Below are 112,693 nucleotides of genomic sequence, written 5' to 3'. Positions count from 1 at the left end.
GGTCGACGAGGTCCTGGAGACGGTGGGCCTGGCCAAAGTGGCGCGCCGGCGCGCCGGGGCGTTCTCGCTGGGCATGTACCAGCGGCTCGGCATCGCGGGCGCCCTCCTCGGGGATCCGAAGGTGCTGATCCTCGACGAGCCGGTCAACGGCCTCGACCCGGAGGGCGTGCGCTGGGTGCGCGAGCTCGTCCGCGCACAGGCCGCGCAGGGCCGTACCGTCTTCCTCTCCAGCCACCTGATGAGCGAGATGCAGCTGACGGCCGACCGGCTCGTCGTCATCGGCAAGGGCCGGCTGCTGGCCGACACGTCCATGGCGGACCTGCTCGCCGCCGGTGCCTCGGCCTCGGTACGGGTGCGTACCGCAGACCCCGACGGCCTGCGCAGCCTGGCCGGCCACCTGCGTGCCTACGACGGGGTGTCCGTCGACCCGCCGGGCGGCACTGAGCAGAGCGAGATGGTCGTCAGGGGCAGGAGCGCCGCGGAGATCGGCGACCTCGCCCACCGCATCGGAGTACCCCTCCACCAACTGCACAGCGTCTCGGCCTCATTGGAGCAGGCCTACATGGAACTGACCGAACACAGCGTCGAGTACGCGACCCGAACGACCGAGGTGTGAACCGGATGACGACGACCCCTACCCTCCCGACCCTCCCCGCGCGACGCACCGCGCCCGCTCCCTCGGGCGGCGGATTCGCCGGTGCGGTCGGCGCCGAGTGGACCAAACTGTGGTCCATCCGCACGCCGTACGCCTGCCTGATCGTCGGCCTCCTGCTGACGGTGGTCTTCACCTTCTACTACGGTTCGATCGCCCGCATCAACGACAAGCCGGTGCAGCCCCTCGGCAATGCCCCGGTGTCCTCCGTCATCCTCGGGCAGTTCGTCGTCATCGTGCTGGCGATGTCCATGGTCACCAGCGAGTACGCGACGGGAAGTGTCCGTACCTCGCTCCAGTGGGTACCGGTCAGGCACCGCATGCAGCTGGCCAAGGCGGTCGTGGCAGCGGCGGTGGCCTTCGCCGCCGGTGTCCTGTTCGCCGTCCTCGGGATGGCCGTGGCCTGGATCCCCTTTCGCGGTCACGCCTCCTTCGACCCGGCCAAGGCGGTCTCCCAGACCCTGGCGATGGGCCTGTACTGCGCGCTGATCGCCGTACTCACGGTGGGAGCGAGCTTCGCCCTGCGGACCGCGGCCGGCACCCTGTCGGCGGTCTTCGCCCTGGTCTCCGCCCTCCCCAGCATCTGCACCGGACTGGGCGGCCCCTTCCTCCTGACGGTGAACGACTACCTGCCGCAGTCCGCCGGCGGCCACTTCATGCTCGCCGACGGTGATGCCCCCTACCCTCCCGCGGCCGCGATCCTGATCGTGCTGGCCTGGACGGCCGCCGCCCACCTGACCGGCCGGTTCGTCCTCGGGCAGCGCGACGGATGACGTGGACTAGCCTCGGCCGGTGAGGTGGCCGAAGAAGCAGGACGGGACCAATGGGACGGACGAGGCGGGGTTGCGCGTGAGGGTCTGGGGGGTGCCGGCGGCGCAGGGGTGGGGCCCGGCCGTGCGTGATGCGGCGCTGTGGGTGGCGATGGCGGGCGCCGGTGTCTTCGCCCACCGGGAACAGGCCCATCCCTCCCCGCTCCTCGGTCTGGTCCTGCCCCTCCTGGTCCTGGCGGTCGCGGTGCCCGCCGCCCGGACCCGGCCCGGGGCCGCCGTGTTCCTCGCCAACGCGGTGGTCGCCTCCGGCCTGGCCCACCCCGCCCCGGCGGCGAGCCCGTACCTGACGGCGCTGGCCGTACTGGCCTACCTCCTCGGCCTGCGGGCGGACCGTACGGGGCCGGCGCTGCTGCTGTTCGGAGCCTGCACGGCCCTTGACCTCGCGCTGTGCGCCGCCCTGGGCGTCGGCGCCGTGTACTGGTTCTACGTGCTGTCGATGGTCCCCGCGACCCTCCTCCTGCCCTGGCTGGCCGGCCGCTACCGGCAGGCCAGGCTGGCCCTGGTGCGCGAGGGCTGGCAGCGGGCGCGCGGCCTCGAACAGCAGCAGCGGTTCGTCGCCGAGCGGGCCCGGCTGAGAGAACGGACCCGGATCGCCGCCGACATGCACGACTCCCTGGGGCACGAGCTGAGCCTCATCGCGCTGCGCGCCGGGGCCCTGGAGCTCTCGCCCACCCTGACCGGCCAGGACCGTGAGGATCTGGCCGTGCTGCGCGCGGCCGTCTCCGACGCCGTCGGCCACCTGCGGGACACGATCGGCGTCTTGCGCGACGGCTCCGAAGGGGACGAACCGACGGCCTCGTCCGTGGAGCCGGTGGAGGAACTCGTCGCCCGGACCCGGGAGTCCGGAGTCACGGTGGACCTGCGGCGGGAGGGAGCGGCCCGGACCCTCCCGCCGCTGGTCGACCGCAGCGCGTACCGCGTGATCCAGGAGTCGCTGACCAACGCCATCAAGCACGCACCCGGCAGTACGGTCCGCATCCGGATCGCCCACCAGGCGGACCGGACCGAGGTGCGGGTGACCAACTCCGCCCCGCCGGCCGGCGCCCCGCCCGAGCCCGGGCCGGCCGCGAGCCGGGTCTCGGGCCACCGCGGACTGACCGGACTGCGCGAACGGGTCCTGCTCCTCGGCGGAACGCTGCACGCCGCGCCCCGTGAAGGCGGTTTCGAGGTCCTCGCCTCCCTCCCGGACCAGGTGGGACCGGAGCGCCGGGGGACCACCGAGGAGCCCCGGGAGGAATCCGGTTCGCAATCGGCGCGCCGTCACACCGCCGCCCGGCGCAACACCCGGTACCGGTTCGCCGCCGCGTTCGCCGCCCCCGTCGGGTTCGGTCTCGTGGCCCTCGCCTCCTGCGCGTACCTGGCCCTCCAGCTGACCACCTGCGTCCTGCACCCCGCGGACTTCGCCGCGGTCCGGGTGGGGCAGGACCGCGGCGAGGTGGCCCGGTTCCTTCCGGAGCAGCAGTTCCGGTACGTACCGGACGCCGTCCGGGCGCTGCCCGTACCCCCTGGCACCGTGTGCGCGTACTACCGCTCGAACGGCAACCTCCTGGACGAGGTCGACGTCTACCGGCTCTGTTACGCGGGCTCCCGTCTGGTGGCCAAGGACGTGCTGCGGGGCTGAGGGACCGGGGAGCCCCGGCGCATGAGGCATGATCGGGGGATGTCTGATCGCATCATTGCCGCCTGTGACGGAGCGGCCAAAGGTAATCCCGGGCCCGCCGGCTGGGGTTGGGTCATCGCCGACTCCCAGGGCCGCCCAGAGCGCTGGGAGGCCGGCCCGCTGGGCCGGGCCACCAACAACATCGGGGAACTGACCGCCCTCCAGCGGCTGCTGGAGGCGTTGGAGCCGGGGACGGCCGTCGAGGTGCGGATGGACTCCCAGTACGCCATGAAGGCCGTGACCCAGTGGCTGCCGGGCTGGAAGCGCAACGGGTGGAAGACCTCCTCCGGCCAGCCGGTCGCCAACCGTGAACTCGTCGAGACGATCGACGGGCTGCTGGCCGAGCGTGACGTGACCTTCCAGTACGTTCCGGCGCACCGCGAGGACGGTGACCACCTGAACGCGATCGCCGACCAGGCCGCCAGCGACGCGGCCGTCACCCAGGAGGCCGCCGGTACGGCCCTCGGCAGCCCGGACATGCCGGTACCGGACCCGGCGGCGGCCTCGCCCGCGCGCCGGAAGGCCGCCGCGCCGAGGAAGCGTACGGCCACAGGCACCACGGCCGGCGGCGGATCCCGGGCCATCAAGGCGAAGTTCCCCGGCAGCTGCTCCTGCGGGAAGCCCTACGCCGCCGGGGACATGATCACCAAGAACGGCAGCCGCTGGGGCCACCAGGCCTGCGGTTCGCTAGGAGCGGTGGACGCGTAGGTACTCCACCTCGTAGGACATCTGCGACACGGAGGGATCGGGCGCCGGGTGGTAGCGGCCCGCGCACACGGACAGGTTGACGATCAGGTACGCCCGCCAGTTGCGCCCGACTCCCCGGCGGTCGGCGAAGACCCGGGTGCCGTTGACCCACCACACGACCGAGCGCGCCCCGAACTCCACCTTGAGGTCCACCCAGCCGCCGGGGGCGACGGAGGAGCTCCGGTGGTAGCGCGAGCCGCCCTTGACGTGGTTGGAGAGTTCGAGGAGGTCGGCGTTGTCGGGGTGGTACTCGAAGACGTCGATCTCGTTGCCGCCGTCCCGCCAGGTCCAGATCGCCGGCCAGGCCCCGATCTCGGCGGGCAGCCGCACACGGGACTCCAGTACGTCACCGGCCCGCACCATGAACCCCTCGTCGCTGCCCTCGGTGGTCAACAGCCCCGCGTCCCAGTTGCCGTCCGGGCGGCGGGTGGCCCGAAAGGTGCCGGTGCGGCTGTAATCGGGGTCCGCCACCAGGTGGTCGAGTTTGTTGTCACCGGGATTGGTGGGGCCGCCGTTCGGATAGGCCCAGGACCGGCCCGCGACCCACTGGGTGGCCGACCCGAAGTCGGCGGTGAAGACCGGGGCCCGGGTGCCCGGCGCCGCGGTGGCGCGGTCGGGGGTGCCGGTGAAGCGTCCGAGGAGTCGTCGGAGCCACGTGAGAACCTGAGTGAGCACGACGGCTCCTTCCTCCTGAATGGACGCCCCTGCAGCATGCCCAGCTGCGGTGCGGTACATACCGGTGGACCGGTTTGTCTTCCGCCGCCCCTCGCATGTAATAATCAATCTATAGTTCTACCCATTACATGCGAGGGCGAGGAGTTACACCGGTATGTGGGAGTGTGAGCGTGTCATCGGCGCCGACCTGGACGTCGAGGAGGTCATCGGCGTCTACCGTGCGTCCACCCTCGCCGAGCGTCGCCCCGTCGCCGAAGTGGAGCGGTTCGCCCGGATGCTGGCCGGAGCCAACCTCGTCGTCGTCGCCCGGACCGAGGACGGCCGGCTCATCGGCATCGCCCGTTCGATCACGGACGGCGCGTACGCGACGTACGTCAGCGATCTCGCCGTCGACGTCGCCTACCAGGGCAAGGGCGTAGGCCGCGACCTCATCCGCGTCACGCGGGAAGCGGCGCCCGAGGCGGGGCTGATCCTGCTCGCCGCGCCGGCCGCGGTCGACTACTACCCGCACGTCGGCTTCACCCGCCACGAATCCGCCTGGACCCTCGACCGCCTGTAGTGAGCCGCTGAGGGGCGCCGGTCAGGGGGCGGCCAACCTCCCTTTTCCATAAGCCAGTTGCGCGCGCCCACGGCGGGGTAGCATCCGTGCCGTGGGGGGACTGGTAAAACGCAACAGAGGCAACGCTGCCCTGCGCGCCTGCGGCTGCGCGGTGGTGGGACTGTTCCTCATCGCCGGATGCTCGGCCGACGGCACGCCGAAGGGCGGTGCGGCGAGCCGCACCCCGGCCGCGCCGCCGGGCACGGGCGGCAGCACCGCGGGACCGGGCAGCACGGCCGCGAGTACCCCGACCGGCGGCACCGGCTTCCCCCTGGTGCCCGAGCTCGACGAGTCCAAGCAGCCGAAGACGGTCGCCGAGGCCCGGGAACTGCTCCGCCGGGTCGTCATCGCCGAACAGGCGCTCGGGCCCGAGGTCGTGCGCAGCACCCCGTTCGAGAGCGATCCCGGCCACTGGCCCGTGCTCGACGAGGGCTGCGTCTGGCAGACCGCGGGGCTGCCGGCCGACGTACTCGCCACGAGCACCCGCTACTTCCACGTCCCGGCCAAGGACGGCCGCGGCCGGGTACGCCTCAGCGCCACCGTCACCATCCACCACAACCGCCTGGAATCCGGCTGGGAGACCGCCCGCTCCATGGAGGAGGTCCTGCGCTGCCCGGACCAGAAGCTGCGTGAGGGCGAGGAACTCAAGAGCCTGTGGGGCGGCGTCCTCTACCTCGGCGAGCAGATGAACGGCTGGACCGAGGACGCCTTCACCGAATCCGGCAAGTACGTCGGCGCGCAGGACGGCGGACCCCACTACTACACCTGGTCGCAGGCCCAGTTCGGACCCGTCACCGTGGCCATCGCCGCCCGGGGCGCGGCGGGCATCACCGAGGAGGCCGTGAGCGCCTTCGTGGTCCAGGGCACCAGCCGGATGATGGCGCAGGCCAAGCAGGAGCTCGGAAAGGCGGCGGGCTGATGGAGCCGCTCCATCCCTCGGACCCCTCCCGGATCGGCGGCCACCGACTCCTCGGACGGCTCGGCGCCGGCGGCATGGGCGTCGTCTACCTCGGCCGTACCGACGACGGCGCGCTCGCCGCGGTCAAGGTGATCCGCGCGGAGTACGCCGAAGAGGCCGACTTCCGGGCCCGCTTCCGCCGCGAGGCCGAGATCGCCGCCGCGGTGGACAGCCCATGGGCCGTCCGGATCACCGGCGCCGACCCGGACGCCCCCGAACCGTGGCTCGCCACCTCCTTCGTCGCGGGCCCCTCCCTCGCCGAGGCCGTCGCCGCCCACGGCCCGCTCCCGCTGCGCGCCGTACGGATCCTCGGCAAGGCCATGGCCAAGGCCCTCGGGGTGATGCACGAGCAGGGCCTCGTACACCGCGACGTCAAACCCGGGAACGTCCTCCTCGGCATGGACCGGCCCCGGCTCATCGACTTCGGGATCGCCCGGGGCGGCGAGCACACCGCCCTGACCTCGGCCGACGCCGTCCTCGGCACCCCCGGCTTCCTTCCGCCCGAGCAGGCCGAGGGCCGCCCCGCCGAACCGGCCGGCGACGTCTTCTCGCTCGGCTGCCTCCTCGCGTACGCCGCCGGCGGCCGGCTGCCCTTCGGTACCGGCACCGTCGACGCGGTGCTCTACCGCACGGTCCACGACGAGCCCGACCTCGGCCCGCAGATCCTCGCCGACCCCGAACTCGCCGCGCTGCTGCGGACCTGCCTCGCCAAACACCCAGACGTCCGGCCCACCGCGCGCGAGCTGGACGAGGCCCTGACGGAGGACACCCCGGGGGAGGGCACCGACTGGCTGCCCGATCCGGTCGTCGCCACCATCGCCGAGCGCGCCGCCGCGCTGCTCGCCCTGCCGGGCATCGACGAGACCGTCGCCGAGCCGGACGCCGCCCCCGCGCCCGGCACGGCCCCGCCCTCCCGCAGAAGGTTCCTCGCCCTCGCCTCCGGGGGAGCCGTGCTCGTGGCCGGCGGCGGCCTGGCCACCTGGCTGGCCCTCCGCGACCGGGACAGGTCCAAGTCCCCGGCGGACGCCCGGCGGCAGTGGGTGATCGGTGTGCAGGCCGATCTCACCGGCCCGCGGAAGGCCGCCGGACAAGCCCAGGAACGTGGGGTTCGGCTGGCCGTCGACGCCTTCAACTCCCGCAAGGACAAGCCCTTCACGCTCACCGTCGCCACCGCCGACGACGGAGGGCAGGCGGACCGCTCCGCGGCCGCCGCCACCGGACTCATCGCCAACCGCGACCTGTTCGCGGTGATCGGCCCCACCGGCAACGAGTCCGTCATCCCGTGCCTCGAGCTCTACGGAGAGGCCTCCGTACCCCTGGTCACCGTGTCCGCCCTGGCGACCACCTTCGGCGTTACCGACCGGCGCAGCTTCTTCCAGAGCTGTCCGCTCTCCTCGGGCCAGGCCGCCGCGGTCAACCTGCAACTCGCCGGGAAGCAGGGCGTCCGCCGGATGGGCATCCTCAGTGACCGCAGCGGCGACACCGACACCTGGCAGGCGGCCCAGCTGGTGGGCCGCACCATCGCCTACTTCGCACCCGAGGCCACCTACTACGGGCGCGTCGTCCCGCGCGGCGTGCAGGACCTGGCCCCGGTGGTCACCGACATGCTCGCCCACGGCGTCGACGGCTTCTTCTACACGGGCACCCCGGCCGGAGGGGCCAAGGCCGCCGGACTGCTCGCCGCCGCCGGCTTCAAGGGCCCCCGGGCCGCCGACTACACCATCGCGGACCCCGAGTTCCTCGGCGCGGCCGGCCCGGCGGCCGAGGGCTGGCAGTTCTTCACCCCGTACACCGGCCCCGAGGCCCCCGAGGTCGCGGAGATGACCCGCGCGCACCGGGCGGCGTACGGCGCGGCCCCCGACATCTGGGCGGCGGAGGCCTTCGACGCCACCCGCCTGGTCATCGACCGGCTGGTCACCGCCGCCGCGGGCGGTGCGCGGCCGACCCGCGCCGGTCTGCTGACCGCGCTCGCCCAGGGCACCTTCCGCGGCCTGACCAAGGAGTACACCTTCGACGACCGGCGGCAGGTCAAGGGCAACGTCTTCTTCGTGCACCAGGTGGAGGGCGGCCGCATGCGCTACGTCGGCCCGGCCAACGCGCCCGTGGCGGGATAACCCCCGGTGCGCCCCCTCACCTCTGCCGATCCGGCCGCGATCGGCGGCAACCGGCTGCTGGGACGCCTCGGTTCGGGCGGCATGGGTACCGTGTACCTGGCCCGTTCCGCTGCGGGCACCCTCGTCGCGGTCAAGGTCATCCGCGCCGACCACGCCGCGAACCCGGACTTCCGCGCCCGCTTCCGCCGCGAGGTGGAAGCCGCCGGGCAGCTCACCGGGCGCTGGGTGGTCCCGGTGGTCGCCGCCGACCCGCAGGCACGCGAGCCCTGGCTCGCCACCCCCTTCGTGCCCGGCCCCTCCCTGGCCGAGGCCGTCGGAGGGTACGGCCCGCTGCCCGCCCGGGCGGTACGGACCCTGGGCGCGCGGCTCGCCGAGGCGCTGGAGCAGGTGCACGCGGCCGGACTGGTCCACCGCGACGTCAAACCCGGCAACATCCTGCTCGCCCCGGACGGGCCCCGCCTGATCGACTTCGGGATCGCGCGCGCCGAAGGCGCCGCCACGCTGACCGCCGTGGACGCGGTCCTCGGGACCCCGGGATACCTGGCACCGGAGCAGGCCCGGACGGACGGCGCCGCGGCGGGCGCCCCGAGCGACGTGTTCTCCCTCGGCTGCGTCCTGGCGTACGCGGCGACCGGGCACGGGCCGTTCGGCGGCGGCCACGCGGCCGCGGTGGTCTACCGCACCGTGCACGACGAGCCCGAACTCTCGGGCCTTCCCGCGGAGTTGCTCGATCCGGTGCTGGCCTGCCTGGCGAAGGACCCGACGGCCCGGCCCACACCCGCAGAGCTGCGCGCCGTACTGGGCGACGAACTCACCGGAGCGGACGCCGAGGACTGGCTGCCGCCCCCGCTGCCCCGCCTCATCGCCGAACGCTCCACCAGGGCCCTGGACCTGCCCGCCCCCGAGCCGACCCGGATCGACGCGCCGGAGGCGGTCGTACGGGGCCTCACCCGCAGGCGGCTGCTCGCGGCCGGCGCGGGCGGCCTGGCCCTCATCGGCGCACCGGTCGCCTGGTTCACCACCCGCGGGCGGGCCCGCGGCACGACACCGCCGGCCCGCGACCTCGCCACCCTCACCCTCGCCCTGCAGGCCGACCTGACCGGGCCCGGCAAGGGGATCGGCATCGGCCAGGCACACGAGCGCGGGATGAGACTGGCCGTGGACCGGCACAACAGCCGCAAGGACGCCGCGTTCCGGCTGGCCCTGCGCGTCGCCGACGACGCCGGGGACCCCGCGCGCGCCGCGCAGGTGGTCAAGGAGCTGGCCGCCGATCCCGCGGTGCTGGCACTCACCGGCCCCACCTGGGACGCGGCCCTGCCCGAGCTGGCCACCGCCTGCGGCGCGGCCGATCTCGCCCTGCTGCTGGTGTCGGCCGACAGCGCCGAGACCGCCCCGTCGCAGTGGCGCACCCTGGTCGCCACCCGCCCGGCCGGCGACCAGCTCGCCCTCCCGGTGATCGACTACTTCAGCCGCATCCGGCCCGTCCACCGCACGGGCCTGGTGGAGGACGTCGAAGGCGGCGAGCCCGCGTATCCGCTCGTCCGCGTCCTGCAGCAGAGCCCGCCGTCGCAGGGCACGGTCAGCGTCCACCGGATCCAGGCGGGCAGCTCCGACTTCGCGGGCGCCGTACGCGCACTGACCGGGGCCGGGGCCGAAGCCGTCGTCTACGCCGGCACCTCACCGCAGCGTGCGGCCCAGATGGCCCGCGCCCTGACCGAGGGCGGGTTCCGGGGACCGCGGATGGGCATCCAGCACGCCATGGAACCGGCCTTCCTCACCGCGGCCGGACCGGCAGCCGAGGGCTGGCTGTTCAGCGCCCTGTTCACCGATCCCCTGGCCGTGCCCGCCGCGGCCGAGTTCGTCGCCGCGCACCGCACCGCGTACGGGCAACCGCCCGCCCGCTGGGCCACCGAGGCGTACGACGCCGTGGGCCTGGTGACTGCGGCCCTGACCGGCCTGGGGGAGGAAGGGCGGGACCGTGCGGGCCTGACCCGCAGGATCTTCCGGACGGCCCACGAGGGCCTGGCCAAGCCGTTGTCCTTCGACTCCAACACACACGTTCTGACCAGGACCCGCACCGCCCACCTCTACCGGGTCGAATCCGGCGCGTACCGGTACCTGGGCCTCCACGCGGACGTACGCCCCGAGTCCGCGCAGTGAGCGGGGCCGGCCAGGGCGGGACGGCCCCGGCGCGGCGTCGCGTGGCGTGGCTACTCGAACCGGGAGGTGTCGCCGGCCCCCCGGCGGACGATCTCGACGTCACCACCGGAGAAGTCGATGACGGTGGTCGGCTCGGTGCCGCAGTCACCCGAGTCCAGTACGGCGTCCACCTCGTGGTCGAGCCGCTCCTTGATCTCCCAGCCCTGCGTCATCGGCTCGGCCTCGTCGGGCAGCAGCAGGGTGCTGGAGAGCAGCGGCTCGCCGAGCTCCGCGAGCAGGGCCTGCGTGACGACGTGGTCGGGGATGCGGACTCCGACCGTCTTCTTCTTCGGGTGCAGCAGCTGGCGCGGCACCTCCGACGTCGCGGGGAGGATGAAGGTGTAACTGCCCGGGGTCGCCGCCTTGATGGCGCGGAACACGTCATTGTCGATGTGGACGAACTGACCCAGCTGTGCGAAGTTCTGGCACACGAGGGTGAAGTGGTGACGGTCGTCCAGGTGCCGGATCGACCGGATCCGGCTGATGCCGTCGCGGTTGCCCAGCTGGCATCCCAGCGCGAAGCAGGAGTCCGTCGGGTATGCGACGAGCTTCCCGCCGCGGATCATGTCGACCACGCTGTCGATGGTGCGCCGCTGGGGATTCTCTGGGTGTACGTCGAAGTATTTCGCCATCCGCCGAGCGTACGCGCTCGCGGCCCCGCCACCGCCCCGCCACCGCCCCGCCACCGCCCCGCCACCGCCGCGCCCGGGCCCGCCCGGGCTCGCCGGCCGGGCCGCGGGGGACAGGGTGCGACGATGCGCGGATGCGCACGCTGAGTGAACTGCCGGACGTCGACGATCCCGCCTGGCCCGAACTGGCCGAGGAACTCGGTGCCGGGGCCGTGCCGGGCAAGCCGGGCCCGGCCTGATCGACAAGACGGGCCCCGAGGGGCCGACGGTGGACTTTCGGCAGTGCCGCGGACCCGGGGGAGTTCCGTAGGGTCGCCTGCGTGAGATCAGTGATCAGCAAGACCCGGATACCGGAACCGGTCGCGTCCGCGGGCCTGTTCGCCGGTGCGGTCGCCGCCGTCGGCATGAGCGTGACCGGGCTGTGGTGGGGGATACCGGCGGCGCTCTGCGCCTTCCTCGCGGGCCGAGGGCCCGGGCCGGGCCGGAGCGCCGCGCTGGCCCTGGCGGCCGTGCTCGCGGCCGCCGTGCCGGCCGTGGTCCTGGTACCCGCCTGGCTCGGGTGGGGGAGCCGGTTCGTGCTGATGCTGTTCGCGGCGGTGATGCTCCCGTGGTTCGCAGGCCGCTTCCTGCGCCAGTACCGCGCACTGGTACGGGCCGGATGGGAGCGGGCCGCGCGGCTGGAGCAGGAGCAACGACTGCTCGCCGAACAGGCCCGCCTGCGTGAACGGACCAGGATCGCGCAGGACATGCACGACCTCCTCGGCCACGAACTCAGCCTCATCGCCCTGTCGGCGGGAGCCCTCAAGCTGGCCCCGGGCCTGCCCGAGGCCCACCGCGCCGCCGCACAGGACATCCGCTCCAGGGCGGGAGCCGCCGTGGACCGGCTCGGCGAGGTGATCGGCATCCTGCGCGAGCCCTCGGACACCGCGGCCGGGCCCGGAGCCGGCGTCGCGCCCGGGCTCGCGGGGATCGGGGGCCTGGTGGACCGGGCCGCCGCGGCGGGGCTCGACGTACGGCTGCGCGTGGCGGGCGAACCGGCGGCCGACGAGCCGCCGCGGGCCGTCGGCCGGGCCGTGCACCGCATCGTCCAGGAGGCGCTGACGAACGTGGCCAAGCACGCGCCCGCCGACCGGGCGACGGTCGTCCTGCGGCGCGCGGAGGACCGGACCGAGGTCGCCGTGACGAACCGGCCCACGCGGGGCCCGGATCCCGGACCGACCGGCTCGGCCGCCGCACCCGGCGGGGCCCACCGTCTCGGGCTCATCGGCCTGGACGAACGGGTCCGGCTGGCCGGCGGCTCCTTCACCGCGGGCCCCGAGGGCGACGGCTTCGCCGTGCGCGCCGTACTCCCGCACCGGCCGGGCGGGCCGGCTCCGGCCGCCCCGGCCCGCCCGGCCGGCGTACTGCCTCCCGAGCACCACACCGCCCGCCGTCGGCTGCGCCGTACCGCCACCGCGGCCGTGCTGGTCCCGTTGTGCACCGCCGGTCTGCTCATCCTCGGGGTGCGGGCCTGGGACACCGTCACGGCACGGCAGTCCGTACTCGCCCCGCAGGACTACGCCCGGCTGAGCGTCGGGCAGCCCCGCACCGAGGTGACGCCCTACCTGCCCGAACGCCAGACGACCCGCCGCCCGGCCGTGCCCACCCCCGAACCGCCGGGCACCGCCTGCGAGTTCTACGTACAGACCGCCGACCCCTTCGACGACCGCTCGGGGGACGTCTACCGCCTCTGCTTCCGGGCCGGCCGCCTGGTCTCCACCGACACCTTCACCGGGAGGGAAGTCCGATGATCCGGATCCTGATCGCCGACGACGAGCCGATGATCCGCGCCGGCGTCCGCGCCGTCCTCGCCACCGACCCCGGCATCACGGTCGTCGCCGAGGCCGCCGACGGCCACGAGGCGGTGCGGCTCGCGCAGAGCCACCACCCGGACGTGGCCGTCCTGGACATCCGGATGCCGGGAACGGACGGCATCGAGGCCGCCGCCGAGATCCGCAGGACCGCACCCGCGACCGGAGTCGTGATGCTGACGACCTTCGGCGAGGACGAGTACATCCTGCGTGCGCTCGGCGAGGGCGCCACCGGATTCCTCGTCAAGTCCGGCGAGCCGGAGGAACTGATCGCCGGGGTGCGGGCCGTCGCCGACGGCGCCGCCTACCTGTCACCGAAGGTCGCGGCCCGGGTCGTCGCCCACCTCGCGGCCGACGGCGCGGGCGCCCGGGCGGGCCGCCGCGCCGCGGCCCGTGCCCGGGTCGACGCCCTGACCGGCCGCGAACGGGAGGTGCTGGGCTTCCTCGGCGGCGGGCTGTCCAACGGGCAGATCGCCCGCCGTCTGCACCTGGCCGAAGGCACGGTGAAGGCCCACGTCAGCTCGATCCTCGCCCGCCTCGGCGTCGACAACCGGGCCGCGGCGGCGGTGGTCGCGCACGAGGCCGCGGTCGTTCCCGCGCCGCCCGCGGACCGGACCCCGTACGAGCAGCGCTGACACCGCGTGCCCGGCGACCGGCAGGAGGAGGATCCACAGGGTCGCGACTGCACTCGCGCCGAGCGCCGCGCCCGCGAGGACGTCGTGCGGATAGTGCACGCCCACCAGCACCCGCAGCAGGGCGGCGGCCGCCGCCATCGGCAGGGCGAGGGCCGCGAGCCGGGGCCGTACGAGCGTCACACCGACCGCCAGCGCGACGGCGAGGGTGGCGTGATTGCTGGGGAAGGACCAGTCGCCCGGCACCGGGCACGGCGCGACGGCCGACGCCCCCGCCACCGCCCGGCACGGCCGTTCCTCGTCCACGAGGAGTTTCAGTGCCTCGCTGAGGGCGTAGGAGGCCACGGTCCCGGCCGCCGCCAGGGCCACACCGGCCAGGCCCGGCACGTCACGGCGCCGCAGGGCGCGCAGGCCCGTCCAGGCCAGCAGCAGGCCCAGGAACAGCAGCGTGCCCTCACTCGCGGCTTCCAGCGCCTGCCCGGCCCACGCCGGCCAGTCGCGCGCCACGCTCCCGGCGAGTGACCGGTACGCCGTCGCCGAGGCGCCCTCCGTGACGTGTACCGGCTCGTTCGTGCCCAGTGCGCCGCCGGGAGCCGCCCAGGTGACGGCCGCGGTGCCCGCGCCGAACGCCGCTCCGGCCAGCGACAGCCGCAGGCCCCATCCGTATCGGGTGTTCTCTTCCATGGACCCGACCGTAGGAATCCGGGGACCGGCCCGCCCCGGCCGAAGGGCCACCCCGGACCCCGACGAACGTCAGGGTTGCGGCATCGGCCGTCCCGTGCCGCACGGCCGCGCCGCGGACGCTCCGGACGCTGCCGGGCGGGTTCGGGGGCACGATGAGAGATAGCCGCGCGCCTCGGCCCGCCCCGGAGCGGATAGGGGCGGGTGGCGTCGGGCCGACGATGCCGGAAGGAGCGTCGCCGATGGGTGCGATCGACGGGTCGGGGATCGGTGGGTTCAGGCCGGGTATGGCGGGAGTCACCCCGCCGAGCGGGTTGCTCGACGTCCTGAACGTCGCGGCGGTCGTCCTCGACTCCGAGGGGCGGGTCGCACTGTGGAGCCCGCAGGCCGAGCAGCTGTTCGGCTGGACGGCCGGGGAGGCGCTGGGCCAGCCCGCCGCCCGGCTGCTGGCCGCCAAGGAGCACGTGGGCCTGGTCACGGAGCTGTTCGCGCGCGTCATGGGCGGCGCGGGGGACTGGGCGGGAGCCTTCCCGGTACGGCTCAGGGACGGCACCACGCGCCTGGTGGAGTTCCGCAACATGCGGCTGCTCGACGATCACGGCCAGATGTACGCCCTGGGCATCGCGACCGACCGCACCCGGCTGCGCCAGCTGGAGCGGGACCTCGCCCTCTCGGCGCGCCTGGTGGCCCAGTCCCCGATCGGGCTCGCGGTCCTCGACACGGAACTGCGGTACGTGCTGGTCAACCCCACGCTGGAGCGGATCAACGGACTGCCCGCCGAGGAGCACATCGGCCGGGGCGTCCGCGAGGCCCTCGCCTTCCTCGACGACGCGGAGGCCGCCGAGTCGGCGATGCGCCAGGTCCTGGCCACCGGAAGACCGCTGCTCGAACAGTTCACGGCCGGCCGCGCCCACGGCGGGGACCGCACCGAACACGCCTGGTCGGTGTCGTACTACCGGCTGGAGGACGCCACCGGGCGGGTCCTGGGTCTGGCCACCTCCGTGGTGGACGTCACCCAGAGTCACCAGGCGGCCCTCGAGATCGCCCGCAGCCGCCGCCGCCTCGCACTCATCGCCGACGCCACCGTCCGGATCGGCACCACCCTCGACCTCGAGCAGACCGCGCGGGAGCTCGCCGACGTCGTCGTCCCCGAACTCGCGGACATCGCGGCCGTCGACATCCTCGACTCCGTCCTCGAAGGCCGGCCGACCCTGAGATCATCCGCCCACGAGCCCGCGGTGTTCCGCGCACTGGCCCTCGCCGCCGCCTACCCCAGCGACGCCGTCCGCGCCGCCGACCCGCCGGGCGACATAGCCCGCTACGCCGCGGACCGGCTGGTCACCCAGTCCGTGACGACCGGCCACCCGGTCCTGGTCGCCCACGTCCAGGCCCAGGACATCTCCCGCATCGCACGCGACAGCACCGCCGCCAACCTCCTGACCCGCGCCGGACTGCGCTCCTACCTGGCCGTCCCGCTCATCGCCCGCGGCGAGGTCCTCGGCGCCCTCGACCTCAAACGCACCCGCAACCCGCTGCCGTTCAACGACGACGACATCGTGCTGGCCGGAGAACTCGCCGCCCGCGCCGCCGTGTGCATCGACAACGCCCGCTGGTACCGCAACGCCCACCACACCGCCCTCGCCCTCCAGCACCACCTCCTCCCGCACCACCCCCCGCCCACCCCCGGCCTGGAAGTCGCCTACCGGTACCGGCCCGCCGCGGCCAGCAGCGAGATCGGCGGCGACTGGTTCGACGCCATCGCCGGACCGGACGACACCACCGTCCTCGTGGTCGGAGACGTCATGGGCAGCGGCATCAACGCGGCCGCCAGCATGGGGCAGCTGCGCACCGCGACCCGCACCCTCGCCGAACTCGCGCTCGACCCGCCGCAGGTGCTCCAGCAGCTCGACCACACCACCGCCGCACTGGAGGAGACCATCGCCACCTGCGTCTACGTCGTCTACGACCCGCACGCCGCCCAGTGCCGCGTGGCCCTCGCCGGACATCTGCCGCCCGTCCTCATCCGCTCCGGCCAGAGCCCCCGACTGCTCGAACTGCCCACCGGCGCACCGCTCGGCGTCGGCGGCATCCCCTTCGAATCCACCGCCATCGCCATGGACCCCGGCGATCAACTGGTCCTCTACACCGACGGGTTGGTCGAGACCCGCGACCAGCCCATCGACGAACGGCTCGACCTCCTCCTCGCCCTGCTCGCCGACACCGGGCGTCCGCTGGAGGAGACCTGCGACCGCCTGCTGGACTCCCTGCGCCGCACGGACGACCACGACGACGTGGCCCTGGTCATCGCCCGCGCCAGGCCCCTGCCGACGGACCCGGCATAGCCCCTTCGGTGTGCCACAATGCGGATTCGAGCGACTGGCGGCCCGGAGATGGAATCGACCATCGGGAAGCACACTCGCGGGAGCCGACCGCCTGGGCGCCCGCGCAGGTGCCGCCATGAACGATTTCGCCGACGTCGACCGCAGCGGTCGCGGGCCGGAACTCCTCGACTATCTCGACCACGCCCACCACGGACTGTCCGCACCCAAGAACGTGATGCGCACGCGCATGGCCGTACCGGTGGGCCACGGCGTCCTGGACCTGGGCTGCGGTGCGGGACACGAGCTGGTCGAGCTCGAACGCGCCGGACTGCGCGCGTACGGAGCGGATTCCAGCCGCGTGATGCTGGACGCGAGCCGCAGGCGGCTGGAGGCCTTCGGGCTCCCGGTCCGGCTCGTCCGCGCCGATGCCCACCGCCTGCCGTACGCCGACGGGAGCTTCGCGGGCTGCCGCATCGAACGCGTCCTCCAGCACGTGAACGACCCCGCCGCCGTCCTGGCGGAAGCGCACCGGGTCCTGCGCCCGGGCGGAAGCCTCACCGTCCTGGAGCCCGACTGGGCGTCCCTCGTCCTGGCCTCCGGGGACCCGGAGGCGGCGCGCGCCGTCGCCGACGCGGTCGGCGGCCGCGTTCCGAACCGCCAGGTGGGCCGGCACCTGCGCCGCCTGCTGACCTCGGCGGGCTTCACCGACGTACGCGCCGAGGTCGAGCTCGTCGTCTACGCATCGGCCACGGAACTGTCCCGCGTCATCTCCCTGGAACGGGCCGCACGTGCGGCGTGGACCGGCGGCCTGATCCCGCGCGGGCGCGCGGAGGCCCTGCTCCGTGAACAGGCCGCGCTGACGGAGTCCGGCGGCTTCCACGCCACGTTCCAGCGCACCACCGTCGCCTGGGCGCGACGGGACGGCGCCACGGACCGCTGACGGGCGCGCGGGCTTCGGCGGGCCCTACGGCGGGGCGCCGGCCGGCGCCCCGCCGACTGTTATCGTCCGAGGTATGCCCGAGCTCATAGCCCCCACCCCCCGCCTGCACGCTTCCTGGCTGGCCGCGCAACAGGAATGGGGACCCGACGCCCACATGGACGGAGCCGGCCTCGGCTCCGACGACGATGTGGACACCCCGGAGGGCTTCGCGGCCTGGGTGGAGCGACTGGGCCGGTACGCGGACCGCACGGTGCCGGTCGACCACGGCCGGGTCCACGCGACGTACTGGTGGATCTCCGAGGGCGACACGTATCTGGGCGCGATCGACCTGCGGCACTACCTGAACGGCTTCCTCCTCGACGCGGGCGGCCACATCGGCTATGGCATCAGGCCCTCGGCACGTCGCCGGGGCCTGGCCACCTGGGCCCTGCACGCGGTCCTGCACGAGGCGCGCGTCCTGGGGATGGACCGGGTCCTGCTGACCTGCGACCCGGACAACGAGGCCTCCGTCCGCACGATCGAGGGCAACGGCGGGGTCCTGGAGGACGTCCGGGACACCCTGATCGGCCCCAAGCGCCGCTACTGGATCGACCTCTAGCGGACGGCGGCGCAGCGCCACCGTGTCGTTCCACCCCCGTACGGCGGCGGTGGGCCGATAGTGGGGCTGTGAGCGACAGACCGGAGGAACCGGGGCGGGGTCGTGCCGAGGACGGCACGGCCTGGTCCGGACGTGCGGGTGCGCAGGCGTTCGCGGCGGTGGAGGCGGCCACGGACTGGCTGCTCGGATATCCCTTCGTCTTCCGGGCCCTGTCCCGCCGCATCGGCGTCGGCGAGGTCCTGATCGACTACGGCTGCGGGCCGGGCAAGGTGGCCGACCAGGCCGCCCGGCGGCTGGGCGCGCGCGTGCTGGGGGTGGACACCTCCCCGGAGATGCTGACGCTGGCCCGCGGATCGGCGACCGCGGTGGCCGGGTACCACCTGGTCGAGGACGGACGGGTGAGCGGCCTGCCGGACGGCTGCGCGGACGCCGTGATGTGCAACCACGTGCTGGCGTCGCTGCCGACCGAGGAGGCGGTGCTCGGCGTGTTCACCGAGATCCACCGGCTCCTGCGGCCGGGCGCCCCGTTCGTCCTGCTGAGCACCGATCCCGCCTGCAGCGGCACGGAGTACGCCTCGCTGCGGATCGGCGAGCCGGGCGAGGCGTACGGTCCGGGCGACGAGCTGACCGTACGGCTCCGGCGCACGGACGGATCCTGGCAGGAGGTACGCAACCACGCGTGGCCCGTCGGCCTGCTGCCGGACCTGCTGGAGCGCACCGGCTTCCGGGACGTCGGGCAGCACCGCCCGACCGTGGACGAGGCACTGACCGTGGCCGATGCGGACCTCGCGGACGGCCGCGCGTGGGCGGGGGAGCGGGCGAACCCGCCTCTGGTGATCACGACGGCCCGGGCGCACTGAATTCTCCGTGCGCTCCGTCCGCGCCTGCGCGGTGTTACTGTCGCGCCATGTCGTCCAAGGCCGAAATAGACGTGGTGACCGCCGAGTTCTTCGGCGCCTTCGACAACCGGGGCGGCAAGCCCGCCGATCTGGACCGGATCCGTCGGCTGGTGCTGCCGGGCGGAGTGATCACCATGACCGGCCCGCAGTTCACGGTCTACACCGTGGAGGGGTTCATCGAGCCGCGCCGGCGCCTGCTGGCCGACGGCCGGCTCACCGAGTTCTCCGAGTGGGAGACCTCCGAACGGACCGAGATCGCGGGCGACATCGCGTCGCGGTTCGGCGAGTACGGCAAGTCGGGGATCCTCGACGGCACGCCGTTCCAAGGGGGCGGGACCAAGACCATCCAGTTCGTCCGCACCGCGGACGGCTGGCGGATCGCCGCCTTCGCCTGGTACGACCAGCCCTGACCAGTGACATCGCTACGCGTGCGGGCTGCAGCAGCCGTCGCGCAGCATCTGGTCCAGCACCGTGAGCCAGTGGCCGGACTCCGGGGCGGGCGAGGTGAAGGCACGCTCCAGGACCGGGCGTTCACGGACGGTCCCGCCGCGGACCGTCGCCCGTACGCGGACCAGGTCGCCGAAGTCGGTGAACGGGTCGCCGTCGACCAGGGTGAGGTCGGCGATCCGGCCGGGCTCGACCGTGCCGAGCCGGTCCGCGACGCCGAACACCCGGGCCGGCGTCCGGGTCACCGTCGTCAGGGCCTCCGCCGGCGTCAGGCCGTACCGGTGCAGGGCCCGCAGGGCCAGGTGGAGATGGAGGCCGACCGGGGTGAGCGGCGCGTCGGTGCCGAGCGCCAGCCGTCCGCCGCCCTCGATGACGCGCCGGTAGACGCCGACCTCCCGCTCCAGCGCCGCACTCTGCTCGGCACTCGGCGGCGTGGCCGCCGCGGCCCGGACGGCCGCCACGTCCCACGGCGGCATCAGGGACGTGACCCGGGCGTCGTCGGCGAGCGCCGGATCGGCGCCGATCAGCGGGAGGGCCGTGAAGGGGGTGGCGATGAGATCGAAACCGCCGCGCGTGTACACCTCCAGGGTGTCCTGGTACGTGTCCCCCCGCGGGGTCGCACCGTGCCCGTACTCGGCACGCTCGGTCGCCACCAGATGCGTGGTCAGGTCCTGGCCGGACCGGATGCCGGGGGCGCACAAGTGGGAGCCGGCCAGGACGCCGAGCCGCTCGTGCGCGAAGCGGGCGGCCTCGGCCATGTGCGCGTAGGGGGCCCGTACGTACGTCTTGACGAAGTCCCAGTCCAGCGCCGCGGCCCGGGCCAGCGAGCGCGCGAAGCCCGCACCCGTGCGATGGGCGCGCCCCATGCTGTAGGCGACCCGCGAGCCGTCCAGGAGCTCCCCGCCCGCCAGCATCCGGGGCGCGGCGAGCCGCCCGGCCCGGATGTCTTCGCGCAGCCGGGCCTGTTCGTAGGCGGAGCCGCCGAGCGAGACCACGGTCGTGACCCCGTACGCGAGGTGCAGGGCGCCCTGGCGCGCACCGTACGTGTAGGGGTACGGGTGGACGTGCGAGTCCCACAGGCCGGGCAGGACCGTGCCGGTGGAGGCGTCCACGGTGCGGGCGGCGCGGCGGCCCGGCCGGTGCGGTTCGACGGCGGTGATCCGGCCGCCGCTGATCAGGATGTCGACGTCGGCGCGGGGCGGGGATCCGGTGGCGTCCCAGAGCAGTCCCGCGTGCACGACGGTGTCGACGGGTGCGGGGCGCCGGTAGTCCAGGGAGACGGGCACGGACCTGGGCGCCCCGGCCGGTGCGCCGGCGTCGTCCAGGGTGAGCAGGCGCAGCCGGGCACAGGACTGGTAGAGCAGGGTGCGGGAATCCGCGGACCACGAAGGGTGGTCGGCGGGCTCGTCGGTCAGGCGGCGCGCCGGGCCGGACGGGGTGCCGTCGGGGCCGACGGGAAGCAGCCAGAGGGCCGACTCGCCGACGCAGGCCAGGAAGCGGCCGTCGGGGGACCAGACGGGACCGGAGGCGTAGCGGTCGGCGAGCGAGGCGTGGGGGGCGAGCGCGTGGAGGCGGGCGGCCCCGGTGGCGGAGTCGACGATGCGGATGAGGTTGTAACCCTCGCGGAAGCGGCGGCTGAGCCGGTTGCGGTCGCAGAGGGCGAGGTGGCGGCCGTCGGGCGACCAGCTGGGCGGGCCGGGCAGACCGCCCCCGCCGAGGGCCGCCACCAGGGGGGTCTCCGTCCCGGTCGCGAGGTCGCGGACGAGGAGCCGCCCGGCGAGGTCGAGGGCGGCGAGCCGTTTGCCGTCGGGCGACAGCACCCCGTAGACGCGGCCGCCCGGGGCGAGAACGCTCTCCCGGCCGCCGCCGAGTTCCCGGCGGCGTACGGTGTTCAGCCCGTCACGGTCGTCGGTGTAGACGAGGGCGCGGCCGTCCGGGCTCCACACCGGCCCCTGGACGTACGCCGTGACGGGCGCCTGGACGATCTTGCGGGGCGCCCCGCCGGTGACGGGTGCGACCCACAGCGCGTTCAGCGCGGCGAAGGCGACGCTGCGGCCGTCGGGGGAGAGGGCCGGCAGGTGGATGCCCCGAACCGGAAGGCTCTGTTCGGCCTCCAGGACGTACTCCTTGACCCGGTAGCGGGGGCGGGGCACTTCGAGGGTGGCATCGAGGGGGATCTCGCGGCCGGGGTCGCCGTGGCGGTCGGGGCGGATGATCCGGAACCGGCCGTCGAGGGTGATCAGCAGCCGGTCGTCGCCGATCCAGCGCGGGGGTGCGGGCGCGAGATCACCATCGAGGGGGACCGGACGGCCGTCGGCGAACAGGGAGAGGTGCTCGGCCTTGCGGGCGCCGGGAGCCGCGGACAGCCAGGCGGTGCGTCCGGCGGGGGAGAGCGCCGGGGCCAGCAGCCTGCCGTCGGTGACGGTGTGCTCGACCCGCACCGGGGCCGTTCCACCGTCGGCGGGCTCCGCGGCCACGGAGGCGATGGTCCGGGCGGTCAGGGTTTCGCCGGTGGGCGTGCCGCGTACGAACAGCACGCGCGAGCCGTCGGGCGACCAGACGGGGTCGAAGTCCTCCCACTCCCCGTCCTGACCGGGACCGTCCTGTCCCGGCAGGCCCGTCAGCCGGCGCGGGGGGCCGCCGGTCACGGTGACCGTCCAGATCCGGTACGGGCTGCCGGCCACCGGATCACCGCCGCGTTCCGAACAGAAGGCGAGCGTACGGCCGTCGGGCGACCATGCGGGCGCGCGGTGGTCGAAGGGGCCGTCGGTGAGGGGGCGCAGGCCGGAGCCGTCCGCGTTCATCACCCAGATGTGGAAGGCGCCGCCGCGGTAGGCGCTCATCGCCACCTGGCGGCCGTCGGGGGAGAGGACCGGGCGGCAGGGTTCGAGGTCGGGCGGGGTGAGCGGCGTCGCGGGCGCACCATCCGGTGGCAGCGACCAGAGAACGCCCTGCACCTCGGCGACGACCCGGCCCCCGGCGGCGGTGGCCGCGCCGTTGGTCGTACGGGTGAACCGCAGCCTGACCAGGTCCCCGGCGGCTCCGCCCGCGGCGTCCGGGGCCTGCGGGGCGTGTGCGGCGTCCGGGGCGGCCCCTGCCGCGGACGTGCGGTCGAGCAACGCCGTCAGGGCGCCCGCCGACGCCGCCTGCAGTACGGTCCTTCGCGCAACTCGCAACCCGACCACTCGTCCTGTCCGTCGATGACTGCCCCGAACAACCCGTCAGCGACCCAAACGATCACGACCCCGGTGGGGCAACGGCGCCGCACGGGAGCGGTGGGAAAAGGGTTTGACCCCGTGGGCGGCCGGCGATCGGATGGCTGTCCATGAGCACAGCACAGATGCACTCCGGCGCGTACCCCGTCGACGGGGACCTCGTACGCCGTCTGATCGCCGGGCAGTTCCCCCGGTGGGCCGGGCTGACCGTGGAACGGATTGCGTCCGGCGGCACGGTCAACGGGATGTTCCGGCTGGGCGGCGGCATGGTGGTACGGCTGCCGGTGCTGGCGGGCGGGGCCGAGGACGTGGCGACGGAGCGGGAGTGGCTGCCCCGCCTCGCCCGCCGGCTGCCCGCCGCCATCCCCGAGGTCCTCGCCGCCGGGGAGCCCGCGGAGGGATACCCGTGGCCGTGGTCGGTCTACCGGTGGCTGGCGGGGGAGAATCCGGTGGCCGGGGCGCTGAGCCGGCCCGAGGCGCTGGCCGGGGACCTGGCCCGGTTCGTGACGGCGATGCGGAGCATCACCCTGCCGGGGGCGCCGCAGGCCTACCGCGGAGGGCCGCCGGCCTCGCTCGACGCGTCCACCCGGGCGGCGATCGAGCAGCTGCGGGGGATCCCGCAGGAGGGCGTCGACTGTGATGCCGTGGCCGCCGTATGGGAGGACGCCCTGCGTGCCCCGGACCGGGACGGGCCGCCGGTGTGGCTGCACGCCGATCTGATGCCGGGCAACCTGCTGGTGGACGGCGGGAGACTGCACTCGGTCATCGACTTCGGGTGCATGGGGCTGGGCGATCCGGCCTGCGACCTGTTCCCGGCGTGGAACCTGCTGCCGGCCGGCGCGAGGACGGTCTTCCGCGAGGCGCTCGGTGTGGACGACGCGACCTGGCGGCGCGGCCGGGGGCGGGCCCTCTCGCAGGCGCTGATCGCGCTGCCGTACTACCGCACGACGAACCCGGCGATGGCGGCCAACGCCCGGCACGTGATCAGGGCGGTGCTGGAAGAGGACTGACGGTGAGGGCGGGGGCGCACCCGTGGTGTACCGGTGCAACCCCCGCCGCCCGGCCGGGTACGGCTCAGGAACTGGCCGCGGACGTGCAGGCGGAGCTGCCACCGCAGAAGGTGACGTCCCAGTGGTTGCCCTCCCGGGCGTAGACGTTACCGGCGGCGGACCGATAACGGGCCGCGCCGTCACCGCGGTTGGCGATCCGGGTGAAGCTGCCGGTGACCTAGTTGCTGACACAGGCGGACGGGTTGAAGTCGATCTTGTAGCCGTTCCAGTGGCTGTAGGTGCCCGAGGCGTGCCCCACCTCGGTGCCACCCGTGATGGTGAGCGCGCAGTGGCTCGCGTTGCGCAGGACGATGACGTCGCTGATGGTGGCGGCGTTGACCTGCTCCAGCGAGGTGCACGTGCCGTTGTTGCGGTTGGTGCAACCGCCGCTGGAGGACAGACCGATGCCGCCCGTCGCGTTCAGCCTGCTCACGGCCGTTGCGTGGCTGAGCTTGGCCGGGGCGGCGTGGGCGGTGCCGGGCACGAGCAGGGCGACGAGGGCTGCGGTGGTGCCGACGAGGCCGGTGGCGAGGGTGCTGCGGGCTCGGCTGCGCATGAGAACTCCCCTTGTGCGGCTGGATGTTACGGTCACACACACTTCAGCAGCAGAGGGCGGACTTGCCCAGACCGGACAGGACGGCTGTCCGGAACCGGACGGGATCGGCGCCTCCGCTCGGGCGGTGCGCAGCAGCCGAGGCATGCGGGCACGGGGCCGACCCGGGTCAGCGCTCGCCCTGCAGCCGGTCGCGCTGCAGCTGGTGGGCGAGGGTACGACGCGCCGAGGCCGAGACCGGAGGCGCCGCGCCGGTCGGCGTCGCCGCCTTCGGGGGAACGTCGAGGCCACGGCTGATCTCGTCGTACGCGGCCCGGAAGCCGGCGGGCAGCTCCGTACGGTGGAGCAGCAGGTCCTCCTCGACGAGGCGCCGCAGCTCGTCGACGGTCCGGGGCGTGAAGCGCTTGCGGCCCCGGGCGAGGGCGTCGACACAGCGGGTGCAGCGCGCGACGTCGAGGGTCTCGGCGACCACCTCGGCGAGCCCCCACAGGCGTCCTTCGAGCCACGGGGCGTCGTACTGGTCGAGGGCGAGCCCCACCGGGGGCGCGGGGTCGTCGGCCGCGTACTTCGCCACCTGCTTGGACACGGCCGGCTGACTCATGTCCGCGATCCGGGCGATCCGGTCCTGGGTCCAGCCGAAGCCGGCGAACAGTTTGATCATCTCGGCGCGCAGCTTGCGCATCTCCTCGCCCGCGCGGATGACCTCGTTCATGCCGGCGAGCATCCGTACGGCCTGTTCCTCGGTCAGCGTCTCGGGCGTCCGGCGCGCACTCTCTCTCCCTGCCACGACTCGGTTATACACCGGCACGAGGCCTCCGTCATAACCCGGTTGTACAACCAGGTTATGACTGTCAGGATCTGCGACATGCCCACCTTCACCGCCCCCGACGGAACCCGGCTCGCCTACCGCATCCACGGAAGGGGCGACCCGGTCGTCTGCGTCCCGGGAGGACCGGCGGACTCCGCCTACCTCGGGGACCTCGGCGGCCTGTCCGCCCACCGTCGGCTGATCGTCCCGGACCTCCGCGGCACGGGCCGGTCCGCCGTGCCCGAGGACACCTCCACCTACCGCTGCGACCGCCTCGTCGACGACATCGAGGCCCTGCGCGAACACCTCGGCCTCGCCCGGATCGACCTGCTCGCCCACTCGGCCGGTGCCAACCCCGCCACGCAGTACCTGGCCCGGTACCCCGACCGTGTTCACCGGCTCGCCATGATCACGCCCGGCCTGCGGGCCGTCGGCGTGGACGTCACGGGGGAGACCCGGCGAGAACTCGCCCGGCTGCGCAAGGACGAGCCGTGGTTCCCGGCGGCGTTCGCCGCACTGGAGGCGATCAGCGAAGGCAGGGGCAGCGACTGGGACGCCATCAGCCCCTTCTTCCACGGCCGTTGGGACACCGTGGCGCAGCGGCACCAGGCGGCGGCCCGGCCGGACAACGGGGAAGCCGTCGCCCTCTTCGCCGCCGAGGGCGCCTTCGATCCGCAGGCCACCCGCGACGCGCTCAGCGTCTGCGGGACTCCCGTCCTGCTGCTCGCCGGGGAGTTCGATGTGAACAGCCCCCCTCGGTCGGTGGCCGAGTGCGCCGCGCTGTTCCCCGACGCCACGCTCGTCGTACAGCGGGGGGCGGGACACTACCCCTGGCTCGACGACGCGGACCGGTTCGTGGCGACCATCGCGGCCTTCCTCGCCGCGCAGCCGACGCTGCTCACGTAACGGACGTAGCCGACGTCACCGACGGGGCTCACCGGGCGTCCCGTACGGCGTCCGCGTCCCGTACGGCGTCCACGTCCCGTACGGGACGACCGTCTCGGGCAGGGCGATGGCCCCGGCCGAATTCCCCCCGGCCGGGGCCATCATCGAGCAGGCACGTGGTCCGCGCGCCGACGCGATCACTCGTTGGTGGTTACCAGAGCACGGGCAGGCGCTCCGGCAGGCGCTTCATGAAGCGGGTACGCCACACCAGCTGGTCGACCGGCACGGCGAGTGCGAGGTTGGGCATCTTCTCCAGGAGCACCTCGATGGCGATCTCGGTGTGACGCTTGCCGAGAGCGGTGGCCGGGCAGTAGTGCTGTCCGCCGCCGAAGGAGAGGTGGGTACCGGCGTTCTGCCGGTCGATGTCCGCGACGTGGGGGTCGGGGAACACGTTCGGGTCGGTGTTGGCGGCCTCGACCAGGACGAGCATGAGCTCGCCCTTCTTCACCTCGACGTCGCCGAGGGTGACGTCCTCCAGCGCGAGCCGGGGCAGGCCGTCGGCGATCGACAGGTTGATGCGCAGGAGTTCGTCCACGGCGGCCGGGATCTTCTCCGGCTCCTTGCGCAACTGCTCCCACATCTCGGGGTGCTGGAGGAGCGAGACGATCGCCATGGTCAGGAAGCCCATGGTGGAGATGACGCCGGCGCCGAAGAGCGTGACGCCGACCGTGGCGAGCATCTCGTCCGTCAGGTGGTCGTAGTCGGGGTCGTTGCGCAGCGCGGCGAGCTCGGCGATCAGCCCGGTGGTGGTCGGGTCGTCGAGGCGCTCCACCATGTAGGCGATGTCCCGGTTCCAGTTGAGCTTGGCACCGGTGACGGGGCAGGCCGAGTTCATGAACGCGATGTCGAGGCTGGCGGCCAGCCGGGGCGCGTCGGACTCGGGTACGCCGAGGATGCGGCAGTGCAGGTTCTCGGCGTACGGGTTGGCGAACTGCCCGCGCAGGTCGACGGGCGCACCGTGGCTCAGGAGGCTGTCGACCAGGGTGGTGGCCTGGGCCCGCATCCAGTCGGTGAGGCCGTCGGTCTTGGGGTTGATCGCCTTGAGGACGGCCTTGCGCAGTCCCGCGCCGGTGATGTTGCCCATGTTGTTGACGACCTCGGGCGGGATCGTCAGCGCGTACTGACGGGGCACACCGGGTGCCGAGGTGTCCTTCAGGCTGAACCGGGGATCCTCGAGGACCTGCTTGGCCAGCGGATAGGAGGAGACGAGCCAGGCTTCGTCCCCGGCTATCGTGCGAACCCGCTTCACCGGTTCGCTGCGCAGCTCCTCGATCTCGGGCGGGAGCTGGTCGCCGCGCGCGGAGAACGGGAAGTCGAGCAGTGTGTCAGTGGACATCGGGAACTCCTTCGGCGGGGGTGATGATTGCGTGACCCTGGTTGCGCGAGGCGCGCAGGCCCGAGCCGCGTGAGTAGAGCAGTTCCGCCATGGGCAGGAGCTGGTGGTAGCAGTTGAGGGAGGACGGCACGCCCAAAATGGCCGGCGTGTCGAGGAAGAGCGGCATTTCGGCGCAGACGTATTCCAGGCACACGTCGCGCTGCCGCGTGGTGGCCGCCTTTCCGTTCAGGACCTTGGACGAGAGGAACGCGTCGACGAGCGAGTTGCTCGTCCTGCGGAACTCCGGGTCGGTGTCCAGCAGGTGGGTCAGGTGGCTGTGGAGCGCCCGGTACGCGGGGATGTCGGTGAGGGACGACATCGGGCGGGCGCGGAGACGGATGCCGGTGGGATCGGCGTCGGCGGCGGCGTTGTTGACCTTGGCGCGAACACCGCGCAGGTTCTTCACCGCCTTGCGTCGGGCTTCGTCTTCACCGTAGCCGAGGGCCTCGTACATTTCGGCCACGTGCAGATCGGTGTAGATGAGGTCGACCTGCTCGAAGTTGCGCAGGCCCCAGTGGGCTAGGTCGGTAACTCGTTGGGCCGAAAAGTAACTGTTCCCCGGGGAAATGCCAATTACGGCATGATCGCCTTCGGTGCTGATCACCTGGCAATGCGGGGTGTACGGCCGGACTGTGAAGACTTCGGTTGCTGTCGTCAACAGGGGTCGGGTCCTTTGCGCCGCTAGTCCCATGGGGCCCTGTGCCCCGGGTGTGGCGGCGACGTGACAGAAAGCTACCCGAACTCTGTGCAACCTTCCATGTCTTCTGGGTAGTAACTCACCTGGCGGACAACTCGGTTGACCCGGGCACCTTTCGGCGAAGGGGTGTCATGTGGAAATCGGTCGGCCGATAGGAATTCCTTCGGTGAATTTCTGATGACAGTGGGCGCCGATCGGCCCTCGACCCGACCTGATGGGAAGTCAGCCGGCTTTTGGTACGACCGGCTTGTGGCCCGGGTACACGTGATCGGGCGTCGCGATGGCGGTGACCGCCTCGCCGAACAGCGTGCTGGGCTCCTGGCCCTTGTACTGGCTGTCGGTGTTGAGGACGATCACCATCGCCGCCCGCGCCTGCGGCAGGTAGACGGGCAGGACCTCGTACCCGGGGATCGAGCCGTTGTGGCCGATCCAGCCCTGGACGTCGAAGACGCCCAGGCCGTAGCCGGCCCCCGGAATGTCCATCGGGGTGGTCTTCAGGCGCTCGGCCTGGGTCGTGGGCTTCAGCAGCGTCCCGGTCGCCAGGGTCTGGGCCCAGCTGCGCAGGTCCTGTACGTCGGAGATCATCTCGCCGGCGACCCAGGCCCAGGAGGGATTCCAGTGGGTCGAGTCCTCGACCTTGCCCGAGGCCGTCTGGTCGGTGTAGCCGTGCGCGTAAGGGGTCGGCAGGGCCGGGCTCGTGGGGAAGACCGTGCGCCGGAGGCCGGCCGGTCCCAGCACGTCCTGCGTAATGACCTCGTGGAGCGGCCGACCGGTGATCTTCTCCACCACCAGGCCGAGCAGGATCAGGTTGGTGTTGCTGTAGTCGAACTCCGCGCCCGGCTCGAACTGCACGGGGTTCCGGAAGGAGTAGTCGAGCAACTGCCTCGGGGTGAAGGGCTGTTCGGGATCGGCCTGGAGCTTCTTGATGAAGTCGCCGTCCAGGCTGTAGTTGAAGAGCCCGCTGCGCATGCCCGCCAGCTGGCGCAGGGTGATGCGGTCACCGTTCGGGACCCCGGTGACGAAGCTGCCGATGTGGTCGTCCAGGCCGACCTTTCCCTGGTCGACGAGCTGGAGGAGGGCGGTGACCGTAAACGTTTTGGTCTCACTGCCGATGCGCACGTGGAGGTCGCTCGTCATGGGCGCGCCGGTCGCCTTGTCCGCCACGCCGAAGGAGCGCAGGTAGCTCCCCTTGCCGGGGGCCCACAGGCCGACCGTCACGCCCGGCACCTGTGCCTCGCGCATGACCTGACGCACGGCCGCGTCGAGTTGCGCGGCGACGGCCGGGGTGAGCGGACGGAAGTCGGTGTCCGCCGAGGGGGTGGGAGTGGGGGCGGCGACCGAAACGGGAGTCGCCTTGGCGGCCCCGTAGGCGGATCCCGCGACTGCCGGGGCGATGAGCAGGCCTGCTGCGACAGCGGCCGCGCAGGCCCGGCGCAGCCGGACGTGGGTTGGCTTCACGGCATGGTCTCCTGCCGTCCGAGGGACCCGGGCAGCACCATCAGCCCAAGGGCTGTCCCGTAATCCCCGGTGGATCAGCGCACGGCGTCAGATGCGGTGCATCGCAAGGCGGAGGAGCGTCCTCATACTGTGCGTGTTCGGGCGTTCCGGCAACGCAGCGAGGTGCCGTAGCTGTCGTCGTGCGCCCGCCGGGGATTACGGGACAGCCCTTAGGTGCGCGCCACCCGGGTCGCGAGGCGAGCCGACCGCCACCGGAAGGCTTCCGTTCGGCGGCAGCTCGCGCAGGCCGGGGATGCCGGACAACTCGCCAGGCACCTCCTAAGGCCGGGTCTCAGGCAGGCGGGTGCCGCAGCGGCTACAGAAGCGGGCGTCACGGTCGGTGGCCAGGCGTCCGCATCCGTCGCACACGAGGTGCAGCAGGCAGGCCGGCTCGCCGGAGTCCGGGCCGGGTTCCGGGACGTGGGTCAGGGGCGGGCGGCGGCGGTGTGCGGTGGTGTAGACCAGCCCGTCGGGGCCGGCTCGCAAGGCGCGCGTCGTACCGGCGGGCAGCCAGGCCACGCAGCCGGGGGTGAGCGCCACGGCCCGGTCCGGGGTGCGGATCTCGCCCGCCCCGGCGACCACGAAGACCAGCATCCCCAGAACCGTCTCGGTGTGCTCTTCGACGACGGCTCCCGCGCCCAGCCGGACCAGGTTCGCGTCCAGGTCACGGCCGCGGTCGCCCAGTGTCCACACGACGCGGACCGGCGCGTCGGCGGTCGGTTCGGCGGTCTGCGGGGAGAGGAAGACGGGCGTTCCCGGGACAGGGGCATCCACGGCACCTCCACGACCGATCGCCTCAGGGGCTGAGAGCGTAGCCCCCGATCGCGAGAACGGTCACCAAGAAGGGCGTGAGCACGAGCCCCTCAGCGGTCCTCACGAGGCCCTGCGATCGCGCTCCTTGCGCTGCTTGCGGACGGTCTGCCGCGTGCCCGCCATCAGGCGGTTGCCGACCCGCCGGTCCGGTGCGAGCGGTCGCCGCCATCGTCCTCGCCGACCCGGCGAACGGCCTGCTCCCCGAACGTGCCGCTGGGCAGGTCGTGGCCTATGGGCCCACGCTGGCCACCGCCTGCAGCCTCACGGTCCTCCGCGCGGACGCGGGCGCGTACGTGGAGGAGGCGGCCCGTGGTGCCTGGGTGAATAGGCGGCCGAATGTTCGTCGTGTCGGTCCTAGAGATGCGGGCACGAGAGACGGCATGACTGTGATGCTGCTTCTCCTGCTGCCCCTCGGACTGGCCCTCGTCCTCCTCGCGACCGGCGAACCGAACCACCACGGCCGGCACCGCCACAGCCGGTGAATCCCGATCCGCCGGAAACGAACGCGCCGTCCCCGCCCGCGTGCTCCACGCCACGGCCCGCCCGGCTCAGACGGGCCGAACGAGCGGGCGCCCGGCCGGGAGCGCCCCGGCGGCCTGCGACGGCATCGGTTCCACCGGAGGGGTGAGCACCACCGCGGTTCCTCCTCGCACGCTCGGGCCGGCCCCCCCGCCAGCCGGACGCCCGTCGGCAGCCGTGGCCTGGCGGTGACGCTGGACGGTGCAGGATTCGCGGGGCCGGCCGTGTCGAGACCTGGCGAGCAGCGGCCTCGGGGCGTGCCCCCGGTTGCCCCGAGGCCGCTCGGAGCCTTCAGACCGGGCCCGGTTCCTGGTCGCGGTCGCGCGGACCTCTCAGCCGCCCGTCCGGTCGGAGAGGGTCGGCGGGCGCCGTACCGACACCACGCTTGCCGGGCAAATGCCCAGGACTGCCCTTCTGCAACACCCTTCAGGGCCTGATTCGGAAGCCGGGGGGAGTGTCGGTTCTGGAGGGAGGCGTTCGCCGTATGGTGAGAGGCGGTCGAAGGAGGACGACGCCAAGGGAGCCATGGATGACCCGGTACCTGATCTCGTTCGACGACGGCGCGATGACCTTCCCCGAGGAGGAGTTGCCCCAGGTGGCCGAGGCCTCGCACGAGGTGGTGCGGGAGGCTCAGGACGCCGCTGTGTGGGTCTTCGGCGGTGGGCTGGAAAGGCAGCGGGCGAGCGTCGTGGCCACCGACGGGACCGTCACCGACGGCCCGTACCCGGAGACCAAGGCGGTCCTCGGCGGGTTCTCGATCATCGATGTGCCCTCACGTGAGGACGCGCTGGAGTGGGCCGCCAAATTCGCTGCCGCGTGCCGCTGCGCGCAAGAGGTCCGGGAGATCATGCCCGACCAGAGCGTCTGATCGAAGACGATCCGCCGCGGAACCTGCGTCGGCAGGACGACGGGATCCGGCACCGGGTCCGGACGGGGTGCTCGACCAGGTCCGGGTGAAGCGGCCAGTCGGCGCCGGCTTGCCCGGCGCGGGACGGCCGCGACGATCCCGGCGAAAGGTGGGCGGCCACCGAAGGCCGACTACGAGGCGACCGTGAAAGGCCGCCGCGATCGACGACGGGATCACCGCCGCCGTCCGGATGGGCTCCACGAGGAATGACCCGCCCTGAGCCTGCTGTGACGGCCTTCAGTGGCCGGCGGGCGGTTCGAAGCAGCCCGTCTCCATGAACGGGCCGTTCGTCTTCACCTCGTAGTTGGTCTTCTGTACGAACGCCGTGACGCACGCGTCGTCATGGACGTGGAGGCCGACCAGGGCGCCCTCGGGCGTGACGTAGTGGCCGCCCTGGTAGCGCGGGTCCATCTCCCGCACGCTGAGCCGGTCCTTCTCGTACCCGAGCGGGCTCAGCGCCGTACGCACACTGTCCGGGTCCCACTTCCCCTGCTCCCAGAGCCGCTTGAGAACGGGCTCGATGCGGCCGGCCTCCTTCTGTGCGTCCTTGGCACTGGCGGGGGACATCTCGCCCGCGCGGCGGTGGGCGTTGTTCTCCCCGTGGTGCGGGCCGCCGTCGCCGACTCCGGGCTCCACGTAGGGGGAGGCCCCGGGAGCTGTCGGGCTCGTACTCGTACTCGGACTCGCGTTCGGACTCGGCGCCTCGACCGTGGCGCCGGGCGCCGCGTCCGTGGCGCGCCGTTCGCCACAGGCCGTCAGGGACAGGGCCGCGCTCAGGAGCAGTGCGGCCGCGATCGCGTGCCTGCGGGGGCCGTGCGTTGTAGAAGTCGACATGAGCATGACTCTGTCATGGCCCGTCCACCCTGCCCGTACAAGGGGTTCGGCGGCGCCGTACCCACCACACGGGGAGCACGGTCACCGGAAACACCGCTGATCAGGTTGCCCTAGCGGACCGTGAGGGGGCGTTCCGCCGAAGCGGCGAGCGGGCCGGCGCGGTGGTTGTGGCGACGGCGTATGAGCTCCCAGGGGAGCAGGGCTGCTGCGCAGTAGAGGGTCATGGCGGCCCACAGCGGCAGCGTGAAGCCGAGCAGGACGGCGCAAGTGAACCAGACCGGGTGGCACACCAGGTCGACCCAGAGCGGGACCATGGCGAGCCTGTGGAATACCAGAGGTATGTGTTGATCTCGGCAGACCGTCGAGGCGTACCGGATGTACGCGGTGCTGGTGCATGCTGCGGTGACAGTGGCGACGATGATGGTCATGGTGTGCATCGGAATCTCCCGTCCTCCTCGAGGAAATTCCCTCCCGGCCGCGTCCCGCGCAATTTCCTGTGGCTTTTCCTCATGGGAACCGACGGGAAAGCCTCTCGTCACGCCCCGGAACCTCGTGGCTTGACATCGGCGAATTGTCGCCCCGTGCCGTGCGTTTTCGCCGGTCCGGACGGTGGGTGTGTCTCGGATGCCGGATGCGCCGCCCGTCGTCAAGTCACGTCTTCGCGTGTCACGAAATCCAGGGGCAGGCGCGGGGTCCCCTTCATGCGGCCTCATGGGGAGACAGCTGATTTCGCATACCCCGTGTGAGATAAGGATGTGGCAGCAATGTCTCCTGATTCCGCCCACCCCCTGCGCGTCGAAGCGACGCTGGACACCGGGCTCAGCCGATGGGCGTGGCTGGTGAAGTGGATCCTCGCCTTCCCCCATCACATCGTCCTGCTCTTCCTCCAGATCGCGTTCGTTCCGCTGACCTGTGTCGCGTTCTTCGCAATCCTCATCACGGGCAGATACCCCCGGCCGATCTTCGATTTCAATGTCGGCGTCATACGCTGGAGCACGCGCGTCAACTACTACGCCTCCACGGTGCTCGGGACCGACACGTACCCGCCATTCACCCTCAAGGACGTGGCCGACTACCCGATCCGCGTCGACGTCGCCTACCCCGATCGGCTGTCCCGCGGCCTGGTCCTGGTCAAGTGGCTCCTGGTCATACCGCAGTTGCTCGTGGTCATGCTGTTGGTCACCGGCGGCTGGACGGCGTACAAGTACATCGCGGAGTACAGTCCGTTCTCCTCCGGGCTGATCGGCCTGCTCACCCTCGTCGCGATGGTGATCCTCGCGTCCACCGGGAGGTACCCGCAGGGGCTGTTCGACCTGCTCATGGGCCTGGTGCGCTGGACCATGCGGGTGCTCGTCTACGCGGCCCTCATGACCGACGAGTACCCGCCGTTCCGGCTGGACATGGGAGGCGGCGAGTCCATGGCAGGGCTGCCCGGGCCGGCGGGTGCCGGGTGAGGCGGCCACGGCTTAGGCTTCCGCCGTGACCAGCGCAGCGGTGAACCGGCGGCAGGCGATGGGCGCCGGCCTCGGCGCCCTGGCCGCCGCGCTGGCCGGATGCTCGGGGGAGTCCGGTCCGGTACGGCGGCTACGGCTCGCGACGGGACCGGAGGGCGGGCCGTACAACGCCTTCGGGCAGGCCCTGGCGCAGGCCGTCGCCGCGAGCGGCCGCCGCATCGAGATCGTGCCGGTGAGCACCGCGGCCAGCGTGAACAACCTGCGGAAGCTCGACGACGGCTCCGTCGAGCTGGCCCTGGCCATGGCGGACGCGGCCGGGGACGCGGTGCTGGGGCGCGAGTCGTTCCCCCGTCCGGCCGCCGTGACGGCGCTGGCCCGGGTCTACGTGAACTACACGCACCTGCTCGTCCCGGCGGCCGGGCCGGTGCGCTCGGTGAAGGACCTCGCCGGGCGGCCGGTCGCGGCGGGCGCGGCGGGCTCGGGGGTACAGGTGGTGGCGGAACGGGTCCTGCGGGCGGCCGGCCTCAGCGACACATCGGCAACCGCACCCGCACCCCCACCCGCATCCGCACCGGCAACGGAACGGGCACCTGACCCGTCGGCCGACGAGCGGCCCCTGGGCCTCGCCGCGTCGGTGAGCGCCCTGCGCGAGGGCTCGGTCGACGCGCTGTTCTGGTCCGGGGGAGTGCCCACACCGGCCCTCTCGGAGCTCGCGGGCGAGATGCCGCTGCGCTTCCTGCCGCTCGACGACTACGTGGGTGCGCTCCGTGAGCGCTACGCCCCCGTCTACACGGCCGTCACGCTCCCCGCCGGGGTGTACGGGCTGACCGAGCCGGTGGGAACCATCGGGGTCGGCAACTACCTGCTGGCACGGGCGGACGTACCGCAGGGAGTCGTACGCGAACTGCTCCAGGTGGTGTTCGAGCGGTGGCGCGACCTGCTGCGGGAGGTGACGGCCGGGGCGCGGCTGGAGCCCCGGTTCGCCATCTCCACCGGCGAGGTCCCGCTGCACCCGGGCGCCGTCTCGTACTACCGGTCGGTGTACGGCTGACGCCTGCCTCAGGCGGACGGCAGCCGGAGCTCGACCACCAGGCCGTGCGGCACGTGGCCGCTCACGTCGAGCTTTCCGCCGCTGATGCGGGCGATCTCGTCGGCGATGGCCAGCCCCAGACCGCTGCCGGGGACGTTCTGATGTTCCGGGGCGCGCGCGAAACGCCTGAGCAGCAGCGACAGTTGCTCCTCCGGCACGCCGGGACCGTCGTCCGTGACCCGGACGACGACGCTCCCGTCCGTGCCGTGCGTGGTGCGCACCTCGACGCGGCCGCCGCGCGGCACGAACTTCACGGCGTTGTCGAGGAGCGCGTCCAGGATCCGGCCCGCCGCGTCGGGCAGGGCGCGCGCCCGCAGGTCCTCGGCGGGGCCGCCCGCCGACAGCTCCAGCCCCGCGGCCCGGTAGACCGGAGCCCAGGCCGTCACCCGGTCCCGTACCGCCCGCGACACGTCCTGATCGCTCAGCTCGGCGGTGGCGGACTCCACGCGGGCCAGCGCCAGCAGCCCGTCGAGCAGCTCCTCCAGGCGTTCCGCCTCGTCGAGCGCGCGGCTGTGCTCGGCCAAACCGGGGCCGGGCGCGATGTGCGGCTCGACGTTCTCCAGCTGCAGCACCAGGGTGGCCAGCGGATTGCGGAGCTGGTGGGAGGCGTCGGCGACGAAATCGCGCTGGCGGCCGATGGAGTCGGCCATGGCCTCCGCCATGGTGTTGAAGTGCTGCCGCAGACTGCGCAGTTCCGGCGGACCGGTGTCGGACACGGCCCGGGCCTGCAGGCTGCCGGCGGTCAGACGCCCGACCGCCCGGTCCAGATCCAGCACCGGGCGCATCAGCCAGCGCGCGATCCCGGCCGCGACCAGGGCCGCCGCAGCGAAGGCGGCGAGCGCCCCCGCGCCGATCAGCGACCAGCGGACCGCCACGTCCCGGCGGGCGGCGTCGGTGGACACCGCCATCAGGACCGCCCCGCTCACCCGCTCGTCCCGGCCCACCGGCTCGGCCAGCACCACCGTCCGCGGGCCCCAGGGGCGAAGGGTGGGCAGCCGGTCGGTGGAGCGGCCGGTGAGCGCGCGGCGACGGGCGTCCGCCGCCTCGGAAGGACCGCCCGAGGAGGAACCGGTCGAGGAGGAACCGGTCGAGGAGGAACCGGTCGAGGAGGAATCGGCGCCCGAGTCCGTGGCCGCGTTCGTGGCGGCCTGGGCCGCCGGCCCCGTTCCGGCCCGGGCCACCGTCGCTCCCGCGGCGTCGACCACGACCACCCCGGCTCCGTAGAGCTGGGCGTAGCGGCCGATCTCCGCCGAGAGCTCCGCCCGGTCGGCGGCGGTACGCATCCGGTCGGCGAGATCGGCGAACCGTACCGCCTCCGAGCGCCGCTGCAGGAGCAGGTGCTCGGTACGCCCACGCGCGTAGGCATCGGCCAGGGGGATGCAGAGCAGCAGCGCTGCCGCCCCCATGAGCACCATCAGCACCGCGAGGAGCCTGCGCCTCACCGCTCGCCGTCCTCTCCGCCGGGCGGCGCGGTGGGACAGCCGAGCTGGTAGCCGAACCCGCGGACCGTGCGCACCAGGCCCGAGCGGCCGGTCTTGGCGCGGATGCCCGCCACGTGGACGTCCAGCGAGCGGGAGGCGGCGAGGAGGGCGTCCCCCCAGATCCGGTCCAGTATCACCTCGCGCGCGTGCACTTCCTCCGGGCGGGCGGCCAGGAAGGCGAGTACGTCGAACTCGCGCCGGGTCAGCCGCACCTCGGTGCCCGCCACCGTGACGGTGCGGCCCGCGAGGTCCACCTCGACATCGCCCGTGCGCACGGGCCGGGCGCCGGACCCCGCCCCGGACCCGGACCCGGTGACGACCGGGTCGGGCCGCGCCGGGTGCGGGTCCGTCCGGCGCCGTACGGAGTCGATGCGGGCCATCAGCTCGGCCATCCGGAACGGTTTGACCACGTAGTCGTCGGCGCCCGCCCGCAGCCCCTGCACGATGTCGCGCTCCTCGCAGCGCGCGGTCACCACGATCAGCGGCGCATCGCACACGGTACGCAGCCGCCGCAGCAGCTCCAGGCCGTCGAGATCGGGAAGCCCCAGGTCGAGCAGGACGAATTCGGCCTCGCGGGCATGGCGCAGGGCGTCCAGGGCGCGACCGACCCGGCGGACGGTGTGCCCGCGCTGGGCGAGGGCCGTGCCGAGCGCCTGGGCCATGCGGTCGTCGTCCTCGACGAGCAGCGCGTGCATAGACATGTCCTCGTGACCTGTGACCGGACTCGGGCCACCGGAGCGCCCGTGACCCGGCGCAGCAGCTTACGGGAGCCGACGCGCCGGGCCGCCCGGCCGGATCAGCGTCCGGCCTCGGCGGGAGCCGCCGCGGACCGGTCCTGGTCAGGCGTGCTGCCGCCACCGCGCCCCGCCCCGGCCCCGGCCCCGTCCTCGGCCCCGTCCTCGGCCTCGGCGCGGCTGAGCGCGGCATTGCGGGTGTCCGGCATCAGGACGTAGGTCACGAGGGAGATCAACGCGCACCCGGAGACGTACCAGAAGAACATCTTCTCGTGACCACTGTTCTTGAACCAGAGCGCCACGTACTCCGCCGTGCCCCCGAAGAGGGCGTTGGCGATCGCGTACGGCAGTGCCACGCCCAGCGCGCGCACCCGCGTCGGGAAGAGTTCGGCCTTGACCGCCGCGTTGATCGACGTGTAGCCGGTGATGACGACCAGGGCCAGCAGGGACAGACCGAGCGCGGACCAGTACGAGGAGGCCGATCCGAGCGCGGTCATGATCGGGTACGTGCCGACGGTGCAGCCCACCGCGAAGGTGATCAGCAGGGGACGGCGGCCGATCCGGTCGGACAGCATGCCGGCGAAGGGCTGCAGCACGGCGAAGAGGGTCAGCGCGGTGAAGCTCACGAGCGTGGCGGTGGTCTTCTCCATGCCCGCGCTGCCCACCAGGTACTTGGTGAGGTAGGTGGTGTAGGTGTAGTAGGCCACGGTGCCGCCGAGGGTGAGCGCCATGACCAGCCCGGCCTGCCGCCGGTACTGCCACAGGGCCTTCAGCGTGCCGCGCGTGCTGTCGTCGTGGGCGTCCTCGCCCGCCGCCGACTCCTCCTTGAATGCGTCGGTCTCCTGGAGCCGTCGCCGCAGCCAGAAGACGACCACCGCGAACAACGCCCCGAGGACGAAGGGCAGCCGCCAGCCCCAGCTCTCCAGCTGTGGGGTGGTGAGGGTGTGCTGAAGCGTGATCAGGATGCCCAGACCGAGCAGCTGGCCGCAGGTCATCGACACGTACTGGAAGGAGGAGCCGAGCCCCCGCCGGTTACGGGCGGACGCCTCGGTCAGGTAGGTGGCGCTGGCCGCGTACTCGCCGCCGATGCTCATCCCCTGGAGCAGTCGTGCGAGCAGCAGCACCAGAGCGCCGAAGTACCCGGCCTGGCCGTAGGTCGGGGCCACGGCGATCAGCAGGGCGGCCACCGACATCATGGTGACGGTGAGGGTGAGCGCGCTCTTGCGGCCGTGCCGGTCGGCGGCGCGGCCCAGGATCCATCCGCCGACGGGGCGCATCAGGAAGCCGACCGCGAAGATCCCCGCCGTGTTCATCAGCTGGGTGGTCGGGTTGTCGTTGGGGAAGAACGAGTCGGCGAAGTAGATCGCGAAGCTGGCGTAGACGAACCAGTCGTACCACTCGACGAGATTGCCGAGCGAGCCGCCGACCAGGGCGAGACGGCGCTTCCTGCGCTCGTCCCCGGGCGGCGACGTGGGCATGACGGCGGACGAGGACATGGCGGCTCCAGACGGAAGTCCCTGATGAGAGACGGCAGAACTCCCCCAGCGGTGGGGGAGTGTCCAGAGCATGGGGCGGCCGTCGTACCCGGACAAGGTGCGCCACGCAGATCTAACATTCCGCTAAGGAAGCGCCCGGGAAAGCCCCGGGGCCGCCGGATTTCATCGCCCAGTCATGCGCACGTCATGCCCGATCCATGGTCGTCACCCGAACGTGGCCCACGGTGGGGGCGGCCCGTCGCGGAGCGCCGGAAGACCCCGGCCACCACCCGGCCGGCCCGACCCCGTACCCCTCAAACAGGAGGCAAGATGCGCGCTCTCAAGAGCATGCGGACCCCGAGCATGCGGACCCCGGGCGTGGCCGTGGCCGCGGCGGCCACGGTGGCTCTGGGCGTGATCGCCGTACCGGCGCACGCCCAGGGGAACCACGGCACGGAACCGCCGCTGCCCCGGGTGACGGCCTCCGCCGAGACGCCCTCCCTCTTCGACGACGAGGCCGGCGGCAACGCGAACGCCGACGACCCGGCGATCTGGCGCAACGCGAAGGACCCCGACCGCAGCCTGGTGATCGCCACCGCCAAGGAGGGCGGTCTGCGCGCGTACGACCTCGACGGACGCCAGGTGCAGTCCCTCCCGGCGCCCCCGCCGCCGGGGGACGGTGACATGCCCGGACGCTTCAACAACGTCGACCTGATCACCGGACTCCGCTTCCCGGACGGCCGCCACGACGTTGCCGTCGTCTCCGACCGTGGCCGCGACCAGCTGCGCATCTACCGGATCGACCCGAAGCGGCCCACCGCCCCGCTGGTCGACGTCACCGACGAGGCGGCGGCTCCTCGGGTCTTCTCCACCGGTCAGGACGAGGTCAACGACCAGCGGACCGCCTACGGCCTCGCCGCCTACACCGACCGCCGCAGCGGCCGCTCGTACGCGGTCACCAGCCGGCGCCACGCCACCGCCCTCGCGCTCGCCGAACTCCTGCCGAACGCCCAGGGCAAGGTCGGCTACCGCACCGTCCGCACCACCTCGCTGCCCTCCTCCTTCACCCTGTCGAACGGGAAGGCCTGGACCCCGTGCGGTGAACCGGGCGAACTGCCCCAGGTCGAAGGCATGGTCGTCGATCCCGACACCGGTGACCTGTACGCCGGTCAGGAAGACATCGGCATCTGGAAGCTCGACGCCGACCTGCGGTCCCCCGCCCGCCTGATCGAGAAGGTCCGCTCCTTCGGCGTGCCCGGCACCTGGAACCCGCAGACCGAGGAATGCGACGCGGGCGCCGACCCCGGCTTCGGCGGACAGCACGTGGCCGCCGACGTGGAGGGCCTGACCATCTGGCGCGACCCGAAGCAGCCCGGCCGCCGCGGCTACCTGCTCGCCTCCAGCCAGGGCGACGACACCTTCGCCGTCTTCGACCGCGAGCGCGGCAACGCGTACGTCCGGGGCTTCCGCATCGGCGACGGTACGGGGCCCGGCTCTCCGGACGGCTCGCAGGAGTGTGACGGCGCCGCGGTCACGAGTGAGCCGCTGGGCAGGAAGTTCCCGAACGGCCTGCTGGTCGTCCAGGACGGCCACAACACCCCCGCGACCACCGGAACCGACGGGGAGACCCGGACGGACACCGACTTCAAGTACGTGGACCTGGGCCGGCTGAAGCGCGCCGCCCGCCTCTGACCCCCGCCTCTGGCTACGGCCCCGACGCCCGCCTCCGGCTCCGCTACCGGGGACGGTGACCTGGGCGGCCCCGCGGCCGCCCAGGTCGATAGGATCGCCACCGCATACGACGGAAGGCGATCATGGCGGACAGTCCCCTCAGGCCCAGCTCGTTGATCAACACGGTCTACGGGGCGTTCCTGCGACGCCTCGGAGGCTGGATCTCGGTCGCCGACCTGATCACCCTGATGTCCGAGCTGGACGTGGACGGCCCGGCGGCGCGCTCGGCTATCTCCCGGCTCAAGAAGAAGGGCGTCCTCGAACCGGAACGTCGCGGCGCCACCGGGTACCGGCTCAGCCCGGCCGCACAACCCGTCTTCGACGAGGGCGACCGGCGCATCTTCGGCAGCCTGGAACCGGCGAAGCTGAGCGACGGCTGGGCCATGGCCGTCTTCTCCGTACCGGAGTCCGAGCGCTCCTACCGCTACCAGCTGCGCACCCGGCTGACCTGGCTGGGCTTCGGGAACATCGCCCCGGGCGTGTGGCTGGCCCCGGGCCGCCTCCTCGGCGACGCCCGCGACATGCTCGTCCGGCTCGGGCTCAGCGACTACGTGCACCTGTTCGCCGCCGACTACGCGGCCTTCAGCGACCTGCCCGGTACGGTCAGCTCGTGGTGGGACTTCCCGGCGATCGAGGAGCAGTACGCCGGATTCACCCACACCTACGGCCCCGTCGCCGCGGAACTGGCCGAGCAGCCCGACATCGACGGGGCCGAGGCCTTCCGCCACTACGTCCCGATGCTCACCCTGTGGCGCCGCCTGCCCTACCTCGACCCGGGCCTGCCCGCCGAGCTGCTCCCCGCCGACTGGAACGCGGTCGCCGCGCGGCAGATCTTCCAGCAGCTGAACGACGTACTCGCCCCGCCCAGCCTGCGGCACGTACAGGAGGTCACCGGCCTGACCGAGGAGACTCCTTAGGCCCAGGCCGGACTACCGCGCCGTCGGGCGGTGCAGGCGCCGCCAGTACCCGGCGAGGTCGTCGACGGCGCCGGTCACCGAGTCCAGGCTCATCGTGGTCCGGGAAGCGCGTCCGTAGCGCTCCCAGTTCGGCATGGGCCGGTGGTTGGGATCGCCGGTACGGATGAAGGAGATCCAGGATCCGTGCACAGCCCCGGCGAGCCCTTCACTGATCCGGGGGCTGAGCCCCGCCAGGAACGGCGCCTGCGACCACTTGTCGAAGTTGTCGAACACGAACGGCAGCTCCAGGCAGTGCGCCGCCGCCAGTTGGCCGCCGTGCGCGGGCGTCGGGAGGTCGAACTGGTAGGCCCACACAGGCCGCCCGCGGGCCGCCCGCCGCTCGGCCAGGTCGACAGCGGGCATGCGGAACAGGTCGTCGCTGATCAGGTCCATGAGCACGTCGACGGGGCGGGCGCCCGGCCGGGCCTCCTCGTACGCGGTGTAGGCCTCGGCCGCCCGTGCTCCGAAGGTGTCCCGCGCCCGGCTGAGCACCTGGTCCTTGGTGGCGGCGGTGTAGGCCCCGTTGAGCGCGAAAGCGAAGTTGGCCTCTTCCCTGGTCCACCCGATCAGGACGTCGATGTCCGCGCCGGGGCCGCTCAGGAGCAGGTCGGCCGGGCTGCGGGTCAGCGTCACGCCGTCGAGCACCGGCAGGAACGGGGTCGACCAGTACCCCCAGCGTCCGGTGCGCTGGAACATCTCGATGGTGGCGGCGATCAGTTGGGGCCAGGGGACGGCCCGGAGTGCCGCCACGTCCTTGACCCCGAGGATGTCGAGGTAGGTGGCGCTCCGCTGCAGTGACTCCGCGCGGCCGGGGATCTGCAGCCCGAGCGGCGGGCTCTGCAGGACGGCGCGCCGGAACAGCGGCCGGCCGGTGGGCCGGGCGCCGGCGAGCGCCGCGACCGACAGCGCTCCGCCGGACTGTCCGGCGAGGGTGATGTTGCCGGGGTCTCCGCCGAACGCGGCGATGTTGTCCCGGACCCAGCGCAGTGCGGCGAGCTGGTCGGTGAGCCAGAAGTTCCCGTCGGCTCCGTCCTCGCCGAAGTAGAGGTATCCCAGCGGTCCGAGCCGGTAGTTGAGCGTCACGACGACGAGGTCGCCGTTGCGCGCGAAGGTCTCGCCGGAGTAGTTGGGCAGGGAACCGGATCCGGAGATGAAGCCGCCGCCGTGGATCCAGACCAGCACGGGACGCCTCGCGTCGTCGGCTCCGGGGGTCCAGACGTTGAGCGTGAGACAGTCCTCGCTGAACGGGGGAGCGCCGTGGGTCCCGAGCACCTGGTCGCCCCCTTCCCGGTAGAGCTGCGGTGCGCTCGGGCCGAAGGCCGTCGCCTCGCGGATTCCGGCCCAGCCGGGGTGCGGCTGGGCGGGGCGCCAGCGCAGGGCGCCGACCGGGGGCGCCGCGTAGGGCACGCCCTTGAACACGGTGAGCCCTCCTTCGACACCTCCGCGCAGCCGGCCCGCGGGCAGCTCCACGACGGGCGAGGTCCCGCCCGCCCGCGGGGCGGCCTGCGCCGTGCCGGCGGCCGCCGACACGGCGGACATGCCGGAGAGCAGTGCCGCCCCGGTCAGCACCCCGGTGTTCTTGAGGACTTTGCGCCGTGAGGGATCGTCGGTCATGGTGCTTCACTCCCTGACTGATCATGGGTTCGCCCACCGATGTGGTATGGCGCGAAATTGACGATGGTTAGTGCTACGGCATACACGATGCGCCGGTCAAGAGACCGGGCGACACTCCGGCGAGTATCTTGCGAACTATTGACGAGCGTCGTAATTCCACGATAGACACGTGTCACTTCAGGAGCACCATCCGGTCCGCAAGGCCGGTCGACAACGTACGGAGTCGCCATGGCAGGTCGGTTTCGCCCCCTGGTTCTGATCACCGTCACCACAGGCCTCGTGCTGGCCACGGGATGCGGCGGTGCGAGCCTCGGCACCGGTGACGACAGCAAGCAGAGCGGGCCCGTGAAGATCGGGCTCCTCGTCCCGCAGTCCGGGACCTACAAGGCCCTCGGCGACGACATGAAGCAGGGCTTCGAGCTCTACGTCCAGCAGCACGGGGGCCGGCTCGGCGGCCGCGAGGTGCAGATCGTGATCGCCGACGAGGGGGAGACGGCCGACTCGGGCAAGGCCGCGGCCGAGAAGCTGGTCAAGCAGGACCGGGTACTGGCGGTCAGCGGGGTGGTCAGCTCGGCCACCGTCAACGGCGTCAAGGACCTGTCCGAGACCAGCCGGATCCCGCTCGTCGGCTCGAACGCCTCGCCGACCACCCTGACCGGAACCAAATACATCTGGCGCACCTCGTACGTCAACGACGAGCCGGGCAAGGCGCTCGGCAAGCACGTCGCCGAGCGGGCCGGGGGCCCGGTCTTCCTCATCGCCGCGGGCTACCAGGCGGGCAAGGACGAGATCGAGGGCTTCAAGTCCACCTTCCTGCCCGCCGGCGGGCAGATCGCGGGGGAGGAGGTCTACACGCCGTTCCCGGCCACCAAGAACTTCCAGCCCTACCTCGCGCAGATCGAGAACTCCGGTGCGAAGGCGGTCTTCTGCTTCTACGCCGGCGGCGCGGCCGTCGACTTCGTGAAGCAGTACCGCGACTTCGGACTGGCGGGCAAGATCCCGCTCTACGCACCCGGCTTCCTCACCGAGGGCGGCGTACTGAAGGGGCAGGGCGACGCGGCGGACGGCATCCTCACCGCCCTCAACTACAGCGCGGACCTGGACAACGCCGCCAACCGGCACTTCGCACCCGCCTACCGGGCCGCCCACGGCACGGACCCGACCACCTACGCGATGGCGTCATGGGACGCGGCGCAGGTCCTCGACAAGGCGATCAAGGCGGCCGGCGGCACCGTGAACTCGGAAACGGTCAACGCAGCCATCTCCACGGTGGGGGACATCGACAGCCCGCGGGGCACCTGGCGGTTCAACAGCGGCGGCACGCCGATCCAGCCCTGGTACCTCCGCGAGGTCAAGCAGGGGGCCAACACCGTCGCCGGTGACCTCGGCAGACTGGGCGGCTGACATGACCGGATGGCTGGACGGCAACCTCGTCAGCGTCGTCGACGGGATCGCGTTCGGGCTGTTGCTGTTCACGATCGCGGTCGGCCTCTCCCTGGTCTTCGGCATGATGGACGTCCTCAACCTCGCACACGGCACGCTCTACCTCGCCGGGGCCTACACCGCCTACGCACTCTCCGACGGAACCCTCCCGGGCCTGCTCCTCGCCCTCACGGCCGGCGCGCTGGTGGGAGCCCTCGGGGGAGCGGCGCTCACGCTGCTCACCCAGCCGCTGGCCCGCCGCGGGCACCTGGACCAGGCCGTGCTCACCCTCGGCATCACCTTCATCGTCGCCGACCTCCTCGCGGCCGCCTTCGGCGGCGAGGTACTGCCCACCGACCCGCCGACATCGCTGCGCGGGACGGTGGACCTGCTCGGCCACACCTATCCGGTCTACCGGCTGGTGTTCATCGCGGTGGCCGCCGCCCTCGCGATCCTCGTCCACCTCGTCTTCGAGCGCAGCTCGCTCGGAGCCCTCGTACGGGCCACGGTCGCGGACCGGGACATGGTCCGCGCCCAGGGCGTAGACGTCCGCAAGGTGCTCTACGGAGTCTTCGCCTTCGGCGCCGCCCTGGCAGCCGTCGGCGGGGTTCTCGGCGCGCCGATCCTGGGCCCCGGGCCGGGCGTCGACGAAAGCGTGCTCGTCCTCTCGCTCGTCGTCGTGGTCATCGGCGGGCTCGGATCCGTGCGCGGCGCCCTCGCCGGGGCACTGCTCATCGGCCAGGTCCAGACGCTCGGGGTGGCCCTGCTCCCGCAGTACGCGCCCTTCCTCCTCTTCGGCACCATGCTGGTGGTGCTCGTGGTCCGCCCGCACGGCCTGGTCCCGTCGGCGGTGCGCACATGAGCACGTTCCCCGCGCCCCGAGCCTCCCGCACCTCCCGCACGGTGGGCGCCGCCGTTCTCCTCGGTCTCACCCTGGCGCCCTTCCTGCTCGGCTCGTACGCCATCGCCACCCTGTCGCGGATCCTGGTGTTCGCCCTGCTCGCACTGAGCGTGAACCTCCTGACCGGGCTGACCGGACTGCCGACCCTCGGCCAGTCCGCCTACTTCGGCGTCGGCGCCTACACCGCGGCGATCGTCGCGACGAGGCTCACCGACATCGGGCCCCTCCAACTCCTCATCGCCGCAGGCGTCTCCGCCCTGGTGGCCGTGCCCACCGGGTGGCTCGCCGTCCGGGCCCGCGGCGTGGTGTTCCTGATGCTGACGCTGGCCATCGGCGAGATCGTCTACAGCGCCGCCGTCAACTGGAAGTCGCTGACCAACGGCACCGACGGGGTATCGGGCGTCCCGCCCGTCGTGCCGCTGCCCGGCATGCCCGCGCTGGAGCTCGACGGGCTGGTCTACTTCTACGTACTGGCCGTGTTCCTGCTGCTCTTCGCCGCCGTCACCCGCCTGGGCTCCACCCCCTTCGCCCTCGCCCTGCGCGGCATCCGCGACAACGAGCCCCGCATGCAGGCGATCGGCTACCCCACCCGGCGGTACGCCCTGACCGTCTACTGCGCCGCCGCGGCACTGGCCGGGGCCGCCGGCTCGATGTGGGTCTCGGTGCAGCGGTTCGTCTCGCCCGGTGATGCCGGATTCGAGATCGCCGCCCTCGCACTGCTGGCCGTCGTCATCGGCGGCTCGGGCTCGATCTCGATGTGGGGGACCTGCGCCGCTGCCGCGGTCATCTGGCTGACCCGCGACTACCTCGGAAACCTCGAAGCCGTCGCCGGACGCGGGCCGCTGCTGCTCGGGCTGCTCTTCGTCATCGCCGTCTACACCCTGCCCCGCGGACTGGCCGGCGTACGGCTCCCGCACCAGCCGAGCCGGAAGAGGACGGCGTGAGCGATCTCGACCTACTGGAACTGCGCCGGGTGTCCAAGCACTTCGGGTCCTTCACCGCCGTCGACGAGGTGTCCCTCACCGTGCGGGCCGGCGCGCGACACGCGATCATCGGCCCCAACGGAGCAGGAAAGTCCACCCTGTTCGGCCTCATCTCGGGAACCCTGCCCACCAGCACCGGAACCATCGCCCTCGACGGGCGGGACGTCACCCGGCTGCCCGTCCACCGCCGGGTCGGACTCGGAACGGCCGCGACCTTCCAGCATTCCAGCCTCTTCATGCGGGAGACCGTGCTGGAGAACGTCCTGCTCGCCGCACTGCTCCGGACGGGGACCGGGCTCGGCGGCTGGCGGAAGGTGAGCGCCAGGGCGGCGGCCATCGACCAGGCACGCGCACTGCTGGAACGGGTCGGCCTGCCCGACCGGCACGACCTCGCCGTGGCCGCCCTCTCACACGGCGAACGGCGGCAACTGGAGGTCGCCGTGGCGCTGGCCACCGAACCCCGGCTGCTGCTCCTCGACGAGCCGGCCGCCGGCATGTCCCCGGCGGAGACGGAGCGGCTCACGGAGCTGATCGCCGCCCTGCCCGACGACGTGACCGTGCTCCTCATCGAACACGACCTCGACATGGTCTTCGAGCTCGCCGACACCGTCACCGTCCTGCACCTCGGCCGGCACCTCACCACCGGCACACCGGATGACGTGCGGGCCTCCGCCGAGGTCCAGCAGGCCTACCTGGGCACCACGGAGGTCACCTCGTGAAGCCGTTCCTCCACATCCAGGGCCTGCGCTCCGGCTACGCCGGAGGCGTGGTCCTCGGCGGCGTCGACCTCGAGGTCGAAGCGGGCGGGATCGTCGCCGTCCTCGGGCGCAACGGGGTCGGGAAGACCACCCTCATCTCCACCGTCATGGGCTTCGTCCGGCCGGACGAAGGCAGCGTCACCCTCGACGGCCGGGAGCTCGCCGGCGCCCGCGTCGACGTGATCGCCCGGGCCGGAGTGGGCGTCGTACCCCAGGGGCGCCGGGTGTTCGCGCCGCTCACCGTGGCGGAGCACCTGGCGATCGCCGCACGGCGCCGCCCCACGCGGGGGCCGTGGACGCGGGCGCGGATCCTCGACCTGCTGCCGAAGCTCGGGGAGCGGCTCGGGCACCGCGGAGACGAACTCTCCGGCGGGGAGCAGCAGATGCTCGCGATCGCCCGGGCCCTGCTGGGCAATCCGCGCCTGCTGCTGCTCGACGAGCCGTCGGACGGCCTCGCACCCGCGATCGTCTCCCAGGTGGGGGAGGTGATCCGGGAGGTGAGCGCGCAGGGCATGACGGTCGTCCTGGTGGAGCAGAACCTGGGGCTCGCCCTCTCGGTCGCCGAGCACGTGGCCGTCATGCAGAAGGGGCGGATCGTGCATCGGGCCGCCGGCGCGGAATTCGCCTCCCGCCCCGACGACCGCCGGCGTCTGCTGGGCGTCGACTGACGACCCGACGCGCTCATCCGGCGCAGGTGCCGTCCAGCGCCAGGGCGAGGTGGCGGGCGGTGTCGCGGGTACGGCGCGGTACGCGGCGGCCGTGCTCGACGAGGCGAGCGGCGTGCCCCATGGTCCGCAGCGCCCGTACGGACCCGACGGCGGGCACGGCGTCCATCAGCGTGGACATGACCGTGTCGGCCTCGCGCCAGTCACCCGCCCGGGCCTGCACCCGGGCGAGTTCCGCCGCGAACAGCACGCGATAGGCGGGGCCACCGTCACCGTCGGCGTGCGCGGCACCGTGGAGGAGGGCGGCGGCAGAGTCCAGGTCGCCGAGCGCGGCCCGCGCCAGGCCGTGGTGACCGTCCAGTTCGTGCCGGTCGAACCACCAGGCCCAGGCCGGGTCCCGGTCCGTGGGCGGGTCGGCGAGCAGTTCGGCGGCGGTCCGCAGGGCCCGTCCGGCTCGCGGTGCGTTCCCCATACGGGCCCGGGCGCGGCCCGCACGCACGTGGAAGATGGCGGCGACGCGGCCGGGAAGCCCCTCGCGGGCCAGTACGGAGGAGGCGATCCGCAACGAGCTCCCGGGCCGACCCAGATGTTCCTCCTGCATCGCCAACACCGCCAGGATCAGCGGCTCCACGGCGGCGCCCGGTCCGCCCCCTCCGCCAGCTCCGCCCGCTCCGCTTCCTCGGGCCAGTTCCAGGGCCCGGAGGTGGAGCCGCCGCGACACGCCGTGCCGTTCGGCATCGAAGGCGATCCACGCGGCGACCTGGAACAGCTCGGCGAGCGCGGCCCGCCCCGCGTCGTCCCCCGGCGCCGGCCGGCTCCAGCCGGCCGTACGCACCGCCTCCAGCGCCGGGCCCACCGCCCACCGCGCCCCGGACGCCACATCGAGCGCGACGAGCTCCTCCGCCAAGGCCCTCACCTCGGCCACCGACAGCCTCACAGGCCGTTCTCCGCCTGCTCGGCGGCATCGGTATCGGCATCGGCGTCGGCATGGGCATCGGGCAGGAACAGCGTGGCGAGGGCCCCGCCGTCCGGGGCGTTGGAGAACTCCAGCTCCGCACCGATCCCCCGGGCCTGCCCAAGGGCGATCGTCAACCCCAGGCCGTGCCCGCGCCCCCGCTCGGCCGCGCCCGTACGCAAGCGCTGCTGGTGGGCCGCCTCGGTCACTTCGGTCACGAATCCCCCCCGGAGCGTGAACGGGGACGGATCGCGCCCCCTGTGATCATCGTAGGCGGGCCGACCGGGTCGCCCGACACCGGCCGTGGATGCAGGTGTTCGGGGGCCGAGGGGGCCAGGATGGAGCCATGGCCGACATCTTTGCCTCACGCACCATCGACGTCACCACGGGCGACCGGGAGACCGTCCACGACCTGACCGACGCCTGCGCCTCGTTCCTCCGGGAGGTGGCGCGGGGCCGGAGCGGACTGCTCAACATCTTCACGCCGCACGCGACCGCGGGGCTCGCCGTCATCGAGACGGGAGCGGGCAGCGACGAGGACCTCCTGAAGGCCCTGGAGTCACTCCTGCCGGCCGATGACCGCTGGCGGCACCGGCACGGTTCTCCCGGTCACGGGCGGGACCACGTCCTGCCCGCGATCGTGCCGCCCCACGCGACGCTGCCCGTGATCGACGGATTGCTGGAGCTCGGAACCTGGCAGTCCGTCACCCTCGTGGACACCAACCGGGACAACCCGCGCCGTCAGGTCCGCCTGTCCTTCTTCGGCTGCTGACCCGCGCCGCGGGCCACAGGGGTGAACACGTATCAATCATGACAGGTCAGAGGCGGTTTTCGTAGGACCAAGGGCACAGCGAATTGCCCTTGTTCCGACCCCTGTGCGGCTTTCAGAATCACCGTCATGACTCACACAGCGCACGCCCATCACGACGCGGTACTCCGAGCCCGAGTAGCCCTCCTGGGATCACAGACCCTGCCGGCCCGGCAGGAGGTCGCCGCCTACCGCGTGCTCGCCCAGGTGAGCCCTCTGGCCTATCTGCCGCTGCTGACCGTCGCGTTGTACGAATACAGCCGCCAGGACTTCGCCCACCTGCCCGAGACCGCGCTGGCCCTACGGGCCGAGGCCGTGGGCGCCGCACGCCGCATGTACTGCCTGGAGCCGACCAGGGGGCCCCTCCTCCTCACCGCGCTGGACCGCTACCGGGAGCAGCTGGTGCTGTCGGAGCCGGTCCAGGAGGAACTCGACGCCCTGGACCGGGAGATGGCGGCCTGCGCGATCGGCTGCCGGTGATCCCGCCATCGGCCGTCGTGACCGGATGATCTGAAGGAAGGGGCCGAGCTCAACCGGACGGTGTGCCCGGGGACCACACGCCGAACCACTGCTCGGCCCCGTACTCCTCGAACCGTTCCACCTCGGTGAACCCCAGTTTCGCCGCGAGGCGCATCGCGCGGTCGTTGGCGGTCTGGGTGCACAGGACCACCGGCTCGTCGGGAAGCGCGTCGGTGAACCAGCCGAGTGCCGCTGCGCACGCCTCGGCGGCGTACCCGTATCCCCACGCCTGCGGCAGGAACATGTACCCGAGCTCGGCCGCTTCGGCATCCGGACGGACCTGCCCCGGACGCGCGGCGTCGCGCCGGTCGAGCGTGATCATGCCGATCATCGCTCCGTCGACGTCGACCACGAAAAGGCCGGGGCGCCGCCCCGGCACCTCGGGCATCGCGCGTTCGAGCTCATCCCGCGGCCGAGCTCCACCGACGTAGGTGCCCACCTCCGGCGATGCGAACAGCTCGATGAACGCCGAACGGTCCCGTGCCCCGGAGTGGCGGAGCACGAGCCGTTCGGTCCTTATCGGGACAGGGGGCCAGGCAGCAGGTTCGGCGTCAGTCATGGCAGGCAACATAATGCAGGGGTTCCTGCACCGGATGGCAGAAGCAGCCTGGTTACAGCGGGCCGGAACCGGCACTTCGGCATTTCGGCACTTCGGGACTTCGGCACTTCGGGACTTCGGTGAGGCTGCCGAAGAGCCGGCGCCACGGAGCCGTCCAACCTCCTCAGATGCGCTGCGCGGTCAGCCTCTTTCCGTCTGCCCCAAGGACCAGAACGTTCCTGGCGGTACCGTCCCGGCCACGGTCACCGACCCACCACTGGACGAAACTGTGGGCAAGTGCTTCAGATCCAGGCTTTCCGGACCCTGCCGGGTAGTCCGTACTCAACTCAACGTCGTAGTCGCGTTCGGTCAGTTGGACCGTGACCAGCATGCGGGCGTGGTCGACTTCCTGCGCCTCACCCTTGCCGCGGGCCCAGGCACGGAACCGCTCCAGCATTTCTGCATTCGTGGTCCGTTTGGTCACGGGACCGGTGGGCAACTGCTCAGGGGCGTTGGCGACGCCGCTCAGACAGCCCTGCACCCAGGAGCCACGATCCATCTCGGCGGCGCTGCCGGCCTGCAGGGCTCGGCGCGTACAGCCGCCCCATACGGTCTCGCGCACGGCCGCCCCCTTGCCCGAGGAGTCGTAGACGGCCTTGCCCGCGGCGTATCCGGCACGGTAGGCGGCAATGTACCCGGGTGCGGAAGAAGAACGGGACTCGGGTGCAGAGCCGTCGAAAGGCTGACCTGTGCCGCAACCGGCCAAGCCGGCCAACGCGGCGACAGTCATACCGAGTACACGGCCCGAGCGATGATTCATTACTCCCCCTGGGTGCGGACTGTTACCCAATGAGACGGCATCCCGGGCCCATTGGTCACATCGGTCGAACACGGCTTCGCCCAGTTCAAGAACGGGCGGGCCCTCGCAGAACTCCGCCCGACCCCGTCCCGTACTCCGGGTGTGTGTCTGCCCGTGGTCCGAGTGCCAGGTCGGCACGTTCGGTGCGAGAGCGGGCGGACCGGCGCTCGCGGGTCGGGCCGACCGGCGGGAACCCTGCGGCCGTGGCCCTCTGCCGTTGCCGGGCGATGGTCCGGGAGCCTCCGGAAGACGTGCCCGTGCTGCCCGTTAGGGTTGCGGTCCGGATCGTCCTTCTCCAGGAGTCAATCGTGGCGCGCTCGCTCGACGGTCTCGTTTTCGTCCCCGTCGCCGACCAGGCGCCCGGCCAGGTCGGTCGGCAGACCCGGTTCGAGTACCACGAGCAGGACGGCCGGGTCTGGGCCGAATACCGGGGCGGGGACGTGGTCAGGGGCTACCTGGTCGGCACCCGGGCCGGCCGCACCATTGACTTCCGCTACGTCCAGCTCCGCCTCGACGGTACGACCGCGTCGGGGCATTGCACCTCGCTGCTGACGGAGCTGCCCGACGGTCGCCTGCGTCTGGAGGAGACGTGGACGTGGGAGTCCCAGGAGGGCAAGGGCACCAGCGTCGTAGAGCAGCTGCCCGCCTGAACGGGCGCGGCTCCTTCAGGAGGTCACCGGGGCAGATGTCCCGTGGGCTTGGTCCGGGCCGGCCGGAGGGGGGCCGGCCGGCCCGGAGGTCAGCCGTGGATCAGGCGAGGTCGAACCGGTCGAGGTTCATCACCTTGTCCCACGCCGCCACGAAGTCCTTCACGAACTTCGCCTTCGCGTCGTCGCTCGCGTAGACCTCCGCGAGCGCGCGCAGCTCCGAGTTGGACCCGAAGACGAGGTCGGCACGGGTGCCGGTCCACTTGACCCGGCCCGTGGCGCCGTCGCGTCCCTCGAACGCGTTCGCGTCCTCGGAGGTCGCCGTCCACGTCGTGCCCAGGTCGAGCAGGTTGACGAAGAAGTCGTTGGTGAGGGACCCGGGCGTCGAGGTGAAGGCGCCGAGCGGCGACTGCTGGTAGTTCGCGCCCAGCACGCGCAGGCCACCGACCAGGACCGTCATCTCCGGGGCGCTCAGCGTCAGCAGGTTCGCCCGGTCGAGCAGCAGGTACTCGGCCGGCAGCCGGCTGCCCTTCCCGAGGTAGTTGCGGAACCCGTCGGCGACCGGCTCCAGCGCGGCGAACGACTCCACGTCCGTCTGCTCCTGAGTCGCGTCCGCGCGGCCCGGGGTGAAGGGGACCTGGACGGCGAAGCCGGCGTCCTCGGCGGCCTGTTCGACGGCGGCGGCACCGGCGAGCACGATCAGGTCCGCGAGCGAGATCCGCTTGTCGCCGCTCTGGGCGGAGTTGAAGGACTCCTGGATCCCGGTGAGGGTCCGCAGCACCACGGCCAGCTGGTCGGGTTCGTTGACCTCCCACCCGCTCTGCGGCTGGAGGCGGATGCGCGCGCCGTTGGCGCCCCCGCGCTTGTCGCTGCCGCGGAAGGACGAGGCCGAGGCCCACGCGACGGAGACGAGCTGGGACACCGACAGGTCCGTCTCGAGGACCTGCCGCTTGAGCGCGGCGACGTCGGCCGCGTCGACGATCCCGTGCGTCACCTCGGGCAGCGGGTCCTGCCACAGCAGCGTCTCGGTCGGGACCTCGGGGCCGAGGTAGCGCACGACCGGTCCCATGTCGCGGTGGGTCAGTTTGAACCACGCGCGGGCGAAGGCGTCGGCGAACTCGGCGGGGTTCTCGAGGAAGCGCCGCGAGATCCGCTCGTAGGCCGGGTCGATCCGCAGGGAGAGGTCGGTCGTCAGCATCGTCGGGGCGTGGCTCTTGGACGCGTCGTGGGCGTCGGGCACGGTACCCGCGCCGGCGCCTTCCTTCGGCCGCCACTGGTGCGCTCCGGCGGGGCTCTTGAACAGCTCCCACTCGTAGCCGAAGAGGATCTCGAAGAAGCTGTTGTCCCAGGTGATGGGGGTGTTGGTCCAGATGCCCTCCAGACCACTGGTGATCGCGTCGCCCCCCTTGCCGGTCCCGAAGGAACTGCTCCAGCCCAGGCCCTGCGCCTCGATCGGGGCGGCCTCGGGGTCGGCGCCGACGCTCTCCGCCGGGCCCGCGCCGTGGGTCTTGCCGAAGGTGTGGCCGCCCGCGATCAGGGCCACCGTCTCCTCGTCGTTCATCGCCATCCGGCGGAACGTCTCACGTATGTCGCGCGCCGCGGCGATCGGGTCGGGGTTGCCGTTCGGGCCCTCGGGGTTGACGTAGATGAGCCCCATCTGTACCGCGCCGAGGGGGTTCTCCAGCTCGCGGTCGCCGGTGTAGCGCTCGTCGTCGAGCCAGGTGGTCTCGGGGCCCCAGTAGACGTCCTCGTCGGGCTCCCAGACGTCCGGACGGCCGCCGGCGAAGCCGAAGGTCTCGAAGCCCATCGACTCCAGGGCCACGTTGCCGGTGAGGATCATGAGGTCGGCCCACGAGAGGCTCTGGCCGTACTTCTTCTTGACCGGCCACAGCAGGCGGCGGGCCTTGTCGAGGTTGCCGTTGTCCGGCCAGCTGTTGAGGGGGGCGAAGCGCTGCTGGCCGGCTCCGGCGCCGCCGCGGCCGTCGCTGATCCGGTAGGTGCCGGCGCTGTGCCAGGCCATCCGGATCATGAACGGGCCGTAGTGACCGAAGTCGGCGGGCCACCAGTCCTGCGAGGTGGTCAGCACCTCCGCGATGTCCCGCTTCACCGCGGGGAGATCGAGCGTCTTGAACGCCGCGGCGTAGTCGAACTCCTCGCCCAGCGGGTTGGCCACGGCGGGGTTCTTGGCCAGGATCTTCAGGTTGAGCCGTTCAGGCCACCACTGGCGATTTCCGCCGCCCTGGGTCGGGTGCGGAGCACGCTCGTGGGCGACGGGACAGCCGCCCCCACCCTCCGACTTGGCATCTGTGACGATTGCATCGTGGTTCTCAGACATGGGAATCCTTCCGTACCAGGCGGATCACGGTGTTCAGGAACTGAAATGCGGCTGCATGAGATGGAACAACCGGGGCGCAGGGCCCCGCGTGCACGGCTCGGCTCGTCGATCGCCTCGACGCCGAGGGGTCACCGTCCCGGACGGTCACGAGCAGAAGGACACCGGCGGCCGGTCCCGGCGCGTCGGCGCGGGCAGCCCCTCGGAGGTGATCCGTCACGTCTCTGTCACGTCTCTGTCACGTCTCCGTCACGTCTCCGGCACCTGCCGCTCGGGAGTCTTCCTGTCTCTTGGCTGTCTACGAAACCGATCCTACGATGGACGCAATCCAAGTCAAGAAGAACACCAGGCCCATATTCGGTCGGATCCCGGATGTCCTCGATATGCTTCCGGACACCCCGTCGAACTGGAGAGGTGGCCGATATGAGTGACCTGCTGGAGCGTTTGCGTGGGCGTGGCTGGCGGATGACGTCCCAGCGGCGGGTGGTCGCGGAGGTTCTCGACGGCGACCACGTGCACCTCACGGCGGACGAGGTGCACGCCCGCGCGGCGCAGCGCCTGCCGGAGATCTCCCGGGCCACCGTCTACAACGCCCTGGGCGAGCTGGTTGCCCTCGGCGAGGTCGCGGAGGTCACCACCGACGGCCGGGCGAAGCGATACGACCCCAACGCGCACCTCCCGCACCAGCACTTGGTGTGCTCCGCCTGCGGCCTCATCCGCGACGTCCACCCGACCGGCAGCCCGCTGGCCGGCCTCCCCGCGGACGAGCGCTTCGGCTTCACGGTGTCCGGAGTCGAGGTCACCTACCGCGGACTGTGCCCGGACTGCGCGTAGGCGTCTCTTCCGGAGCTTGCCGGGCCCGGCCGGCAAGATCCGAAAGAGACGCCTAGCGGTCGGTGTGCCGCCCTACCGTCTCTTCCCGGCCACGCGCAAGGCTTCAACAAGAAAAACCTTGATGCCGCACTAGACTGGTGGGTTGTTTGGCGCTGGGCCGGAACAACCTGGGCAGACCCGGGCTCCGCCGGCGACCCGGACCGTGCCGGGAACGAGACGTGAGGGCCGATGGCAGTCACACCTGAGCGCAGTGAACTCACTCTGCTCGACGACGGGGAGACGCCGGAGGAGGCCGGCAAATCCGCCCGCTTCACCGCAGGGCCCGCCGCCCCCACCCGCACCCTCGTCGACATCTTCGAGGCCACCGTACGGACGTACCCCGACGAGCTCGCCCTCGACGACGGAACCACCCGCCTGACCTACCGGGCCCTGGCCACCGAGGTCGAGCGCCGGCGGCGGTCCCTCGCGGCCGCCGGAGTGGGGCTTGGCGACCGGGTCGGCGTACGCGTGCCGTCCGGGACCAACGAGCTGTACGTGGCCGTCCTCGCCGTGCTCGCCGCGGGCGCCGCCTACGTACCCGTCGACGCCGAGGACCCGGACGAGCGCGCCGACCTGGTCTTCGGCGAGGCCGGGGTCCGGGCGGTCCTCGGCGGCGGACAGCGCATCCAGGCGGGCCGCCCCGCGGACCCCGGCGCCCGCGCCGCCGCCTCGCGGCCCGGCCCCGAGCACGACGCGTGGATCATCTTCACCTCCGGCTCCACCGGCAAGCCCAAGGGCGTCGCCGTCAGCCACCGCAGCGCCGCCGCCTTCGTCGACGCCGAGGCCGCGCTGTTCCTCGCCGACGAGCCGATCGGCCCCGGCGACCGCGTCATGGCCGGACTGTCCGTCGCCTTCGACGCCTCCTGCGAGGAGATGTGGCTGGCCTGGCGCTACGGCGCCTGCCTCGTGCCCGTACCCCGCTCCCAGGTGCGCAGCGGGGCCGACCTCGGCCCCTGGCTCGTGGAGCAGGAGATCACCGTGGTCTCCACCGTGCCGACCCTGGCCGCGCTCTGGGAGCCCGAGGCGCTCAACGAGGTCCGCCTGCTGATCTTCGGTGGCGAGGCCTGCCCGCCCGAGCTGACCCAGCGCCTGGTCACCGAAGGCCGCGAGGTCTGGAACACGTACGGCCCCACCGAGGCCACCGTCGTCGCCTGCGCCGCGCTCCTGACCGGTGAGGAGCCGATCCGGATCGGCCTCCCGCTGAACGGCTGGGAACTGGCCGTCGTCGACGAGTCCGGCGAGCCGGTGCCCATGGGCGGCAGCGGCCAGCTCGTGATCGGCGGCGTCGGTCTGGCCCGCTACCTCGACCCCGGCAAGGACGCCGAGAAGTACGCCCCGCTCGAAACCCTCGGCTGGCAGCGCGCCTACCGCAGCGGCGACCTCGTACGCGCCGAACCGGAGGGCCTGGTCTTCCTCGGCCGCGCCGACGAGCAGATCAAGCTCGGCGGCCGCCGCATCGAGCTCGGGGAGGTCGACGCCGCACTGCAGGCCCTGCCCGGCGTCGCGGGCGCGGCCGCCGCCGTACGCACCGCACGCAGCGGCAACCAGCTGCTCGTCGGCTACCTCGTCACCCAGGACGGCTGGGACCACGCGGCGGCGGTCACCCGGCTGCGCGCCGAGCTCCCCGCCGCCCTCGTACCGCTGCTCGCCCCCGTCGACGAGCTGCCCACCCGCACCTCCGGCAAGGTCGACCGGAACGCGCTGCCCTGGCCGCTGCCCGACCTGGAGACCGCCGGCCCCGCCGAACAGCTCTACGGGACCGAGGCATGGCTCGCCGAGCAGTGGAGCGAGACCCTCGGCGTGACCGTCTCCGGCGCCGGCGACGACTTCTTCGCGATCGGCGGCAGCAGCCTCGCCGCCGCCCAGCTCACCACCCGGCTGCGCACCCGCTACCCCAGCGCGGCCGTCCTCGACATCTACCAGCAGCCCACCCTGCGCAAGCTGGCCCGGCACCTGGAGAAATCCGCCCAGGACGACGGCGCGGCCCGCACCGTCGCACCGGTTGCGCTGCGCTCCCAGGTGGCCCAGTCGCTCCTGCTGCTCCCGCTGTTCACCCTGGTGGGCCTGCGCTGGACGGTCGCCCTGCTGGCCCTCGGCAACGTGTTGCACCTGTTCGGCCCCTACCCGTGGGCGCCGACCGCCTCCTGGTGGCTCGTCGCCGCCGGTGTGGCGCTGCTCTTCAGCCCGCCGGGCCGCCTCGCGATCGCGGCCGGCGGCGCCCGCCTCCTGCTGCGCGGGGTGAAGGCCGGCCGCTACCCGCGCGGCGGAAGCGTCCACCTGCGCCTGTGGACGGCCGAGCGGCTCGCCGAATGCGTCGGCGCCACCTCCCTCACCGGCTCCTGGCTGGAGCGCTACGGGCGGGCCCTCGGCGCCAAGATCGGCCCCGAGGTGGACCTGCACTCCCTGCCCCCGGTCACCGGCATGCTGAAACTCGGCCGCGGCTGCGCCGTCGAGTCCGAGGTGGACCTCTGCGGCCACTGGCTGGACGGGGACCGCCTCGAGATCGGACCGGTCAAGGTCGGCGCGGGCGCGGTCGTCGGCACCCGCAGCATCCTCTTCCCCGGCGCACGCGTCGGAAAGCGCGCCGAGGTGGCCCCCGGCTCCGCCGTGGTCGGCCAGATCCCGACCGGCCAGCGCTGGGCCGGAGCCCCCGCAGGCAAGCTCGGCAAGGCCAAGCACAACTGGCCCAAGGAGCGCCCGCCCCGCGGGCTCCCCTGGCGGGCCGCGTACGGGGCGGCCGGCTTCGGCCTCACGGCGCTGCCCGTGCTCGCCACCCTGCCCGCGCTGCTGGTGCTGAGCGCCTTCGTGCCCGCCGGGGCCGGGATCGCCGAAGCACTGCGCGGCGCGCTCCTCGCCGTGGTTCCCGGGGCGCTCGCCTTCGGGTTCGCGTACGCCGCCCTGCTGCTGGTCTCCGTACGTCTGCTCAGCCTCGGGCTGCGGACGGGAATCCAGCCGACGCACAGCAGGGTCGGCTGGCAGGCCTGGACGGTCACCCAGCTGATGGACCTGTCCCGCGGGACGCTCTTCCCGCTGTACGCCGGGCTGATCACACCGGTGTGGCTGCGGCTGCTCGGCATGAAGATCGGCCGGGGCGCCGAGGTGTCCACCGTCCTCGCGCTGCCGAGCCTGACCACCGTCGGCGAGGGCGCCTTCCTCGCCGACGACACCCTGACCGCCCCCTACGAGCTGGGCGGCGGCTGGATGCGGATCGGGCACTCCGAGATCGGCCGCCGCGCCTTCCTCGGGAACTCCGGCATGACCGCCCCGGGCCGCACCGTGCCGGACGACGGGTTGGTCGGCGTCCTGTCCGCCACCCCGAAGAAGGCCAAGAAGGGCAGCTCCTACCTGGGGCTCCCGCCGGTCCGGCTGCCCCGCTCCACCGCGGCCGCCGACCGGAGCCGGACGTACGACCCGCCCGCGCGGCTGCTGTGGGCGCGCGGCCTCGTCGAGCTGTGCCGGCTCGTGCCGGTGTTCTGCTCGGCCGCCCTGGCCGTGCTGACCGTGGCGGCGCTCTGCGCGCTGAGCACGCGCAGCGGCCTGGGCATCTGGGGAACCGCGCTGCTCTGCGGAGCGGTCCTGCTCGCGGCCGGGCTGGCCGCCTGCGTGGTCGCGGTGACCGCCAAATGGCTGCTGGTGGGCCGGCACCGAACGGGGGAGCACCCGCTCTGGAGCGGCTTCGTCTGGCGCAACGAACTGGCCGACACCTTCGTCGAGGTACTGGCCGTACCGTGGCTGGCCGGCTCGGTGCCCGGCACGCCGGTGCTGGCCCTGTGGCTGCGGGCGCTCGGAGCCCGCATCGGCCGCGGCGTGTGGTGCGAGAGCTACTGGCTGCCCGAGACGGACCTGGTCGTGCTGGGCGACGGGGTCAGCGTGAACCGCGGCTGTGTGTTGCAGACGCACCTCTTCCACGACCGGATCTTGAGGACGGATACTGTGGTGCTCCGTGAGGGCGCCACCCTGGGCCCGGGCGGAATCGTCCTGCCCGGGAGCACGGTGGGGGCCCGCAGCACACTGGGTCCCGCATCCCTCGTGATGGCGGGCGAATCCGTCCCCGCCGACACCCGCTGGCTGGGTAACCCGATCGAGGCGTGGCGGTCCTGACCGGGCCGACCGCGCGGCGGCCGACAATGGCGGGAGCGGCGGTACCGGCACACCAGCACGTCGTACGAGCACAGCGCAGGGAGCGGAATCGGCAGTGAGCGGCCAGAGAACAGAGGCATCGGACCCGTACTTCCCGGCCAACGGAGACTCCCGTTACCGCGTGCACCGGTACGAACTCGCTCTGGACTACCGTCCCGGCCCCAACCGGCTGGCCGGGACGGCCCGCCTCAGCGCGATCGCCGGCCGGGCGCCGCTCGCCGAGTTCCACCTGAACCTGGCCGAGTTCAAAATAGGCCGCGTCCTGGTGAACGGCCGCGCGCCGCACTACGCCCACCGCGGCGGCAAGCTCCGGATCCGCCCGGCCAAGCCACTGCCCGCCGGCGCGGCCTTCACCGTGGAGGTGCACTGGGCGGGCAACCCCAAGCCCGTGCGCAGCCCCTGGGGCGGCCTCGGCTGGGAGGAACTGACCGACGGCGCGCTGGTGGCCAGCCAGCCCGTCGGCGCGCCCTCCTGGTACCCGTGCAACGACCGGCCCGCCGACAAGGCCTCGTACCAGATCTCGGTCAACACCCCGTCCGCCTACACGGTCGTGGCGGGCGGCCGGCTGCTCACGCGCACGACGAAGGCCAGCACGACCAACTGGGTCTACGAGCAGTCCGCGCCGACCTCCAGCTACCTCGTCGGCCTGTCCATCGGCATGTACCAGACGGTGCTGCTCGGCGACCCCGGACTCGGGGGCGTCCCGCAGAGCGCCCACGTGCCGGCGCACCTGCTGCCGCGGTTCTCCCGGGACTTCGCCCGGCAGCCCGCCATGATGGAGCTGTTCCAGGAACTCTTCGGGCCCTACCCCTTCGGCGAGTACGCCGTGGTCGTCGCCGACGAGGAACTGGACGTCCCCGTCGAGGCACAGGGCCTGTCCCTGTTCGGCGCCAACCACGTGGACGGCGTTCGCGGCTCGGAGCGCCTCATCGCGCACGAGCTCGCGCACCAGTGGTTCGGCAACAGCGTGACCATCGCCGACTGGCGGCACATCTGGCTGAACGAGGGCTTCGCCAAGTACGCCGAATGGCTCTGGTCGGAGCGCTCCGGCGGCCGCACCGCGCACGAGCTGGCACGGGCCGCGCACCGGATGCTGCTCTCGCATCCCCAGGACCTGCGGCTGGTCGACCCCGGGCGCAAGCTGATGTTCGACGACCGGCTGTACCAGCGCGGGGGCCTCACGGTGCACGCGGTCCGCTGCGCCCTGGGCGACGAAGCCTTCTTCCGCATGCTGCGGGACTGGGTCACGGTGCACCGCCACGGCGTGGTGTCGACCGCCGGCTTCACCGGCCACGCGGCCCGCTACGCGGCCGAGCCGCTGGACGACCTGTTCTCGGCCTGGCTGTACGAGCCGGCCCTGCCGCCGCTGCCGGTGCCGTCCGGGGCGCCCGGGCCGTCGATACCGGCGAGGCCCGGCTACCCGCCGACGAACGGCGGACCCAAGGGCGGCCGGGGCCGGGGCAAGGCCTCGGCTTAGCGGCACCGGGGCACCCGAGTACGTCCGGTGCACGGGCGCCCCTCCCCCTTGCGATGCACCGCACCGAACTGGCCCGGGCCCATCCGGCAAGACACTCCCTAGCTCTGCCGCGTCCAGCGTTGTGACGCCTCGCCGCCGCACGTCTTCGTCACCAGGCCGCCGCTCATGCCCAGGTCGAGGCAGCCGCCGCTGAAGTCGTTGCGGAGGCTGCCGCCCGACCCCGTGCGCCACAGCCGGGCGGTGTCCTGGGCGCAGTCGCCCACGAACACCGCCTGGCCGAGCATGTTGGCGTACAGGCAGCTGCCGCTCTGCTGGTTGACCAGCTTGAAGCTGCCGTCCGACTTGCCCTGTACGGTCCACCGGGCACTCGCGTCCGCGCAGTCGCCGAAGTCCGAGGACCCGAAGACCTGCGTGATGCACTTGCCGTTATTGCCGTTGCGGAAGCGGAAGGTGCCGGACGCGGGCGGCGCCGGGGCCGTGGGTGCCGTGGACGTTCCGCCGTTGGACGGGCGCGTACTGCCGGTGCCGCCCGCGTTCGCGGGGCTGCCGGAGTTCCCGGCGTTGCCCGAGCCGGGCTGCGCGCCGCCGCCCGGGCCCGTGCCGCCGCCCGCGGCCGGCGGTCCGCCCGGGCCGCCCTGTGCCGGGTCCTGCGCGGGCGGCTGCCCCGGCGACGCCGAACCCGACGGGCTGCCGCCCGCTGTCGCCGCCGCCGACGACGCGGTCGGGTCGGCCGGCGCCGTGACCGGGGCGGACGGGGTGTTCCCGGCTCCGGCCTGTGGTGTGGCGGAGGTGTACGGCAGGTGCTGGATGGCGAGTGTCGTACCCCCCGCGACCACTACGACGGGCAGGACGGCGAGCAGGACCCGGGTACGGCGGCGGCGCTCGGCCCGCTCCGGTCGGGCCGTGGCCGGGGGAGTGGGGACCGCTGGTACCACGGGCGCCACGGGCGCCACGGGCGCCACGGGCTCCGGCCCCTCCGGCTCCGGCTTGAGCGGGACCGTCGGTACGTCGACCTCCTGCACGTGTGCGGCGAAGGCGGCCCGCTCGGTCAGGCGTCCGGTGATGGCCTCCGGCCACAGCGGGGCAGCGAACGGGCCGTGCCCGGAGGCGCGTTCGAGGAGTTCGGCGGCGGTCGGACGCCCCTCGGGGTCCTTGTCGAGGCAGGCTGCGACCAGGTCGGCGAGGTCCGGCTCCAGTTCCCGGAGCGGCTCCAGGTCCGGCTCCTCGTGGACGATGCGGTACAGCACGCCGTGCCCCGACTCGTCGCCGAACGGCGGCTGACCGCACGCCGCGTACGCGAGGACGGAGCCGAGCGCGAACACATCGGTGGCGCCGCTCAACCGCCGTCTTCCCGAAGCCTGTTCGGGTGCCATGTAGGCGGGCGTACCCACGACCATCCCGGTCCGGGTCAGCTGGCTCTGCTCGGCGGCCCGGGCCACTCCGAAGTCGATGAGGGTGAGACCGTCCAGGGTCAGCATGACGTTGGACGGCTTGAGGTCCCGGTGCACCATGTCCAGCGCGTGCACCGCCGCCAGCCCGGCCGCCGCTTCCCGCAGCAGCAGCCACAGCCCGTCCGCGGGCAGCGGGCCGCCGTGCAGTGCGATGGCCTCCCGCAGGGTGAGCCCGGGGATGTAGGCCGTGGCGAACCACGGGGGACTCGCGGTGCGGTCGCTGTCGAGCAGCGGCGCGGTGGCGTCGGCGGGCAGCCGGGCGAGGTTGTCCAGCTCATGGCCGAAACGGCGCAGGAAGTCCTGGTCCTCGCCGACGACGGAGGACAGCAGTTGCTTGACGGCGACGTACCGGCCCTCGCGGATCCCGAGATACACCCGCCCCATGCCTCCGGCCCCGAGCCGGCCCGCCAGCGGGATCGACCCGATCCGGCGCGGATCCTCCGCCTCCAGCGGCTGGGCCCCGCTCCCCGTCAGCTCTAACACGTCAGCCCCGCTCGAACTAGAAACAGTTTCCAGGAATCTATCCCGATGATCCGGAGACGGCAACGCGGGTGGGAGTGCGCCGAGTTGATCCCGATTTCGCCCCGGCGCAGCCCCGCCTTGGCTACGGTGGAACCGGGATTCGGCGCGTTGCCCCTGGCGGGTGGCGCGCTGGGTGGTATGGGGGAACCGATGGCACGTTCCGGGGAGATCGGCCTGGCGGACGCGGTCGCCGCGATACGCGAGGCACTGCAGGAGGCGACGGCCAACGCGGGCCGCCACCTGCCCGACCTCACCGTGGCCCACCTGGAGCACAGCAGGCTGTTGGAGGCCCTCGCGCTCACCGGCCCATCCGCTGGACGCGGTGGGGGCGGCGGTGCCGCTGCTGGGGCGCCTGGACGGCCTGCCCGCCGGGCTCGACCCGGTAGTCACCGCGGTCCTGCTCGACCGGTACGCCGGGAAACGCTTCGAACAGGAGCGGCGGGGCGCCGCGCTGCGCGCCGCGGACATGGCGTTCCGGGTCCATCAGACGGCAGATCCGCCCACCGCCCGGGTGACCGCGCTCCTCGTGCAGCGCCGGGCCACCATCCTGAACGTGCTCCAGCGGCACGAGGAGGCGGACCAGGCCTCCTTCGCCGAGGCGATCCGGCTGCCGCGCACCGTGGTCCCGGAGGCGCCCGCCCTTCACGTCCCGGGCATTCTCGACCTCCTGGGCATCCGGATCTGGTGCCTGGCCGAACGAGGTGATCTCGGCCGGGCCGGGCCGTGTCGCTGCTCGCCGAAGCGCTGGAGATGGTGCGCGGTCCGCTACGGGACCAGTACGGCGCCCCGCGCGACGCCTGGGCCCTGCCCCTCTTCCGGATCGCCGCGGCCGGCGCCCGGCTGAGCGGCGCCGGTCGTGACCGCGAGCGCGCGGCCGGGGCCACCGCCCTGCTGAAGGGCCGCCTGGAGCGGCCGGCCCCCGGTCCCGCGCTGGCCCGCGCGATCGAGCTGCCGGCCCGGCTCGGCCCACCCGCCGGGCCCCAGTGACCGCCGCACCGGCCGTCGCGCCAGCCGCCCGCCGGCCACAGGAAAATCGTGACAACGATTACATTTAGCCCCGCATCGCGCCCGCAGCGTGGATCATTATTTCCCGTAATTGTCGTATATGGCTGCCATTGCGGCCCGCGCCACCCGATGGACCGGTCGGCGCTACGGGAGAGATATGGGACGCGTGCGCGGCTGGATGGGCAACCGACGGATCGCTCTGCCGATCGCAGGAGGAGCCGTCGTCCTCGGACTGGGCGGCCTCTACGGAACCGCGCTCGCGGTCGGTGGTGACATCGACCAGGGCACACGGGTCCTGGGCGTGGACCTCGGCGGCATGAGCCGCGCCGAGGCACGCCAGGTGCTGACCCGGGAGCTCGGACCCGCCGCCGCGGCGCCGATCGCGATGAAGATCGGCGACCACGCGGAGAAGGCCGATCCCGCCGCGCTGGGGCTCTCGCTCGACACCGACGCGACCGTCGACCGCGCCGTACGGGACGGACACGGTCCGGTCACCGTCATCGGCAGCCTCTTCGCCTCGGACGAGCGGGACGTGGCGCCCGTGATCCGGATGAACGAACAGACCGCCCGGGCCGCGGTCGACCGCCTCGGTGAGATCACGAAGCAGCAGGTCCGCGACGGGGTGATCGAGTTCGAGGAGGGCACGGCGAAGGCCGTCGCCCCGCTCCCGGGCCTCGCCCTCGTCCAGGACAAGGCCCTCGACACCCTCCGCGACGCCTATCTGCGGCCGCACACGGGTCCCGTCGTCCTCCCGGTCGCACGCACCGAGCCGAACGTCGGGGCCGAGGAGACCGGACGGGCCATGCGGCAGTTCGCCGAGCCCGCGATGTCCGGGCCCGTCACCCTCACCGTCGGCGGCAAGCGCATGTCCATAACCCCCGCCGTCCTCGGCGACCACCTGAAGATGCGGGCCGACGGACAGGGCCGCCTGGTACCGGCCCTCGACTCCAAGAGCCTGCTCGCCGACCCCGCGGTGGCCCGCCCGATCGACGAGGTCACCCACCCGCCGCGCGACGCCGCGCCCCGCCTCGGGGCCGACGGCCGCGTGGTGATCGCCGACCTGGGTCGTGAGGGACGCCAGGTCACCCAGGAGGCGCTCGGCCGGGCCGTGCTGCCGCTGCTGACCCGTACGGGCGCGGCCCGTAGCGGCGAGGTCGCCACCGTGGCCGTCGAGCCGGACTTCACCAGCGACGAAGCGCGCCGCCTCGGCATCAAGGAGAAGGTCTCCTCCTTCACCGTCGACTTCCCGGCCGCCCCGTACCGCACCACCAACGTCGGCCGCGCCGTCGAGCTCATCAACGGCTCCGTCGTCATGCCGGGGGAGGAGTGGAGCTTCAACCGCACGGTCGGTGAGCGCACCCCCGAGAACGGTTTCGTCGACGGCATCATGATCAACGACGGCCAGTACGTGAAATCACCCGGCGGCGGTGTCTCGGCGGTCGCCACGACCATGTACAACGCCGCGTTCTTCGCGGGCGTCAAGCCCGTCGAGCACGGCGCCCACTCCTTCTACATCGAGCGCTACCCCGAAGGCCGGGAGGCCACCGTCGCCTGGGGCACCCTCGACCTGCGCTGGATCAACGACACCGGCCACCCCCTCTACATCCAGGCCCAGTCCACCGACACGTCGCTGACGATCAGCCTCCTCGGCACGAAGAAGTACGACGAGATACGGGCGACCAAGGGGCCGCGCACCCACATCACGCCGCCCGGGAAGCGCACGGGCAGCGGAGAGAAGTGCGAGGTCCAGACCCCGCTCGAGGGGTTCGACGTCACCGTCGGCCGCGTCTTCGTCCAGGGCGGCAAGGAAGTCCGGCGCGAGGACTTCACGACGCACTACACGCCGCGCGACGAGGTCACCTGCACCCCGGAAGATGCCCCGGAGGCGACTCCCGGTGCCACCCCGGGCGCCACCCCGCAGCCTTCGCGGACGCCCTCGCCGACGCCGTCGCAGACCCCGCCCGGCACGGCCGTGGGGTACGTCCAGGCCGCGGCCGGGCGCCACGCCGACTGACGGCCGAAGGGGGACCGGATGTGACAATCCCGGCGCGTACCGTGCATGACGGGAGCCATGCACGCCCGGAAGTGCTACAACTGGGTGCGTGACCATTCCTCGCCACCCGTGCCGGGTACGTCGGTGCGGTCACCTCTAGGCAACAGGTTCAAGAGCGTCGCCGGACAGGTATTCGTCCTCCAGGTGGCGATCGTGGTGTTGCTCGCGGCCGGGGCGCTGCTGGCCCTGGTCCTCCAGTCGAGGCACGACATCGACCGGGAGGCACGCAACCGGTCGGTCTCCGTCGCCGAGACCTTCGCCCACTCCCTGGGCCTCCAGGCCGCGCTGAAGACGAAGGACCCGTCCGTCATCCTGCAGCCCCTCGCCGAGGAGACGCGCAAGGTCGCCGGGGTCGACTTCATCGTGGTGATGGACACCAAGGGCATCCGGTACAGCCACCCCCAGCCCGACCGCATCGGGAAACGGTTCGTCGGGACGATCGAGCCCTCGCTGGCCGGCCAGGTCCACACCGAGAGCGTCGAGGGCCCCCTCGGCAAGGAGATCCAGGCGGTGGTGCCGGTCACGGCGGACGACGGCCAGGTCGTCGCGCTGGTCTCGGCAGGCCTCACGGTGAAGAACGTCACCGGCGTCGTCGACCGCCAGCTCCCGGTCATCCTCCTCGCCATCGCCACCGGCCTGGCCCTGGCCACCGGTGGCACCGCCCTGATCAGCCGCCGCCTGCGCCGCCAGACCCACGGGCTCGGCACGCAGGAGATGACCCGGATGTACGAGCACCACGACGCGGTGCTCCACGCCGTCCGCGAAGGGGTGCTGATCACCGACGGGGAAGGGCGGCTCCTGCTGGCGAACGACGAGGCCAAACGGCTCCTCGGGCTGCCGGAGGACGCCGACGGACGCCACATCGGGGACGTGCCGTGCCTCGACCGCCGGATGGCCGACCTGCTGCTCTCCGGCCGGGAGGCCACCGACGAGGTCCTGGAGACCGGGGACCGGCTGCTCGTCGTCAACCAGCGGCCCACCCACCCCCGCGGCCGGCCGGAGGGCGCCGCGGTCACCATCCGCGACTCCACCGAGATGCAGATCCTGACCAGCCGGGCGGACACGGCCCGCAGGCGCCTCAAGCTGCTCTACGACGCGGGTGGGGACATCGGTACCACCCTCGACGTGGTGCGGACGGCCGAGGAACTGGCCGCCGTCGCCGTCCCCCGCTTCGCGGACTTCGTCACCGTCGACCTGGCCGACCAGGTCATCGACGGCGAGGAACCCCTCGCCGGCTCCGACATGCGGCGCACCGCGATCAGCGGCATCCGCTCCGACCACCCCCTGTACCCCGTCGGCCAGCTGATCGACTTCCTGCCCTCCACCCCCCAGGCACGCGGCTACGGCACCGGCCGGGCCGAGCTGGTGCCCGACCTGGCCGAGGCACCCGGCTGGCAGGCCCAGGACCCGCCACGCGCCCGCGCCATCGTCGAGTACGGGATCCACTCGCTCATCGCGGCCCCGCTCATGGCCCGGGGCGTCGTCCTCGGGGTGGTCAACTTCTGGCGGTCGCAGAAACAGGAGCCCTTCGACGAGGACGAGCTGTCCCTGGCGGAGGAACTCGTCGCCCGCGCAGCGGTCAGCATGGACAACGCCCGCCGCTACACCCGGGAACACGCCCTCGCCGTGACCCTCCAGCGCAGCCTGCTGCCGCGCGCCCTGCCCGAGCAGAGCGCCATGGACGTGGCGCACTTCTACCTGCCCGCGCAGTCCGGAGTGGGCGGGGACTGGTTCGACGTGATCCCGCTGGCGGGCTGCCGCGTCGCGCTGGTCGTCGGAGACGTCGTCGGGCACGGCCTGCACGCCGCCGCCACCATGGGACGGCTCCGCACGGCCGTCCACAACTTCTCCTCCCTCGACCTGCCGCCCGATGAGATCCTGGCCCGCCTGGACGACCTCGTACAGCGCATCGACCACGACGGGGAGGGCGACGACGTGAACGGCGGCGTCCTGGGCGCGACCTGCCTGTACGCCGTCTACGACCCGGTGTCACAGCGCTGCACGATGGCCCGGGCCGGGCACCTGCCACCCCTGGTGGTCGCCCCCGACGGCACCACGGAGATCGTGGAACTGCCCGCCGGACCCCCGCTGGGGCTGGGCGGCATGCCCTTCGAGACCGCGGAGCTGGACCTCGCGGAAGGCAGCCAGCTCGTCCTCTACACGGACGGGCTGATCGAGGAGCGGACCCGGGACATCGGCGAGGGACTGGAACTGCTGCGGGTGGCGCTCAGCCACCCGGACCGGGACCCCCACGAGAGCTGCCGGGCGGTGCTCGACATGCTGCTGCCGCCCCGCCCCACCGACGACGTGGCCCTGCTCATCGCACGCACGCGGACGCTCGGCCCGGACCGGGTCGCACAGTGGGACGTACCGTTCCAGCCGAGCGCGGTCGGCGCCATGCGCAACGCCGCCGCCAAGAAGCTCGACGAGTGGGGCCTGACCGACCTCGGCTTCGCCACCGAGCTGATCCTCAGCGAACTGATCACCAACGCCCTGCGGCACGGCAGCGGGCCCGTACGGGTACGCCTGCTCCACGACCACAACCTGACCTGCGAGGTGTGGGACGGCAGCAGCACCGCCCCCCACCTGCGCTACGCCGCCACCACGGACGAGGGCGGACGCGGCCTGTTCCTGGTCGCGCAGCTCAGCGAGCACTGGGGCACCCGTTACACACCCCAGGGCAAGGTCATCTGGGCGGAACTGGCCCTGCCCGGTGCCGCGGGCGGCACGGAGGCGGCCCTCGCCGCCTTCCTGGACGTGGACCCCCTCTGACCCTCCGACCGCCGACCGGGCCCGACCGGCCCCGACGGGTCACGATGGGCCCCCGGGGGTCAGACGCCCGGCCGGAGGGCCTTCAGCGCCGTCTCCAGCGCCTGCTCCGCCGGGACCCGGACGTCGGGAACGACCCCCACGCCCTCCCAGTTGCCACCCGTGACGGTGTTGATCGTCCGGGCCGTCGGCACGGTCACCAGAACGTGCTCGGCCACCGCGTGCCGGGCCGTCGGATGGGCGCCGCCCCGTGTCGTCTCGCCCACGATCGCGGCCCGCCCCCGCGCCTGGAGGGTGTACGAGACGTCCTCGCCCCCCGAGAAGGTGACCGCGCTCGTGAGGACGTGGACCGGCCGGTCCAGGTAGCGCGGCGCGGGAAGGTACGAGGACGTCCAGAACTGGCGGGTCGTGTCCGAGGTCCGGTCGTAGATGTCGTTCAGGTGCACCTGGTCGTCCGGGAAGAAGTAGCTGCACCACATCGCGGCCCCCTCCGGAAGCCCGCCGAGGCAGCCCCGCAGGTCCAGTACGAGGGCTGAGGTGTGCGCGACCAGCTGCATGGCCGCGCCGATCGTGCTCGCGCCCTCGGTGGCGCTCGCGATGCGCCGGACCTCGATCAGCCCGATGTTGCCCTCCAGCCGCTCGACGCGCCGGATCCCCTGGTTCTCGGCCCGGAGCAGAGCCAGGAAGGCGGCCTGCCCGCCGTCCTCGTCCACCGGGTCCAGCGACTGCGGCTCGTCCGTCCACAGCAGCCGCAGGTGCTTGTCCGGGCAGGCCTCCTGAAGGTCCGCCGTCACGGCCGCGCAGAGCGCCGGCCCGTCCAGGTCCGCGTACGCACCCGCCGCGAGCCGGCCGCGGATCGCGGCCTCGATGACCCCTACCTTCCCGGGGAAGACGTAACCGGCGCCGATCCGGTCCAGAGCGCGTTCGATGATCTCTTCATTGGTGGGCATGAGACGTCATGCTAAAGCGCCAACACCAAGGCGACCAGCGGATTTACCCGCAACGTCCGGTGCCCTGACGGTCTTGCCGGGCCGCTCGCTACCATCGCGGGGTGCACCCCGAACCAGGTCCCTGGACCCCGTATCCGAAGATCCCCGCGAACACCCGGCTGGGGGAGGCCCGCGGGCGGAACTGGGTGGCCCACGAGAAGATCCACGGCGCCAACTTCGCCGTCGTGTGCGACGCATCGGGCGCGCACCCCGCCAAGCGGCGCGAACTGCTCGCGGACGGCGGGCTGGACGACTTCTTCGGCGTCGGCCGGATCTGGCCCGCGCTGGCGGTCGCCGCGACCCGCTGCGCACGGACCCTGCGCGAGGACACCGGAGCCCCGGCCTCCGCGGTCGTGACCCTCTACGGCGAACTCGCGGGCGGCCGTTACCCGCACCCCGACGTCCCCGCGACACCCGGGGCGGAGCCCGTGCAGACCGGCGTCTGGTACGCGCCCGAACTGGTCTGGCTCCCCTTCGACGCCACCGTCGCCGAGGACGACGGCGTCCACTGGGTCGGCGACCGGACGCTGCGCGCGGCGGCGGCCGCCGCCGGGCTGCTCTGCGTTCCGCTGCTGGCCGAGGGCCCGCTCGCGCGCCTCCAGGAGCTGCCGGTGGTCTTTCCCACCCGGCTGCCCGGCCTGCTGGGGCTGCCCGCGCTGCCCGGCAATCTCGCCGAGGGCCTCGTCGTCAAACCCGCCGGGGAATCCTGCGAGTCCCGCGAACCGGGGCGGCCCATGGCCAAGTTCAAGCAGCCCGCCTTCGCCGAGGACGAGCGGTTCGACGGTTCGCGCCCCTACGAGGCGCCGGCCGAAGGCGCGGCGGGCGTCCCCGGCTGGCTGCTCGCCCACGGCACCGGCCTGCTCACCCCCGCCCGGGCGGCGTCGGCCGTGAGCAAGCTGGGACCGCGCACCCCGCCGGCGGAGTTGGCCGCCGAGATCGCCCGGGACGCCGCCGAGGAGGCGGCGCAGGCGCTGGGCGGCCTGGACGGGGCGACGTACCGCGCGCTGGAGACGTCCCTGCACGCCGGAGCCCTGTCCCTGGCCCGCTTCGACGCTGCCGACCGCCGGGCCTGACGCCCTGTGCATACTGCTGTCATGAAGTCCCGTCCCGCCGCGCGCATCCACCTGATGATCACCTTCGTACTGGTGACGTGCGGTGCGGTCGCCGGAGGCTGCCTCGGACTGCTCCTGTCCGGCCGCCTGATGGCCGCGGTCTTCGCGGGCGCGGCCGGTCTCGGGGCGGGGCTGGGATCGTTCTTCTCCCGCCGGCAGGTCCTCGCCCTGTTCCAGCCCGAACGCGAGGTCGTCCCGGCCGACGGCTACGCCGAGGGTCTCGCCGACGCCGCCCTCGTGTGTATCGCGACGTACCAGGCGGCCGTCTTTCCGCTCACCTCCGACGGGGTCAGCGAGGCGGAGCGGGCGGCCCGCCGCACGATGGCCTACCGGATCTCCGCCTACGAGGGCCTGCCGCACCCGGTCCAGACCTCGGCGGCGGCCGCCCTGGAGGCGATCGACCACGGCCTGGACCCCAAGCGGGCCGAGACGGCGATGAGGGCGCTCTGCATCACGGTCTACGACAACCGCCGCGGCCGGTAGCCCGGTCCGTTCACCGCATTGTGTGATCGGCTGGTCGGCAACGGTTGGGCCTCGGTCTGCCCGTCGGCAGTGGCCTGATGCGGATCATGGCGTTGTCCGGATATGGAATCTGACGGGATGCTGTTCGCTCGGGCGCCGCTCGACGGTGTCGTCTGGCTCGACACACTGGTCCACGATCCGGCCTGCGGGTCGTGCCCGCGCATGCGGGAGCCGGAAGAGGACTCCGAGGAGGCCGACGCCGACGGCATGCCCGTGCTGTCGGGCCGGGCCCGGAACTGGATGGTGGCCGCCTCCGCGGTCACGGTCGTCTCGGCCGTACTGACCGTAGTGGCGAACTGACGGCTCCCCGGCCTCCCGCCCCCGGCCCCGGGCCGTCATCCGGTCGATTGGAGGACCAGCGTCCAGGTCCGGAAGGTGTGCTTGTCGGGCCGGTCGGGGTGCTGTTCGGTGAGGGTCACGGTGAGTTCGCCGCCGGTGAGACGGAGCGAGCCACGGTAGCGCCATGCTTCCTCGGGGTCGAGGGGCAGCAGCTCGGCGAGGACCGCGTCCTCGAGCCGGCGGCCGACGGCGCGCAGTACTCCGGCGTCGAGGATCAGGATCGTGCCGTCCGGCAGCACGAGCGGCTGCGGGGTCTGCGGGTCGGTGAGCAGGGGTCCGCGTTCGACGACGCCGCCGGGCAGCAGCCGGACCACCCGGCTGCCGGTGGGGAGGGTGCGATCGGTCTCGACGACCCGGATGCCGGTCCCGACGACGAAGTGGCCGTGGCTGCGCCAGGAGTCGTACAGGGTCCCGTCGCGGTCGTACGCCCAGGTGTCGAACGTGTCGTAGCCCGCCAGGCCGAGGACGAACCGGCCGCCGCCCAGGGCCGCGCCGCGTTCGCCGCGCAGTTCGGTGATCCGGCTGCCGTCCGTCAGGTCGAGCAAGAGTGCCGGGCCGAGATGGCCCCACGGCGTGTACGCGAGGGAGTGCGTGGTGACCAGGACCCGGCCGCCGGAGATGTGGGCGGCGTTGGGGCGGCCGGAACAGGGCGCGGTCCAGTGGGTGCGGCCCGAGTCGTCGACGCAGCTGATCTTCCCGGTGGTGCCGTGGATGCGCAGATCCTGGCGCCGGGCGAGCGGCCGGCCCTCGGGACGGGGCGGGCCGCCGGGCGGCAGACCGGCCTTGCGCTGGTGCTCCCGCACCGTGACGCGCCATGGGACGGCACGGCCGCTCTCCTCGGATCTCCCCATGGTCCCCGATGTTAGGGGGTGTCCGGGCGAGGGTCCGCCCCTGTAACCGTGGTCGATCCGGCAACACTCCGTCACCAAGCTGTGAAGCTTCTGCGGGACGCTGGTGCTCACCCAGCTCGGCCAGCCCGGCGCGTTCCGCGCTTCTCCTCAGGGGGACCATCATCATGAGCACTGCACGCAAGGCCGCCCTCGCCCTCGCCGCCGTATCCGCACTGGCCCTGACGGCCTGTGGGCCCACCGGGGACGGCGCGGCGGACGGGGCCGGGACGCCGACCGCGAGCCCCGGCGGGAGTACGGTCGCGAGTCCGACGTCGAGCGCGACGTCGAGTCCGGCCGCGAGCCCCAAGAAGTCCGCGACCCCGTCCAAGCCGCCGGCGCCCGGTTCGACCGACCCCGACTTCGACGTCTTCCCGTGCAGCACGTTCGACGTGAAGTTCACCGCGACCCTGGCCGAACCCACGACCAGCAGCTACCTGCTGAAGATCACCAACAAGGGCACCAAGGCGTGCCGGGCGCTGGGGCATCCGGTCGTGACCTTCGGTGATCTGGACGGCCAGGCCACGGAGCGGGGCCCGGCCCCCGGCATCGAGGACGCGATCCGGCTGGAGCCGGGCCAGTCGGCCTACGCCGGCCTCATGGGCGGCGCCGCCGACGGCAAGGGCAAGACCGTGAACTCGATCGAGATGACCATGAACACCGAGTCCGACCTGAAGCAGACACCGCTGAAGGCGACGACCCCCGGCCTGTACGTCTCGCCCGAGAAGAACTCCGTGACCGCCTGGATGACCAACGCGGAGGACGCCCTGAGCCTGTAGGCGTTCATCCGGTCGGCGGAGCACCGGAGGCCACCGCCGCCCCGCCGGGTCACGCTGTGGACAAGGACCGTCACCACCGCACAGACGAGGACCGAGCCCATGCCCCACAGCCGACGTATCAGCATCATCGTGGGCACCGCAGCACTGCTGCTGACCGCCAGCGCCTGCTCGGGACTGGGCCGGAGCACCGTCGGCATGCTGAGCTTCCGCGGCCACGACTCGCCGGTCGAGGTGAGCTACTCCAACACGCTCGTCGTCGGCTGCCACAAGATCGGCATCCAGGAAGGAGCCACGCACGTGGAGAACCACACGCTCGTCGACATCGTTCTGTACCGGACGCCCGACTGCCAGAAGACCGACAGGGCCGACGGGATCTACGTGGCGACGACCCTCAGCAACGTGACGGCCCCGGTGAGCCTGCCCTGGCGCAGCTTCAGCGTCATCCACTGACCGCTTGCGGGCGGGCGGGGTCTGTCCCATAGTCCGAGGTATGGACGAGCGCGAGGAGGCGCTCCGACGGGCGCACGGCCATGCCGTCCGCTGGCTGGCCAGCCTGTCCGACCGCCCGGTTCCCGCCCGCGCCCCGGTCGACGAGATCGTGCGCGCGCTCGGTGCGGAGCTGCCCGACGCGCCGAGCGTGCCCGCCGACGTCGTCGACCTGCTGGCCACCGCCTGCGAGCCGGGACTCACCGCGTTCCCCAGCGGCCGTTTCTACGGTTTCGTGGTCGGCGGCACAGAGCCGGCCGCGCTCGCCGTGGACTGGCTGGTCAGCGCCTGGGACCAGAACTGCGTGATGCGCGCGGTCTCGCCCGCGTACACGGCCACGGAGGAGATCGCCGGCGCCTGGCTGCTCGACCTGCTCGGCCTGCCGTCCGGCAGCGCCGTCGGCTTCACCACCGGTGCCACCATGGCGAACTTCACCTGCCTCGCCGCCGGGCGCGACGCGGTGCTGCGGCGCACCGGCTGGAACATCGCCCACGACGGACTCGCCGGTGGGCCGCCCGTACGCGTCATCGCGGGCCGGGACCGCCACATGGCCATCGACATGGCCCTGCGCTACCTCGGGCTCGGCCGACCCGAACTCGTGAACACGGACGCGCAGGGACGCATCGATCCCGAGGCCCTGCGGCGCACCCTGGCGGCCCCCGCCTCCGGTCCCGGTCCCGGTCCGACGATCGTGATCCTTCAGGCCGGGGACATCCACTCCGGTGCCTTCGACCCCTTCGCGGAGACGGTCCGTGCCGCCCGCGAGGCGGACGCGTGGGTACACGTGGACGGAGCCTTCGGGCTCTGGGCAGCCGCCTCTCCGCGCCACGCGCACCTCACCGAGGGATGCGCCCTCGCGGACTCCTGGGCCACGGACGCCCACAAGACCCTGAACGTCCCCTACGACTGCGGCCTGGCCATCGTCCGCGACCCCTCCGCCCTCCGGTCGGCGATGGGTCAGCAGGGCGACTACCTCATCCAGCACGAACACGGCGACCCGATGGACAAGGTCCCCGAACTCTCCCGCCGCGGGCGGGCCTTCACCGTCTGGGCCGCACTCAGATCCCTCGGCCGCTCGGGCGTGGCCGACCTCGTCGACCGGCTGTGCCGGCATGCCGGCGCCTTCGCCACCGGCATCTCCGCCATCCCCGGCGCGACCGTCCTCAACGACGTGGTCTTCACCCAGGTCTGCGCCGGGTTCGGCGACGACGCACGCACCGACCGGGTACTCGCCCGCCTCCTCGACGAGGGCACGGCGTGGATCAGCGGCTCCACCTGGCACGGCCGCCGCATCATGCGCATCTCGGTGAGCAACTGGTCGACGAGCGACGAGGACGTGGCGCGCACCCTCGACGCGATCCGCCGCGCCTCCCACGCATCAGGCCCCGCCTGAGGCTGCGCGGAACCAGGGACACCGGGACGCCGCGCCCGTACAAGCGGCTAACCCCTGACGTGGGCGCCAGGGGTTGGCGTCGCCGCACCCCGGCCGCGGACGCCCCTCGTACCACCGCCCCCAACCTGCCCCGGAGCGCGCACATGACCACGGTCCTGCCCCGAACCACCCGCGAAGTCCGCCTCGCCGCCGTTCCCGAGGGACTGCCCGCGCGCGAGCACTTCACCGTCGCCGTGACCCCACGGCCCGAGCCCGGCCCCGGGCAAGTCCTCGAGCGGCGCGGGCTCCTGTCCCCGCCCGCCCGCACCGCGTCGGGCCAGCGCGAGTACGGAACGGGCGAGATCGCGCGGGTCCGCGTCATCCGTGATCTGCTCGCCCTCGGGCTCACGATCGAGGACCTGCGCGGCTGCGCCGACCGCCTGCACCTGCTCGCCCAGGATCCTCCGCCGCGCTGTGGCGCGGATGCTCCGGGCGGCCCGGCGCCCGGGGTCGCCGGCCGCACGCTCGCCGCCCTCGACGCCGAGACCGACCGGCTGGCGGCGCTGCGCGAGAACCTCGCGCGGCGCGCCTTCGGAGACGACTGACACGGGACGCCTCAGCGCGCGGGGCTCCCCGTACCCACGGCGGTGAGGGTGGCGGGCGTCGGACCGTCGGGGCGGACGGTGATGCTGTACGCCGCCCCGGTGGGGACGGCCCGGAAGTCCGGGACGTGGGCGGGCAGCAGGTGTTCGAGGAGGGCGGTCGACTCGCGCAGGGCGAACTGCTGGCCCAGGCAGGCGCGGGGGCCGATGCCGAACGGCAGGTAGGCGCCCGGACGCGTGGGCCGGCGGCCGGGGACGGTGAACCGCCGGGGGTCGAAGTGCTCGGGATCGGGCCACAGTTCGGGATCGCGGTGGGTGAGGTAGGGGCACACGAGCAGGTCCGTGCCCGCATCGACGGTGTAGCCCGCCAGGACGTCGTCCTCGGCGGCGTGCCGGGGCAGGATCCAGGCGGACGGGTAGAGCCGGAGGGTTTCACTCACCAGCGCCTGGATGGCTTCGCGCCGCTCCGGCGAACCGGCGCGGCCGGCCGCGAGCGCCTCCTCGCGGGCCGCGGGATGGCGGTCGAGGAGCAGATACAGCCAGGTCAGTGTGGTCGCGGTGGTCTCGTGGCCGGCGACCAGCAGGGTGACGAGCTCGTCGCGCAGCAGCTGGTCGGTGTACTGGGGGTACTCGCCGACGGCATCCACCAGCACCTGCAGCAGCCCCGGGCCGTCGGGGCCGGGCTCTGCGTCCCGGGCCGCGTCCACAGCGCGCCGGGCGACCGCGTCGATCCTGGCCAGGTCGTCGGCGACGGCGTCCCGGGCGTCCACGTGGCCGGCCGGCAGGGTCGGCAGCGCGGCCACCACGGTGGCCACGGAGGCCAGTTCGTGCGCGGTGGCGTCGTCGAGCGGATGGCCGGTGAGCGCCCGCCAGATGGTGTCGAGGGCGAAGCGGCGCATCTCCTCGCCGAGGTCGAAGGTCCGCCCGGTGCGCGCGTGGCCGGCCCACCGCCGGGCCGTGGTCCGGGCCGCCGCGGTGATCCGCTCCTCGTAGCGGCGCATCCCCTTTCCGGTGAACTGCGACTGCAGCAGGCGCCGTTGCCGCTTCCAGGCCTCGCCGGTCGCGGCGAGCACCCCGTCGCCGATGAGCAGGCGGGCGCGATGGGAGCGCTTGACGTACCGGTCGGGGTGCAGGGCCAGGACGTGCTGCACGGCCTCGGGTCCCGTGACCAGGACCGTGGGCTGCGGCCCGAGGCGGAAGGAAGCCACCCCGCCGAGCCGCTCCCGTACCTGGGCCAGCAGGTCGACCAGTTCGCCCTGGTGGGTGCGCCACCGCTCCACACAGCCGGCGTCGGCTTGGGGGAGCGGTCGTCCCGTCCCGGCCCGTCGCGGGGCGATCGGCCTGCTGCTGGCGTCGGTGGCCACGGGGCTTCTCCTGTGCGGCTGTCGGGCGGTGCCCGAGGATGCGTCGGCATCACGGACTGTACGCGGACGGGCGGGGAGAGTGACAGTGCGAAGAGGGGCGATGGCCGATTCACGCGGGTGGCCGGTCGGCGGGCACGCCGATGCGGGCCGCGAGGAGGGCGATGTCGTCGTCGGCGGACGCGGGGACCAGATGGGCGATGAGGGAATCGCAGAGGTGGTCCAGTGACTGCTGGGGTGCGCCGAGCAATCCGGTGAGCTCGCCCAGGCGTTCGTCGATGTCGCGGCTGCGCGCCTCGATGAGGCCGTCGGTGTAGAGAACGAGGACGCTGCCGGGCGGCAGGGTGATGTCGGTGGTGGTGAAGGAGATGCCCCCGACACCCAACGGGACGCCCGGCGGGGTCGTGACGAGGTAGACGCTGCCGTCGGGCTCGGCCACGGCCGGGGGCGGGTGGCCGGCGCGCGTGACCGTGCAATGGCCGGTGGCGGGGTCGCAGACCACGTAGAGGAAGGTCGCGAGCATCGGATCGGACAGGTCGGCAAGGGTCGCCTCGAGCTGGTGGAGCAGGGCCGTGGGAGGCATGTCGAGGCGGGCGAGCGCGCGGACGGTCGCGGAGAGCCGTCCCATGACGGCGGCGGCCGCGATGCCGTGCCCCATCACGTCGCCGATGAGGAACGCGGCCCGGCCGCCGGTCAGCGGGAGGACGTCGTACCAGTCACCGCCGACCTCGTTGACATCGCTGGCCGGCAGATAGCGGTGGGCGATGTCGAAACCGGGCGGTGGGGTGACGTGCTGGGGGAGCATGCTGCGCTGGAGGACGACCGCGGTCTCGTGCTCGTGGTGGTAGAGGCGCGCGTTGTCGATGCTGATGGCGGCGCGGGCCGCGAGTTCACCGGCGAGGGTCACGTCGTCGGACCCGAAGGGCCCGACCGGACCGGTGCGGTAGAAGGTGGCGACGCCGAGGACCATGTCACGGGCGATGAGCGGGATCATCATGAACGAGTGCACGCCCAACTGCAGGAGCTGGGCCGGCTTGGTCGTGTGGCGGGCCGCGGAGGCGACGGCCTCGTCGTCGAGGTGGGCGATCAGGTAGGGCTGCCGGGCCGCGAGGGCCTGGGTGTAGGGGGCGGTCGAGGGGAAGACCAGGGTCCTGCCCAGGGGAGCCAGGACCTGGGTGACGGCGGAGCCGGTCAGGGGCGCCTTGCCCAGACGGCGCAGGGCGGCGCCCCCGGACAGCCCCGTGCCCGGCTCGTTGCCGCGTGCGAGGGAATCCAGCACGTCGACGGTGACGGCGCCGGCCAGGTGCGGGACGGCGAGATCGGCGAGCTCCTGCGCCGTGCGCTCCAGATCGAGGCTCGAGCCGATGCGCGAGCTGGCCTCGCTGAGCAGGGCGAGTCGGCGCCGGCCCGCCTCGGCCTCGGTGTGGTCGCGCTGCTGCGTGGTGATGTCGAGGAGCGAGGCGATCACGCCGATCGCCCGGCCACCGGGGTCCTCGACGCGTACGTACGAGCACGACCACACGCGGTCGTGCTCCGGGTCGGCAGGGGTCCGGCCGGTGCGGCGCCGGTCGAGGACCGGTTCACCGGTGTCCAGGACGTGGCGCATCGCCGCCTCCATCTCACCGGCGTTCACCTCGGGCAGCACCTCGGCCAGGCGCCGCCCCACGTGGGCGGATTCCGCGAGGCCGTTCATCGCTTCGAGGGCCGGGTTGACCTGGAGGAACCGCAGCTGCGTGTCGAGGACGCCGATCCCGACCGGCGAACGGGCGAACAGCCCGTCCCAGACGGCGGAGGACCCGCGGATACGGCGGGCGGCGTGGGCGTCCGCCGCGAAGACCAGCACGGCGGAGGCACCGTGGCGGCGGTCCGGCACCGGACAGGCCCAGATCTCCAGCTCCAGCGGGTGGCCCTGGCTGTGCCAGGCGGTGACCATCCCCATGACCCCGCGCCCGGTGGCGGCCGTCTCCCACAGGGAGCGGCCCAGGCTGCGATCGGCCCCCGGATGAAGGAGATCGGAGATGTGCCGTCCCAGCACCTCGGGCGGGGTGTAGCCGAGGAGCTGCTGAGCGGCGTGGTTCCAGCGCACGACCATCCCGTCGCTGCTGGTGGCCACGAGGGCGACCGGCAGGGCGCCCAGCCAGCCTCCGGCATCCTGGGCGGCGCTGCTGATCAGCTCCTCGAGCGGCATCTCCTCGTGCATCACCCCTCATCGTCGCCCGGACGGCTCCGCAGCGCCCACCGGCCGTGCGTCCCCCGCCGCCGCCGGGGCACCGGCGCAGCGCAGGCGGTCCGCGGTCGCGGGGGCGCCGTCGACCACGTTGCGGTCGTAGGTGACGGTCTTGACCCGGACGGGCGCGGTGCCGAGGGTGACCTCGACGACCGCGTCGAGCGCCGGGTCGGCCTGCAGGCGGGAGCCGGGCAGAGCGGCCGCGACGGTCGCCGCGTTCTCCTCCTGGCCGGTGGCGTAGCGGATGAGGGGCGGCCCCGCCGGGCGCACCGCCGGCGCGGTCCGCGAGGTGTCGGTGACGACGAACCCGTTGGCGCTCAGGGCGGTGGCGACGGCTTCGTCGTCCACGCGGACCGGGATCCGGGCCGGGTCGGCCGGGGCCGGATTCTCCGCGATCGGCTGGATACGGGTGTCGCCCGTGATCGGGCGGTCCGCGCCCAGCGCGTTCCACAAGGCGGCGGAGCGGGCCTCGTCCCACACCAGGGTCGACCCCACACCGGGTACGCGGTGGTCGAAGAGCCGGATCGGGACGGTCGCGAACTCCGTCCGGTCCGCCCGGAGGTGACCGAGCGCCCAGCCGATGCGGACCAGGTCGTCGAGCCCCGTCCGCTCGTCGGTGCGTACGGTCTTCAGCAGGGTCCGTACGGTCCGGGCCGTGCTGATGGGGCCGTTCAGGGCGCCCTCCGCGGTGAGGCGGGCCAGCAGGTCGTTGACCACGCGCTGCTGGCGGCGGACCCGGCCGAGGTCGCCGGGCCGGAGGTTGACGTGCCGGGCCCGGACGTAGCGCAGTGCTCCGTTGCCGTCGGCGAGGTGACGGCCGGCGCCGATGTCGAGTCCGGAGTTCTCGTCCCTGAGCGGTGTGTCCGTGCACACGGTGGCGCCGCCGAGGTTGTCGACCGTCCGCTCGAAGCCCGTGAAGCCGGTCTCGAGGTAGTGGTCGATGTGGAGACCGGTGGCCTTCTCGACGGTGGCCACGGTGAGCGGGCCACCGCCGAGGGCGTACGCACCGTTGATCTTGCCGCTGAGGGCCGGGACGGTGGTGCCCGCGTAGGTGACGTAGGAGTCGCGCGGGATGGAGACGATGCTCGCGCGCCGCCGGTTCTCGGACAGGTGGACCAGCATCATCACGTCGGTGCAGTTGCAGCCCTTGCCGCCCACGTGGAGCCGGCGCTTCTCGGCCGCCGAGAGTCCGGCGCGACTGTCGATTCCGACGACCAGGATGTTGGTGCCCCGGCCGCCGACACCGCCGGTCGGCGCGCTCGCGGCGGAGACGGCCTGCGAACCCACGACGGCACCGCAGGAGAGGGCGGTCAGCAGGGTGAGGGCGACAGCGATACGACGCAAGGCACATCCCCGAAATAGAACGAACCGGCTGAAATCGGGAATGTACCGGCCGCACGTGCGAGCGACCGGGCTGTACGCGCCTGTACGCGCCGGGATTCCTCCCCGGAGGGGGCGGGCTTGGTACATCTGCCCGCCCGGCCCCCGCCCGGGCCGCTCAGCGTTCGGGCAGCTCCGAGGGGGCCTCCTGGACGACCCAGCCGTTGCCGTCGGGGTCCTCGAAGGTGAGGAAGGAGTTCCAGGTGCCGCCCTTGCCCTCCTCCCAGCCCGCCTCACCGACGTGCCGGACGGGCGATACGTCCACGCCCCGGTCGACCAGCTCCGCACGGGCCGCCTCGATGTCCGTGACGCACAGCTGAAGGCCGTGCAGGGTGCCGGGGGCCATGGCCCGGGAGCCGGGTGCCTCGGGCATTCCCTGGAGCATCGCGATGGAGCACCGGGAACCGGGCGGGGTCATCTGGATGATCCGCACGCCGGGGGAGACCTCGTCGTCGAGGTCGACGTCGAAGCCGATCCTGTCGGCGTAGAAGGCCTTCGAGCGGTCCATGTCGGTGACAGGGACGGGGACGACTTCGAGCGTCCAGTTCATGGGTGTCTCCCTCGGGGCATCAGCGGGTCGCACATCGGGGCGGGTCCCGGGTCCACCGTTTCCCATGGAGGTCCGGGGGTGCACGCCGAAACGCCAGCCGGGCACCGACTTGTCCGTCGTCGTCGGCCGTCGTCAGCTGTCGTCGGCCGTGGTCACTCGTCGGACAGGACGCGGCCGTCCTCGTCGAGCGTGAGGTGGATGCGTGCGGGTTCCTGGCTGTTGACGTCGGACGGCCGCGGGCCCTCGGGACCGTCGGGGCCCCACCGCAGCAGGCGGCGGGTGCGCACGATCTGGTACACCGAGTCCTGGAATTCCAGCCGGTTGACCCGCCCGGCCCGGAGCGTGTCGGCGGCCCCGGCGTACGCGGCCAGCTTCGCCGCCCGCAGGTCGGCGGACTTCCCGCCGCCCCCGCCGCCCCCGCCGTCCCGGCCGTCCCCGGCGGCCCAGGTGCGGGCGTCGATGCGCGGGTCGGCGTCCTCGGGGAGATGGCCCCGCATACGCGGCCACATCCACGTCAGCGCGAAGTCCAGCGACCTGCGGGCCGCGTGCGGGGTCACGTGCGGGCCGCTGACCGGCCGCCAGCCGCCCCTGGTCCGCTCCACGACGCTGAACGTCGGAGGCATCACCAGGACGTCCGGATGGGTGTCGAGCGCCCGCCGCGCATCGGCGCGCACCTCCTCCGGAAACCTTTCGCCGGTGTAGCACAGTCCGCGCAGCGCCAGCTGCTCGAACGCCTGGGTCGGGGTGACCGGAGCGTCCGGATCCACGACCAGCCCGTCGTCGATTCCGGGCTCCCTGACGGCCCGGTCCCAGTCGGGCACGAGGGGCTCCGGATCGGTCGGGCGCGGCGCCTCCATACCGTCCGGGCCCGAAGCCGCGTACTCCTCGGCGCGGATGACCCGGTACCGGGTCCCGGACACGACGAGTTCGTCGACCCGCTCGCTCTCCAGCCGGGCGACCGCCGCCAGCAGCGCGCGCCGCTCGGCCCTGTCCTTCGCCTCGTCCTTCGCACGGAACCACAACCGCGAGTTCAGCCCGTCGCGCGCCTGCTGGGGGCAGCCGGTCGTCACTTCGAGCACCACCCGCCACCGCGGCCCGTCCCCGGCGGACTGCGCCGCCACCCCGAACAACGGGCCGCGCACCACCACATCGCCCGCACGCGCCACGGCGTCGAGCGCGTCGGCTTCCACTGCGGCTTCCACCGGCTCCACCGGCACCCGCACCACCAGTGGCCGCGACCCGCGCGGCCTCATGTCCCCACGGTCCATGCCCCCATCCTGCCGACCACGGCACGGCGCCGCCCCGGATTCGCCGATTCCCCAGCCTTGCGGGCACCGCGGGCGGTACCGTCCGCACACCCCCGGCACGTCCACGGCACACCGCTGACATTCGTCACTGTCCGCGGCGCCGGCGACACGCGACTCTGAACGAGGGGAACGAAGCAACGACAGGGCAGGGGGCGGCGGCTGTGACAGTGACGGGACCGACGACGGGGATCGTGACGGCACGGCCGACGCGGGCCGGGATCGGGCGCATCTGGGCCGGGTCGCTGACGGCCGTGGTCCTGCGCCGCCCCCCGGTACCCGGGCTGCGGCACTCCGCCGGGCTGCGGCAGGTCGTGCTGGTCCTGGCCACGATGGAGATCGTGGTGGCCTTCCTGCTCTCCTCGATGCTGCCACCCGTGGTCCGGCCGGTGCACGCGGCGTTCGAGCTCGTCCTGGTGCTGGGCGGGCTGGGCCTGGTGGCCGCACTGGTTCGCCATCCGCACGCGGTGGACGAGGAGCGGGTGGTCCTGCGCACCGGATTCCTCGGTGAGGTGACGCTGCCGCGTACGTCGGTCCGTTCCGCGTCCCCGGTGACACGCACCGTTGCGGGCCGGGGCCCCAGGCCCGTGCCCGGGGAACCGGGGGCGGTGGCCTGCTCGGTGGAGAGCGCACTGAACGTGGCCGTGCACCTGGACCCGCCCGTGCGCCTCGACCCGGGCCCGGCCGGGCGGGTGGACGCGGTGACGGTCTACACGTCGGCGGACTGCGTGCCCGCCTTCTCCGAAGCCCTCCGACGCGTGGTCCCGCCGCACCGGAGCTAGCCTGGACAGGGGGAGAGGGAGGTCCCGCGGTGCCCCCGAGACTGCGCGTGACGACGGTGGACGCCGGGCCCTTCACCATGCCGAGGAGCGGTCTCCTCCACGGGGCGAGCGGTACGGTCACCGTGCCCTCGACGGTGGCCGTCATCGAGCACGCCACCCATGGACCGATCCTCTTCGACACGGGCGTCAACCACCGCGTCGCGGACCCCGAGGCCGCCGAGGCGCAGTGGGGCCCGGGCCTGCGAGCGGCGTACGGCGCCGAGGGGTTCACCCGGGCCCACGCCGTCGACGCGCAGCTGGAGCGCCTCGGCTACCGGCTCGACGACGTCAGGTACGTCGTCTACTCCCACCTGCACCTCGACCACGCCGGCGGGATGACCTACTTCCCGCACGCCGTGCACGTGGCCCAGCACGACGAGCTGCGCCATGCCTGGTGGCCGGACCGCTGGACGGCGCGTGGCTACGCGTTCAACGACTACGCAGGCAGCCGGAACTACGACTTCCTCGAACTGGCCGGTGACACCGACCTGTTCCATGACGGCACGCTCACCCTCGTGCGCACCACCGGCCACACCCCCGGTCACCAGGGACTCATCCTGGACCTCGACCACCACGGACGCATCGCCCTCATGGGCGACGCCGCGCACCTCCAGGAGGGACTGGAGCAGAACGTGCCCATGGTCAGCGACTGGAACGTCGAGGAGAAGCTGCTGACCTACGGGCGCCTGCGCGCGCTCTCCCGGGCCGGCATCCGGGTCTTCCTCTCCCACGACCCCGGCCATTTCGCAGCGCTGCCGCACGACGGCGAGTTCTGGGACTGAACGCGCGTCGCGGCCGGTCGCACCCGGCGACCGGCCGCGCTACCGGTCATGTCCTCACCCGGCCGTGCCGACGGGCACCACCGGGGTCGGCTTCCTAGACCGGGGTGCCCGGGAGGGGCGTGAAGCCGGCGCTGCACGCCGCGGCGAGGTTCGCCGAGGTGAAGGCCACCGAGCTGGTGTTGCAAATGGCCTGGTGGAGGACTCCGTCACTGCCCAGCAGCGTGATGAAGAGGTGGCCGGCATCTTCCTCGGTGACCGATACGGCCGTGCCCTGGGTACAGGTCGGTGCACCCGCCAGGAGAGCGAGGTTGATCCAGACCCCGGGGTTACGGCTGTCGTTGAGGAACGCGTGGCCCTGACGGTCGGTCGCCGCACGGAACACGGTCTCGAAGAGGTTGCTGCTGGAGTAGTCGACCACGGTCGACGACACCTCGCGCTCCGACGAGCACTTGTTGGGCCTGGCCTGTGTGCCCGCGGCATCCGGGCCGTCGGCGGCCGCCGCAGGAACGGCCAGAGCTCCCAGGAGCACGGCTCCCGACACCGCCGCGACACCCCGCGCGGCCCAAGCGAACTTCCTCATGTCCACCCTTCCGTTGAGTGCGAGCCGGCCCTCCGTCGGCCGGAAGGCAGGCTTTCGGGGACAGGCCGGGCCAGTGCCCGGCTCCTGTCCGGGGAAGAACCTCGCACGCTGGTCCCGCACATATCCGCACACCATTCCGGGCCGTCACCCGCAAGGGCTGGGTGTGGGCCCCAATGGGGGTACGACGGATGGGATGGTGTGTTCGTCGGATGAGCGGGAGTGTGGGCGCGAGGGCCGCCACGGCAGGGGTTCAGTCCTGTTCGCGCTCCACCGGAAGCCACAGTTCGGCGTCGGCTTCGGCCCCGCCCGGGGACAGCTGGACGCGCAGGATCTCGGGGCCCGGGCGGCTGCGGTACGGGTTGGACGGGAACCACTGGGTGAACACGTCCCGCCACAGCTCCTGGATCGCCTGCGGAGCCGGTCCGGAGGTGGTGAAGACGGCCCAGGTGCCGGCCGGGACGGGCAGGGACACGGTGCCGTCGGGTGCGGCCGACGACGTGATCACCCCCTGGTAGTAGTCGAGTTCGGTGCCCTCGGCGCGGCTCGGGTCCAGGTCGTCGCAGACCGCGACGACGCCCTGCGGCTCCTGGTCGGACAGTTTCCCCAGGCGCTCCAGGACCTGCGGGTCGATCCCGCGGACGAAGTCGATGATCGCCTGGTTCGGACCCGCGTGCACCAGTGGCACCCGGGCCCTGAGGCCGACGACGTTGAAGTCCGGCCTCTCCGCTACGCGATAACGCATGCTGCTGCTCCCTTCGACGGTGAGGCGGAAGGTCAGCCGGGGCTGGGAGACGAGCGCGGCACCGGTGCGCCGGGCCTCGCCCGGCCCCACGCCGTGCATGGCACGGAACGCCCGCGCGAACGCCTCGCCCGAGCCGTAGCCGTAGCGCACCGCGATCTCCAGCAGGGACTCACGCCCCGCGAGCACCTCGGCGCCCGCGACCGTGAGCCGGCGGCGCCGTACGTACTCCGACAGCGGCGTGCCCGCGAGCGCGGAGAACATCCGGCGCAGGTGGTACTCCGAGGTGGTCGCGATGCGCGCCAGCTCGGCCACGTCGATCTCCTGGTCGAGGCAGCGCTCGATGTACTCCAGGGCCTGGTTGAGACGCTCCAGCACTCCCGGCTCCTTCCTCTTTCGTGCTCACCACGCTAGGGAGCGGGCACACGGCCGGACCCGACATCCTGTGCCCGATCGAGTCGGGCATCGAAATCGAATGAATGTCCGATGTGCTGCGCGGTCCCGGGGCCCGGAGTGCTGGACCGGGCGGTCCGGCGCACCCTGGGGATGAGCGGGACCGTACCGAATGCGCAGGGAGGCTGGCCCCATGCCCAAGTCCGACGGATCACAGCGCTGGGGGCCGCCCCCCGAACCGCCCCCTGACCTGCTCCACTCACCCACGGGCGAGCCGCTCGACGACGGACGGCGCACCGCGATCCTCGACTGGACCGTGAACCAGTACGTCAGCATGGGCTGGCGCGTCGAATCGCGCTCCCCGACCCAGGCGGTGCTGGTGCGCGGCGGCGACGTCAACCACCTGCTGCACGCGATCCTGACCATCTTCACGTGCCTGCTGTGGGGCATCGTGTGGATCGCGCTGGCCGTGGGGAACAAGACCGAGCGCGTCGCCCTCACCGTGGACCCGGCCGGCCGGGTCCAGACCGTGCACGGTCCGGGCTGAGCGGTCGGGCTGTGCGATCCGGCTGAGCGGTCCGGTCCGAACGCTCAGGTCGCGAGCGGCGCGGTCAGACGTCCGGGAACTCCGGGGCGATGCCCAGCGTGGGGGCGATGGTCCGCCAGATCGTCGACCGGGCCGTCGCGAGGTCCACCCGAGGATCGTCGATCATCAGGCGGATGCCGAGGCCGTCGCACAGGGCCAGCACCAGGGTGGCGAGCGCGGCCACGTCGCAGTCGGCGAACTCCCCGGACGCGATGCCCCGTTCCACGGCCCCGCCGACCCACGCGTGCAGTTGGTCGTACAGATCGACGGCCAGGTGCCGGGCCGCCGTATCGCGCTGGGCGCGCACCCACAACTCCTGCCAGAGCTTCCAGTCCTGGCGCAGCTCCGCGTCACTCGGCAGCATGCTCCGCAGGATCCGGGCCAGGACCACGGAGGCGGGCACCGAGTCGGCGACGCCCTCGGTGTCCGTACCGGTCTGGGCGAAGGAATGCGTCATCGCCTCGGCGAAGAGCTTCTCCCGCGTGTCGAAGTGGTAGTGCAGGAGAGCCTTCGACACCCCGGCGTGCTCGGCGACCTTGCGCATGCTGACGTTCTCGAAGCCGATGTCGGCGATGACCTCGCACGCGGCCGTGAGGATTCGCTCACGCGTCTCGAGTGCGCGCTCGGCCTTGGTCACGTTGGCTGCTCCTCGTGTCGGCGCCCGTGGACCGGGCGGGTGGGCCCGGTTGCCGTGGCCACCACAGCACCATCCTCGCGCATCGCGGCGTCCCCGCGGGCTCCGTAGGTGTGGAAGCCCCGGCCCGTCTTGCGGCCCAGCCGGCCCGCGTCGACCATCCGGGCCAGCAGCGGCGGCGGGGCGTACAGCGGCTCCCGGTACTCCGCGTACATCGACCGCGCGATGGCCTGCACCGTGTCCAGGCCGATCAGATCGGCCAGCGCGAGCGGTCCCAGTGGGTGCGCGCAGCCCAGGGTCATGCCCCGGTCGATGTCCTCGGCCGACGCGGTTCCGCACTCGGCCATGCGCACGGCGGCCAGCAGGTACGGAACGAGGAGCGCGTTCACCACGAAACCCGCCCGGTCCTGAGCCCGGACCACCTGCTTGCCCAGCACCTCGGAGGCGAAGGCGCGCGTCCGCCGGACGGTCACCTCACCCGTGAGCAGCGACGGCACCAGCTCGACCAGGGGAAGCACCGGTACCGGGTTGAAGAAGTGGAGGCCGATGACCTGCTCCGGGCGGGAGATGGCGGCGGCCAGCCGGATGACGGGGATGGAGGAGGTGTTCGTCGCCAGGACGGCGTCCGGGCGCTCCACCACCCGGTCCAGCAGGGCGAAGACCTCCAGTTTCGCCCGCTCCTCCTCCGCGACCGCCTCGACGACCAGGTCCCGGTCCGCCAGCCGCGCCACGTCGGTGGTCACCGTGATCCGGCCGACGGCGGCGTCCCGTTCCGTCGCGGTCAGCTTCCCGGACGCCGCGGCGCGTCCCAGGGAGCGGGTGATCCGCTCCAGCCCGGCGGCCGCGGCCTCACGGTTCGTCTCCACCACCACGACGTCCCGGCCGGCGCGGGCGCAGACCTCGGCGATCCCGGATCCCATCAGCCCACAGCCCACGATCCCGACCCGATCGACATCGGTCATCGGCTCGTCCTCCCTCCACTGGTTCCTCAGGTGCCTACGGTGCCCACGCGGGCGGGGGCGGTCCGGGCGGCGCCCCGGCAGGCGCGCCGCCCGGACCGCCGGACCAGGACCGGGGTGTCACCCCGCTGCCGGCATCCGCAGAACGCCCGTACCGCGCTTGACCAGTTCGCCGGCGATGATCAGGCGCTGGATCTCGGAGGTGCCCTCCCAGATGCGGTCGACGCGCAGCTCGCGGTAGAGGCGCTCGACCGGGTACGAGCGGTCGTACCCGCGCCCGCCGAAGATCTGCAGGCACCGGTCGATGACGCGGCCCGACGCCTCGCTCGCCGCCAGCTTGGCGATGGCCGCCTTCGCGTGCAGCGTCTTGCGGTCGATCACGCCCTCGTCGACCTCCCAGGCGACCTGGTGGGTGTACGCGCGGTTGACGGCGATGTCGACGGCGCAGTCGGCGAGCATGCCCTGGATCAGCTGGAAGTCGGCGATGCGCGAGCCGAACTGACGCCGCTCCACCGCCCAGTCCCGGGCCAGCTCCAGGGCCCGCTCCGCGGCCCCGATCGTCCGGGCGGCGATCATCAGCCGCTCCTCGGTGAACCAGGAGCGCGTGATGTCGTAGCCCTGCCCCACCTCGCCCAGCACCGCGTCGTCGGGGACGAAGACCTCGGTGAAGGTGAACTCGGGGTGCTCGTAGACGAAGGTGTGCATCCAGCGCGGCACCCGGGTCATCTCGATGCCCGTCGTGTCCTTGTCGACGAGGAACAGGGTCGGCGCGCGCTCCTCCCCGGCCGCGGCCAGCACGATCATGAAGTCGGCGTGGTCGCCGACGGTGACGAACCACTTCTCGCCGTTCAGCACCCAGCCGCCGGCGGTCCGCGTCGCCGTGGTCCGCAGGTTCTGCGGGTCGGAGCCGGCCTCGGGCTCGGTCACCGCGTAGCAGTCCCGGCGCTGTCCCCGGATCACCGGGACGAGGTAGCGCTCGCGCTGCTCGGGCGTGCAGTAGGACAGGGCGTTGGCCGGACGCCACACCATGTCCCACAAGGCCCCGGTCAGCCGGCCGAGCTCCGCCTGGACCGTGACCTGCTCCAGGATGGTCAGGCCGGCGCCGCCCCATTCCTGCGGCATGTTGACGGCCTGCAGCCCGCTGTCGAGGACCGCGTCGCGGATCTCGGTGTGGGCCTGCGGGGGCAGCCCGTTGCTCTCCTCGCAGTCGAGCTCGTACTTCGTGATGAAGTCGGTCAGTGCGCGCGCCGAGCTCCGGAGCTCTTCCTGACGGGCGGTGAGGCGGAAGTCCATGTCTGTCTGTCCTCTCGGTCGTGGTGGGGGAGCGGTCGTCAGGAGGCGGGAAGGGCGGCGGGCAGAGCGCCGGGCCGGGTGGTGGGCAGGGCCAGCGCCCGGGTGCCGCGCTTGATCAGCTCGTTGGCGATGATCAGGCGCTGGATCTCGGAGGTCCCCTCCCAGATCCGGTCGACGCGCAGTTCGCGGTACATGCGCTCGACGGGGTACGTACGGTCGTAGCCCCGGCCGCCGAAGATCTGCACGCACCGGTCGATGACCCGCCCCGCGGCCTCGCTCGCCGCGAGCTTCGCCGTCGAGGCCTTCGCGTGCAGCGTCTTGCGGTCGGTCTCCGGCCGGTCGGCCTCCCAGGCGACCTGGTGGGTGTAGGCGCGGTTGACGGCGATGTCGACGGCGCAGTCGGCGAGCATGCCCTGGATCAGCTGGAAGTCGGCGATGCGCGAGCCGAACTGACGCCGCTCCACCGCCCAGTCCCGGGCCAGCTCCAGGGCCCGCTCGGCGGCGCCGACCGTCCGGGCGGCGATCATCAGCCGCTCGTCGGTGAACCACTCCTTGGTCAGCTCGTAGCCGTTGCCGACCCCGCCGAGCACGTCCTCGTCGGGGACGAAGACATCGGTGAAGGTGAACTCGGGGTGCCCGTTCACCGCGGAGTGCATGAACCGCGGGACCCGGGTCATCTCGACCCCGGGCGCCTGCTGGTCCACGAAGAACAGGGTCGCCGCCCGCTCGGGCCCCGCGTCGGCCTGCACCAGCAGGAAGTCCGCGATGTCGCCGCAGGTCACGAACCACTTCTCGCCGTTCAGCAGCCAGCCGCCGTCGGTCCGGGTCGCGGTGCTCGTGCCCGATCCGGGGTCGGATCCCGCACCGGGCTCGGTCACCGCGAACGCGTCGAACCGCTCGCCCCGGATGACCGGCAGCAAGTACTTCTCCCGCTGCGCCTCGGTGCCGTACGCGAGGACGTTCGCGGGCCGCCAGGGGATGTCCCAGAGGCAGTTGGTGACCTTGCCGAACTCCTCCTCGACGATGACCTGGTCGAGCAGCGACAGGCCGGCCCCGCCCCATGCGGCGGGCATGTTGATCGCGTAGACGCCCGCGTCGACGGCGGCGCGGGTCAGCTCGCGGACGGTCTCGACGGGCAGCGGACCGCCCGCCTCCTCGGACTGGTCCTCGTACCGCATCAGGAGCCGTGCGTAGGCGGCGGCCCGGGCCTTGAGGTCGGCCTGCTCGGGGGTGTAGCGGAAGTCCATGTGCCCTCCAGGGCGCAGGTGGTGGAGGTGGTGGGGTGGTGGGGGAATTGCGGGTGGTGCGGCGGTGGCGTGGTGCGGTCAGCCCAGGACGGCCCGTGCGTCCAGGGCGAGGGCGCCGGCCGGGCGCACCAGCAGCGGGTTGACCTCCAGCTCGGCGATCTCCGGGTGCGCCGCGGCGACGGTGGTGATGCGCTCGATGACGGCGGCCGCAGCGGCCACGTCGACGGCCGGCCGGCCGCGTACGCCGCCCAGCAGCGCCGCACTCCGCAGACCGCGCAGCAGGGCCTCGGCCCGCCGGGCCGGTACGGGTGCGAGCGCGAAGGCGACGTCGCGGAGCGTCTCGGTGAGCACCCCGCCGAGCCCGACCAGGGCGATCGGCCCGAACCGCGGGTCCTGGTTCACGCCCACGATCAGCTCGATGCCGTCCGTGAGGTCGGCCATCGCCTCGACGGAGTAGGCGGGCGCGCCGAGCCGGGCGTGCATCTCCCGGTACGCAGTGAGGAGCGCGTCCCGGTCGGCCAGGCACAGCGCCACGCCACCGGCGTCGGACTTGTGCAGGACGTGCAGCGCCTTGAGCACGTAAGGGCCCTCGAACTCCGCGGCCGCAGCCAGCAGTCCGGCCTCGTCCGTGACCTCGCGCGCCGCCGGGAACGGCACACCGGCGGCGCCGAGCAGCACCCGCACCCCGTGGTAGCCGGGGTCCTCCAGCGGAGCGGCGGCGAGCGGCAGTGGGGGCACACCGGAGGAGTCCGCCGCCGCCCGGCCGGTCCTCGCCGCCAGCGCGCGGGCGGCGTCCTCGGTGGCGGCGAACACCGGCACCCCGGCCTCGGCCAGCACCCGGCAGCTCGGCGACTGCGGGTACATCGACTGCACGACCAGCGGCTTCGGTACGGCGGTGAGGTGCGCGACGATCTCCTTGGCGGCCCTGGCCTCGCCCTCGGCGAGTACGGAACCACCCGCCGGGCCGCCGCCCAGACCGCCCTCGGCGGCGGCGTAACCGCCGAAGTACCCGGTCATCAGGACGGCGTCGACCTCGTCGGCGGCCAGCAGTTTCCCGACGGTGTCCGCGTAGGACAGCGGCCGTTGTTCGCCCATCCCCGCCAGGTCGACGGGGTTGCCGACCGAGGACTGCTCCCACAGCACGCTGCGCAGCCGGTCCTGGGTCGGCGCACCGAGCTCCGGTACGCCGAGCCCGGCGTCCTCGGCCGCGTCGGCGGCGACCGCCCCGTGGCCCCCGCCGTCGGTGAAGACCGCGGTACGCCGGCCCCTCGTACGGGGCCCCGCGGCCAGTGCCGCCAGGACGACGGTCATCTCCCGCGGCGTGCGGACGAGTTCGACCCCCGCGTCGCGGCAGGCGGCGGCCACCACGTCGGCCGAGGTGGTGAGGGCCCCGGTGTGCGACTGGGCGCTGCGGGCGGAGGCCGTTCCGCGGCCGGCGGTGAGCAGTACCACCGGTTTGCCCGCCGCGGCGGCGGCCGCCGCGAAGGCCCGGCCGTCGCCGAAGTCCTCGGCGTACACGGCGATGGCGGTGGTGGCCTCGTGGCGGGCGCAGTCCTCGACGAGGTCGACGAGGGTGACGTCGGCCTGGTTGCCGAGGGAGACGAAGCGGGAGTAGCCCAGGCCGTGCGGCTCGCCGCGGAGCTGCAGTTCGAGGGCGAGGTTGCCGCTCTGGCTGAGCAGGGCGACGCCGCCGGGGGCGAAGCGGTCCGAGGCGAGGTACAGCTCGGTGGTGTTGTCGGCGATGCCCAGGCAGTTGGGGCCGACCAGAACGGCTCCGGCGGCCCGTACCCGGTCGGCGACCGCCCGCTGCCGGGCCAGTCCCGCGGGGCCCGCCTCCGCGAACCCCGCCGTGATGGCGACGATCGCCTTCACCCCGCAGCCCAGGGCCTCGTCGACGGCGGCCTCGAAGCCGGCGCCGGGTACGGAGATCACCACCAGGTCGACGGGCTCGCCGACGGCCGTGAGGGAGGGGGCCGCCGTCCGGCCGAGGACGGTGCCGCCGCGCCGGTTGACCAGGTGCACGGGCCGCCGGTCGGGGGCGCGCAGCGCCTGGGCGGCCACCGCGTGGCCGTACTTGGCCGGGTCGTCGCTGGCGCCGACCACGGCGACCGAGCGGGGATCGAAGAGGGCGGTCAGGTCGCGTCCCATGTCATCCTTCCACACGGAGGGCCGCGTTGGGGCAGCTGTCGGCACAGGCGCGGGCGGCATCCTCGCCGCCGGCCGGGACGACGAGGGCGAGGACCCTCGCGTAGCCCCATTCGTCGAGTTCGACCAGGTCGGGTGCGGGTTCGTGGCACAGTCCGTAGCCCTGGCAGCGGGTGGAGTCCAGCAGGAGTTTCACGGCGTTCCTTTCAGCGCGGGCAGCGGGAGGGCGAGGGGGGAGCGAGCCGGTGGCGGCGCGGGCTCCGGGGGGCGGGCTCCGGCGACCTCCGGCACGGCCACCGTGAGGCGGTGGCGGCCGTCGGCGGGCGCGGCGCCCGCGCACACCGGGCAGGGCGCGCCGAGATGGGAGCGGACGAGTCGGGGGAAGGAGCGGAGCAGGCTGCCCGCGATGCCCGCGGCGGCGTCGAGCAGCCCACAGGCACCGCGCCCGGGCAAACCCTGCGACCAGCGGTGCAGGCTCTCCGCCGTGTCCGGGCCGGCGGTACCGGCCGCGAGGCCGTACAGGGCCTTGCCGACGGCGGCGGTGCCCGAGACGCAGACCCCGCACTGCCGAGCGCTCTCGGCCGCGAGGTGGGCGGCCGCGTCGGCGGCGGTGGTCACCGGGCACCTGCCGGGGGCGAGGAAGTGGATCGCCCCGCACCCCAGGGCGGTGCCCGCGGCGGTGAGCGCTCCGGGCTCGAGGGGGAGGTCCAGGGCGGGGGCGTCGACGAGTCCGCCGAACAGTCCGCCCATCAGCGCCCCGGCGGCGTCGGGGTTGCCGTACCGCGCCGCCAGGGCGCGCAGCGGGAGGCCGTAGGGGACCTCGGTGAGGACCGGCGCGGCCGGGCCGCCGGACAGGGTCACCAGGGTGCTGCGGGCGATGGCGCGGCGCAGATCGGGCCGGGCGGCGGTGAGCGCGACCCGGGCGAGCGTCTCGACGTTGGAGACCAGGGTCGGCGCACCGCCCACCCCACGCTCGAACGGGCGGGGCGGCTTGGCGGCGGGCAGCGCCGGTCCGCCGTCGATCCGGCGGACCACCGCCGTTTCCTCACCGGCGACGTAGGTGTGGCCGGTTTCGACGACCTCGACCGGCAGCGGCGGTGGGTGTTCGGCGAGGGCCCGGCGCACGCTCTCGCCCGCGGCCGGGTCCGAGAGGTACACGAAGCCGCGTACGGCGCCGGTGATCGCGGCGGCGCGGACGAGGCCGTCCAGCACCAGGTGCGGGCGGGCCCGCAGCAGCCAGCGGTCCTTGACCGAGCCCGGTTCCCCCTCCTCGCCGTTCGCCACGACGACGGGGGAGCCGCCGGGGCCGCCCTGATGCCGTACGGAGCGCAGTTTGACGGCGGCCGGGAAGCCGGCCCCGCCGCGGCCCCGCAGCCCGGAGGCGTCGAGGTGGGCGAGCAGCTCCTCCGGGCCCGTGGCCGCGTCGTAGCCACCGGTGGCCCGGTAGGCGTCGGCGCTCTCCGCTGCGCGCGGCGCCGCTCCGAGGACGGTGCCCGGCGGCTGCGCCGTCGGGAGGCGGATCGTCGTGGTCATGGGCGGGCTCCTGTTCCGGTGTGGCTGCGCAGGGCCCGTACGGCGCTCTCCAGCGCGGTGCGGTCCTGCGCGGTGCGGCCGTATCCCGGTCCCGGGAGGCCGATGAGCATGCGGTGGTGGTCGAGGACGACCTCGGCCGCGTGCAGGGCGGCGGCGGGATCGCCCGTCCGGGATCCGGCGGCCACGCCGGTCACCAGCTCGGTGACCTCGGCGAGGTAGCGGAGCCAGCTGTGCCGGCTGCCGCGCAGGACCAGGCGCTCCACGCGGCGTCGCTCGGTGGCGGCCAGCTCCTGTGGGACTTTCGAGGGCGTACCACGGGACGAGGCGCGCAGGGCGGCGACCGCCGTGGGGAGTTCTCGCTCCGGTTCGGGGGTGAGCCCGAGCCAGTCCAGACGCCGACGACCGCTCATGCGTGCCTCCGGGAGGTGGGATGCCGCCGCCGGCCCGGTGCCCGGCGGGAGCCGAGGGCGCGGCGGGGGAGCGGAGGGGGATCGGGGGTGCGGGCCCGGGAAGGGACGGGCGGGCCGGGCCGCACGGCTGTGTCCGCCCTGGTGAGCAGGGCGAATGCGGACCAGGGCCGGTGCGGCGACAGGAAACACGTTTGCTGACCGATCGGTCAGGCAAGAATCACGCTAGCTGACCGATCGGTCAGTGAACAAGTCTTGACCCGGCGGAAATGAGCCAGCAATCTGGCTGTCCAATCGGTCAGCCTGGTCCCGGCTTCCCGCCCCGACCGCCTGCCCGCCGTTGGGTCCCCCTTGCCTTGCCTCGCCATCGCACGCCGACACCGAACGCCGCACGCGGCACGGAGGAGTCACCGATGCACTCAAGAGCCCCCGGAACACCGATCGACCACGCAGACCGCCACGAGCGGCCCGGACCGTCCGACCGGACCGGCCCGCCGGGCCAGGCCGCTGCCGCTCCCGAGACCGCTGCCGCTGCCGCTCCCGAGACCGCTGCCGCTGCCGCTCCCGAGACCGCTGCCGCTTCTGCTCCCGAGGTCGCTGCCGCTGCCGCCGAGGCCCCCGCCTCCGGCGCCCCCGCTCCCGGCACCCCCGGGTCCGCCCTCCCCGCCCGCTACTACACCGACCCCGGGATCGCCGCCGCCGAGACCCGGCACGTCTTCGCCAGGTCGTGGCAGCTCGTCTGCCACGAGTCCGACCTGCCTGACCCGGGAGCACGGCTCGCCGCCACGGTCGCGGACCGGGAGGTCCTGGTGGTCCGCACCGAGGACGGCGGCCTCGCCGCGCACCTCAACGTCTGCCGCCACCGCGGAACGCGCCTGGTCACCACCCCCGAACCGAACGGCAAGGCGATCCGCTGTCCGTACCACGGCTGGACCTACCGCCTCGACGGAAGCCTGGTCGGCGCCCCGGAGGCACGCCAGATCCCCTGCCTCGACAAGCCGAAGCTCGGCCTCTTCCCGGCCCGCGTCGAGTCCTTCCTCGGCTTCGTCTTCGTCAACCTCGACCTGGACGCCGTACCGCTGGCCGAGAGCTGCGCGGGCCTCGCGGAGGCGGTCGGCCACTACGCCGGCGCCGACCTGGTGCCGATCGGCCGCGCCCGTATCCACGACCTCGGCTCCGCCGAAGTGCAGCAGGCCAACTGGAAGGTGGCGGTCGACAACTACCTGGAGGGCTACCACGTCCCCGTCGCCCACCCCGGCCTGATGCGGCTGCTCGACTACCAGGGCTACACCTGCGAGATCGAGGAGTCCTACGCGCTCTTCGCCTCGCCCCTGCGCGACAAGCCGTCCTCGAACTGGGCGGAACGCCTCTACCAGCGCATCGCCGCACCCATGCCCGGCCTCGCCGAGGCCGACCGCCGGATCTGGCGGTACGCGGTCATCTACCCGAACACCCTCATCGACTTCTACCCCGACCACGTGCTGGCGTGGACGGCGATCCCCACGGCGGTGGACCGCGTGGCCGTACCCGGCGCGTTCTACACCCGCCGCGGCACCGGCCTGCGGACCCGCCTCGCCCGCCGCCTGAACATCCACATCGGCTGGATCACCAACGACGAGGACGCCGAACTGGTCGCCCGCGTGCAGAAGGGGCTCTCCACCCCCGGGTTCGAGCCCGGACCGCTGTCACGCCGCGAGTCGGCGGTCGGCTGGTTCGCCGGCCGCATCCGGGCCGCCCTCGACGGCGCCGAGCCGTAGGCCACTGCCGCCCGTACGCCCCGTACGCCCCGCACGACCGCACGACCGCACGACCGCACGTGCGCAACGCAGCGCAGCGCCCCGCATACCCGCCGCGCCGCGACCACCGCAATGACCGAGCCCCCCGGCACCGCTCGTTCCCGCCGTCCCCCTGCGGCCCCTACGGAGAGGACCCCATGTCCCCCGAGGCACTCCCCCCGACCAGACGCTCGTTCCTCCGCGCCGGCACCGCCGCCGCCCTCGCCCTCACCGCCGCCGGCTGCGGCTTCGCCTCCGCGGACGACCCGGACGGCAGGGCGACCGCGGAAGCCCCCATCGACGTCAAGGTCGACGGCGACCTCGTCTACTTCAACTGGGCGGACTTCGTCGACCCCACCGTCTTCGAAGGCTTCCAGAAGGAGTACGGCGTCAAGGTCGTCCAGTCCAACTACGACTCCATGGAGGGCATGGCCGCCAAACTCAACGCGGGCAACCGCTACGACATCATCTTCCCCACCGCGAAATGGGCCCAGCGCCTCGCCACCGGCGCGCGGCTCCGTACGATCGACCACTCCCGGCTGCGCAACGCCGAGGCCGTGTTCGGCGGCTACGGCTACTTCGCCGACCCCTGGTACGACCCCCGCTCCGCGCACACCGTCCCCTTCACCATGTACAAGACCGGCATCGGCTGGCGCCGGGACCGGCTCGGCGACCTGACCGGCTCCTGGAACGACCTGTGGAACGAGAAGGCCAAGGGCAAGGTCTTCGTCCTCGACGACCGGGACGAGGTGCTCGGCCTGGGCGCACTCAAGCTCGGCCTCGACCTCACCACCGGCGACCACGGTGATCTCGCCCGCGTCACCGACACCCTGCGCTCGCTCCGCCCCCGCCTGCGCGGCTTCTCCAGCGACAGCTACAACAACCTCCTCAACGGCAACGCCGACATGACCCAGGCATGGAGCGGAGACATGGCCGCCATGCTCGCCCAGGCCGAGGACCCGAAGGTCTTCGGCTTCGAGGTCGCCCGCGAGGGAGCGCCCGTCAACTCCGACTGTTACGCCATCCCCGCCAACGCGCAGCACCCCGGCACCGCGATGCTCTTCATCGACTACATGCTCCGCCCGGAGAACGTGAAGAAGAACATCGAGTACATCGGCTACCCGATGCCGGTCCGCGGCACGGAGGACACGTACGCGGCCCTCGTCGAGCCGTTCCCCCAGTGCGTGGTGACCGCCGCCGACCTGGGCGCCGACCTCTTCTTCCGCAACGCCGACGCCCGGGCCGAACAGGCCCGCGACGCCGCCTGGACCGACGTGAAGGCCGGCTGACATGGCACGCACCCGCGCCCGGTCCCAGCCGCGCCTGTGGACCTGGCTCCTGCTCCCCGGCACCCTCTGGATGACCGGCTTCCTCGTCGCCTCCCTCCTCCTCGTCGCCACCCTCGCGCTCGGCACCACCGACCCGCTCGGCAACCCGCGCTTCGGCCTCAACTTCGCCAACCTCACCGCGCTGGCCGACCCCGCCTACCGCACCGTCCTGCTGCGCTCCCTCGGCTACGCGCTGATCACCTGCCTCATCAGCCTGGCCGTGGCCTATCCGGTCGCCTACGCCATCGCGCTGCGCGGCGGCCGCTTCAAGAACCTGCTGATCGCCGCCATCGTCGTCCCGTTCTTCGCCAACTACCTGGTGCGGATGTACGGCTGGTCCGTCGTCCTCTCCGACGACGGGCCCCTGCTGAAGGCCCTGCGCGCGATCGGGCTCGCCGACGGCGACACCAAGATCCTGCAGACCGGCGTGGGGGTCATCGCCGGACTCGTCTACGGCTTCGTCGTCTTCATGATCATCCCGCTGTACGCGGCGATGGAACGCATGGACACCTCGCTCATCGAGGCCGGCCGCGACCTCTACGGCGGCCCCCTGCGCACCTTCCTCTTCGTCACCGTCCCCGCCACCCGGCAGGGAGCGGCTGCCGGCTGCGTCCTCGTCTTCCTGCCCGCCATGGGCGACTTCGTCAGCGCCCAGCTCATGGGAGGACCCGACCAGATCATGATCGGCAACCTGATCCAGGACAAGTTCTTCCAGGGCCAGAACTGGCCGCTCGGCTCGGCGCTCACCATGCTGCTGATGGCGGTCCTGTTCCTCGGGATGCTCGGCTACCTGCGACGCACCCGCAAGGACGAGGCGGAGGCCACCCGATGAGCACCAGGACCCAGCAGCGGCAGAAGGAGCAGCAACAGCCGCAGCAGCAGCGGCAGAAGCAACGCCGCCGCCGACGCGGAGCCGAGCGCCGCCCCCGCTTCGCCCTGGCGGTCACCGCCCTCTTCTTCGCCCTTCTCTACCTTCCCGTCGGCGTCGTCGTCCTGTTCTCCTTCAACTCCCAGAAATCCCTCACCGTCCTCGACGGGGTCAGCCTCCGCTGGTACACGGCCCTCCTCCACGACGACGTACTCCTCGACTCGCTCGGCATGAGCCTGCGGGTGTCCCTGGTCGCCATGGCCGGCTCGCTCGTCCTCGGCGTGGCCCTGGCCCTGGGCCTCGTACGGAGCCGCAGCCGCCTCGGCTCCTTCGCCGGCCTGATCATGCTCGTCCCGCTGATCACCCCGGAGATCGTCACCGGCGTCGCCGCGATGCTCCTCTTCAAGGGCCTCGGCATCACCCTGTCCACCACCACCGTGATGCTCGCCGAGATCACCTTCTCCATCTCCTACGTGACGGTCATCCTCCGCTCCCGCATCGCCGCCCTCAACCCGGAGGTCGAGGAGGCCGCCATGGACCTCGGTGCCACCCGCCGGCAGGCACTGCGCCTGGTGACCCTGCCCGCGCTCCTCCCCAGCATCCTCGCCTCCGCGGTGCTGATCTTCGCGCTCGTCTTCGACGACTTCGTCCTCGCCTACTTCACCACCGGCGTCGACCCGCAGCCGCTGTCCGTGCGCATCTACTCGGCGATCAGGTTCGGCGTGCAGCCCACCATCAACGCCGTCGGCACCCTGATGCTGGCCGGATCCATCGGCCTCATCGTCCTCGCGCTCGCCATCCCGCGCCTGTTCGGGCGCAGGGGCGGCCTCGATCTGCTCTCCGGGAAGTGACAGCCATGCCCCCGACCCCCGCACACCCGACCCCGATGACGCCGGCACCCGTGCACCCGACTCCCGCCGTCCGGCTCGACGGCGTCAGCAAGCAGTACGCCGCCGCGGGCTCCGCCTTCGCCGTCCGCGACGTCGCACTCGACATCGCCCCCGGCGAGTTCTTCTCCCTCCTCGGCCCCTCCGGCTGCGGGAAGACCAGCCTCCTGCGGATGATCGGCGGCTTCTCCGACCCCACCGCCGGCAGCGTCCTCCTCGACGGCCAGGACGTCACCGGCCTGCCGCCCAACAAGCGCAACGTCAACACCGTCTTCCAGAGCTACGCCCTCTTCGACCACCTCTCGCTCGCGGACAACGTGGCCTTCGGCCTCAAACGCAAGGGCGTCGGCCGTGCCGAGATCCGCGAGCGGGTCGGCGACATGCTCGACCTCGTGCAGCTCGGCCACCTGGCGAACCGCAAGCCGGCCACCCTCTCCGGCGGCCAGAAACAACGCGTCGCGCTCGCCCGCGCCCTCGTCAACCGGCCCCAGGTCCTGCTCCTCGACGAACCGCTGGCCGCCCTCGACCTCAAGCTGCGCCGCCAGATGCAGGTCGAGCTCAAGCAGATCCAGCGCGAGGTCGGCATCACCTTCGTCTTCGTCACCCACGACCAGGACGAGGCACTGACCATGTCGGACCGCCTCGCCGTCATGAACGAGGGCCGCGTCGCGCAGTGCGGAACCCCCGAGGACGTGTACGAGCGCCCCACGAACACCTTCACGGCCTCCTTCATGGGCACCTCCAACCTCGTCCCCGGCACCTACCGCTCCGGCCGGGTCGTCCTCGACGACGGGCCCGAGCTGCCCGTCGGCCACCGCCCCGCCGTCGCCGAGGGCAGCAGGGTCAACCTGTCGATCCGCCCCGAGAAGATATGGCTGTCCGACCTGGAGCCGGACATGGCCCGCGCCGAAGGGGTCGTCCGCGAAACCGTCTACTGCGGCCCCACCACCACCTACCTCATCGAACTGGCCCCCGGCATCACGGTGTCCGTACTGGAACAGAACACGGTCCGCTCCCGCAGGGAGGACCGCTGGAGCGGCGGCGAGCGCGTCGAGATCGGCTGGAAGCCCGAGCACTGCCTCGTCCTGGACTGAAGCCGCCACGGCTTCGCCGGGACTCGGCCACCGATTCCCCCCGACTCCGCCCCGATCGAAGGAACACCCCCATGAACCACGACGTCATCGTGCTCGGCGCGGGCCTGGCCGGCCTCGCCGCCGCACGCGACCTCGCCGCCGGCGGAGCCGACGTCCTCGTCGTCGAGGCCCGGGACCGGGTCGGCGGACGCGTCGAACAGACCGAACTCCCCGACGGCCGGCTGGTCCAGCTCGGCGGAGAAGTCGTCGGCCGCGCCCACACCGCCTACCTCACCCTCGCCGCCGAACTCGGCCTCACCCTGGTCCCCAGCTACGTCGCCGAACCCGGGGCCCTCACCCGTGCCACGCCCGAAGCCGTCTCGGCGGGCGATCCGCCCCACTGGTTCGGCCCCGGCGACGACGCCTGCCACCAGAAGGTCACCGCCGCCTTCTGCGCACTCGCCGGGGCCGTCGACCCCGACGACCCCTGGTCCCACCCCGACGCGACCGCCCTCGACCGTTCCTCCGTCGGTGACTGGCTGCGCGCCCAGGGAGCGACCCCGGCCGTCGTCCGCCTCTGGGAGATCGGCCAACTCGCCCTCGCCGACGGTTCGTACGAGCGCACCTCCCTGCTCGCGGCCCTGCGCAAGCACGCCGCCGTCCCCGTACCCGCAGCCCGATCCGGATCCGCCACGGACGGTCCCGAGCACTACGACTACGAGGCCTGGGAGGGATTGCGGGTGGCCGAGGGCTCCGCCACGGTGGCCCTGCGCATGGCCGCCGGCCTCGGCGGACGCATCCGCACCGGCGCGCCCGTCGAGGCCGTCGCGGTCCGAGGGCCGGGCCGCTGCTCCGTACGGCTCGCCGGGGGCGAGACCCTCACCGCCGACGCCGTCGTCAGCGCCCTGCCCGTCGGCCCGCTCCGCTCGGTCGCCGTCACCGGCGTCTGCGAGGAGCGCCTCGCCTCACTGCACCGCCAACGCCAGGCGCTCGCCGCGAAGTTCGTGGCCGCGTACGACCGGCCGTTCTGGCACGGCCTCGGCCGCAGCGGCCTCTCCGAGTGCGAAGGCGTCCTCGGCAGCACCTGGCCGCAGAGCGACGGCATCCTCTCCGCCCTCGTACCGCCCGAGAGGCTCGGCGTCCTGCTCGGCATGCCCGGCCCGCTGCGCACCCGCGAACTGCTCGCCGACATCGCCCGCCTCTACGGCGACGAAGCGCACCGGCCGCTCGCCACCTACGTCCGGATGTGGGGCACCGACCCGTGGACCCAGGGGTACGTCACCCAGTGGACCCCCGGCGACGTCATGGCCGTCGGCCCCCGCCACGGCACCCACGAACCACCCTTCTACGTCTGCGGATCCGACCAGTGGGTGGCCGGCTACATGGAAGGCGCCGTCCGCACCGGACGAGGCGCGGCCGAGGAGGCGTTGCGCCGTGGCTGACACCGGCACCGTGCTCAACCACATCGCGGGCGTCGACCGGCCCGCCGCCTCGGGCGAGACGATGGAGCTGGTCGACCCCGCCACCGGCCGGGTGCACGGCCACGCCCCGCGCTCCGGCAGGGCCGACACGGACGCAGCCTGCGCGGCAGCCGCGACCGCGTACGCGCACTGGTCGGCGACCACTCCGGCCGTGCGCCAGCGCGCCCTGCTCGCCGTCGCCGACGCCATCGAGCAGCACGCGGAGGACTTCGTGGCCGCCGAGACCGGCGACACCGGCAAGCCTCCCCGCCAGTTCCGGACCGAGGAGCTGCCCGCGATCGTCGACACCGTCCGCTTCTTCGCCGGCGCCGCGCGGAACCTGCCGGGCGTCGCCGCCGCCGAGTACACGGAAGGCCGCACCTCCCTGTTGCGGCGCGAACCGGTCGGGGTCTGCGCGCAGATCACCCCGTGGAACTACCCGCTGATGATGGCCGTGTGGAAGATCGCCCCGGCGATCGCCGCCGGCAACACGACCGTGCTCAAGCCGGCCGACACCACCCCCTCGTCGTCCGCACTGCTGGCCCGCGTCGCGGCCGCGCACCTGCCGCCGGGCGTGCTCAACGTGGTCTGCGGCGACCGTGACACGGGCCGCACGCTCACCGCCCACCCCGACGTCGCCCTGATCGCGGTCACCGGCAGCGTGCGCGCCGGACGGCAGATCGCCGCGGCGGCGGCCGCGGACCTCAAACGGGTCCACCTGGAGCTCGGCGGCAACGCCCCGGTCCTGGTCCACGACGACGTGGACGTCGAGCAGACCGCCGCCGCCCTCGCCGCGGTCGCCTACTACAACGCCGGCCAGGACTGCACCGCGCCCACCCGGCTCCTGGTCCACCACCGCGTGCACGACGCCTTCCTCGCCGCCTTCGCGGCCGAGGCGGGCAAGCTGCGCACGGGCGCACCGGACGAGCCGGACGCCGACTTCGGTCCCCTCAACAACGCCGCCCAGCTCGCTTCGGTACGGTCCCTGCTCGAGCGGCTGCCACCGCGCACCGAGATCGTCACCGGCGGCGCCCGTCTCCCGAGGAGCGGCTTCTTCCACGAACCCACCGTCGTGGCCGGTGTGCGCCAGGACGACGAGATCGTGCAGGAGGAGATCTTCGGGCCCGTCGTGACCGTCCAGTCGTTCGCGGACGAGACGGAGGCCCTGCGCCTGGCCAACGACGTCCGCCACGGCCTCGCCGCCAGCGTGTGGACCACGGACCACGACCGCGCGATGCGTGCGACCCGGGCCCTGCACACCGGCATCGTCTGGGTGAACACCCATGGCACCACCGTCTCCGAGATGCCCCACGGCGGGGTCAAGCACTCGGGCTACGGCAGCGACCTCTCGATGGCGGGCCTCCTCGACTACACCCAGGTCAAGCACGTCATGCTGTGAGCCCGGCCGGGGCGTCCCGGCCGCCCAGCCGGAGCCCTGGCCGACCCAGGGGAGAGCGCCGAGGCGCGTACGGTCGCCCAGGCGGCGGCGCGCGCGGTCGGCCGGTACGCGCCTGTGGTTGTCCCGCAGTGCGGCGTCCGCCTCGGGGACGTCCGGGTCGAACAGGGCCCCTGGGGCCCGTCCGCCGCGCTGCCACCGTTTCCCCGTTCCGCCACCCCCGGCCGGTCCCCGCACCCTCACAAGATCGGCAGGATCAGCCGTTCAGGGTTCCCATCAGCTCGGGGGAGTAGCGGTCGCCCGAGGCCACGCCGTGCGGTGCCACGGCGTCGATGGCGGCCAGCTCCGCCGGGGTGATCGTCACGGTGGTGGCGGCGAGGTTCTCCTCCAGGTAGCGGCGGCGCTTGGTGCCGGGGATGGGCACCGCCCCCTGCTGCAGGGTCCAGGCCAGGGCGAGCTGGGAGGGGGTGACGCCCTTCTCGGCGGCGAGCCGGCGCACCTGGTCCACGACGGCCAGGTTGCGGTGGAAGTTTTCGCCCTGGAACCGGGGGTCGGTGCGGCGGAAGTCGTCTGCGGCGAAGTCGTCCGGGCTGGTGATGGCGCCGGAGAGGAAGCCCCGGCCGAGCGGGGAGTAGGCGACGAGCCCGATGCCGAGCTCGCGGAGGGTGTCGAGGACGCCGTCGTGCTCGATGCCGCGCTCGAAGAGGCTGTACTCGGTCTGTACGGCGGTCAGCGGGTGCACGGCGTGGGCGCGGGCGATCGTGGTGGGGGAGACCTCGCACAGTCCGATGTGGCGCACCTTGCCGGCCTCGACCAGCTCGGCCAGGGCGCCCACGCTCTCCTCGATCGGCACGTTCGGGTCGACGCGGTGCAGGTAGTAGAGGTCGATGTGGTCGGTGCCCAGGTGGCGCAGGGAGCGGTCGGCCGAGCGGCGGATGTACTCGGGGCTCGCGTTCTGGCCGAGGAGGGCGCCCTCGTCGGTGAACTCGATGCCGGTCTTCGTGGCGACCACGGCCGCTTCGCGGCGGCCCGACAGGGCCTTGCCGAGCAGCTGCTCGTTGCGGAAGGGGCCGTAGCCCTCGGCGGTGTCGAGGAGGGTGACGCCCAGCTCCAGTGCGCGGTCGATCGTGGCGAGGGACTCGGTCTCGTCGGTGGCGCCGTAGTGGGCGCTCATACCCATGAGGCCGAGGCCCTCGGCGCCGACCTTCAGGCCCTGGCTGCCCAGTGCGCGGATCTCCATGGTGTGCTCCTCGTGAGTAAGTAACTAACTGGATAGATAGAGTCTGCGACGCGTCGGCTCTGTTTGTCAATAACCGGATAGTTACTTGCTAGGCTGCGGCCCATGGCACGGGATTCCAGCGCGACCAAGGCGCGCCTGCTCGACGCGGCCTTCACCGAGTTCGCCACGTACGGCATCGCGGGTGCGCGCGTCGACCGCATCGCCGAGGCGGCGCAGGCGAACAAGAGGCTCATCTACGTCTACTACGGCAACAAGGAGCAGCTCTTCGACGCCGTCCTCCAGAGGGCCCTGGAGACGGGCTCGGAGTCCGTGGCGTTCGACGTCGACGACCTGCCCGGCTATGCGGGGGCGGTCTTCGACCACCTCGTCGAGCGGCCCGCGCTGATGCGCCTCGTGCTGTGGAAGCAGCTGGAGCGCCCGGGGTCCACCGACGCGGAGTCCTCGTCCTACGAGGGCAAGATCGCGGCGGTGCGTACGGCGCAGGAAGCGGGCCGGATCGATGCCGCAGTGCCCGCGGCGGACGTACTGACGCTGGTCATGGGCCTGTCGCAGGCCTGGTTCGGAGCGATGGGCGGCCCGGCGGCGGGTGCGGCGGACACCGGCTGGGCCGCCGAGCGGCTCGCCGAGCACCGGGCCGCGGTGGTGGAGTCCGTCCGCCGGATCACCGCACCACGCCCGGCCGCCGGCGCCTGAGGCCGCTGCTCCCGCCCGTCAGCGGTGCGCACCGCCGCCCAGCCGGACGTCACTGCACAGGGCCGTCGGCGTCACGCGGCGCCGCGGGGGATGCCGAGGTGGCGGCGTACGCGTCGGTGAGGACGGTGCAGGTGCAGTAGTCACCCTCGCACGGGGTACGGGCCTCGGCCCCGTAGGGCCCGAGGCCGGCCATGAGGCGCAGTACCTCGACGCGTTCCGGCGCCGTGAGCGCGGGGAGGGGCACACGGGGAGGCAGCCGCCAGGCGACCGGAACGTCGTCCATGTCGGCGACGGCCCGCGCGTCGACGAACAGCGTGTAGAGGGGATGCTCGGGAAAATCGTTGAGCCGCAGGATCAGCCAGCGCCCGTCGGCCCGGGCGGCGTAGGGGAATGCGGGGGAGTCCACATCGTGCCACGCGACCGGCGCGTGCCAAGGGGGCGGAGCGTTCATGACCATGTCGTCCTCGCGTGCTGTCGCCTGCTGTCGAAAACCGTGGACGGCCCCGTAGGCGATCAAGTATCGTCTGCCGCCGGGCCATGCCGCGCGAGACGAACGGAAGGAGGCGAGAGCGTCATGCAGTGCACAACCATCCAGCGCTCCCTCCCCGTTAGCCCGGCCTGGTACGTCTGATCCGACCGGGGGCGCTCCACGCAGTACCCGTTCCGGAGGATTCCATGACCGATCTGGTCATCCGCGCGCTCGACGAGAGCGACGCCCATCTGTTCGACGCACACCCCGACCCGCTGAACGCCCGTGCCGCGCACCGGCGGACCACACACCGCCCCCACTGGAAGCGGGTGGCCCTGCGCGACGGCACGGTCGTCGCCCGCGGTGCCTGGTGGGGCGGTTCCGATGACAAGGAACCCGTCAACGTCAACTGGTTCGACGTCGCCGAGGGCGAGGCGGAGGCGGGGGCCGAACTCCTGCGCTCCGCCCCGTGGCAGGTCGAACTCGAGATCAACCTTCCCGGCGACTGGCGCGAACACCCCGACCTGGCCGCCGCCGCCGAGACGCGCTTCGCCGCGGCCCGGGCGGCCGGCTACGAGCTCCTGGTGGAGCGCTTCCTCTACCGCTGGACCCCGGAGCGCGGACTGCCCGAGCGGCCCGGACGACTCGTCTTCGGCGCCGAGCCCGACGACGCGGTCTTCTTCGACGCACTGCGCCGCATCCACGCGGCCACCCTGGACGCCCACGCGCTGAAGGCCATCGAGGAGGACGGACTCGACCGGGCGGCCCAGGAGGAACTCGACTTCTTCCACTGGTGCCCCTCCCCGCGGGAGTGGTGGCAGCTCGCGCGCACCCCGGAGGGCGAGCTCGCCGGCATCCACATCCCGGCGCACAACCCGTCCGGACCGACCATCGGCTTCATCGGCGTCCTGCCGGAACACCGCGGCCACGGCTACGCGTACGACCTGCTCGCGGAGTGCACCCACCACCTGGTGGAGCACGGCGCGGAGGCCGTCACCGGAGCCACGGACCGGGGCAACTTCCCGATGGCGGCGAACTTCACCAAGGCGGGCTTCCCGGTGGTGAGCGAGCGCATCAACTTCCACCCCACCGCCTGACGCCGGCGACGCCGAGCAGCACGGTGCCCGCCGCCCCGGCGGGCACCGTTGCGCGTCGGGTCCGGCGCCTGCGGCACACCGGAGCCGAGCCGGGTGCTCTCCTCAAGCCCCTGCCGCTGTCCGGGGCGAGAGCTGTGCCCGCACCCACGCGGGATCGGGGTTGACGTGCGGACGGCCGGCCACCACGACCGTCGGCACGGTCTCGTTGCCGTCGTTGGCCTCCCGAACCGCCGCCGCCCCGGCAGGATCGCGCCAGATGTCGACCCAGTGCGCACGGCGGGCGCTGCGGCCCAGCCGGATCCGCAGGCGCAGGCAGTATGTGCAGCCCGCCCGCCAGTAGATGATCGGCCGGCCGTCTGCCGCGCTGCGGCGTTGTGCCTCCACCGCACCGATCGACCGCGGGAACGCCAGCGGTGAGTGCAGACCTGCGAGCAGGACGAACAGCAGCAGGAGGGCAACGGCGGTTCCGGGCGACCCCCCGAGGGCCAGCGGGGTCGCCACGAGCGAGCCGCTGACCACGAGCAGCATCGGTAGTGTCCAAGCGCGCATCATGATGACGCAGACTATCCGCGGCCCGGGTGCGGCGGGCCGATCTGCCGGCGGATCAAGCCCCTGCCCGACCGGTGGCCGCCGCCACATCCCGCGCGATGTCCCCGACCGGCCGTCCGTCCGTCGCCACCCGCACGGTCCCGCCGGACGTGTTCGCGATGCGCGAGACCGACTCGATCAACGGATCGGCCGCGAGCCACGCCGGCGTCCCCAACTCCGTTCCCTCGCCCGGTACCCCGCGCATCAGCCGTGGTCGGGAAGCTGCCAGCGGTGCGGGGCGGCGAGCGCGTCGATGCTGTCGGGTCCCCAGGATCCGGGGGCGTACGGCTCCACGGGGCGCGGGGCTTCCAGCAACGGGGTCGAGACCTCCCACAGCCGTTCGATGCCGTCGGACCGCGTGAAGAAGGACTGGTCGCCGAGCATGGCCTCCAGGAGGAGGTGTTCGTAGCCTTCAAGGGAGTTGTCGGCGGTGAAGGAGCTGCGGTAGCCGAAGACCATCTGGCCCTCCGCCAACTGCATCCAGGGGCCCGGTTCCTTGACGAGGAACCGGGCGGTGAGGGAGCCCGGGTCGGCGAAGTCGATGACGAGTTCGTTGCCCCGCCCGTCGGCCGCCGCGCGCGCGTCCAGGGGGAACATGGCCAGAACGGGCTCGCGCAGGCCCAGGGTGACGACGTGCCGGCCCTCCGCCAGTGCCTTGCCCGAGCGCAGCAGGAAGGGAACCCCGGCCCAGCGCCAGTTGTCGATCTCGACGCGCAGGCCGATGAAGGTCTCGGTGTCCGAGCCCGGATCCACCCCGGGCTCGGCGCGGTAGCCGGTGTACTGCCCGCGGACGACGTGCGCCGGGTCCAGCGGCCGCATGCTGCGGAAGACCTTGACCTGCTCGTCCCGGAGCGACTGCGCGTCGAGGACCACCGGCGGTTCCATGGCGATGAAACCGAGCAGCTGGAACAGGTGCGTGACGATCATGTCGCGGAATGTTCCGGTGCCCTCGAAGAAGTGCGCGCGGCCCTGGATGTCGATCTGCTCGGGCACGTCGATCTGCACATGGCTGATGTGCTCGCGGTTCCATAGGGGCTCGAACAAACCGTTGGCGAACCGCAGGGCGAGGATGTTGTCCACCGCCTCCTTGCCGAGGAAGTGGTCGATGCGGAACACGCGGGACTCGTCGAACACGGCGTGAATGGCCGCGTTGAGCGCGCGGGCGGACGCGAGGTCGGTGCCGAAGGGCTTCTCGACGATGACCCGGGCGTCCCGGGCGAGGCCGGTGGCGCCGAGGAGCTCGACCATGGAGGTGAACGCGACGGGCGGGACGGCGAGGTGGAAGAGCCTGCGCGGAGTGCCGCCGACGGCCTGCTCGGCCGCGCGCACCGCCTCCACCAGCGGCTCGGGGGCGTCCGCGTCGGCGGAGCCGAAGGACAGGGCGGACTCGAACTCCCGCCACGCCGGGCCCTCGGGACGGGAGCGCCCGAATTCTGTCACGGCCTGCCGTGCGTGGGTGCGGAATTCCTCGTCGGTGAGGGCCTCGGCCGCCGGGGCGGAGCCGACGACGCGGTAGCGCCGCGGCATCAGCCCCGCCTCGGCGAGATGGAACAGGCCGGGCAGCAGCTTGCGCCGGGCCAGGTCCCCCGTGGCGCCGAAGAGCACGATGACGTGGTCCGCCGGGCTCGGCGCGGGGGACTGGGCGGGCTGGGTCATGGCGGCCATCCTCACGCGTCCGCGCCGGGGCGCTTCACGGCGCGACTCGTACGAGGTGCACGGGTGTGCCCGAGGCCATCGCCGCACTGTCGTTTCGGGCGGTCCTACCGCCCTCAGGACCCCACTGTGCGCGCTCGTCACGGATCCGGCACCCGGGAGTCCACCACGCGGGTCACGGCCTCACGCGTGACGGGAGACGACCGGGAGCCCTCGCCCTCGGCGTGGGCGTGCGCAGAGGCCCGGCCCGCGCCCGTGCGGGGTGCGGGCCGGGCCGGGTCACGACCGGGGTCCCGGGGTCAGTGGGAGCCGGGGCGGGTGGAGCGGGCGTGGTCGGCCTCGAAGAGCCGGAAGGCCGCCTCCTGCCGCCACTCGACCTGTGCCTTCGGGCTGGCGCTCAGGAAGCGCGCGCACCGCTCGCCCGGGCGCTCCGCGCCCTGCTGCTCGCGGGCGCACGCCCCGGTCGGCCGATAGCCGGTGCGGAGGTCACGGTTCCACAGGCCGCGGCCGGGCAGGAACGAGTGCTCCAGGGAGGCCCGGGCCAGGTCCTTCAGCTCCGGGTACCCGAGCCCGTACATCTCGGCGGCCCGGCGGTACTCGTCGGTGATGTCGATCCGGGACACGCCCGGGTCGTCGGTGGCGAGGACGACCGGTACGCCGTGGCGGCGGTAGGCGGCGAAGGGGTGCGCGTCACCGGAGACGCGCAGGATCTGCTCGTTGCTGTGGAAGGGGACCTCGACCGCGATCCGCCGCTCGGCCATGTAGCGCATGAGCGACTCCCAGCGGTCCTCGTGCAGGACGGACACACCGTGCCCGATCCGCTCGGCGCGACCCGTCTGGGCGGCCTCCCTGATGTGGAAGGTGAGGTCCTCCGGCTTGACCAGGCCGGGCACCAGCTCGCCCGCGTGCAGGGTGATGTGGGCCTTCGGGTACTGGGTCTTGAGGTAGTTCAGCATCCGCATGTGCAGGCGGTAGTCGCGCAGGGCGACCGGGTCGTCCTCCGGCTGCACGAGGTTGACGGCGACGAAGCGCGGGTCGCGCTCGGCCAGCCGCATGCCGAGCGCCATCTGGGTGAACACCCGCTGCGGGGTGCCGGCGCGGGCGACCTGGGAGATCCAGCGGTACGGCAGGGAGCACGCGGCGTCGGGCTGCGGGGTGTCGCAGTGCGCGGAGGTGCGGAACTCGGCGTCGGTGGCATCGGCGTCGACGCGGGCCTGCCGGACGACCGCGTCCAGGCCGTCGGCGACGAGCTTGTCGTGCATGCGGTCGAGGTCGGCGTCGTAGCCGGCCCGGTCGGCGAGTTCACGGGCCGGGCCGGAGGCCGGGGAGATCATGGTCTCCAGGTAGAACTGGTTTTGCCGGGCCGCGGAGTTGGCGACCTCCGCGAGCATCCGGCCGGGGTGGCGCCAGGTCACCTCGCCGAACTTGCCGAAGGTCGCGAAGAAGTGGTCGTGGCCGTTGCCGTCGGCCGGGAAGTCCTGCATCGACCAGGCCCGGATGACCTGCTGGCGGAACGCCGCGTCGGTGACGGCGTCGGCGGCGGGCCGGGTGCCCGGACCGCACGGCGGGGGTACCGCGGTGGTGGTGTCGGTGGTGATGCACAGGCCGTCCCCGGCGGCGAGTTCGATCAGGAACTCGGTGGTGACCGCGCCGGACAGGTGGTTGTGCAGGTCACCGCCCTTGGGGAGGTCGGCGAAGAAGTTCCCCGGCCGGGCCGGGGCGGGGGCCGGAGGCGCGACGGGAGCGGCGGCTGCGTACGCGGAGGCGGGCGCGAGCAGGGCGAGGGCGGAGAGCGCACCGATCAAGTGGGATGGGATCACGGGCACATGGTGGTGAAGCGGACCGCCACACGTCGGCACGCCGGGCCGGGGGCCGCCCGGTGTCACCCGGGAGGCCCCCAGAGGGATCGTTCCGCCACCCCCGTGTCAGATGGGCTGATGGCTGAACCAGGCCCGGCTTTCCGGCTGGTTGGGGCGGACGATCGCCAGGATGGCCGGTACGAGCCAGACCAGTCCCAAAATGGGCATCACCTGGAAGAACGCCCAGGTGAAGGGAAGCGCCGTCCACCCGTAGACGAAGGCGGAGACGCGCAGACCCTGATGGCGCGTGGGGAACTTGAGGGCGGTGGTGACACCCCACGCGGCAACCGCCAGCACGAGCAGTCCCACGAACACCACCACCCCGGCATGCGCCTCGCCCGGCGTGGCGCAACACGGCGTGGAGGCATCGGCCTCGCCCCAGACGGCTGTGGCGACGGCCACGCTGTTGGTGACCAGAGCGAGCCCGAGGACGGCCTGCATGCCGCCCAGGACCATCATCAGTACGCGAAGGTTCCGCACCGCGACGGGCATCCGTGCGCCCGGGGGAATCGCTGGATGGGGGAGTCCCGCCGACCCGGCCGGACCGCCGGGTCCACCTGCCCCTTGACCGCCGCTCGCGCGCGCCCGCTGCCAGGGCCGCTGCCCGCCTGATTCCCCGTCACCTGAGCTCATCCTGATGATCCTCCCCCTGGAAAGCCATCACGCCTGCGCGCCATGGTCCGGCGGACGGGACCACCTGTCCAGCCGCAAACCGGCCGGAAACCGGTGCCCGGGCGGACGGGCGGCCCGATCCGGACCGATCGGCAATGCCGCTAGGACGTCTCTTTCGGATCTTGCCGGGCCCGCGCGGGGCCCTCCTGGACCGCGCCTACCAGGAGGTGGCCGTCCTCGAGCAGGCGCTCGCCGATGCGTTCACACCCGCCGAACACGCCACACTGAACGCCTCCTGGACCGGGGCACCGCCGTCTTGATCAAGCAGACCCGCCAGACGACAACACGTCCGACCTCCGCCTGAACTCCCGGCCCACCGGCGCTGCCTCGACCTCCCGGCCGCGGCCCCGACCCCCACAGGTTTGCGAGTGCGGATTACCCGTCAGGTCGGTCTCGTGATAGGACTGTTCGGCTGTTTGAGCGAATTTGGCCACGGAGGGCGGGGGAGCATGTCTGTCACGGTGCCGGACTGGGCGGACACACTGCTGGATCTGATCGGTGTGGCCTGGCCGAATGTGGACGAGGACGCCTACCGGGACATGGCGGACTCGCTCCGTGAGTTCGCCGAGGACCTGCTGGACGACGGTCAGCTCGCGAACAACCATGTCGAGCGCCTGCTCTCGGCGAGCAAGGGCGAGTCGATCGAGGCCCTCAACAAGCACTGGAACACGGTCAAGGGCAAGCACTTCAAGGACCTCGCGTCCGCGGCCCGCACCATCGCCGGGGCCATGGACCTGGCCGCCGACGCCGTG

Annotated in this window: 100 protein-coding genes and 3 pseudogenes (1 of these 103 cut by a window edge); 57 read left to right on the top strand and 46 right to left on the bottom strand. The window is 72.9% G+C overall.

Features of this window, described 5'->3' with window-relative positions; translation table 11 throughout:
- The 4 genes in view from ACGFZK_RS00515 to ACGFZK_RS00500 are tightly spaced (at most 39 nt apart) and all read left to right on the top strand, a layout consistent with a single transcriptional unit that may run on beyond the window.
- Positions 1-616 carry the 3' portion of an ABC transporter ATP-binding protein gene (locus ACGFZK_RS00515; RefSeq protein WP_393846613.1) on the top strand. The gene continues 320 nt to the left of window position 1, outside the view, so 616 of the gene's 936 nt are visible here — the last part of the coding sequence; the start codon falls outside the window, past its left edge; the stop codon is at positions 614-616.
- A gap of 5 nt (positions 617-621) precedes the next feature.
- On the top strand, positions 622-1,425 hold the full coding sequence (locus ACGFZK_RS00510) for an ABC transporter permease (RefSeq protein WP_393846612.1): 804 nt from the start codon (positions 622-624) through the stop codon (positions 1,423-1,425).
- A gap of 19 nt (positions 1,426-1,444) precedes the next feature.
- The gene (locus ACGFZK_RS00505; protein WP_393846611.1) at positions 1,445-3,103 is read left to right on the top strand and encodes a sensor histidine kinase; all 1,659 of its coding nucleotides are present in this window, start codon (positions 1,445-1,447) and stop codon (positions 3,101-3,103) included.
- A 39-nt stretch (positions 3,104-3,142) separates the two neighbouring features.
- On the top strand, positions 3,143-3,850 hold the full coding sequence (locus ACGFZK_RS00500) for a ribonuclease H (RefSeq protein WP_393846610.1): 708 nt from the start codon (positions 3,143-3,145) through the stop codon (positions 3,848-3,850).
- Here the strand turns inward: ACGFZK_RS00500 and ACGFZK_RS00495 are convergent.
- Entirely contained in the window at positions 3,830-4,564 is a 735-nt protein-coding gene (locus ACGFZK_RS00495) for a beta-glucanase (protein WP_393846609.1), read from the bottom strand. The two genes, ACGFZK_RS00500 and ACGFZK_RS00495, sit on opposite strands and share 21 nt — an antisense overlap.
- Positions 4,565-4,718: 154 nt before the next feature.
- Between ACGFZK_RS00495 and ACGFZK_RS00490 the strand changes: the two genes are divergently transcribed.
- From ACGFZK_RS00490 to ACGFZK_RS00475, 4 genes are all read left to right on the top strand, one after another.
- Positions 4,719-5,123 (top strand): GNAT family N-acetyltransferase, encoded by a 405-nt coding sequence (locus ACGFZK_RS00490; protein ID WP_393846608.1) that lies wholly within the window; start codon positions 4,719-4,721, stop codon positions 5,121-5,123.
- Between the two features lie 91 nt (positions 5,124-5,214).
- Entirely contained in the window at positions 5,215-6,081 is an 867-nt protein-coding gene (locus ACGFZK_RS00485; protein WP_393846607.1) for a hypothetical protein, read from the top strand.
- Positions 6,081-8,234, top strand: a complete 2,154-nt coding sequence (locus ACGFZK_RS00480; RefSeq protein WP_393846606.1) for a bifunctional serine/threonine-protein kinase/ABC transporter substrate-binding protein — start codon at positions 6,081-6,083, stop codon at positions 8,232-8,234. The genes ACGFZK_RS00485 and ACGFZK_RS00480 overlap by 1 nt, the downstream gene beginning before the upstream one ends.
- 6 nt (positions 8,235-8,240) lie before the next feature.
- Entirely contained in the window at positions 8,241-10,394 is a 2,154-nt protein-coding gene (locus ACGFZK_RS00475; protein WP_393846605.1) for a bifunctional serine/threonine-protein kinase/ABC transporter substrate-binding protein, read from the top strand.
- A gap of 50 nt (positions 10,395-10,444) precedes the next feature.
- Here ACGFZK_RS00475 and ACGFZK_RS00470 read toward each other — a convergent pair whose 3' ends face one another.
- Positions 10,445-11,065: an L-threonylcarbamoyladenylate synthase gene (locus tag ACGFZK_RS00470; RefSeq protein ID WP_393846604.1), complete on the bottom strand. Its 621-nt coding sequence runs from the start codon at positions 11,063-11,065 to the stop codon at positions 10,445-10,447.
- 317 nt (positions 11,066-11,382) lie between these two features.
- Here ACGFZK_RS00470 and ACGFZK_RS00465 point away from each other — a divergent pair, with 317 nt between their 5' ends.
- Both ACGFZK_RS00465 and ACGFZK_RS00460 read left to right on the top strand, forming a co-directional pair.
- The gene (locus ACGFZK_RS00465; RefSeq protein ID WP_393846603.1) at positions 11,383-12,852 is read left to right on the top strand and encodes a sensor histidine kinase; all 1,470 of its coding nucleotides are present in this window, start codon (positions 11,383-11,385) and stop codon (positions 12,850-12,852) included.
- Positions 12,849-13,547 carry a response regulator gene (locus tag ACGFZK_RS00460; RefSeq protein ID WP_393846602.1) on the top strand — a complete coding sequence of 233 codons (699 nt, stop codon included), beginning with the start codon at positions 12,849-12,851 and terminating at the stop codon, positions 13,545-13,547. The genes ACGFZK_RS00465 and ACGFZK_RS00460 overlap by 4 nt, the downstream gene beginning before the upstream one ends.
- A 42-nt stretch (positions 13,548-13,589) precedes the next feature.
- On the opposite strand, the pseudogene ACGFZK_RS00455 reads toward ACGFZK_RS00460, so the two are convergent.
- A pseudogene (locus ACGFZK_RS00455) lies at positions 13,590-14,228 on the bottom strand (phosphatase PAP2 family protein); the annotation flags it as partial.
- 239 nt (positions 14,229-14,467) lie between these two features.
- On the opposite strand from ACGFZK_RS00455, the gene ACGFZK_RS00450 reads away from it, so the two are divergent.
- The 5 genes from ACGFZK_RS00450 to ACGFZK_RS00430 all read left to right on the top strand — a co-directional run bounded on the left by ACGFZK_RS00450 (position 14,468) and on the right by ACGFZK_RS00430 (position 19,393).
- Complete coding sequence (locus ACGFZK_RS00450; protein ID WP_393846601.1) at positions 14,468-16,567, top strand: SpoIIE family protein phosphatase; 2,100 nt, start codon at positions 14,468-14,470, stop codon at positions 16,565-16,567.
- Between the two features lie 115 nt (positions 16,568-16,682).
- On the top strand, positions 16,683-17,486 hold the full coding sequence (locus ACGFZK_RS00445; RefSeq protein WP_393846600.1) for a methyltransferase domain-containing protein: 804 nt from the start codon (positions 16,683-16,685) through the stop codon (positions 17,484-17,486).
- A 73-nt stretch (positions 17,487-17,559) separates the two neighbouring features.
- Positions 17,560-18,084, top strand: coding sequence for a GNAT family N-acetyltransferase (locus ACGFZK_RS00440; protein ID WP_393846599.1), 525 nt, complete (start codon positions 17,560-17,562; stop codon positions 18,082-18,084).
- 68 nt (positions 18,085-18,152) lie between these two features.
- A complete protein-coding gene (locus ACGFZK_RS00435; RefSeq protein ID WP_393846598.1) occupies positions 18,153-18,944 on the top strand; it encodes a class I SAM-dependent methyltransferase in 792 nt (263 codons plus the stop codon).
- A 47-nt stretch (positions 18,945-18,991) separates the two neighbouring features.
- On the top strand, positions 18,992-19,393 hold the full coding sequence (locus ACGFZK_RS00430; protein ID WP_393846597.1) for a DUF4440 domain-containing protein: 402 nt from the start codon (positions 18,992-18,994) through the stop codon (positions 19,391-19,393).
- Between the two features lie 12 nt (positions 19,394-19,405).
- Here the strand turns inward: ACGFZK_RS00430 and ACGFZK_RS00425 are convergent, their stop codons facing one another.
- A complete protein-coding gene (locus ACGFZK_RS00425; protein WP_393846596.1) occupies positions 19,406-22,606 on the bottom strand; it encodes an amidohydrolase family protein in 3,201 nt (1,066 codons plus the stop codon).
- A gap of 149 nt (positions 22,607-22,755) precedes the next feature.
- Between ACGFZK_RS00425 and ACGFZK_RS00420 the strand changes: the two genes are divergently transcribed.
- Positions 22,756-23,655, top strand: coding sequence for an aminoglycoside phosphotransferase family protein (locus ACGFZK_RS00420; RefSeq protein WP_393846595.1), 900 nt, complete (start codon positions 22,756-22,758; stop codon positions 23,653-23,655).
- Positions 23,656-23,719: 64 nt separating this feature from the next.
- Here the strand turns inward: ACGFZK_RS00420 and ACGFZK_RS00415 are convergent.
- Positions 23,720-24,250: pseudogene (locus tag ACGFZK_RS00415) on the bottom strand (hypothetical protein).
- 166 nt (positions 24,251-24,416) lie between these two features.
- Positions 24,417-25,034 carry a sigma-70 family RNA polymerase sigma factor gene (locus ACGFZK_RS00410; RefSeq protein ID WP_393846594.1) on the bottom strand — a complete coding sequence of 206 codons (618 nt, stop codon included), beginning with the start codon at positions 25,032-25,034 and terminating at the stop codon, positions 24,417-24,419.
- Between the two features lie 78 nt (positions 25,035-25,112).
- Here ACGFZK_RS00410 and ACGFZK_RS00405 point away from each other — a divergent pair, with 78 nt between their 5' ends.
- Complete coding sequence (locus ACGFZK_RS00405) at positions 25,113-25,961, top strand: alpha/beta fold hydrolase (protein WP_393847249.1); 849 nt, start codon at positions 25,113-25,115, stop codon at positions 25,959-25,961.
- A gap of 190 nt (positions 25,962-26,151) precedes the next feature.
- Here ACGFZK_RS00405 and ACGFZK_RS00400 read toward each other — a convergent pair whose 3' ends face one another.
- The 4 genes from ACGFZK_RS00400 to ACGFZK_RS00385 form a co-directional block, all read right to left on the bottom strand.
- Positions 26,152-27,336: a cytochrome P450 gene (locus ACGFZK_RS00400; protein WP_393846593.1), complete on the bottom strand. Its 1,185-nt coding sequence runs from the start codon at positions 27,334-27,336 to the stop codon at positions 26,152-26,154.
- On the bottom strand, positions 27,326-28,033 hold the full coding sequence (locus tag ACGFZK_RS00395; protein WP_393846592.1) for a tRNA-dependent cyclodipeptide synthase: 708 nt from the start codon (positions 28,031-28,033) through the stop codon (positions 27,326-27,328). The genes ACGFZK_RS00400 and ACGFZK_RS00395 overlap by 11 nt, the downstream gene beginning before the upstream one ends.
- A 261-nt stretch (positions 28,034-28,294) precedes the next feature.
- Complete coding sequence (locus tag ACGFZK_RS00390; RefSeq protein ID WP_393846591.1) at positions 28,295-29,530, bottom strand: serine hydrolase domain-containing protein; 1,236 nt, start codon at positions 29,528-29,530, stop codon at positions 28,295-28,297.
- A 318-nt stretch (positions 29,531-29,848) separates the two neighbouring features.
- Positions 29,849-30,343 carry a hypothetical protein gene (locus tag ACGFZK_RS00385; RefSeq protein ID WP_393846590.1) on the bottom strand — a complete coding sequence of 165 codons (495 nt, stop codon included), beginning with the start codon at positions 30,341-30,343 and terminating at the stop codon, positions 29,849-29,851.
- Between the two features lie 1,087 nt (positions 30,344-31,430).
- Between ACGFZK_RS00385 and ACGFZK_RS00380 the strand changes: the two genes are divergently transcribed.
- A complete protein-coding gene (locus ACGFZK_RS00380) occupies positions 31,431-31,769 on the top strand; it encodes a YciI family protein (protein WP_393846589.1) in 339 nt (112 codons plus the stop codon).
- 276 nt (positions 31,770-32,045) lie between these two features.
- On the opposite strand, the gene ACGFZK_RS00375 is transcribed toward ACGFZK_RS00380, so the two are convergent.
- The gene (locus ACGFZK_RS00375; RefSeq protein ID WP_393846588.1) at positions 32,046-32,642 is read right to left on the bottom strand and encodes a hypothetical protein; all 597 of its coding nucleotides are present in this window, start codon (positions 32,640-32,642) and stop codon (positions 32,046-32,048) included.
- Between the two features lie 110 nt (positions 32,643-32,752).
- Positions 32,753-33,079, bottom strand: a complete 327-nt coding sequence (locus ACGFZK_RS00370) for a hypothetical protein (RefSeq protein ID WP_393846587.1) — start codon at positions 33,077-33,079, stop codon at positions 32,753-32,755.
- Positions 33,080-33,406: 327 nt separating this feature from the next.
- Between ACGFZK_RS00370 and ACGFZK_RS00365 the strand changes: the two genes are divergently transcribed.
- The gene (locus ACGFZK_RS00365; protein ID WP_393846586.1) at positions 33,407-34,096 is read left to right on the top strand and encodes a DUF4389 domain-containing protein; all 690 of its coding nucleotides are present in this window, start codon (positions 33,407-33,409) and stop codon (positions 34,094-34,096) included.
- Between the two features lie 25 nt (positions 34,097-34,121).
- Positions 34,122-35,147 carry a TAXI family TRAP transporter solute-binding subunit gene (locus ACGFZK_RS00360; protein ID WP_393846585.1) on the top strand — a complete coding sequence of 342 codons (1,026 nt, stop codon included), beginning with the start codon at positions 34,122-34,124 and terminating at the stop codon, positions 35,145-35,147.
- 8 nt (positions 35,148-35,155) lie between these two features.
- Here ACGFZK_RS00360 and ACGFZK_RS00355 read toward each other — a convergent pair whose 3' ends face one another.
- The 3 genes from ACGFZK_RS00355 to ACGFZK_RS00345 all read right to left on the bottom strand — a co-directional run bounded on the left by ACGFZK_RS00355 (position 35,156) and on the right by ACGFZK_RS00345 (position 38,879).
- Positions 35,156-36,628 (bottom strand): ATP-binding protein, encoded by a 1,473-nt coding sequence (locus tag ACGFZK_RS00355; RefSeq protein WP_393846584.1) that lies wholly within the window; start codon positions 36,626-36,628, stop codon positions 35,156-35,158.
- Positions 36,625-37,362 (bottom strand): response regulator transcription factor, encoded by a 738-nt coding sequence (locus ACGFZK_RS00350; protein WP_393847248.1) that lies wholly within the window; start codon positions 37,360-37,362, stop codon positions 36,625-36,627. The genes ACGFZK_RS00355 and ACGFZK_RS00350 overlap by 4 nt, the downstream gene beginning before the upstream one ends.
- A gap of 101 nt (positions 37,363-37,463) precedes the next feature.
- Positions 37,464-38,879 carry an MFS transporter gene (locus tag ACGFZK_RS00345; protein WP_393847247.1) on the bottom strand — a complete coding sequence of 472 codons (1,416 nt, stop codon included), beginning with the start codon at positions 38,877-38,879 and terminating at the stop codon, positions 37,464-37,466.
- 327 nt (positions 38,880-39,206) lie between these two features.
- On the opposite strand from ACGFZK_RS00345, the gene ACGFZK_RS00340 reads away from it, so the two are divergent.
- Together ACGFZK_RS00340 and ACGFZK_RS00335 are read left to right on the top strand one after the other, a co-directional pair.
- The gene (locus tag ACGFZK_RS00340; protein WP_393846583.1) at positions 39,207-40,568 is read left to right on the top strand and encodes a phytase; all 1,362 of its coding nucleotides are present in this window, start codon (positions 39,207-39,209) and stop codon (positions 40,566-40,568) included.
- 122 nt (positions 40,569-40,690) lie between these two features.
- The gene (locus ACGFZK_RS00335) at positions 40,691-41,524 is read left to right on the top strand and encodes a PaaX family transcriptional regulator C-terminal domain-containing protein (protein ID WP_393846582.1); all 834 of its coding nucleotides are present in this window, start codon (positions 40,691-40,693) and stop codon (positions 41,522-41,524) included.
- 12 nt (positions 41,525-41,536) lie between these two features.
- Here the strand turns inward: ACGFZK_RS00335 and ACGFZK_RS00330 are convergent, their stop codons facing one another.
- Positions 41,537-43,177, bottom strand: a complete 1,641-nt coding sequence (locus ACGFZK_RS00330; protein ID WP_393846581.1) for a carboxylesterase/lipase family protein — start codon at positions 43,175-43,177, stop codon at positions 41,537-41,539.
- Between the two features lie 228 nt (positions 43,178-43,405).
- On the opposite strand from ACGFZK_RS00330, the gene ACGFZK_RS00325 reads away from it, so the two are divergent.
- From ACGFZK_RS00325 to ACGFZK_RS00305, 5 genes are read left to right on the top strand one after another with little or no spacing between them, the layout of a single operon-like run.
- The gene (locus tag ACGFZK_RS00325) at positions 43,406-44,581 is read left to right on the top strand and encodes an ABC transporter substrate-binding protein (protein ID WP_393846580.1); all 1,176 of its coding nucleotides are present in this window, start codon (positions 43,406-43,408) and stop codon (positions 44,579-44,581) included.
- A gap of 1 nt (position 44,582) precedes the next feature.
- Complete coding sequence (locus tag ACGFZK_RS00320) at positions 44,583-45,461, top strand: branched-chain amino acid ABC transporter permease (protein WP_393846579.1); 879 nt, start codon at positions 44,583-44,585, stop codon at positions 45,459-45,461.
- The gene (locus tag ACGFZK_RS00315) at positions 45,458-46,444 is read left to right on the top strand and encodes a branched-chain amino acid ABC transporter permease (RefSeq protein ID WP_393846578.1); all 987 of its coding nucleotides are present in this window, start codon (positions 45,458-45,460) and stop codon (positions 46,442-46,444) included. The genes ACGFZK_RS00320 and ACGFZK_RS00315 overlap by 4 nt, the downstream gene beginning before the upstream one ends.
- Positions 46,441-47,202 (top strand): ABC transporter ATP-binding protein, encoded by a 762-nt coding sequence (locus ACGFZK_RS00310; RefSeq protein ID WP_393846577.1) that lies wholly within the window; start codon positions 46,441-46,443, stop codon positions 47,200-47,202. Before ACGFZK_RS00315 ends, ACGFZK_RS00310 begins: the two co-directional genes overlap by 4 nt.
- The gene (locus ACGFZK_RS00305; protein ID WP_393846576.1) at positions 47,199-47,909 is read left to right on the top strand and encodes an ABC transporter ATP-binding protein; all 711 of its coding nucleotides are present in this window, start codon (positions 47,199-47,201) and stop codon (positions 47,907-47,909) included. Before ACGFZK_RS00310 ends, ACGFZK_RS00305 begins: the two co-directional genes overlap by 4 nt.
- Positions 47,910-47,922: 13 nt before the next feature.
- Here the strand turns inward: ACGFZK_RS00305 and ACGFZK_RS00300 are convergent, their stop codons facing one another.
- Complete coding sequence (locus ACGFZK_RS00300) at positions 47,923-48,813, bottom strand: hypothetical protein (protein WP_393846575.1); 891 nt, start codon at positions 48,811-48,813, stop codon at positions 47,923-47,925.
- A gap of 26 nt (positions 48,814-48,839) precedes the next feature.
- A pseudogene (locus ACGFZK_RS00295) lies at positions 48,840-49,049 on the bottom strand (hypothetical protein); the annotation flags it as partial.
- Between the two features lie 158 nt (positions 49,050-49,207).
- On the opposite strand from ACGFZK_RS00295, the gene ACGFZK_RS00290 reads away from it, so the two are divergent.
- Both ACGFZK_RS00290 and ACGFZK_RS00285 read left to right on the top strand, forming a co-directional pair.
- Positions 49,208-49,633 carry a secondary thiamine-phosphate synthase enzyme YjbQ gene (locus ACGFZK_RS00290; protein WP_393846574.1) on the top strand — a complete coding sequence of 142 codons (426 nt, stop codon included), beginning with the start codon at positions 49,208-49,210 and terminating at the stop codon, positions 49,631-49,633.
- Positions 49,634-49,759: 126 nt separating this feature from the next.
- Positions 49,760-50,149: a hypothetical protein gene (locus tag ACGFZK_RS00285; protein ID WP_393846573.1), complete on the top strand. Its 390-nt coding sequence runs from the start codon at positions 49,760-49,762 to the stop codon at positions 50,147-50,149.
- Between the two features lie 49 nt (positions 50,150-50,198).
- Here the strand turns inward: ACGFZK_RS00285 and ACGFZK_RS00280 are convergent, their stop codons facing one another.
- Positions 50,199-50,747 carry a GNAT family N-acetyltransferase gene (locus ACGFZK_RS00280; protein ID WP_393846572.1) on the bottom strand — a complete coding sequence of 183 codons (549 nt, stop codon included), beginning with the start codon at positions 50,745-50,747 and terminating at the stop codon, positions 50,199-50,201.
- A 163-nt stretch (positions 50,748-50,910) separates the two neighbouring features.
- Positions 50,911-51,516, bottom strand: a complete 606-nt coding sequence (locus ACGFZK_RS00275; protein WP_393846571.1) for a hypothetical protein — start codon at positions 51,514-51,516, stop codon at positions 50,911-50,913.
- Positions 51,517-51,893: 377 nt separating this feature from the next.
- Between ACGFZK_RS00275 and ACGFZK_RS00270 the strand changes: the two genes are divergently transcribed.
- Complete coding sequence (locus ACGFZK_RS00270) at positions 51,894-52,235, top strand: hypothetical protein (RefSeq protein WP_393846570.1); 342 nt, start codon at positions 51,894-51,896, stop codon at positions 52,233-52,235.
- 100 nt (positions 52,236-52,335) lie between these two features.
- Here ACGFZK_RS00270 and katG read toward each other — a convergent pair whose 3' ends face one another.
- A complete protein-coding gene (katG, locus tag ACGFZK_RS00265; protein WP_393846569.1) occupies positions 52,336-54,567 on the bottom strand; it encodes a catalase/peroxidase HPI in 2,232 nt (743 codons plus the stop codon).
- Positions 54,568-54,987: 420 nt separating this feature from the next.
- Between katG and ACGFZK_RS00260 the strand changes: the two genes are divergently transcribed.
- The 3 genes from ACGFZK_RS00260 to ACGFZK_RS00250 all read left to right on the top strand — a co-directional run bounded on the left by ACGFZK_RS00260 (position 54,988) and on the right by ACGFZK_RS00250 (position 61,054).
- Positions 54,988-55,398, top strand: coding sequence for a Fur family transcriptional regulator (locus ACGFZK_RS00260; protein ID WP_393846568.1), 411 nt, complete (start codon positions 54,988-54,990; stop codon positions 55,396-55,398).
- A 228-nt stretch (positions 55,399-55,626) separates the two neighbouring features.
- The gene (locus ACGFZK_RS00255; RefSeq protein ID WP_393846567.1) at positions 55,627-59,538 is read left to right on the top strand and encodes a Pls/PosA family non-ribosomal peptide synthetase; all 3,912 of its coding nucleotides are present in this window, start codon (positions 55,627-55,629) and stop codon (positions 59,536-59,538) included.
- 94 nt (positions 59,539-59,632) lie between these two features.
- Complete coding sequence (locus ACGFZK_RS00250) at positions 59,633-61,054, top strand: M1 family metallopeptidase (protein WP_393846566.1); 1,422 nt, start codon at positions 59,633-59,635, stop codon at positions 61,052-61,054.
- A gap of 98 nt (positions 61,055-61,152) precedes the next feature.
- On the opposite strand, the gene ACGFZK_RS00245 is transcribed toward ACGFZK_RS00250, so the two are convergent.
- The gene (locus ACGFZK_RS00245; protein ID WP_393846565.1) at positions 61,153-62,988 is read right to left on the bottom strand and encodes a protein kinase; all 1,836 of its coding nucleotides are present in this window, start codon (positions 62,986-62,988) and stop codon (positions 61,153-61,155) included.
- Positions 62,989-63,325: 337 nt separating this feature from the next.
- Complete coding sequence (locus ACGFZK_RS00240) at positions 63,326-63,673, bottom strand: hypothetical protein (RefSeq protein WP_393846564.1); 348 nt, start codon at positions 63,671-63,673, stop codon at positions 63,326-63,328.
- 77 nt (positions 63,674-63,750) lie between these two features.
- Between ACGFZK_RS00240 and ACGFZK_RS00235 the strand changes: the two genes are divergently transcribed.
- The 3 genes from ACGFZK_RS00235 (at position 63,751) to ACGFZK_RS00225 (ending at position 68,857) form a co-directional block, all read left to right on the top strand.
- Positions 63,751-64,014: a hypothetical protein gene (locus ACGFZK_RS00235; RefSeq protein ID WP_393846563.1), complete on the top strand. Its 264-nt coding sequence runs from the start codon at positions 63,751-63,753 to the stop codon at positions 64,012-64,014.
- Positions 64,015-64,189: 175 nt separating this feature from the next.
- Complete coding sequence (locus tag ACGFZK_RS00230) at positions 64,190-66,046, top strand: VanW family protein (protein WP_393846562.1); 1,857 nt, start codon at positions 64,190-64,192, stop codon at positions 66,044-66,046.
- 183 nt (positions 66,047-66,229) lie between these two features.
- Positions 66,230-68,857, top strand: a complete 2,628-nt coding sequence (locus ACGFZK_RS00225; RefSeq protein WP_393847246.1) for a SpoIIE family protein phosphatase — start codon at positions 66,230-66,232, stop codon at positions 68,855-68,857.
- Positions 68,858-68,916: 59 nt separating this feature from the next.
- Here ACGFZK_RS00225 and ACGFZK_RS00220 read toward each other — a convergent pair whose 3' ends face one another.
- Positions 68,917-69,804, bottom strand: a complete 888-nt coding sequence (locus tag ACGFZK_RS00220; protein WP_393846561.1) for a S41 family peptidase — start codon at positions 69,802-69,804, stop codon at positions 68,917-68,919.
- 101 nt (positions 69,805-69,905) lie between these two features.
- Here ACGFZK_RS00220 and ACGFZK_RS00215 point away from each other — a divergent pair, with 101 nt between their 5' ends.
- The 3 genes from ACGFZK_RS00215 to ACGFZK_RS00205 all read left to right on the top strand — a co-directional run bounded on the left by ACGFZK_RS00215 (position 69,906) and on the right by ACGFZK_RS00205 (position 71,777).
- The gene (locus ACGFZK_RS00215) at positions 69,906-70,916 is read left to right on the top strand and encodes an RNA ligase family protein (protein ID WP_393846560.1); all 1,011 of its coding nucleotides are present in this window, start codon (positions 69,906-69,908) and stop codon (positions 70,914-70,916) included.
- Between the two features lie 21 nt (positions 70,917-70,937).
- The gene (locus ACGFZK_RS00210; RefSeq protein ID WP_393846559.1) at positions 70,938-71,438 is read left to right on the top strand and encodes a hypothetical protein; all 501 of its coding nucleotides are present in this window, start codon (positions 70,938-70,940) and stop codon (positions 71,436-71,438) included.
- Between the two features lie 117 nt (positions 71,439-71,555).
- Positions 71,556-71,777: a hypothetical protein gene (locus tag ACGFZK_RS00205; protein ID WP_393846558.1), complete on the top strand. Its 222-nt coding sequence runs from the start codon at positions 71,556-71,558 to the stop codon at positions 71,775-71,777.
- Positions 71,778-71,812: 35 nt separating this feature from the next.
- Here the strand turns inward: ACGFZK_RS00205 and ACGFZK_RS00200 are convergent, their stop codons facing one another.
- Complete coding sequence (locus tag ACGFZK_RS00200) at positions 71,813-72,667, bottom strand: hypothetical protein (RefSeq protein ID WP_393846557.1); 855 nt, start codon at positions 72,665-72,667, stop codon at positions 71,813-71,815.
- A 164-nt stretch (positions 72,668-72,831) separates the two neighbouring features.
- Here ACGFZK_RS00200 and ACGFZK_RS00195 point away from each other — a divergent pair, with 164 nt between their 5' ends.
- The 4 genes from ACGFZK_RS00195 to ACGFZK_RS00180 all read left to right on the top strand — a co-directional run bounded on the left by ACGFZK_RS00195 (position 72,832) and on the right by ACGFZK_RS00180 (position 75,945).
- Positions 72,832-73,482: a DUF4232 domain-containing protein gene (locus ACGFZK_RS00195; protein WP_393846556.1), complete on the top strand. Its 651-nt coding sequence runs from the start codon at positions 72,832-72,834 to the stop codon at positions 73,480-73,482.
- 99 nt (positions 73,483-73,581) lie between these two features.
- Positions 73,582-73,932 carry a hypothetical protein gene (locus tag ACGFZK_RS00190; RefSeq protein ID WP_393846555.1) on the top strand — a complete coding sequence of 117 codons (351 nt, stop codon included), beginning with the start codon at positions 73,582-73,584 and terminating at the stop codon, positions 73,930-73,932.
- Between the two features lie 40 nt (positions 73,933-73,972).
- Positions 73,973-75,361: a pyridoxal phosphate-dependent decarboxylase family protein gene (locus tag ACGFZK_RS00185; RefSeq protein ID WP_393846554.1), complete on the top strand. Its 1,389-nt coding sequence runs from the start codon at positions 73,973-73,975 to the stop codon at positions 75,359-75,361.
- A gap of 143 nt (positions 75,362-75,504) precedes the next feature.
- Positions 75,505-75,945, top strand: a complete 441-nt coding sequence (locus ACGFZK_RS00180) for a MerR family transcriptional regulator (RefSeq protein WP_393846553.1) — start codon at positions 75,505-75,507, stop codon at positions 75,943-75,945.
- 11 nt (positions 75,946-75,956) lie between these two features.
- Here ACGFZK_RS00180 and ACGFZK_RS00175 read toward each other — a convergent pair whose 3' ends face one another.
- The 5 genes from ACGFZK_RS00175 to ACGFZK_RS00155 all read right to left on the bottom strand — a co-directional run bounded on the left by ACGFZK_RS00175 (position 75,957) and on the right by ACGFZK_RS00155 (position 82,728).
- Positions 75,957-77,306: a cytochrome P450 gene (locus tag ACGFZK_RS00175; RefSeq protein WP_393846552.1), complete on the bottom strand. Its 1,350-nt coding sequence runs from the start codon at positions 77,304-77,306 to the stop codon at positions 75,957-75,959.
- A 109-nt stretch (positions 77,307-77,415) separates the two neighbouring features.
- The gene (locus ACGFZK_RS00170; protein ID WP_393846551.1) at positions 77,416-79,503 is read right to left on the bottom strand and encodes a SpoIIE family protein phosphatase; all 2,088 of its coding nucleotides are present in this window, start codon (positions 79,501-79,503) and stop codon (positions 77,416-77,418) included.
- A 6-nt stretch (positions 79,504-79,509) separates the two neighbouring features.
- Complete coding sequence (locus ACGFZK_RS00165) at positions 79,510-80,874, bottom strand: LCP family protein (protein ID WP_393846550.1); 1,365 nt, start codon at positions 80,872-80,874, stop codon at positions 79,510-79,512.
- A 154-nt stretch (positions 80,875-81,028) separates the two neighbouring features.
- Positions 81,029-81,460 carry a VOC family protein gene (locus ACGFZK_RS00160; protein WP_393846549.1) on the bottom strand — a complete coding sequence of 144 codons (432 nt, stop codon included), beginning with the start codon at positions 81,458-81,460 and terminating at the stop codon, positions 81,029-81,031.
- A gap of 152 nt (positions 81,461-81,612) precedes the next feature.
- Positions 81,613-82,728 carry a DUF5954 family protein gene (locus ACGFZK_RS00155; RefSeq protein ID WP_393846548.1) on the bottom strand — a complete coding sequence of 372 codons (1,116 nt, stop codon included), beginning with the start codon at positions 82,726-82,728 and terminating at the stop codon, positions 81,613-81,615.
- A gap of 230 nt (positions 82,729-82,958) precedes the next feature.
- On the opposite strand from ACGFZK_RS00155, the gene ACGFZK_RS00150 reads away from it, so the two are divergent.
- Both ACGFZK_RS00150 and ACGFZK_RS00145 read left to right on the top strand, forming a co-directional pair.
- On the top strand, positions 82,959-83,546 hold the full coding sequence (locus ACGFZK_RS00150) for a hypothetical protein (RefSeq protein ID WP_393846547.1): 588 nt from the start codon (positions 82,959-82,961) through the stop codon (positions 83,544-83,546).
- 29 nt (positions 83,547-83,575) lie between these two features.
- Entirely contained in the window at positions 83,576-84,367 is a 792-nt protein-coding gene (locus tag ACGFZK_RS00145; protein ID WP_393846546.1) for an N-acyl homoserine lactonase family protein, read from the top strand.
- 94 nt (positions 84,368-84,461) lie between these two features.
- Here ACGFZK_RS00145 and ACGFZK_RS00140 read toward each other — a convergent pair whose 3' ends face one another.
- Together ACGFZK_RS00140 and ACGFZK_RS00135 are read right to left on the bottom strand one after the other, a co-directional pair.
- Positions 84,462-84,947 carry a hypothetical protein gene (locus ACGFZK_RS00140; protein ID WP_393846545.1) on the bottom strand — a complete coding sequence of 162 codons (486 nt, stop codon included), beginning with the start codon at positions 84,945-84,947 and terminating at the stop codon, positions 84,462-84,464.
- A 250-nt stretch (positions 84,948-85,197) separates the two neighbouring features.
- Positions 85,198-86,064, bottom strand: a complete 867-nt coding sequence (locus ACGFZK_RS00135; protein ID WP_393846544.1) for an effector binding domain-containing protein — start codon at positions 86,062-86,064, stop codon at positions 85,198-85,200.
- Between the two features lie 208 nt (positions 86,065-86,272).
- Here ACGFZK_RS00135 and ACGFZK_RS00130 point away from each other — a divergent pair, with 208 nt between their 5' ends.
- Complete coding sequence (locus tag ACGFZK_RS00130; RefSeq protein ID WP_393846543.1) at positions 86,273-86,626, top strand: hypothetical protein; 354 nt, start codon at positions 86,273-86,275, stop codon at positions 86,624-86,626.
- Between the two features lie 64 nt (positions 86,627-86,690).
- Here ACGFZK_RS00130 and ACGFZK_RS00125 read toward each other — a convergent pair whose 3' ends face one another.
- The 8 genes from ACGFZK_RS00125 to ACGFZK_RS00090 form a co-directional block, all read right to left on the bottom strand.
- Entirely contained in the window at positions 86,691-87,302 is a 612-nt protein-coding gene (locus ACGFZK_RS00125; RefSeq protein ID WP_393846542.1) for a TetR/AcrR family transcriptional regulator, read from the bottom strand.
- Complete coding sequence (locus tag ACGFZK_RS00120) at positions 87,299-88,261, bottom strand: 3-hydroxybutyryl-CoA dehydrogenase (protein WP_393846541.1); 963 nt, start codon at positions 88,259-88,261, stop codon at positions 87,299-87,301. The genes ACGFZK_RS00125 and ACGFZK_RS00120 overlap by 4 nt, the downstream gene beginning before the upstream one ends.
- Before the next feature lie 117 nt (positions 88,262-88,378).
- Positions 88,379-89,551, bottom strand: a complete 1,173-nt coding sequence (locus ACGFZK_RS00115; RefSeq protein ID WP_393846540.1) for an acyl-CoA dehydrogenase family protein — start codon at positions 89,549-89,551, stop codon at positions 88,379-88,381.
- Between the two features lie 38 nt (positions 89,552-89,589).
- A complete protein-coding gene (locus tag ACGFZK_RS00110) occupies positions 89,590-90,798 on the bottom strand; it encodes an acyl-CoA dehydrogenase family protein (protein ID WP_393846539.1) in 1,209 nt (402 codons plus the stop codon).
- Between the two features lie 78 nt (positions 90,799-90,876).
- The gene (locus ACGFZK_RS00105; RefSeq protein WP_393846538.1) at positions 90,877-92,946 is read right to left on the bottom strand and encodes an acetate--CoA ligase family protein; all 2,070 of its coding nucleotides are present in this window, start codon (positions 92,944-92,946) and stop codon (positions 90,877-90,879) included.
- Between the two features lies 1 nt (position 92,947).
- Positions 92,948-93,139 carry a ferredoxin gene (locus ACGFZK_RS00100; protein WP_393846537.1) on the bottom strand — a complete coding sequence of 64 codons (192 nt, stop codon included), beginning with the start codon at positions 93,137-93,139 and terminating at the stop codon, positions 92,948-92,950.
- Positions 93,136-94,476, bottom strand: a complete 1,341-nt coding sequence (locus ACGFZK_RS00095) for an NADH-ubiquinone oxidoreductase-F iron-sulfur binding region domain-containing protein (RefSeq protein WP_393846536.1) — start codon at positions 94,474-94,476, stop codon at positions 93,136-93,138. The genes ACGFZK_RS00100 and ACGFZK_RS00095 overlap by 4 nt, the downstream gene beginning before the upstream one ends.
- Positions 94,473-94,886, bottom strand: a complete 414-nt coding sequence (locus ACGFZK_RS00090; RefSeq protein WP_393846535.1) for a hypothetical protein — start codon at positions 94,884-94,886, stop codon at positions 94,473-94,475. The genes ACGFZK_RS00095 and ACGFZK_RS00090 overlap by 4 nt, the downstream gene beginning before the upstream one ends.
- A 410-nt stretch (positions 94,887-95,296) precedes the next feature.
- Between ACGFZK_RS00090 and ACGFZK_RS00085 the strand changes: the two genes are divergently transcribed.
- The 7 genes from ACGFZK_RS00085 (at position 95,297) to ACGFZK_RS00055 (ending at position 103,673) form a co-directional block, all read left to right on the top strand.
- Positions 95,297-96,640 carry an aromatic ring-hydroxylating dioxygenase subunit alpha gene (locus tag ACGFZK_RS00085; RefSeq protein ID WP_393846534.1) on the top strand — a complete coding sequence of 448 codons (1,344 nt, stop codon included), beginning with the start codon at positions 95,297-95,299 and terminating at the stop codon, positions 96,638-96,640.
- Positions 96,641-96,816: 176 nt separating this feature from the next.
- Complete coding sequence (locus ACGFZK_RS00080; RefSeq protein ID WP_393846533.1) at positions 96,817-97,947, top strand: spermidine/putrescine ABC transporter substrate-binding protein; 1,131 nt, start codon at positions 96,817-96,819, stop codon at positions 97,945-97,947.
- A 1-nt stretch (position 97,948) separates the two neighbouring features.
- Positions 97,949-98,818: an ABC transporter permease gene (locus ACGFZK_RS00075; protein WP_393846532.1), complete on the top strand. Its 870-nt coding sequence runs from the start codon at positions 97,949-97,951 to the stop codon at positions 98,816-98,818.
- Positions 98,815-99,705: an ABC transporter permease gene (locus ACGFZK_RS00070; protein ID WP_393846531.1), complete on the top strand. Its 891-nt coding sequence runs from the start codon at positions 98,815-98,817 to the stop codon at positions 99,703-99,705. Before ACGFZK_RS00075 ends, ACGFZK_RS00070 begins: the two co-directional genes overlap by 4 nt.
- Positions 99,706-99,740: 35 nt before the next feature.
- Positions 99,741-100,835 (top strand): ABC transporter ATP-binding protein, encoded by a 1,095-nt coding sequence (locus ACGFZK_RS00065; protein WP_393846530.1) that lies wholly within the window; start codon positions 99,741-99,743, stop codon positions 100,833-100,835.
- A 71-nt stretch (positions 100,836-100,906) separates the two neighbouring features.
- A complete protein-coding gene (locus tag ACGFZK_RS00060; protein ID WP_393846529.1) occupies positions 100,907-102,256 on the top strand; it encodes a flavin monoamine oxidase family protein in 1,350 nt (449 codons plus the stop codon).
- Positions 102,249-103,673: an aminobutyraldehyde dehydrogenase gene (locus ACGFZK_RS00055; protein WP_393846528.1), complete on the top strand. Its 1,425-nt coding sequence runs from the start codon at positions 102,249-102,251 to the stop codon at positions 103,671-103,673. The genes ACGFZK_RS00060 and ACGFZK_RS00055 overlap by 8 nt, the downstream gene beginning before the upstream one ends.
- A gap of 253 nt (positions 103,674-103,926) precedes the next feature.
- Here ACGFZK_RS00055 and ACGFZK_RS00050 read toward each other — a convergent pair whose 3' ends face one another.
- Positions 103,927-104,910: an aldo/keto reductase gene (locus tag ACGFZK_RS00050; RefSeq protein WP_393846527.1), complete on the bottom strand. Its 984-nt coding sequence runs from the start codon at positions 104,908-104,910 to the stop codon at positions 103,927-103,929.
- Positions 104,911-105,012: 102 nt separating this feature from the next.
- Here ACGFZK_RS00050 and ACGFZK_RS00045 point away from each other — a divergent pair, with 102 nt between their 5' ends.
- Positions 105,013-105,603 (top strand): TetR family transcriptional regulator, encoded by a 591-nt coding sequence (locus ACGFZK_RS00045; protein WP_393846526.1) that lies wholly within the window; start codon positions 105,013-105,015, stop codon positions 105,601-105,603.
- A 49-nt stretch (positions 105,604-105,652) separates the two neighbouring features.
- Here the strand turns inward: ACGFZK_RS00045 and ACGFZK_RS00040 are convergent, their stop codons facing one another.
- Positions 105,653-106,054 (bottom strand): hypothetical protein, encoded by a 402-nt coding sequence (locus ACGFZK_RS00040; RefSeq protein WP_393846525.1) that lies wholly within the window; start codon positions 106,052-106,054, stop codon positions 105,653-105,655.
- A 224-nt stretch (positions 106,055-106,278) separates the two neighbouring features.
- Between ACGFZK_RS00040 and ACGFZK_RS00035 the strand changes: the two genes are divergently transcribed.
- Complete coding sequence (locus ACGFZK_RS00035) at positions 106,279-107,169, top strand: GNAT family N-acetyltransferase (RefSeq protein WP_393846524.1); 891 nt, start codon at positions 106,279-106,281, stop codon at positions 107,167-107,169.
- Positions 107,170-107,271: 102 nt separating this feature from the next.
- Here ACGFZK_RS00035 and ACGFZK_RS00030 read toward each other — a convergent pair whose 3' ends face one another.
- The 4 genes from ACGFZK_RS00030 to ACGFZK_RS00015 form a co-directional block, all read right to left on the bottom strand.
- Complete coding sequence (locus ACGFZK_RS00030; protein ID WP_393846523.1) at positions 107,272-107,721, bottom strand: glutaredoxin domain-containing protein; 450 nt, start codon at positions 107,719-107,721, stop codon at positions 107,272-107,274.
- A 240-nt stretch (positions 107,722-107,961) separates the two neighbouring features.
- Complete coding sequence (zwf, locus tag ACGFZK_RS00025; protein ID WP_393846522.1) at positions 107,962-109,413, bottom strand: glucose-6-phosphate dehydrogenase; 1,452 nt, start codon at positions 109,411-109,413, stop codon at positions 107,962-107,964.
- Between the two features lie 296 nt (positions 109,414-109,709).
- Positions 109,710-111,230 (bottom strand): adenosine deaminase, encoded by a 1,521-nt coding sequence (locus ACGFZK_RS00020; RefSeq protein WP_393846521.1) that lies wholly within the window; start codon positions 111,228-111,230, stop codon positions 109,710-109,712.
- A gap of 105 nt (positions 111,231-111,335) precedes the next feature.
- Positions 111,336-111,749, bottom strand: coding sequence for a hypothetical protein (locus ACGFZK_RS00015; protein ID WP_393846520.1), 414 nt, complete (start codon positions 111,747-111,749; stop codon positions 111,336-111,338).
- 314 nt (positions 111,750-112,063) lie between these two features.
- On the opposite strand from ACGFZK_RS00015, the gene ACGFZK_RS00010 reads away from it, so the two are divergent.
- On the top strand, positions 112,064-112,201 hold the full coding sequence (locus tag ACGFZK_RS00010) for a hypothetical protein (RefSeq protein WP_393846519.1): 138 nt from the start codon (positions 112,064-112,066) through the stop codon (positions 112,199-112,201).
- Between the two features lie 189 nt (positions 112,202-112,390).
- Positions 112,391-112,693 (top strand): hypothetical protein (locus ACGFZK_RS00005; RefSeq protein WP_393846518.1); only part of this gene is annotated, 303 nt, incomplete at its 3' end.

It is taken from the genome of Streptomyces sp. NPDC048257, from assembly GCF_043201855.1.
Classification (GTDB): domain Bacteria; phylum Actinomycetota; class Actinomycetes; order Streptomycetales; family Streptomycetaceae; genus Streptomyces.
Note: the sequence above shows the minus strand (reverse complement) of the source record. Positions and strands in the feature narration are given on the sequence as shown.

What these genes read in the sequence shown, in the direction of transcription:
- ACGFZK_RS00460 (WP_393846602.1), top strand. Translation starts at nt 12,849, where the DNA reads ATGATCCGGATCCTGATCGCCGACGACGAGCCGATGATCCGCGCCGGC.
- ACGFZK_RS00210 (WP_393846559.1), top strand. Translation starts at nt 70,938, where the DNA reads ATGAAGTCCCGTCCCGCCGCGCGCATCCACCTGATGATCACCTTCGTA.
- ACGFZK_RS00185 (WP_393846554.1), top strand. Translation starts at nt 73,973, where the DNA reads ATGGACGAGCGCGAGGAGGCGCTCCGACGGGCGCACGGCCATGCCGTC.
- ACGFZK_RS00345 (WP_393847247.1), bottom strand. Translation starts at nt 38,879, where the DNA reads ATGCCCACGTCGCCGCCCGGGGACGAGCGCAGGAAGCGCCGTCTCGCC.
- ACGFZK_RS00065 (WP_393846530.1), top strand. Translation starts at nt 99,741, where the DNA reads ATGACGCCGGCACCCGTGCACCCGACTCCCGCCGTCCGGCTCGACGGC.
- ACGFZK_RS00330 (WP_393846581.1), bottom strand. Translation starts at nt 43,177, where the DNA reads ATGACCGACGATCCCTCACGGCGCAAAGTCCTCAAGAACACCGGGGTG.
- ACGFZK_RS00080 (WP_393846533.1), top strand. Translation starts at nt 96,817, where the DNA reads ATGTCCCCCGAGGCACTCCCCCCGACCAGACGCTCGTTCCTCCGCGCC.
- ACGFZK_RS00030 (WP_393846523.1), bottom strand. Translation starts at nt 107,721, where the DNA reads ATGATGCGCGCTTGGACACTACCGATGCTGCTCGTGGTCAGCGGCTCG.
- ACGFZK_RS00450 (WP_393846601.1), top strand. Translation starts at nt 14,468, where the DNA reads ATGGGTGCGATCGACGGGTCGGGGATCGGTGGGTTCAGGCCGGGTATG.
- ACGFZK_RS00375 (WP_393846588.1), bottom strand. Translation starts at nt 32,642, where the DNA reads ATGTCGACTTCTACAACGCACGGCCCCCGCAGGCACGCGATCGCGGCC.
- ACGFZK_RS00115 (WP_393846540.1), bottom strand. Translation starts at nt 89,551, where the DNA reads ATGGACTTCCGCCTCACCGCCCGTCAGGAAGAGCTCCGGAGCTCGGCG.
- ACGFZK_RS00230 (WP_393846562.1), top strand. Translation starts at nt 64,190, where the DNA reads ATGGGACGCGTGCGCGGCTGGATGGGCAACCGACGGATCGCTCTGCCG.
- ACGFZK_RS00085 (WP_393846534.1), top strand. Translation starts at nt 95,297, where the DNA reads ATGCACTCAAGAGCCCCCGGAACACCGATCGACCACGCAGACCGCCAC.
- ACGFZK_RS00205 (WP_393846558.1), top strand. Translation starts at nt 71,556, where the DNA reads ATGCTGTTCGCTCGGGCGCCGCTCGACGGTGTCGTCTGGCTCGACACA.
- ACGFZK_RS00255 (WP_393846567.1), top strand. Translation starts at nt 55,627, where the DNA reads ATGGCAGTCACACCTGAGCGCAGTGAACTCACTCTGCTCGACGACGGG.
- ACGFZK_RS00140 (WP_393846545.1), bottom strand. Translation starts at nt 84,947, where the DNA reads ATGAGGAAGTTCGCTTGGGCCGCGCGGGGTGTCGCGGCGGTGTCGGGA.
- ACGFZK_RS00195 (WP_393846556.1), top strand. Translation starts at nt 72,832, where the DNA reads ATGAGCACTGCACGCAAGGCCGCCCTCGCCCTCGCCGCCGTATCCGCA.
- katG (WP_393846569.1), bottom strand. Translation starts at nt 54,567, where the DNA reads ATGTCTGAGAACCACGATGCAATCGTCACAGATGCCAAGTCGGAGGGT.
- ACGFZK_RS00315 (WP_393846578.1), top strand. Translation starts at nt 45,458, where the DNA reads ATGAGCACGTTCCCCGCGCCCCGAGCCTCCCGCACCTCCCGCACGGTG.
- ACGFZK_RS00190 (WP_393846555.1), top strand. Translation starts at nt 73,582, where the DNA reads ATGCCCCACAGCCGACGTATCAGCATCATCGTGGGCACCGCAGCACTG.
- ACGFZK_RS00155 (WP_393846548.1), bottom strand. Translation starts at nt 82,728, where the DNA reads ATGGACCGTGGGGACATGAGGCCGCGCGGGTCGCGGCCACTGGTGGTG.
- ACGFZK_RS00470 (WP_393846604.1), bottom strand. Translation starts at nt 11,065, where the DNA reads ATGGCGAAATACTTCGACGTACACCCAGAGAATCCCCAGCGGCGCACC.
- ACGFZK_RS00275 (WP_393846571.1), bottom strand. Translation starts at nt 51,516, where the DNA reads ATGACTGTCGCCGCGTTGGCCGGCTTGGCCGGTTGCGGCACAGGTCAG.
- ACGFZK_RS00405 (WP_393847249.1), top strand. Translation starts at nt 25,113, where the DNA reads ATGCCCACCTTCACCGCCCCCGACGGAACCCGGCTCGCCTACCGCATC.
- ACGFZK_RS00340 (WP_393846583.1), top strand. Translation starts at nt 39,207, where the DNA reads ATGCGCGCTCTCAAGAGCATGCGGACCCCGAGCATGCGGACCCCGGGC.
- ACGFZK_RS00285 (WP_393846573.1), top strand. Translation starts at nt 49,760, where the DNA reads ATGACTCACACAGCGCACGCCCATCACGACGCGGTACTCCGAGCCCGA.
- ACGFZK_RS00490 (WP_393846608.1), top strand. Translation starts at nt 4,719, where the DNA reads ATGTGGGAGTGTGAGCGTGTCATCGGCGCCGACCTGGACGTCGAGGAG.
- ACGFZK_RS00500 (WP_393846610.1), top strand. Translation starts at nt 3,143, where the DNA reads ATGTCTGATCGCATCATTGCCGCCTGTGACGGAGCGGCCAAAGGTAAT.
- ACGFZK_RS00035 (WP_393846524.1), top strand. Translation starts at nt 106,279, where the DNA reads ATGACCGATCTGGTCATCCGCGCGCTCGACGAGAGCGACGCCCATCTG.
- ACGFZK_RS00480 (WP_393846606.1), top strand. Translation starts at nt 6,081, where the DNA reads ATGGAGCCGCTCCATCCCTCGGACCCCTCCCGGATCGGCGGCCACCGA.
- ACGFZK_RS00105 (WP_393846538.1), bottom strand. Translation starts at nt 92,946, where the DNA reads ATGGGACGCGACCTGACCGCCCTCTTCGATCCCCGCTCGGTCGCCGTG.
- ACGFZK_RS00430 (WP_393846597.1), top strand. Translation starts at nt 18,992, where the DNA reads ATGTCGTCCAAGGCCGAAATAGACGTGGTGACCGCCGAGTTCTTCGGC.
- ACGFZK_RS00280 (WP_393846572.1), bottom strand. Translation starts at nt 50,747, where the DNA reads ATGACTGACGCCGAACCTGCTGCCTGGCCCCCTGTCCCGATAAGGACC.
- ACGFZK_RS00320 (WP_393846579.1), top strand. Translation starts at nt 44,583, where the DNA reads ATGACCGGATGGCTGGACGGCAACCTCGTCAGCGTCGTCGACGGGATC.
- ACGFZK_RS00400 (WP_393846593.1), bottom strand. Translation starts at nt 27,336, where the DNA reads ATGTCCACTGACACACTGCTCGACTTCCCGTTCTCCGCGCGCGGCGAC.
- ACGFZK_RS00045 (WP_393846526.1), top strand. Translation starts at nt 105,013, where the DNA reads ATGGCACGGGATTCCAGCGCGACCAAGGCGCGCCTGCTCGACGCGGCC.
- ACGFZK_RS00170 (WP_393846551.1), bottom strand. Translation starts at nt 79,503, where the DNA reads ATGCACGAGGAGATGCCGCTCGAGGAGCTGATCAGCAGCGCCGCCCAG.
- ACGFZK_RS00380 (WP_393846589.1), top strand. Translation starts at nt 31,431, where the DNA reads ATGACCCGGTACCTGATCTCGTTCGACGACGGCGCGATGACCTTCCCC.
- ACGFZK_RS00365 (WP_393846586.1), top strand. Translation starts at nt 33,407, where the DNA reads ATGTCTCCTGATTCCGCCCACCCCCTGCGCGTCGAAGCGACGCTGGAC.
- ACGFZK_RS00440 (WP_393846599.1), top strand. Translation starts at nt 17,560, where the DNA reads ATGCCCGAGCTCATAGCCCCCACCCCCCGCCTGCACGCTTCCTGGCTG.
- ACGFZK_RS00510 (WP_393846612.1), top strand. Translation starts at nt 622, where the DNA reads ATGACGACGACCCCTACCCTCCCGACCCTCCCCGCGCGACGCACCGCG.
- ACGFZK_RS00050 (WP_393846527.1), bottom strand. Translation starts at nt 104,910, where the DNA reads ATGGAGATCCGCGCACTGGGCAGCCAGGGCCTGAAGGTCGGCGCCGAG.
- ACGFZK_RS00180 (WP_393846553.1), top strand. Translation starts at nt 75,505, where the DNA reads ATGACCACGGTCCTGCCCCGAACCACCCGCGAAGTCCGCCTCGCCGCC.
- ACGFZK_RS00370 (WP_393846587.1), bottom strand. Translation starts at nt 33,079, where the DNA reads ATGCACACCATGACCATCATCGTCGCCACTGTCACCGCAGCATGCACC.
- ACGFZK_RS00095 (WP_393846536.1), bottom strand. Translation starts at nt 94,476, where the DNA reads ATGACCACGACGATCCGCCTCCCGACGGCGCAGCCGCCGGGCACCGTC.
- ACGFZK_RS00325 (WP_393846580.1), top strand. Translation starts at nt 43,406, where the DNA reads ATGGCAGGTCGGTTTCGCCCCCTGGTTCTGATCACCGTCACCACAGGC.
- ACGFZK_RS00420 (WP_393846595.1), top strand. Translation starts at nt 22,756, where the DNA reads ATGAGCACAGCACAGATGCACTCCGGCGCGTACCCCGTCGACGGGGAC.
- ACGFZK_RS00060 (WP_393846529.1), top strand. Translation starts at nt 100,907, where the DNA reads ATGAACCACGACGTCATCGTGCTCGGCGCGGGCCTGGCCGGCCTCGCC.
- ACGFZK_RS00130 (WP_393846543.1), top strand. Translation starts at nt 86,273, where the DNA reads ATGCCCAAGTCCGACGGATCACAGCGCTGGGGGCCGCCCCCCGAACCG.
- ACGFZK_RS00070 (WP_393846531.1), top strand. Translation starts at nt 98,815, where the DNA reads ATGAGCACCAGGACCCAGCAGCGGCAGAAGGAGCAGCAACAGCCGCAG.
- ACGFZK_RS00220 (WP_393846561.1), bottom strand. Translation starts at nt 69,804, where the DNA reads ATGCCCACCAATGAAGAGATCATCGAACGCGCTCTGGACCGGATCGGC.
- ACGFZK_RS00075 (WP_393846532.1), top strand. Translation starts at nt 97,949, where the DNA reads ATGGCACGCACCCGCGCCCGGTCCCAGCCGCGCCTGTGGACCTGGCTC.
- zwf (WP_393846522.1), bottom strand. Translation starts at nt 109,413, where the DNA reads ATGACCCAGCCCGCCCAGTCCCCCGCGCCGAGCCCGGCGGACCACGTC.
- ACGFZK_RS00290 (WP_393846574.1), top strand. Translation starts at nt 49,208, where the DNA reads ATGGCCGACATCTTTGCCTCACGCACCATCGACGTCACCACGGGCGAC.
- ACGFZK_RS00090 (WP_393846535.1), bottom strand. Translation starts at nt 94,886, where the DNA reads ATGAGCGGTCGTCGGCGTCTGGACTGGCTCGGGCTCACCCCCGAACCG.
- ACGFZK_RS00350 (WP_393847248.1), bottom strand. Translation starts at nt 37,362, where the DNA reads ATGCACGCGCTGCTCGTCGAGGACGACGACCGCATGGCCCAGGCGCTC.
- ACGFZK_RS00120 (WP_393846541.1), bottom strand. Translation starts at nt 88,261, where the DNA reads ATGACCGATGTCGATCGGGTCGGGATCGTGGGCTGTGGGCTGATGGGA.
- ACGFZK_RS00445 (WP_393846600.1), top strand. Translation starts at nt 16,683, where the DNA reads ATGAACGATTTCGCCGACGTCGACCGCAGCGGTCGCGGGCCGGAACTC.
- ACGFZK_RS00110 (WP_393846539.1), bottom strand. Translation starts at nt 90,798, where the DNA reads ATGGACTTCCGCTACACCCCCGAGCAGGCCGACCTCAAGGCCCGGGCC.
- ACGFZK_RS00160 (WP_393846549.1), bottom strand. Translation starts at nt 81,460, where the DNA reads ATGAACTGGACGCTCGAAGTCGTCCCCGTCCCTGTCACCGACATGGAC.
- ACGFZK_RS00040 (WP_393846525.1), bottom strand. Translation starts at nt 106,054, where the DNA reads ATGAACGCTCCGCCCCCTTGGCACGCGCCGGTCGCGTGGCACGATGTG.
- ACGFZK_RS00200 (WP_393846557.1), bottom strand. Translation starts at nt 72,667, where the DNA reads ATGGGGAGATCCGAGGAGAGCGGCCGTGCCGTCCCATGGCGCGTCACG.
- ACGFZK_RS00260 (WP_393846568.1), top strand. Translation starts at nt 54,988, where the DNA reads ATGAGTGACCTGCTGGAGCGTTTGCGTGGGCGTGGCTGGCGGATGACG.
- ACGFZK_RS00335 (WP_393846582.1), top strand. Translation starts at nt 40,691, where the DNA reads ATGGCGGACAGTCCCCTCAGGCCCAGCTCGTTGATCAACACGGTCTAC.